Origin of the sequence: Lysinibacillus sp. BPa_S21, from assembly GCF_023337795.1 — a bacterium.
Lineage (GTDB): Bacteria > Bacillota > Bacilli > Bacillales_A > Planococcaceae > Lysinibacillus.
In genome coordinates this window covers 346029-461371 of record NZ_JALIRS010000002.1, presented here as the reverse complement: position 1 = coordinate 461371, position 115343 = coordinate 346029, and the positions used below count along the sequence as shown (strand labels likewise).

Annotated in this window: 103 protein-coding genes, 1 riboswitch and 2 other annotated features (2 of these 106 cut by a window edge); of the genes, 79 read left to right on the top strand and 24 right to left on the bottom strand. The window is 38.0% G+C overall.

Annotated features, from left to right (window positions below; all coding sequences use genetic code 11):
- Positions 1 to 779: the beginning of a transglycosylase domain-containing protein gene (locus MOK21_RS05465; protein ID WP_249072946.1), read on the bottom strand. It extends 2311 nt beyond the left edge of the window; the window shows 779 of its 3090 coding nt (coding positions 1–779); the start codon lies at positions 777 to 779; its stop codon lies beyond the left edge, outside the window.
- Between the two features lie 102 nt (positions 780 to 881).
- Positions 882 to 1085: a binding site (T-box leader), on the top strand.
- A gap of 73 nt (positions 1086 to 1158) precedes the next feature.
- On the opposite strand from MOK21_RS05465, the gene tyrS reads away from it, so the two are divergent.
- Positions 1159 to 2427 carry a tyrosine--tRNA ligase gene (tyrS, locus tag MOK21_RS05460; RefSeq protein WP_249072945.1) on the top strand — a complete coding sequence of 423 codons (1269 nt, stop codon included), beginning with the start codon at positions 1159 to 1161 and terminating at the stop codon, positions 2425 to 2427.
- A 356-nt stretch (positions 2428 to 2783) separates the two neighbouring features.
- On the opposite strand, the gene MOK21_RS05455 is transcribed toward tyrS, so the two are convergent.
- Together MOK21_RS05455 and MOK21_RS05450 are read right to left on the bottom strand one after the other, a co-directional pair.
- Positions 2784 to 3593: a cobalamin-binding protein gene (locus tag MOK21_RS05455; RefSeq protein ID WP_249072944.1), complete on the bottom strand. Its 810-nt coding sequence runs from the start codon at positions 3591 to 3593 to the stop codon at positions 2784 to 2786.
- A 455-nt stretch (positions 3594 to 4048) separates the two neighbouring features.
- Complete coding sequence (locus MOK21_RS05450) at positions 4049 to 5254, bottom strand: iron-containing alcohol dehydrogenase (protein WP_249072943.1); 1206 nt, start codon at positions 5252 to 5254, stop codon at positions 4049 to 4051.
- A 540-nt stretch (positions 5255 to 5794) separates the two neighbouring features.
- Between MOK21_RS05450 and MOK21_RS05445 the strand changes: the two genes are divergently transcribed.
- Entirely contained in the window at positions 5795 to 6382 is a 588-nt protein-coding gene (locus tag MOK21_RS05445) for a TetR/AcrR family transcriptional regulator (protein WP_249072942.1), read from the top strand.
- A gap of 2 nt (positions 6383 to 6384) precedes the next feature.
- Positions 6385 to 7257: a CPBP family glutamic-type intramembrane protease gene (locus MOK21_RS23860; RefSeq protein WP_249072941.1), complete on the top strand. Its 873-nt coding sequence runs from the start codon at positions 6385 to 6387 to the stop codon at positions 7255 to 7257.
- A gap of 516 nt (positions 7258 to 7773) precedes the next feature.
- Here MOK21_RS23860 and rpsD read toward each other — a convergent pair.
- Positions 7774 to 8376 carry a 30S ribosomal protein S4 gene (gene rpsD, locus MOK21_RS05435; RefSeq protein ID WP_132357222.1) on the bottom strand — a complete coding sequence of 201 codons (603 nt, stop codon included), beginning with the start codon at positions 8374 to 8376 and terminating at the stop codon, positions 7774 to 7776.
- 590 nt (positions 8377 to 8966) lie between these two features.
- On the opposite strand from rpsD, the gene MOK21_RS05430 reads away from it, so the two are divergent.
- On the top strand, positions 8967 to 10712 hold the full coding sequence (locus tag MOK21_RS05430; RefSeq protein WP_249072940.1) for a sensor domain-containing diguanylate cyclase: 1746 nt from the start codon (positions 8967 to 8969) through the stop codon (positions 10710 to 10712).
- A gap of 142 nt (positions 10713 to 10854) precedes the next feature.
- Here the strand turns inward: MOK21_RS05430 and MOK21_RS05425 are convergent, their stop codons facing one another.
- On the bottom strand, positions 10855 to 11334 hold the full coding sequence (locus tag MOK21_RS05425; RefSeq protein WP_249072939.1) for a GAF domain-containing protein: 480 nt from the start codon (positions 11332 to 11334) through the stop codon (positions 10855 to 10857).
- Between the two features lie 24 nt (positions 11335 to 11358).
- Positions 11359 to 12153: a histidinol-phosphatase HisJ gene (gene hisJ / locus MOK21_RS05420; protein WP_249072938.1), complete on the bottom strand. Its 795-nt coding sequence runs from the start codon at positions 12151 to 12153 to the stop codon at positions 11359 to 11361.
- Positions 12154 to 12342: 189 nt separating this feature from the next.
- Between hisJ and ezrA the strand changes: the two genes are divergently transcribed.
- The 5 genes from ezrA (at position 12343) to MOK21_RS05395 (ending at position 17815) form a co-directional block, all read left to right on the top strand.
- Positions 12343 to 14046, top strand: coding sequence for a septation ring formation regulator EzrA (gene ezrA / locus MOK21_RS05415; RefSeq protein WP_249072937.1), 1704 nt, complete (start codon positions 12343 to 12345; stop codon positions 14044 to 14046).
- Positions 14047 to 14139: 93 nt separating this feature from the next.
- The gene (locus tag MOK21_RS05410; protein WP_249072936.1) at positions 14140 to 14604 is read left to right on the top strand and encodes a GNAT family N-acetyltransferase; all 465 of its coding nucleotides are present in this window, start codon (positions 14140 to 14142) and stop codon (positions 14602 to 14604) included.
- Positions 14605 to 15092: 488 nt separating this feature from the next.
- The gene (locus MOK21_RS05405) at positions 15093 to 16247 is read left to right on the top strand and encodes a cysteine desulfurase family protein (RefSeq protein ID WP_249072935.1); all 1155 of its coding nucleotides are present in this window, start codon (positions 15093 to 15095) and stop codon (positions 16245 to 16247) included.
- 2 nt (positions 16248 to 16249) lie between these two features.
- Positions 16250 to 17458: a tRNA uracil 4-sulfurtransferase ThiI gene (gene thiI, locus MOK21_RS05400; RefSeq protein WP_249072934.1), complete on the top strand. Its 1209-nt coding sequence runs from the start codon at positions 16250 to 16252 to the stop codon at positions 17456 to 17458.
- 138 nt (positions 17459 to 17596) lie between these two features.
- Positions 17597 to 17815 carry an alpha/beta-type small acid-soluble spore protein gene (locus MOK21_RS05395; RefSeq protein ID WP_249072933.1) on the top strand — a complete coding sequence of 73 codons (219 nt, stop codon included), beginning with the start codon at positions 17597 to 17599 and terminating at the stop codon, positions 17813 to 17815.
- Positions 17816 to 17932: 117 nt separating this feature from the next.
- On the opposite strand, the gene thiE is transcribed toward MOK21_RS05395, so the two are convergent.
- The 3 genes from thiE to thiM are packed head-to-tail and all read right to left on the bottom strand — an operon-like array spanning position 17933 to position 20134.
- Positions 17933 to 18565, bottom strand: coding sequence for a thiamine phosphate synthase (gene thiE, locus MOK21_RS05390; RefSeq protein WP_249072932.1), 633 nt, complete (start codon positions 18563 to 18565; stop codon positions 17933 to 17935).
- On the bottom strand, positions 18555 to 19379 hold the full coding sequence (gene thiD / locus MOK21_RS05385; RefSeq protein WP_249073036.1) for a bifunctional hydroxymethylpyrimidine kinase/phosphomethylpyrimidine kinase: 825 nt from the start codon (positions 19377 to 19379) through the stop codon (positions 18555 to 18557). The genes thiE and thiD overlap by 11 nt, the downstream gene beginning before the upstream one ends.
- On the bottom strand, positions 19379 to 20134 hold the full coding sequence (gene thiM / locus MOK21_RS05380; RefSeq protein WP_249072931.1) for a hydroxyethylthiazole kinase: 756 nt from the start codon (positions 20132 to 20134) through the stop codon (positions 19379 to 19381). The genes thiD and thiM overlap by 1 nt, the downstream gene beginning before the upstream one ends.
- Positions 20135 to 20223: 89 nt before the next feature.
- A riboswitch (TPP riboswitch) is annotated at positions 20224 to 20322 on the bottom strand.
- 242 nt (positions 20323 to 20564) lie between these two features.
- Here thiM and mbcS point away from each other — a divergent pair.
- From mbcS to MOK21_RS05355, 5 genes are all read left to right on the top strand, one after another.
- Positions 20565 to 22154: an acyl-CoA synthetase MbcS gene (gene mbcS, locus MOK21_RS05375; protein ID WP_249073035.1), complete on the top strand. Its 1590-nt coding sequence runs from the start codon at positions 20565 to 20567 to the stop codon at positions 22152 to 22154.
- A 245-nt stretch (positions 22155 to 22399) separates the two neighbouring features.
- Positions 22400 to 23413, top strand: coding sequence for a signal peptide peptidase SppA (gene sppA, locus MOK21_RS05370; protein WP_249072930.1), 1014 nt, complete (start codon positions 22400 to 22402; stop codon positions 23411 to 23413).
- A gap of 12 nt (positions 23414 to 23425) precedes the next feature.
- Complete coding sequence (locus MOK21_RS05365; protein WP_249072929.1) at positions 23426 to 24043, top strand: RDD family protein; 618 nt, start codon at positions 23426 to 23428, stop codon at positions 24041 to 24043.
- Positions 24044 to 24275: 232 nt separating this feature from the next.
- Positions 24276 to 24779, top strand: a complete 504-nt coding sequence (gene tpx, locus MOK21_RS05360; RefSeq protein WP_249072928.1) for a thiol peroxidase — start codon at positions 24276 to 24278, stop codon at positions 24777 to 24779.
- Positions 24780 to 24868: 89 nt separating this feature from the next.
- Entirely contained in the window at positions 24869 to 25798 is a 930-nt protein-coding gene (locus tag MOK21_RS05355; RefSeq protein WP_249072927.1) for a class I SAM-dependent methyltransferase, read from the top strand.
- 618 nt (positions 25799 to 26416) lie between these two features.
- On the opposite strand, the gene MOK21_RS05350 is transcribed toward MOK21_RS05355, so the two are convergent.
- On the bottom strand, positions 26417 to 26866 hold the full coding sequence (locus tag MOK21_RS05350; protein ID WP_053484991.1) for a universal stress protein: 450 nt from the start codon (positions 26864 to 26866) through the stop codon (positions 26417 to 26419).
- 397 nt (positions 26867 to 27263) lie between these two features.
- On the opposite strand from MOK21_RS05350, the gene ald reads away from it, so the two are divergent.
- The 3 genes from ald (at position 27264) to MOK21_RS05335 (ending at position 31371) form a co-directional block, all read left to right on the top strand.
- The gene (ald, locus tag MOK21_RS05345; RefSeq protein WP_249072926.1) at positions 27264 to 28379 is read left to right on the top strand and encodes an alanine dehydrogenase; all 1116 of its coding nucleotides are present in this window, start codon (positions 27264 to 27266) and stop codon (positions 28377 to 28379) included.
- Positions 28380 to 28580: 201 nt separating this feature from the next.
- Positions 28581 to 30104: an AbgT family transporter gene (locus MOK21_RS05340; RefSeq protein WP_249072925.1), complete on the top strand. Its 1524-nt coding sequence runs from the start codon at positions 28581 to 28583 to the stop codon at positions 30102 to 30104.
- An 82-nt stretch (positions 30105 to 30186) separates the two neighbouring features.
- Positions 30187 to 31371 carry an amidohydrolase gene (locus MOK21_RS05335; RefSeq protein ID WP_249072924.1) on the top strand — a complete coding sequence of 395 codons (1185 nt, stop codon included), beginning with the start codon at positions 30187 to 30189 and terminating at the stop codon, positions 31369 to 31371.
- A gap of 137 nt (positions 31372 to 31508) precedes the next feature.
- Here the strand turns inward: MOK21_RS05335 and MOK21_RS05330 are convergent, their stop codons facing one another.
- Positions 31509 to 32597, bottom strand: a complete 1089-nt coding sequence (locus MOK21_RS05330; RefSeq protein WP_249072923.1) for a M24 family metallopeptidase — start codon at positions 32595 to 32597, stop codon at positions 31509 to 31511.
- A 221-nt stretch (positions 32598 to 32818) separates the two neighbouring features.
- Here MOK21_RS05330 and MOK21_RS05325 point away from each other — a divergent pair, with 221 nt between their 5' ends.
- Together MOK21_RS05325 and MOK21_RS05320 are read left to right on the top strand one after the other, a co-directional pair.
- Entirely contained in the window at positions 32819 to 33502 is a 684-nt protein-coding gene (locus tag MOK21_RS05325) for a metal-dependent hydrolase (RefSeq protein ID WP_249072922.1), read from the top strand.
- A gap of 153 nt (positions 33503 to 33655) precedes the next feature.
- Complete coding sequence (locus MOK21_RS05320; protein ID WP_249072921.1) at positions 33656 to 34963, top strand: DRTGG domain-containing protein; 1308 nt, start codon at positions 33656 to 33658, stop codon at positions 34961 to 34963.
- An 84-nt stretch (positions 34964 to 35047) separates the two neighbouring features.
- On the opposite strand, the gene MOK21_RS05315 is transcribed toward MOK21_RS05320, so the two are convergent.
- On the bottom strand, positions 35048 to 35353 hold the full coding sequence (locus tag MOK21_RS05315; protein ID WP_249072920.1) for a YtpI family protein: 306 nt from the start codon (positions 35351 to 35353) through the stop codon (positions 35048 to 35050).
- Between the two features lie 90 nt (positions 35354 to 35443).
- Here MOK21_RS05315 and MOK21_RS05310 point away from each other — a divergent pair, with 90 nt between their 5' ends.
- Positions 35444 to 36388 carry a DHH family phosphoesterase gene (locus tag MOK21_RS05310; protein ID WP_249072919.1) on the top strand — a complete coding sequence of 315 codons (945 nt, stop codon included), beginning with the start codon at positions 35444 to 35446 and terminating at the stop codon, positions 36386 to 36388.
- Between the two features lie 53 nt (positions 36389 to 36441).
- Here the strand turns inward: MOK21_RS05310 and MOK21_RS23705 are convergent, their stop codons facing one another.
- Positions 36442 to 36573 (bottom strand): hypothetical protein, encoded by a 132-nt coding sequence (locus MOK21_RS23705; RefSeq protein ID WP_283164618.1) that lies wholly within the window; start codon positions 36571 to 36573, stop codon positions 36442 to 36444.
- A gap of 238 nt (positions 36574 to 36811) precedes the next feature.
- Between MOK21_RS23705 and dnaE the strand changes: the two genes are divergently transcribed.
- The 7 genes from dnaE (at position 36812) to MOK21_RS05275 (ending at position 46460) form a co-directional block, all read left to right on the top strand.
- Positions 36812 to 39895, top strand: a complete 3084-nt coding sequence (dnaE, locus tag MOK21_RS05305; RefSeq protein WP_249072918.1) for a DNA polymerase III subunit alpha — start codon at positions 36812 to 36814, stop codon at positions 39893 to 39895.
- Positions 39896 to 40082: 187 nt separating this feature from the next.
- Positions 40083 to 40724: a FadR/GntR family transcriptional regulator gene (locus tag MOK21_RS05300; protein ID WP_249072917.1), complete on the top strand. Its 642-nt coding sequence runs from the start codon at positions 40083 to 40085 to the stop codon at positions 40722 to 40724.
- A 21-nt stretch (positions 40725 to 40745) separates the two neighbouring features.
- The gene (accD, locus tag MOK21_RS05295) at positions 40746 to 41594 is read left to right on the top strand and encodes an acetyl-CoA carboxylase, carboxyltransferase subunit beta (protein ID WP_249072916.1); all 849 of its coding nucleotides are present in this window, start codon (positions 40746 to 40748) and stop codon (positions 41592 to 41594) included.
- Entirely contained in the window at positions 41587 to 42555 is a 969-nt protein-coding gene (locus tag MOK21_RS05290; protein ID WP_249072915.1) for an acetyl-CoA carboxylase carboxyltransferase subunit alpha, read from the top strand. Before accD ends, MOK21_RS05290 begins: the two co-directional genes overlap by 8 nt.
- Before the next feature lie 264 nt (positions 42556 to 42819).
- Positions 42820 to 43779 carry a 6-phosphofructokinase gene (gene pfkA, locus MOK21_RS05285; protein ID WP_249072914.1) on the top strand — a complete coding sequence of 320 codons (960 nt, stop codon included), beginning with the start codon at positions 42820 to 42822 and terminating at the stop codon, positions 43777 to 43779.
- A 28-nt stretch (positions 43780 to 43807) separates the two neighbouring features.
- Positions 43808 to 45568 (top strand): pyruvate kinase, encoded by a 1761-nt coding sequence (gene pyk, locus MOK21_RS05280; RefSeq protein ID WP_249072913.1) that lies wholly within the window; start codon positions 43808 to 43810, stop codon positions 45566 to 45568.
- Between the two features lie 502 nt (positions 45569 to 46070).
- Entirely contained in the window at positions 46071 to 46460 is a 390-nt protein-coding gene (locus tag MOK21_RS05275) for an FxsA family protein (protein WP_249072912.1), read from the top strand.
- On the opposite strand, the gene MOK21_RS05270 is transcribed toward MOK21_RS05275, so the two are convergent.
- Entirely contained in the window at positions 46444 to 47409 is a 966-nt protein-coding gene (locus tag MOK21_RS05270) for an AI-2E family transporter (protein ID WP_249072911.1), read from the bottom strand. The two genes, MOK21_RS05275 and MOK21_RS05270, sit on opposite strands and share 17 nt — an antisense overlap.
- A gap of 242 nt (positions 47410 to 47651) precedes the next feature.
- Here MOK21_RS05270 and citZ point away from each other — a divergent pair, with 242 nt between their 5' ends.
- The 26 genes from citZ to MOK21_RS05140 all read left to right on the top strand — a co-directional run bounded on the left by citZ (position 47652) and on the right by MOK21_RS05140 (position 76375).
- Positions 47652 to 48767 (top strand): citrate synthase, encoded by a 1116-nt coding sequence (gene citZ / locus MOK21_RS05265; protein WP_249072910.1) that lies wholly within the window; start codon positions 47652 to 47654, stop codon positions 48765 to 48767.
- An 80-nt stretch (positions 48768 to 48847) separates the two neighbouring features.
- Positions 48848 to 50110: an NADP-dependent isocitrate dehydrogenase gene (gene icd, locus MOK21_RS05260; RefSeq protein WP_132357191.1), complete on the top strand. Its 1263-nt coding sequence runs from the start codon at positions 48848 to 48850 to the stop codon at positions 50108 to 50110.
- A gap of 296 nt (positions 50111 to 50406) precedes the next feature.
- Positions 50407 to 51345, top strand: coding sequence for a malate dehydrogenase (gene mdh / locus MOK21_RS05255; protein WP_249072909.1), 939 nt, complete (start codon positions 50407 to 50409; stop codon positions 51343 to 51345).
- A 404-nt stretch (positions 51346 to 51749) separates the two neighbouring features.
- Positions 51750 to 52340 (top strand): SMI1/KNR4 family protein, encoded by a 591-nt coding sequence (locus MOK21_RS05250; protein ID WP_249072908.1) that lies wholly within the window; start codon positions 51750 to 51752, stop codon positions 52338 to 52340.
- Between the two features lie 349 nt (positions 52341 to 52689).
- A complete protein-coding gene (locus MOK21_RS05245) occupies positions 52690 to 53190 on the top strand; it encodes a sigma-70 family RNA polymerase sigma factor (RefSeq protein WP_249072907.1) in 501 nt (166 codons plus the stop codon).
- Positions 53187 to 54446: a DUF4179 domain-containing protein gene (locus MOK21_RS05240; protein ID WP_249072906.1), complete on the top strand. Its 1260-nt coding sequence runs from the start codon at positions 53187 to 53189 to the stop codon at positions 54444 to 54446. Before MOK21_RS05245 ends, MOK21_RS05240 begins: the two co-directional genes overlap by 4 nt.
- Before the next feature lie 264 nt (positions 54447 to 54710).
- Positions 54711 to 55151 carry a MaoC/PaaZ C-terminal domain-containing protein gene (locus tag MOK21_RS05235; protein WP_249072905.1) on the top strand — a complete coding sequence of 147 codons (441 nt, stop codon included), beginning with the start codon at positions 54711 to 54713 and terminating at the stop codon, positions 55149 to 55151.
- 52 nt (positions 55152 to 55203) lie between these two features.
- On the top strand, positions 55204 to 55920 hold the full coding sequence (locus MOK21_RS05230; protein WP_249072904.1) for a response regulator transcription factor: 717 nt from the start codon (positions 55204 to 55206) through the stop codon (positions 55918 to 55920).
- Positions 55917 to 57452, top strand: coding sequence for a two-component system histidine kinase PnpS (gene pnpS, locus MOK21_RS05225; RefSeq protein WP_249072903.1), 1536 nt, complete (start codon positions 55917 to 55919; stop codon positions 57450 to 57452). Before MOK21_RS05230 ends, pnpS begins: the two co-directional genes overlap by 4 nt.
- 733 nt (positions 57453 to 58185) lie before the next feature.
- Positions 58186 to 58554 (top strand): CidA/LrgA family holin-like protein, encoded by a 369-nt coding sequence (locus MOK21_RS05220; RefSeq protein ID WP_079561583.1) that lies wholly within the window; start codon positions 58186 to 58188, stop codon positions 58552 to 58554.
- Positions 58551 to 59264, top strand: coding sequence for an LrgB family protein (locus MOK21_RS05215; protein WP_249072902.1), 714 nt, complete (start codon positions 58551 to 58553; stop codon positions 59262 to 59264). The genes MOK21_RS05220 and MOK21_RS05215 overlap by 4 nt, the downstream gene beginning before the upstream one ends.
- Positions 59265 to 59445: 181 nt before the next feature.
- Entirely contained in the window at positions 59446 to 60450 is a 1005-nt protein-coding gene (hflK, locus tag MOK21_RS05210; protein WP_249072901.1) for an FtsH protease activity modulator HflK, read from the top strand.
- Positions 60450 to 61460 (top strand): protease modulator HflC, encoded by a 1011-nt coding sequence (hflC, locus tag MOK21_RS05205; protein WP_249072900.1) that lies wholly within the window; start codon positions 60450 to 60452, stop codon positions 61458 to 61460. The genes hflK and hflC overlap by 1 nt, the downstream gene beginning before the upstream one ends.
- Before the next feature lie 445 nt (positions 61461 to 61905).
- Complete coding sequence (locus MOK21_RS05200) at positions 61906 to 62337, top strand: DNA polymerase I (RefSeq protein WP_249072899.1); 432 nt, start codon at positions 61906 to 61908, stop codon at positions 62335 to 62337.
- 204 nt (positions 62338 to 62541) lie between these two features.
- On the top strand, positions 62542 to 65169 hold the full coding sequence (gene polA, locus MOK21_RS05195) for a DNA polymerase I (protein ID WP_249072898.1): 2628 nt from the start codon (positions 62542 to 62544) through the stop codon (positions 65167 to 65169).
- 12 nt (positions 65170 to 65181) lie between these two features.
- The gene (mutM, locus tag MOK21_RS05190; RefSeq protein ID WP_249072897.1) at positions 65182 to 66054 is read left to right on the top strand and encodes a DNA-formamidopyrimidine glycosylase; all 873 of its coding nucleotides are present in this window, start codon (positions 65182 to 65184) and stop codon (positions 66052 to 66054) included.
- A gap of 12 nt (positions 66055 to 66066) precedes the next feature.
- Positions 66067 to 66660, top strand: a complete 594-nt coding sequence (coaE, locus tag MOK21_RS05185) for a dephospho-CoA kinase (RefSeq protein WP_249072896.1) — start codon at positions 66067 to 66069, stop codon at positions 66658 to 66660.
- A 1250-nt stretch (positions 66661 to 67910) separates the two neighbouring features.
- A complete protein-coding gene (locus MOK21_RS05180; RefSeq protein WP_249072895.1) occupies positions 67911 to 68933 on the top strand; it encodes a glyceraldehyde-3-phosphate dehydrogenase in 1023 nt (340 codons plus the stop codon).
- A gap of 251 nt (positions 68934 to 69184) precedes the next feature.
- On the top strand, positions 69185 to 69655 hold the full coding sequence (nrdR, locus tag MOK21_RS05175; protein WP_049667519.1) for a transcriptional regulator NrdR: 471 nt from the start codon (positions 69185 to 69187) through the stop codon (positions 69653 to 69655).
- Between the two features lie 17 nt (positions 69656 to 69672).
- Positions 69673 to 71040 carry a replication initiation and membrane attachment family protein gene (locus tag MOK21_RS05170; RefSeq protein ID WP_249072894.1) on the top strand — a complete coding sequence of 456 codons (1368 nt, stop codon included), beginning with the start codon at positions 69673 to 69675 and terminating at the stop codon, positions 71038 to 71040.
- A 24-nt stretch (positions 71041 to 71064) separates the two neighbouring features.
- Positions 71065 to 71994, top strand: a complete 930-nt coding sequence (gene dnaI, locus MOK21_RS05165) for a primosomal protein DnaI (protein WP_249073034.1) — start codon at positions 71065 to 71067, stop codon at positions 71992 to 71994.
- A gap of 449 nt (positions 71995 to 72443) precedes the next feature.
- Positions 72444 to 74375, top strand: a complete 1932-nt coding sequence (gene thrS / locus MOK21_RS05160) for a threonine--tRNA ligase (RefSeq protein WP_249072893.1) — start codon at positions 72444 to 72446, stop codon at positions 74373 to 74375.
- Positions 74376 to 74862: 487 nt separating this feature from the next.
- Entirely contained in the window at positions 74863 to 75366 is a 504-nt protein-coding gene (infC, locus tag MOK21_RS05155; RefSeq protein ID WP_012295602.1) for a translation initiation factor IF-3, read from the top strand.
- A gap of 31 nt (positions 75367 to 75397) precedes the next feature.
- Positions 75398 to 75598: a 50S ribosomal protein L35 gene (rpmI, locus tag MOK21_RS05150; protein ID WP_004226312.1), complete on the top strand. Its 201-nt coding sequence runs from the start codon at positions 75398 to 75400 to the stop codon at positions 75596 to 75598.
- A 57-nt stretch (positions 75599 to 75655) separates the two neighbouring features.
- Positions 75656 to 76015, top strand: a complete 360-nt coding sequence (rplT, locus tag MOK21_RS05145; RefSeq protein ID WP_249072892.1) for a 50S ribosomal protein L20 — start codon at positions 75656 to 75658, stop codon at positions 76013 to 76015.
- Between the two features lie 96 nt (positions 76016 to 76111).
- On the top strand, positions 76112 to 76375 hold the full coding sequence (locus MOK21_RS05140) for a DUF1294 domain-containing protein (RefSeq protein ID WP_249072891.1): 264 nt from the start codon (positions 76112 to 76114) through the stop codon (positions 76373 to 76375).
- Positions 76376 to 76473: 98 nt separating this feature from the next.
- Here the strand turns inward: MOK21_RS05140 and MOK21_RS05135 are convergent, their stop codons facing one another.
- The gene (locus tag MOK21_RS05135) at positions 76474 to 76869 is read right to left on the bottom strand and encodes a sigma-w pathway protein ysdB (protein WP_100544877.1); all 396 of its coding nucleotides are present in this window, start codon (positions 76867 to 76869) and stop codon (positions 76474 to 76476) included.
- A gap of 103 nt (positions 76870 to 76972) precedes the next feature.
- Between MOK21_RS05135 and MOK21_RS05130 the strand changes: the two genes are divergently transcribed.
- Positions 76973 to 77458 (top strand): dUTP diphosphatase, encoded by a 486-nt coding sequence (locus MOK21_RS05130; protein WP_249072890.1) that lies wholly within the window; start codon positions 76973 to 76975, stop codon positions 77456 to 77458.
- Between the two features lie 94 nt (positions 77459 to 77552).
- Positions 77553 to 78641: a M42 family metallopeptidase gene (locus MOK21_RS05125; RefSeq protein ID WP_249072889.1), complete on the top strand. Its 1089-nt coding sequence runs from the start codon at positions 77553 to 77555 to the stop codon at positions 78639 to 78641.
- 127 nt (positions 78642 to 78768) lie between these two features.
- Here the strand turns inward: MOK21_RS05125 and MOK21_RS05120 are convergent, their stop codons facing one another.
- Positions 78769 to 79764: a serine hydrolase domain-containing protein gene (locus MOK21_RS05120; RefSeq protein WP_249072888.1), complete on the bottom strand. Its 996-nt coding sequence runs from the start codon at positions 79762 to 79764 to the stop codon at positions 78769 to 78771.
- A gap of 13 nt (positions 79765 to 79777) precedes the next feature.
- The gene (locus MOK21_RS05115) at positions 79778 to 80236 is read right to left on the bottom strand and encodes a MarR family winged helix-turn-helix transcriptional regulator (RefSeq protein WP_249072887.1); all 459 of its coding nucleotides are present in this window, start codon (positions 80234 to 80236) and stop codon (positions 79778 to 79780) included.
- 238 nt (positions 80237 to 80474) lie between these two features.
- On the opposite strand from MOK21_RS05115, the gene argF reads away from it, so the two are divergent.
- On the top strand, positions 80475 to 81440 hold the full coding sequence (argF, locus tag MOK21_RS05110) for an ornithine carbamoyltransferase (RefSeq protein WP_249072886.1): 966 nt from the start codon (positions 80475 to 80477) through the stop codon (positions 81438 to 81440).
- A 412-nt stretch (positions 81441 to 81852) separates the two neighbouring features.
- Here argF and MOK21_RS05105 read toward each other — a convergent pair whose 3' ends face one another.
- Both MOK21_RS05105 and sspI read right to left on the bottom strand, forming a co-directional pair.
- Positions 81853 to 83232 (bottom strand): FAD-binding oxidoreductase, encoded by a 1380-nt coding sequence (locus MOK21_RS05105; RefSeq protein WP_249072885.1) that lies wholly within the window; start codon positions 83230 to 83232, stop codon positions 81853 to 81855.
- A 78-nt stretch (positions 83233 to 83310) separates the two neighbouring features.
- On the bottom strand, positions 83311 to 83520 hold the full coding sequence (gene sspI, locus MOK21_RS05100; protein ID WP_249072884.1) for a small acid-soluble spore protein SspI: 210 nt from the start codon (positions 83518 to 83520) through the stop codon (positions 83311 to 83313).
- Between the two features lie 236 nt (positions 83521 to 83756).
- On the opposite strand from sspI, the gene MOK21_RS05095 reads away from it, so the two are divergent.
- From MOK21_RS05095 to MOK21_RS05085, 3 genes are all read left to right on the top strand, one after another.
- On the top strand, positions 83757 to 84272 hold the full coding sequence (locus tag MOK21_RS05095) for a sigma-70 family RNA polymerase sigma factor (protein ID WP_249072883.1): 516 nt from the start codon (positions 83757 to 83759) through the stop codon (positions 84270 to 84272).
- A 448-nt stretch (positions 84273 to 84720) separates the two neighbouring features.
- On the top strand, positions 84721 to 86883 hold the full coding sequence (locus MOK21_RS05090; protein WP_249072882.1) for a bifunctional diguanylate cyclase/phosphodiesterase: 2163 nt from the start codon (positions 84721 to 84723) through the stop codon (positions 86881 to 86883).
- 55 nt (positions 86884 to 86938) lie between these two features.
- Positions 86939 to 87106 carry a hypothetical protein gene (locus MOK21_RS05085; RefSeq protein ID WP_249072881.1) on the top strand — a complete coding sequence of 56 codons (168 nt, stop codon included), beginning with the start codon at positions 86939 to 86941 and terminating at the stop codon, positions 87104 to 87106.
- An 89-nt stretch (positions 87107 to 87195) separates the two neighbouring features.
- Here MOK21_RS05085 and MOK21_RS05080 read toward each other — a convergent pair whose 3' ends face one another.
- From MOK21_RS05080 to MOK21_RS05070, 3 genes are all read right to left on the bottom strand, one after another.
- Positions 87196 to 87387 carry a small, acid-soluble spore protein, H family gene (locus MOK21_RS05080; protein ID WP_249072880.1) on the bottom strand — a complete coding sequence of 64 codons (192 nt, stop codon included), beginning with the start codon at positions 87385 to 87387 and terminating at the stop codon, positions 87196 to 87198.
- A gap of 12 nt (positions 87388 to 87399) precedes the next feature.
- Positions 87400 to 87561 carry a YfhD family protein gene (locus tag MOK21_RS05075; RefSeq protein ID WP_249072879.1) on the bottom strand — a complete coding sequence of 54 codons (162 nt, stop codon included), beginning with the start codon at positions 87559 to 87561 and terminating at the stop codon, positions 87400 to 87402.
- A gap of 157 nt (positions 87562 to 87718) precedes the next feature.
- Entirely contained in the window at positions 87719 to 89134 is a 1416-nt protein-coding gene (locus MOK21_RS05070) for a LysM peptidoglycan-binding domain-containing protein (protein ID WP_249072878.1), read from the bottom strand.
- Between the two features lie 169 nt (positions 89135 to 89303).
- Here MOK21_RS05070 and MOK21_RS05065 point away from each other — a divergent pair, with 169 nt between their 5' ends.
- Positions 89304 to 90653 carry an FAD-binding oxidoreductase gene (locus tag MOK21_RS05065; RefSeq protein WP_249072877.1) on the top strand — a complete coding sequence of 450 codons (1350 nt, stop codon included), beginning with the start codon at positions 89304 to 89306 and terminating at the stop codon, positions 90651 to 90653.
- A gap of 75 nt (positions 90654 to 90728) precedes the next feature.
- Here the strand turns inward: MOK21_RS05065 and MOK21_RS05060 are convergent, their stop codons facing one another.
- A complete protein-coding gene (locus MOK21_RS05060) occupies positions 90729 to 91124 on the bottom strand; it encodes a (deoxy)nucleoside triphosphate pyrophosphohydrolase (protein ID WP_249072876.1) in 396 nt (131 codons plus the stop codon).
- A 654-nt stretch (positions 91125 to 91778) separates the two neighbouring features.
- Here MOK21_RS05060 and MOK21_RS05055 point away from each other — a divergent pair.
- The 5 genes from MOK21_RS05055 to MOK21_RS05035 all read left to right on the top strand — a co-directional run bounded on the left by MOK21_RS05055 (position 91779) and on the right by MOK21_RS05035 (position 99327).
- Positions 91779 to 92543 carry a TrmH family RNA methyltransferase gene (locus tag MOK21_RS05055; protein ID WP_249072875.1) on the top strand — a complete coding sequence of 255 codons (765 nt, stop codon included), beginning with the start codon at positions 91779 to 91781 and terminating at the stop codon, positions 92541 to 92543.
- Positions 92544 to 92653: 110 nt separating this feature from the next.
- Positions 92654 to 93055 carry a hypothetical protein gene (locus MOK21_RS05050; RefSeq protein WP_249072874.1) on the top strand — a complete coding sequence of 134 codons (402 nt, stop codon included), beginning with the start codon at positions 92654 to 92656 and terminating at the stop codon, positions 93053 to 93055.
- Between the two features lie 647 nt (positions 93056 to 93702).
- A complete protein-coding gene (pheS, locus tag MOK21_RS05045; RefSeq protein ID WP_249072873.1) occupies positions 93703 to 94740 on the top strand; it encodes a phenylalanine--tRNA ligase subunit alpha in 1038 nt (345 codons plus the stop codon).
- 12 nt (positions 94741 to 94752) lie between these two features.
- On the top strand, positions 94753 to 97170 hold the full coding sequence (gene pheT, locus MOK21_RS05040; RefSeq protein WP_249072872.1) for a phenylalanine--tRNA ligase subunit beta: 2418 nt from the start codon (positions 94753 to 94755) through the stop codon (positions 97168 to 97170).
- Between the two features lie 192 nt (positions 97171 to 97362).
- The gene (locus MOK21_RS05035; RefSeq protein ID WP_249072871.1) at positions 97363 to 99327 is read left to right on the top strand and encodes a methyl-accepting chemotaxis protein; all 1965 of its coding nucleotides are present in this window, start codon (positions 97363 to 97365) and stop codon (positions 99325 to 99327) included.
- A gap of 120 nt (positions 99328 to 99447) precedes the next feature.
- On the opposite strand, the gene rnhC is transcribed toward MOK21_RS05035, so the two are convergent.
- Positions 99448 to 100374 carry a ribonuclease HIII gene (gene rnhC, locus MOK21_RS05030; RefSeq protein ID WP_249072870.1) on the bottom strand — a complete coding sequence of 309 codons (927 nt, stop codon included), beginning with the start codon at positions 100372 to 100374 and terminating at the stop codon, positions 99448 to 99450.
- A 133-nt stretch (positions 100375 to 100507) separates the two neighbouring features.
- Here rnhC and zapA point away from each other — a divergent pair, with 133 nt between their 5' ends.
- From zapA to uvrC, 14 genes are all read left to right on the top strand, one after another.
- Positions 100508 to 100768, top strand: coding sequence for a cell division protein ZapA (gene zapA / locus MOK21_RS05025; RefSeq protein ID WP_249072869.1), 261 nt, complete (start codon positions 100508 to 100510; stop codon positions 100766 to 100768).
- A 5-nt stretch (positions 100769 to 100773) separates the two neighbouring features.
- Positions 100774 to 101313 (top strand): CvpA family protein, encoded by a 540-nt coding sequence (locus MOK21_RS05020; protein WP_249072868.1) that lies wholly within the window; start codon positions 100774 to 100776, stop codon positions 101311 to 101313.
- A 59-nt stretch (positions 101314 to 101372) separates the two neighbouring features.
- A complete protein-coding gene (polX, locus tag MOK21_RS05015) occupies positions 101373 to 103082 on the top strand; it encodes a DNA polymerase/3'-5' exonuclease PolX (RefSeq protein WP_249072867.1) in 1710 nt (569 codons plus the stop codon).
- An 18-nt stretch (positions 103083 to 103100) separates the two neighbouring features.
- Entirely contained in the window at positions 103101 to 105467 is a 2367-nt protein-coding gene (locus MOK21_RS05010) for an endonuclease MutS2 (protein ID WP_249072866.1), read from the top strand.
- A gap of 21 nt (positions 105468 to 105488) precedes the next feature.
- Positions 105489 to 105902: a DUF350 domain-containing protein gene (locus MOK21_RS05005; protein WP_249072865.1), complete on the top strand. Its 414-nt coding sequence runs from the start codon at positions 105489 to 105491 to the stop codon at positions 105900 to 105902.
- Between the two features lie 119 nt (positions 105903 to 106021).
- Complete coding sequence (locus MOK21_RS05000; protein WP_249072864.1) at positions 106022 to 106462, top strand: hypothetical protein; 441 nt, start codon at positions 106022 to 106024, stop codon at positions 106460 to 106462.
- A 297-nt stretch (positions 106463 to 106759) separates the two neighbouring features.
- Positions 106760 to 108451 (top strand): AMP-binding protein, encoded by a 1692-nt coding sequence (locus MOK21_RS04995; RefSeq protein WP_249072863.1) that lies wholly within the window; start codon positions 106760 to 106762, stop codon positions 108449 to 108451.
- 204 nt (positions 108452 to 108655) lie between these two features.
- Positions 108656 to 109237: a fatty acid metabolism transcriptional regulator FadR gene (locus tag MOK21_RS04990; RefSeq protein ID WP_049667778.1), complete on the top strand. Its 582-nt coding sequence runs from the start codon at positions 108656 to 108658 to the stop codon at positions 109235 to 109237.
- A 14-nt stretch (positions 109238 to 109251) separates the two neighbouring features.
- On the top strand, positions 109252 to 110025 hold the full coding sequence (locus tag MOK21_RS04985; RefSeq protein ID WP_249072862.1) for an enoyl-CoA hydratase: 774 nt from the start codon (positions 109252 to 109254) through the stop codon (positions 110023 to 110025).
- A 117-nt stretch (positions 110026 to 110142) separates the two neighbouring features.
- A complete protein-coding gene (locus MOK21_RS04980) occupies positions 110143 to 110916 on the top strand; it encodes an electron transfer flavoprotein subunit beta/FixA family protein (RefSeq protein WP_249072861.1) in 774 nt (257 codons plus the stop codon).
- A 51-nt stretch (positions 110917 to 110967) separates the two neighbouring features.
- Entirely contained in the window at positions 110968 to 111945 is a 978-nt protein-coding gene (locus MOK21_RS04975; protein WP_249072860.1) for an electron transfer flavoprotein subunit alpha/FixB family protein, read from the top strand.
- Between the two features lie 247 nt (positions 111946 to 112192).
- Positions 112193 to 112426, top strand: a binding site (T-box leader).
- Positions 112427 to 112565: 139 nt separating this feature from the next.
- Complete coding sequence (locus MOK21_RS04970) at positions 112566 to 113924, top strand: amino acid permease (RefSeq protein ID WP_249072859.1); 1359 nt, start codon at positions 112566 to 112568, stop codon at positions 113922 to 113924.
- Positions 113925 to 114048: 124 nt separating this feature from the next.
- Positions 114049 to 114360, top strand: coding sequence for a thioredoxin (gene trxA, locus MOK21_RS04965; RefSeq protein WP_004226420.1), 312 nt, complete (start codon positions 114049 to 114051; stop codon positions 114358 to 114360).
- 275 nt (positions 114361 to 114635) lie between these two features.
- Positions 114636 to 115343, top strand: the 5' end (the start) of a protein-coding gene (uvrC, locus tag MOK21_RS04960) for an excinuclease ABC subunit UvrC (protein WP_249072858.1). Its footprint extends 1080 nt past the window's final position; only the first 708 of its 1788 coding nucleotides appear in the window; the start codon lies at positions 114636 to 114638; its stop codon lies off the right edge, out of view.

Sequence of the window (115343 nt, the reverse complement as noted above, 5' to 3'; positions counted from 1 at the left end):
TTAAGTACACCTTTATTTGTGAAAGGTGTGTAAGCGAAAGGTGATTGCGGTATACCAGCTATATACGCTGCTTGAGGAAGCGATAAGTCCTTTGCTTTTACATTGAAAATACCTTCAGCAGCTGTTTCAACTCCTGCAATGTTTCGACCGGAAGCATTACGGCCATAAGGTATTATGTTTAAATAGGCCTCTAAAATTTCTTCCTTTTTCATAAAATGCTCTAAACGCATAGCAAGTAAAAGTTCTTTTGCTTTTCGTTCATAAGATACTTCGTTTGTTAATACTTGGTTTTTAATAAGCTGTTGTGTTAATGTAGAACCACCAGTTTGGGTCGAAGAGTTTGCTACGTCTTGAAGTAGCCCACGGACAACAGCCTTTGGAACTATTCCGTTATGTTCGCGGAAATACTCGTCCTCTGTTGCTAATACTGCATTAATAACATTAGGTGCGACCTGATCTAATGTGGTTACTCGACGGTCTAAATCTGTCCGTAATTTTCCGATATAAATATCGTTGGCAAAATAAATCTCACTTGTTGAATCGTAGTTGAAAATTTCTGTCCTTAATTCTTCCTTTGAGCGAAGTGGCTCTTCTTTTACAAGCGAAGCAAAATAGCCAGCGCCCACTGAACCGGCAAATACAGTCCCAACCAATGCAAAGACTAAAAATAGTAAAAATAAGTTCCAGGTAACACTTCCTGAAATACGTAATTTCTTCATCCATTTTTGTTGAATTAAATCATCGATCTTTGCATTGATTTTCTCAATCCAATCTTTCAATGTATCGACCTCCTAAAATCTTGTCTATTATAGCACATATTGATTTAGGTCGAACATAGTTATTGACAATGAAAAAGAATCGTTTAGAATAATGCTTATAGTTTTCTAGTGATGAAGAGCTTGCAGTAGTATCTACATTCCCTGTTTAGAGAGCCAGCGGTTGGTGAAAGCTGGTCATAATGTAGAAACGAATTACGTGCTTGGAGCTTAGACGTGCGCGCCTGCGATAAAGGCGGTTGAATGAAGAGGAAGATGGATGACATCTTCAAGCCGGGTGGTACCGCGTTAGTTATTAACGTCCCTGCATGCAATGTTTTTGCGTGTAGGGACTTTTTTATTTCCCCCTACACGAAATATTAAACACTTAGGAGGAATTAAAATGACGAACGAATTATTACAAGACTTAGAATGGCGTGGATTGTTATACCAACAAACTGATGCTGAAGGTATGGCTAAATTATTGGATGAGCAATCTGTATCTTTATACTGTGGTGTTGATCCAACTGCAGATTCTATGCATATTGGGCATATTGTGCCTCTTTTAACGCTACGTCGATTCCAAAAAGCAGGCCACCGTCCAATTTTGTTAGTTGGTGGTGCAACGGGTATGATTGGAGATCCATCTGGTCGCTCTGAAGAACGCCAATTACAAACAGTTGAGCAAATTGATAAAAATGTTCAAGGTATCCGTGGTCAATTAGAACGTATCTTTGATTTTGCAGAAGATGGTAATGGTGCTCAGTTAGTGAATAACCGTGACTGGATTGGCAATATAAATACGATCGAATTTTTACGTGATTATGGGAAATTAATTAATGTAAACTACATGTTAGCAAAGGATACAATTGCATCACGTCTTGATACAGGGATTTCATTTACTGAGTTTGCATATACTTTAATTCAAGGTATTGATTACAATCACTTATACGACCATTACAACTGTCGCATTCAAGTAGGTGGTTCTGATCAGTGGGGGAATATTACAACTGGTTTAGAAGTTATTCGTAAAACACATGAGGAAGAAACGAAAGCTTTTGGTATAACAATTCCTTTAGTAACGAAAGCAGACGGTACGAAATTTGGTAAAACGGCAGGTGGTGCTGTATGGCTAGATTGTAAGAAAACATCTCCATACGAGTTCTACCAATTCTGGATTAATGCTGCGGATGCTGACGTTGTGAAATACTTAAAAATCTTCACATTCCTTTCTCGTGAAGAGATTGAAGCTTTAGCAGTATCTGTTGAAGAGGAGCCACACTTACGTAAGGCACAAAAAGCATTAGCTGAAGAAATGACACGCTTAATTCATGGTCAGGAAGCATTAGACCAAGCAATCCGCATTACAGCTGCTTTATTCTCTGGAGACTTAAAAGCACTTTCTGCTGATGAAATGAAGGATGCATTTAAAGATGTTCCTTCTATTGAAATGGCGAAAGAAGATAAAAACATCGTGGACTTACTTGTGGAAGCGGGTATCTCTCCTTCAAAACGTCAAGCTCGTGAGGACGTAACAAATGGTGCAATTAGCGTGAATGGTGAAAAGGTTACTAACTTAGAATATGTCATCGACGGCAAAGATCGTTTAGAAGATGCATTCAGCATTGTTCGTCGCGGCAAGAAAAAATACCATATGGTGAAGTTTGTTTAACTCAGACGTATACAACAAGACATCCCCTCAATATTAGAGGGGATGTCTCTTTTGGATGGAAAATAAAATGGTTTAGGAAATCTCTAGCCGCTATGTTAGAAGATACAAGATAAGTAAAACGGTTGATTGGAGTGGAGGCTGGGCTACTCCTTGGGGATCAGCGTCACAGATGAGACCCTGGAGCGAGCTACGCGAGTGAAGCGGCTCATCGGACGCCCCCAGGAAGCTCTGCTCTGCGCGAAAGCGAAGCGTCAGCGGCAAATGTTTTCTGTAGCGAAAGCAAAGCGACAGCAACAAAGCGCACAGCCGGAACGGAAATCAACCCCTCTCTTTGCAGAAGAGCCATACTTTTATTTTTAACTATCTAAAAAACTTGGAAGCTTGATGTGCTCATATTTTTTGGGGTGAAGCATATTTGCAAGCTTTAATGCACCCTCTATGAGGCGTGGTGATGGACGACAATAAAGCCATTCCTCCATTACGTGAAGCTGTTTCATTTTAACAGCTCGTAGCTCCTGCGCATCCGACCGTTTTAATAAATTTGCCGGTTGAATTCGCTCAAAGGCAACACCTACCCAAGCCATCATTATATAGTCTGGGTCACGCCTTACTACATCAGCCCAATCAGTTTGCACACTTGCTAGTTCTACATCTTGAAACAGATTTTGCCCACCAGCAATGGCACTAATTTCAGTTAACCAATTAATTTTACCTGGGGTAAAGATAGGGTTTGGCCACCATTCCCAATAAACAGTAGGTTTTTTAGGAATTGTTTGAGCAACTTTGTATAGACAATCAATACAATATAAATATTCCTCGGAAATTTTTTTAGCACGCTCCTCAACTCCACAAGCTTTACCTAAAATATGAAGGTCCTGTGCGATTTCCTCTAAAGAATTGGCATTAAAAACAATATGAGGAATATTTCTAGCTTGTAAAGCTTCAATATTTTTTTCCATGCCAGGGACACTTAACGATGCAAGTACAAGATCTGGCTGCAATGCTTCTAATGCATCCATATCAATTGATAAATCTGGGCCAAGCTGAGGCAAGTCTTTTACGACTAATGGCCAATCTGAAAAATCATCGACGCCCACAAGCTGGTCAGTCAGCCCTAAATAAGCAACAAGTTCTGTATTACTAGGACAAATTGAGATTAAACGCATTTTCTTATCTCCAATTCTTTTTAAGAAAAGTATAGCGAGTGTTCGAGTGACATACAATGACTGAATGCTCTTTAGCTTTAACTTTGTTGCTGTCGCTGTCGCTACGCTTTCGCACAAAAAAACCATCTGTCGCTGTCGCTACGCTTTCGCACAAAAAAACCATCTGTCGCTGTCGCTACGCTTTCGCACAAAAAAACCATCTGTCGCTGTCGCTACGCTTTCGCACAAAAAAACCATCTGTCGCTGTCGCTACGCTTTCGCACAAAAAAACCATCTGTCGCTGTCGCTACGCTTTCGCACAAAAAAACCATCTGTTGCTGTCGCTACGCTTTCGCACAAAAAAACCATCTGTTGCTGTCGCTACGCTTTCGCACAAAAACCACTTGTTGGCTCAAAACCTCTGGCAGTTATCAATTAAAAAAGGCATGCCACGAGACATGCCTTTTGATTATCTATTAAGAAAGTGCGATAGCTTCGAGTGACTCTTCTTTTTTCGCAACAGGACCCATTGCATTTGTAATAATTTGTTTAATGTCCTCTAAAGTTGCTTTACGTGGGTTTGTTGCAGCACATACATCTAACATTGCATTTTTCGCTAAGATTTCAATATCCTCATCCTTCGCGCCTAATTCGCGGAAGCCACTTGGAATGTTTAAATCACTAGAAAGGTTTTCAATTGCTGTAATTGCTTTTTCAGCAGCCTCACGTTTACTTAACCCTTCAACGTTTTCACCTAACAATTCAGCGATTCTTGCAAAACGGTCAGTTCGTGCTGTTAAGTTGAAGCGGCAAACATGTGGTAAAAGAATAGCATTACATACTCCGTGTGGTAAATTATAGAAACCGCCTAATTGATGCGCAATTGCATGTACATAGCCAAGTGAAGCATTATTAAACGCCATGCCTGCTAAAAATTGTGCGTACACCATTTGCTCACGTGCCTCTAAATCTGCACCGTTTGCATAGGCGCGTGGTAAATATTCAGGAACTAGCTGAAGCACCTTTTCTGCGCATGCATCAGTAATTGGTGTTGCTTCTGTCGACACAAATGATTCGATTGCATGTGTTAATGCATCTAAACCAGTTGCCGCAGTTAGAGCAGGAGGTAAGCCAACCATTAACTCGGGGTCATTAATTGATAGAAGTGGAGTAACATGTTTATCCACAATGGCCATCTTCACTTTACGAGAGGTATCCGTAATAATTGTGAAGCGAGTCATTTCACTTGCTGTACCAGCAGTTGTGTTAATAGCGATTAATGGCACTAGTGGGTTTTGTGATTTGTCAACGCCCTCGTAATCATGAATGCGTCCACCATTCGAAGCAATAAGTCCGATACCTTTTGCTGCATCGTGTGCGCTACCCCCTCCAAGAGATACAATGGAATCACAGTTTTCAGCATGATACACTGCAATCCCGTCTTCAATGTTTTGATCTGTTGGATTCGGTTCTGCTTTCGGGAAAATGGCTACATCAATTCCAGCAGCTATAATGATGTTAGCAATTTGTTCAGAGAGACCTAATTTGTGTAAGCCCTCATCTGTTACGATTAATGTCTTTTTCACTTCTAAATCATTTAAGCGTTTACCAACTTCTTGAATTGCTCCAGGTCCAAATAAGTTTGTTTTCGGCATAACAAATTGCTTTAGAACGTCTGACATATTTCCAACCCCTTTAAAATAATTGTTATTGCTTGAATGATGGCGAACCACCTTTCGAAGTTCATGTTATTCTATTATTTGTAAAAGTTCAACACGTATTTTTATTAAAATTGTTAATTTTAATTATGTTATTATTTTACAAAAAAGTTAGGTTGGCTTTTGATATAATGAAAGGTTGTGTTGCTGAGGATTATTGATATAAAAACGTTTTGAAAATTGTTTTCCTATGAAAGTAAAATATATTTTTTGGAAATGTGTTCTATTTTATAGAAGTGTTGAATAGTAAATAACTGATATTTTGTTCTTAATATATTAGTAGTGAATATGTTGCTTTTTAATTGTGTAATTACTATTTTAAAGTACATAAAATCGTCATAATTTATGTGAATATTCTAATCAATCAAACGGATGAAAATATTTGTTAAAATATGGGTATTCGGGCTGATAAACAAAAAATTTTTTTAGGCACTTTTCAGGACTATTTGCAATTTTATTGAATAATATTTCAATGAGAATATTTTCAATAAAGGGGTGGGAGAAATGTCGATTAGACATGAACAAAAAGAACAACGAAGAGCTTTAATTTTACAAACAGCATTAGATTTGTTTATTCGTAAGGGGTATGGTGAAACAAAAGTTGCTGATATTGCTAAAGCTGCTGATATGAGCATGGGGTTGCTTTTTCATTATTTTGGCTCTAAGGAAAAACTTTATGAAGAATTAATTCGCATAGGCTGTGAAAGACTTAAAATAGATTTTGATGTTATGAATGAATCATCATTGGCAATCTTTACAGCGGTTGCTGAGGAAATATTTAGCATGATCAGTACAAACCCGTCTGCTGCAAAAATGTTTGTGCTAATGGAAAATGCGCAACATCTTGATTCCTTGTCGGAAGATTTAAAAGAAATGCTTACAGAAGCGGATAAATTAATTAAAAAGAGTATTCCATTAATAGAGAAGGGGCAATTGCTGGGTGAATTTAAACAGGGGAATGCTGAAGCACTTGCGGTAGCATTTTGGTGTTCTATACAGGGTATCGCTCAATACATTGCACTGCATCCCGAAACACCTTGTCCCGATACAATGTGGGTTATTTCAATCCTTGAAAACAGGAAGGCGGATTGAAAGTGAAAACTACACGGAATGTAATAATCTTTATCGTTGTTGTTTTGCTATGTGGCTGGCTTGGTGTTTTCGTAGATCGTTTCATACCTGAACAACCTAAAGGCGACACGCTTGGGATGGGAATTTGGCTAGTTTTACCGTTGCTGATGACTATCTCGTTACGTGCCTTTGCAGGAGATGGTTGGCACGATATAGGCTTATTACCTAATTTGAAGGGTAACGTAAAATGGTATGTTGTTTCGCTCCTAGTCTATCCTGTAATCACTTCTGCAGTTTTGTTAGTAAGCTATATTTTTAGCTGGATGGATTTTTCGGATTTTCATTTAGATGCAATCGTTTCAGTTTTCATGGGTGGCTTACTGATCCAATTTGTTAAAAACTTTTTTGAGGAATCCGTTTGGAGAGGCTATTTGACAAGTAAACTATCATCATTAAAAATAAATGATTTTTGGTTGTATTTTATTGTTGGTGGTGTTTGGGGAGCTTGGCATATTCCATATTTTTTAGTGTTCTTATCAGAAAGTGATATCTTCAGTGTGCTTCCTGTAAATAGGTGGCTTTTTGCGTTAATAGGTATCGTGACGATGATCTGTTGGACAGTAATGTATACAGAAATTTATTTAATGACGAAAAGTATTTGGCCACTTGTCCTTATGCATATGACAGAAGATGCACTTGTGAATCCGCTTATTCTGGATGGCTATATTAAAATTGCTTCGGGAAAAGAATTTCTTGTTTCCCCAACGGCAGGCATTATTACTACATTGCTGTACCTAATTGTCGGGCTTGTATTGCGAACTAAACGAAAAAAGTTAGAGGAAGGAAATAAACCAAAAAACGGGGAGCCCCAGGATATTGAAAAGATAATAAAATAAAAAAATCCCTGAGTCAATATTCAAGAATATGAGAAATCCAATCTTTTGAATATATTTCCTTTTGCGAGTTTGTAAAATTTATGGGTAATGAAAGGGATTGCAATTTATCAGGTAGGATGTTTATCTTATTTCGTATTACTTCATTATTAATTGATTCATTATCAATAAAGAATATGTATCGACCTTCGATTTTTTCTTTATATACCGACGAGCAGTCCAATGACTTATAAAATCTTGTAGAAAAATTATTACCATTTAAGTTAACATCGAAATGTTAACAAACTAAACATCTCCTGGTTATTCTTTAACTCCCATTCTATATGAGGATTATTAATTAAGTAATCTCCAAGCTTCATTCATTTCACTCCGTATTAATAATTTGCCCCAACATCAGCCCCAAAACAATGATATTTAATGTATTATTGTGCATTGTCGATAACAAGCAAAAACCCTAGAGAGCCTTGATATAAAAGGCTTTCTAGGGTTTTCTAAACTACTCTTTGCAGAGTAATTTAATTAACGAGAGTAGTACTCTACGATGAATGCTTCGTTGATTTCAGCTGATAATTCAGAACGCTCTGGAAGGCGAGTGAATGTACCTTCTTTTTTGTCAGCATCAAATGTTAAGTAGTCAGGTACGAAGTTGTTTACTTCGATTGCTTCTGCTACTACAGCAAGGTTTTGAGATTTTTCACGAAGAGAAATCGTTTGACCTGGTTTTACGCTGTATGAAGGAATATCAACGCGTTTGCCATCTACTAAGATGTGGCCGTGGTTTACTAATTGACGAGATCCACGACGAGTACGAGCTAAACCTAAACGGTAAACTAGGTTGTCAAGGCGAGTTTCAAGAAGGATCATGAAGTTTTCACCGTGAACACCTTTCATTTTACCAGCGCGGTCGAATAGAGTACGGAATTGACGTTCGTTCATGCCGTACATGTGACGAAGTTTTTGTTTTTCTTGAAGTTGTAAACCGTATTCTGATAATTTTTTACGTTGGTTTGGACCGTGTTGACCTGGTGCGTAAGGGCGTTTTTCGATTTCTTTACCTGTACCGCTTAGTGAGATACCAAGACGACGTGATAATTTCCAAGATGGACCTGTATAACGAGACATATTGTTGTCTCCTCCTTTAAATTTGGTTTTTTTGTTGTAAAACAAAAACCAGTAGTACCCATTCCTATACGCATTTTATTTTCATGTATTTTCGCCTATGCAGCCGTTAGGTTACGCGATACACCATCTATTGAATCTGTTTACAATAAAATAGAGGAATAAAATACAGTAATAAGCTCATACCACTGCTGCGTTTATTTTACACAAACTTCATTGTAACTGCTTATTACATAGACGTCAATTATTAGGCTAACTATTTTTAAAAAGGTGATATAGTAAAAATTTCCTTTATATACATATTTCGATATTCGATGATAGTTAATGATACAGTGGGAAATGTAAAATGTAAAAGTAAAATAGAATAACATAGTCAAAATGACACAAATTATGTATACTATATTATAAGTTAATAGTAATTGATTTGGACGTTATATAGAAAAGGTGATTTCATGACAGACCATTTACAAACGCTAAAATATATAAAATCAGATGTTTTGAGCATTTGGGTGAGTTCTAAAGAACAAGCCGGTTTTAATGAGTATTTTTCCTCATTGAAACAGTGTCTAAAGAAGCGCTTTGGAGTTGTAAATGTGGCATTTCTCGGTTTCGAAGGTAATTCTTTAATACCTGTTGAAGAGATGGCTAATTTAACAATTGAAACAAAACTAAATGCTGTGTCATGGTTAATGATTGAAGCCAACTTTTATCAACAGAAGTTGGTGAAAGTTCCTTATATATTAAAAGAAAAAGACGTATATACGATGATGACAGATATGGTGCTCTTCCAAGCGGAAGGCAAAAATCCAATTGGTGTGCTGCTCGTCGAGGCAACCGATGCTTGGACAGACTTTATGACTACGGATTACGGCGAAGAGCTAGTCGAAACGCTTACGAAGGTTCTTCAAAGGATTAGAGAAAATTGTGAAGTAAAAGTGAATGAAGACCAATATCGAAAATTGTACAATATGACAGACTTATTTCATTCCACTATGAATATTGATTTAATTTTAGAAAATGTCTTGAAAAACATTAAGGATAATTTCCCGAAGTTTAATGTGGAGCTTATACTATCGAATGATCAAGACCGTCATACGACAATTGATATTAAGCTTTTTGATTATTTATCTGAAAGGCCTGCGACTATTGAGGCTTTTGTCTCGGGAGAGCTAACAACAGAGCTTGCTAGCGATTTGAATTGTCGAATATTAAATGCCCCTATAAAGGGGAGACAAGCTATTTATGGTATTTTACAAGTAAGTGCACCTACAACATATCTTTTTTCAACAACTGAAAAAGATTTTATACGAATACTCGCACAAACATCTGGAAATGCGCTTGAAAATGCAAAGTTATATCATCAATCACATCGCCTTGTTAGTGATTTACAACTTATCAATGAAACATCGCATCGTTTGAATATGAGGATTGATATTAATGACATGTTACTTTTCCTTCAAAAACAATTAATGAAATCCTTTCAACCAATGGAAGTTTGCTTCGCTTTTAAACAGAATGATACCTTTGAAGTGACGGATGCAAGTACATCTTTATTCCATGCAGAAAAGGGTCAAACCTATATAAAACATGTTGAACAACATTTTGAATATACCGATGATCCACTATTTATTGCTGATTTCAGCCGATTAACCCCTAATCAAATGGAATATCGTTCAATTATGGCAATCCCGATATTAATGGAAGAAAAAATTAATGGCTTTAGTATCGTGTTACACAAGGAGCCGTATTTCTTTTCATTTGATAGCTTTAAATTAATGCAATCATTAATCCATCATTCTTCCTTAGCCATTGCAAACTCAATATTACGTAATCAACTTCAAGAAATGGTAGATTTGGATCATTTAACGAAATTGTACGCAAGAAGTTATTTAGACCAGTATGTAGAAAAGTCTCTTAAAGATGATCAATCAGGGATGTTCTTACTCATTGATATTGATAATTTCAAACGCGTTAATGATACGTATGGACATCAAATTGGTGATAAGATTCTTATGCAAATTGCAGTACAATTAAAAGAAATGATTGGAGCTCGTGGCATTTGTGCACGCTGGGGTGGAGAAGAAATGTCTGTGTATATCCCGAATATTGCTGAAAAAGAAGCAATCGACTTAGCAGCAACAATCGTTGCAAGAATTCCAAATACAACAGATCCTCAGGTGACAATTTCAGCAGGTCTCATCACGTGGGATGAACAGTACCGTCCGGCGTTTCAATCTGTTTTCCTACACGCAGATACAGCGCTTTATGAAGCGAAAAATAGTGGTAAAAATCGATTTTGTATTCATGATCGATTTTATCTAAACAATTTGCAAAAATAAAACATCGGCCTTATACGCTTTAAATGCCCTGAAATGATACAATAAATCATTTCAGGGCATTTTTTTATCTATATCAAAAGAGAAACGTCGGGTTCTCCCACTTAGAAATAGGGAGGTGCGGCGTACTAATTAAAGTTTCACCTTATAAATGAAGAAGTAAGGTTTTTACGAATAGCTCTAACCCATCTTGATCTTCTTTAGAAAAGCGATTTACGATTGGACTGTCGATATCAAGAACACCGAGGACTTGTCCTTCTTTTATTAAGGGAATAACGATTTCGGATTGGGACGCTGCATCACAGGCAATATGGCCTGGGAAGTCATGAACGTCTTTTACCACAATTGTTTGTTCTTTGCCTACAGCTGTTCCACAAACGCCTCGTCCAATTGGTATTCTAACGCAGGCAGGTAAGCCTTGGAATGGCCCTAATACAAGTTCCTCCCCCTGTAATACATAAAAACCAACCCAGTTAATGTTTGGAAGAAATTGATTTAGTAAAGCAGAGGCGTTGCTTAAATTAGCAATACGATCGCTTTCTCCAGTAAGGAGGGCATCTAACTGTTTGGCTAAAGTATGATATTGCTCGGCAACTGGCCCTTCATAATTAATGTTTGTAAACATCATAACACCTCGTTTGTAAGTTATTTATTTCGGATATATAGCGTTATAGTGTTGATGTAAATCAGCAACACTATGTGCATCTGAACCAAATACAATGGGTAGTCCAATAGATTTACTATAATCGATAAAGGAAAATGGTGGATAAGGTTCCTGACAATATGTTTTACTTATACCAGCGCTATTTACATCTAGTTCATAGCCTTCTTCCTTCATTAAATCTAAAACTTCTCGAATCCGCATAGAATCATCAATTTTCACCCTATGTGCTAATTGAAATTTGTGAATAAGTGAAGGATGTCCAATGCGCTTAGGCTTGTACTGCCCTAAATTTGCTTTAATGGACTGTAGGACGGTATCATAATATAAATTATACACTTGTTCGATTGAGCCCACTTTTTTTGCAAAAGCCATAAAATTTTCTGGGGAAAAGTCTATGCATTCAAAGTGATTTTGCCATTGTAAAAAATGGACTGATAAAATAGAGTCATCTAAAAAGTGTCCATATGTATCAAGAAATTGACGAGTTTCTTGTTCAAAGCCTTGAATATAGTCAACCTCCAGACCGATATGAATGCGGATGTCTTGTGCGTACTCCTTTTGAAGGCACTGTAAATCTTTAAAATAGGGCATTAAAAATTCTGGATTCATACCACTATCTTGCTGTGGTGTAGGGTCAGCAAAATTTAATGGTAAAGGTGCGTGTTCTGTAAAGGTGATATCTGTAAAGTTGTAAGAAATTGCTTTTTCAATGTATTGCTTAAATGAATCAGAAGTACCATGTGGACAATATGGACTATGGATGTGACCGTCATATTTCATAAAATTACCACTCCTTTAACTTTAGGATAAAACACTTCTATTTGCGCAAATTGTTCAAAACTTAGTAAGTGTTATTCTTGAAACGCATAAATACATAAAAAACACTCAAATTTTAGTACAAAAGGCGATAACATAGTATATAATAAATACAACTAGCCAATTCGTTTATTGTAGAATAGGAGGCTTACGATGGAGTATATCATCATTCCGGTTATCCTACTATTAATTTTAGCGATAGTAGGATTTATGATGCGACGAAAACATACAACAATCATTGCTAAACTTGAAAATGAAAAATCACAAATACAAAACAATCCCATAAATGAGGAAATTTCAAAAGTTAAATCTTTAAACATGAACGGTGAAACAGAAGAGATGTTTGAACGATGGCGTAATAGCTGGGATGAAGTCATCGATGTACATATGACAAAAATTGATTCACTTTTATTTGATGCAGAGGATCAAATCAATAGACTCCGTTTTAAGAAAGCAACTTTAATTGAACGTGAGATAGAAGATTACATTCAAAAGTGTGAAGAAAGTAAAGATAAAATCTTAGAAGAATTAAATGAATTAATTGGCAGCGAAGAAAAAAATCGTATTGAAATTGAACAATTAAAAGAATACTATCGCTCAGCACGTAAAACATTGTTAGCTCACCAACATTCATTTGGTGTAGCATTACCTTCACTGGAGAAAAAGCTCGAGACATTTGTTCAAAAGTTTGAGGAATTCGATGTGCTTACTAGCGAAGGGAATTATTTGCAAGCGCGAGAAATTGTTATTGGTTTGAACCAGGAATCACAGCAGACATTTGAATATATTAATGATGTCCCATCGATTTTGACTGAATTGCAAGTAAAGCTCCCAGGAGCGGTACAAGAATTACGTAGTGGCCAACGTGAAATGGAGGAGCAATCCTATTATTTACAGCATTTAGAGTTGACCGAGGCGCTTGATAAATTTGAAGAAGAATTTGCGACACTAAAAAATGAATTAGCAGAGCTAAACTTAACAGCTGTTAAACCACGGGTTGCTGAAATAAACGAAGAGATTGATCGTTATTACGATCTGCTTGAAAAAGAAGTTATGGCTAAAAACTATGTTGACCAAAATTGTGATCGTTTATTAAGCTCAATCAATAATGTTATTAGTTCAACAAAATTAGTAAGTGATGAAGCAACTTTTGTGCAGCAAAGCTACCGTTTAAATGAAAAAGATGCAGAAGTTCCAAAAGCTGCATTAAAGCAATTAGAGGCTTTACAACGTCGTTATGACCTATTAGCGATGCGTGTTAGAGAGGAAAAATCTGCCTACTCAAGTTTGCAGGAAGAATTGATTGAAATTAACGAAGAACTTGAACAAATTCATGAGGAGCAAGGTCATTTATCCAATACGATGAAGAAGCTTCGAATTGATGAGAACAAGGCTCGCACACAAGTAGAAAACTTAAAGAAAACATTACAAGAAACAGATCGTATGTTGAATAAGGCGAATATTCCAGGTATTCCTGAGGAAATGGATGCACGTCTAGATGAGGCAGCAGAGCATATTTATTTAGTAATGCAAAGCCTTCAAGAGGTACCACTCAATATGGGAACAGTTCATAATAATTTAAATGCAGCAACACTTTGTGTAGAGGATGTAAAAGCGAAGGCGCATGAATTAATTGAAAATGTAATGCTGATTGAACGAATTATTCAGTATGGTAATCGCCATCGTGGAACAAACCCAACATTGAATACTCGTTTAAAAGAAGCAGAATCCTCTTTCAATCAATTCCGTTATTCCAAAGCATTAGAAGAGGCTGGAACGGCAGTGGAAGAAATGGAGCCAGGTGCTTTAAAACGAATTCAAGAACTTGTAGCAGAAGAAACAATATCGAGTAAATAAAAAATGACATCAGCTGTCTAAAAGGTATCGTTATTACTTTTTAGACAGTTTTGTTATTTAATGAAGAAATGATGAAGTATAGGGAGGTTCATAATGCAATTTTATATTCGGGAAATGAATGAAATGTATGCAGCTGACATTTTGAATTGGAAGTATGAGAAACCATATGATTTTTACAACAATGGTCTTTGCGACGAATCTTTGAAAGAATTTCTTGAAAATCCGTATTATGCTATTGTCAATGATCAAGACGAGCTAGTCGGTTTTTTCTGTACAGGAGTATCTGCACAAGTACCTAAAGGACATGATCATGGTGCATATTTAGACGAGTGCATTGATGTTGGGATAGGGATGAAGCCTGAACTAACAGGAAAAGGTAGTGGCTCAGAATTTTTTTCATTTATTTTAAATCAGCTACAACAAGAAAATGCTAGTCCACTTCGTTTAACAGTAGCTACATTTAATAAAAGAGCCATTCATTTATATAAAAAATTAGGCTTTAAAAAAGTTATGGACTTCACAGCTTCAACTGAATTTATAACAATGAAGAAAGATTAAAAATAAGCGTGTTGACAGGGTTTATTATGTTGAAAATTGATTTCACAGTTTGGGATGATATTTAATTTAAAACATATGTCATTTGTATAAGTTGATTGGAGTGGAGACCGGGCGACTCCTCGGGGATCAGCGTCACAGATGAGACCCTGGAGCGAGCAACGCGAGTGAAGCGGCTCATCGGACGCCCCCAGGAAGCTCTGCTCTGCGCGAAAGCGAAGCGTCAGCGGCAAAGCGCCCGGTCGGAACGGAAATCAACCCCACGTTATGGTGACGAGTCTAACAATGCAAAAATCAAATTTTTATGCTGCTTAATTTTTAGCTATCATAGCAAGCTTTTAAGATGCCGCTCTTTAAAGGGTGGTTTTGTACATTAAAAGCAAACAATTAGTGATTAAATTAGAATAATTGTTAAAGTTAGTAGTCAATTGCTGAAGATTGCGTTATGATAAATACCGTTAAATCAACGTTTTGAAAGTGTGTGAATAATAATGGAAGTTAATACAATCTATTTAGACAACAGTGCAACAACTAAACCTTTAAAAGAGGTTATGCAAGCATTTATGGCAGTGAATGAGCAGTATTATGCCAATCCTGCTTCCATTCATGCAATGGGTGTTGAAGCAAACGACTTGTTAATGCGTGCACGTGAGCAAGTAGCAGATATTTTGCAGACAGAAGCAAAAAATGTGCTATTTACTTCAGGTGGTACCGAATCCAATAACACGGCTATTTTTGGTTTAGCACGTAGTAATACACATAAAGGAAAGCACATTTTAACAACTGAAATTGAACATCCATCTGTTCTAGAATCTGTTAAGCAACTTGAGCAAGAGGGTTTTGATGTAGAATACTTGCAAGTAGATCAAAATGGAGTAATTTCTTTAGAGGAGCTTCGCACAAAAATACGCAAGGATACCATTTTAGTAAGTATGATGCATGTAAATAATGAAATGGGTGCCATCCAACCAATTTTTGAAGCTGCGAAAATTATTCACGAATCAAGTCGTGCAGCTTTTCATGTAGACGCGGTACAAAGCTTTGGAAAGTTACCGATTTCATTTAACGATGATGAGGGACCAGACTGTATATCAATTTCTAGTCATAAAATTCATGGCTTTAAAGGTTCAGGTGTACTGGCATTCCGTAAAAAAATGAAATGGCAACCATATGCACTTGGCGGAGGGCAGGAGTTTGGTTTACGTAGTGGGACAGTAGCTGTACCGCAAGCAGTAGCCCTATCCAAAGCAGCCCGAATCGCAGTCGAGATGATGAATGAACGTGCGAAAAAATACCGTCAATGGAATGAAGAAATATGTAAGCAATTACGTGGATATGGAGATGTCGTGCATATTTTATCAACTCCACAAGGAGCGGCACATATTTTATCTTTTAGTATTCGCGATTTAAAAGGTGAAGTCATTATTAATGCATTGCAAAAACGTAATGTCATTGCATCGACATCGAGTGCTTGTTCATCGAAACAGACAAAAACAAGCCATGTTGTGGAAGCACTAAACATTGATGAGCACTTTAAAAAGGGTGTTATACGAATAAGTTTTGGTGCACATGTAACAAATGAAGATATAATAAATTTTAAACAAGTATTAGATGAAGTATTGATGGAACTTAAAGGAGAATATTAAAAATGATTTGGAAAGAAATTTTAATTCGATATGGAGAGCTTTCTACAAAAGGTCGCAACAAGATGGATTTTATTCGTCGTTTAAGAGAGAACATTCGTCATGCGTTTGCGGATTTAGGACATTTACACATTCGCACAGAGCGCGACCGTATGTTTATAGCTATTCAAAATGAAACACAAATGGACGTATTATTAAAAGGATTACCTAAAATTTTTGGTATCCAATCATTTAGTCCAGTGGCTGCATGTGAAAAAGACATGGACGCTATGAAAAAACTTGCGATAACAATTATGGATACATTTAAAAATGAGCAGCTTACTTTTAAAGTAGAAGTAAAGCGTACTGATAAAACATTTCCGTTAGAATCACATGCTATTCAACGCGAAATCGGTGGTTATGTATTACCACAATATCAAAATTTATCAGTTAAGGTGAAGCAGCCTGATATCGAGCTTCGTGTAGAGGTGCGTCATGATGCAACATATATGATGGCACAAGTTATTCCGGGTGCAGGTGGAATGCCTGTAGGTTCGAATGGTAAATCTTTATTAATGCTTTCTGGTGGTATTGATAGTCCTGTTGCTGGTTATTTAATGATGAAACGAGGAGTGCGTTTAGAGGCGATTCACTTCTTTAGTCCTCCGTACACAAGCCAAAATTCATTGGAAAAAGTAAAGGTGCTTGCTAATGAATTAACGAAATTTGGTGCTAGTATTCGTTTACATGTTATTCCTTTTACTGAAATTCAAGTTCTTATTAAAGAAAAAGTACCTTCTAATGTTTCAATGACAACAACTCGTCGTATGATGTTAAAAGTTGCGGACAAAGTACGTGAAGAAATTGGTGCACTAGCAATTGTTACAGGTGAAAGTCTTGGACAAGTAGCGAGTCAAACGCTCGAAAGTCTAACAGCTATTAATGCCGTAACGAATACACCGATTTTACGTCCATTAATCTCATCAGATAAATTAGAAATTATTGATATCGCAGAGAAAATAGGCACATACGAAACGTCTATCCAGCCATTTGAAGACTGCTGTACAATTTTTACGCCTGCAAGTCCAAAAACAAAGCCAAAGCTTGAAAAGGTTGAGCATTACGAAAGCTTCTCGGATTTTGATGAACTAATCGAACGAGCAGTGAAAAACCGAGAAGTCTATATTTTCCCGAAAAAAGAACAAGAAGCAGATAAATTTGCAGATCTTCTATAAGAAGAAACTTTCAAAGCCGACTCAAAAGTATTGAGTCGGCTTTTTTGTTCCCTTCCTTTGTAGGTACAATTTACCTATAAAATTTTTGTATTAAAAATCTAATAACGCACATTCTATATTCACAAGGAGGTGAGAGACATGACTAACAACAACAACCGCAGTTCAAACAAGCTTGCTGTACCTGGTGTAGAGCACGCACTTGATCAAATGAAATACGAAATTGCACAAGAATTTGGTGTTCAATTAGGAGCTGACGCTTCAGCTCGTGCCAACGGTTCCGTTGGTGGTGAAATCACTAAACGTCTTGTACAAATGGCAGAATCTCAATTAAAAGGTATGCCAAACAACAACCAATAATTGCTTAATCAGTAATTATTAAAATTAAAACCAGTGACCGTAAAAGGCACTGGTTTTAGTTTGTTTAAATTGTTTATTTTTATCCCGTATTAACGGGTAATCATTTATCTGTTTTATTTATCCTACAAATGATTTAAATGTAGAGACTGTATTTGAAATATCCTCACTTTCGCAAATCGCAGAAATAACTGCTATTCCATCTGCGCCTGCTTTCACTACTGTATGTGCATTCGAACAGTTTATGCCTCCAATTGCAACGATAGGGAGCTCAGGATATTGTATTCGAGCTTGCTGTAAAAAATTAGTTCCACTAGGTGGTTTGGCGTCGCTTTTAGAAGTGGTTGAAAAAATTGGACCAATTCCTACATAATCAGCACCATATTGTAGGGCAGTTTGTAATTCAACTTGAGAATGAACAGAAACACCTAGAATCATGTTACCAATTTTTTTACGTACGATCGACACTGGAATATCCTCTTGCCCAATATGAACACCATCCGCGCTAAGTTTTATAGCCAATTCTACATCGTCGTTTACAATAAATGGAACACGATACTGTTGACATAGCTTTTGACATTTGCGAGCAAAATCTTCATAGGCTTGCCCAGTTAATGAATTTGTTCCTTTTTCACGAAATTGAAACATAGTAATGCCAGATTGGAGAGCTTTCTCTAAAACGTTTATTGGCTCGTGATTCAAAACATTATTTGTACCCATAATAAAATATAGCTGTAAATCGTCACGTTTCATGAATAATTACCTCACAGGAATCTTTATAGTTTTGATAAGCAAAATGATTTGTTGGACCATGGCCATTACCAATAGATAAATCATGAGTTAAGGCTAATTGAATAAATTTTTTAGCTTCCTCAATCGCTTCTTCCAATGGTAGTCCTTGACCAAGAAAGGCAGTTAATGCAGCGGAAAACGTACAGCCTGTACCATGTGTGTTTTTTGTTGCAATACGAGTAGACTGCATGGAAAATGATTGACCACCTTGAAAAAATACATAATCAGTAGCAAAACATGGATCCTCTAAATGACCGCCTTTAATAATGACACATTGAACGCCCATTTGTAATAAGACTTGAGCTACTTCTTTTATATCTGTTAAAGAATTGATTTTCCTTCCAGAAAGGGTTTCTGCCTCAGGAATATTCGGTGTTACGATTGTTGCTAAAGGTAACAAATGACTACGTAAAGCTTCAATTGCTTGTTGTTGCAATAAGCTTTCACCACCTTTTGCTATCATGACAGGGTCTACGATAAGTGGAATATTTACTTCGGCTAAAATACGTGCAATTGATTGGATTATTTCGGAGGAAAACAGCATTCCAGTTTTAATAGCACTTATTGTAAAATCTTCGACTAGCGCTTTTAGTTGTTTTTCAACGAAGCTAACTTCAATTGGTAAGACATCCGATACACCGAGAGTATTTTGGGCCGTTAAAGCTGTAATAACAGAGGTTCCAAACACCTTTAATTCCTGAAATGTTTTTAAATCAGCCTGGATTCCTGCTCCACCCCCGCTATCTGAACCGGCTATTGTCGTTACAATATGCATCATGCTTCACCGTCCTTGGAAAGTCGATGTAGTTCATTTAATACTGCGATTTGAAAATCGCCAATGAATTGTGTAGAAGAAGCGGCTTGCTCGGCTACTTTTTTATAAAGTGATAATGTTTCTACTAATTGGTCAATTGGTTTATTTCCTACGGCGTAGGAGGCACAACAAATTGCACTCAATAAGCAACCTGTTCCAGTAACTTCTGCCATTTGAGAATGTCCACCTGTAACCCATTGCTGATGCTTGCCATCCGTAATAAAATCCTCTTCACCGGTTACTATAACAAGACAATCGTAGAGTTGAGCTACTTTTTGTGCCTCGACTGCTAAAGAAATGGAGCCACTGCCACTATCTACGCCTTTTTGTTGCCATTCTACATTGGCAATAGCAGCGAGCTCTCCAATATTACAACGAATAGCCGCAAATTTTATTTCTTCTAGTAATTGCTGTACCGTTTGTTTCCGATAAGATGTTGCGCCAGCAGCAACGGGATCTAAAATAACAGGAATACCAAGGGCATTTGCTTTTTTTCCTGCAAGTAACATGGATTCTTTCATGCGCTCATTAAGGGTACCGATATTGATCAATAAGCCTGAGGCGATTGTGACCATTTCCTCAACCTCATGACTGTCATCAGCCATTACTGGAGAAGCACCTATTGCTAATAAGCCATTTGCTTGAAAATTAGCTACTACATAATTAGTAATGCAATGAATAAGTGGGTTTTGTTTTCGGATAGTTTGAAATATCAATGTAAGTCCTCCTTGTTGGATGGACGTAAGCGTGCAAAAAAGGCTCTTTTTCGTGTGGAAAACAACACGCAAAAGAGCCTTTCATCAGTAAATAGATGTGAATTGCTCCCTACGTCAGTATTAACTAACAGGTTCAAAGGGTCAGGTTTTACCTTCTCAACTCTAAATGAGTCCCCCTGCAATCTTGCTTTTAGTTGACCAAAATGTACCATATTATTCAATCATGTTCAATAGGGAGTTTTTATCTTCATAAGTAAATGTTTACTGTGTAAAGCAACGATTACGCAAAGTTAATGGATAGAATCGATCCGTGACTGTTGCCATATAGTAGAGCATGATAGTTGTCACGACTTTAATGATTTAGAGTGTCTTCCATTGAAAATGATAAAAATGGAGCTTTATAATGAGCGTACAAAAGGGGGCATTTGCTATGAAAAGAGAAGATTTAATCGCACCAGAATGGTATAACATTTCAGAGGAAATTGAAAAATATGCACAGGATTCTACCAAAAATGCTTTATTAGTTTATAACGAAAACGGAGAAATTCAGTACATTACATATACAGCTTTACTTGAAAAAGCAAATCAGGCAGCGCATGTATTTACATCACAAGGTTTAAAAAAAGGTGATGTTATATTAGTCATGGTACCGAGATCCGTGGAAGCCTATATTGTCTATATTGCAGCCTTAAAGGCAGGTTTAACGATTATACCTAGTTCAGAGATGTTAAGAACGAAGGATATTGAATATCGAATCAAACACGCCGATGCAAAAGGCGTTGTTGCATTTGAGCCTTATATTGAACAATTCGATAATGTGGAGAATTTCCAAGAAATACAGCAATTTGTTATTGGTCACGCACATGAACCTTGGCAGCCGTTGCTTGAAAAAATGCAAAACCAACCAACGACCTACATAAGTTCTACACCGACTAAAAATACTGACATTGCCTTTTTAGCATATACGAGTGGGACAACAGGTAATCCAAAGGCAGCAGTTCATACGCATAGCTGGGGTTACGCACATTTACGGACTACTGCTCCAAATTGGCTTGGCATTCAAGAAGGAGACATTGTTTGGGCTACAGCAGCTCCAGGATGGCAAAAATGGATTTGGAGCCCGTTCCTCGCTACTTTAGGAAGTGGTGCTACAGCATTTGTTTACAAAGGTCACTTTGATGCGGCAACATACCTTACGCTGCTTGAAAAATTCAATATCAATATTCTGTGTTGCACACCAACCGAATACCGATTTATGGCAAGCCTTGAAAATTTGCAAGACTTCAATTTAAGTACGATACGTCAGGCTGTGTCAGCAGGTGAACCTTTAAATAGTGAGGTGATAAAGGTATTTACCGAGGTCTTTAATCTACAAGTACGAGATGGTTATGGACAAACAGAGAATACATTACTTGTGGGTACAATGGTAGGGATGGAGCCTAGAATGGGCTCAATGGGGAAGCCTACTCCGGGTAATAATGTTGAAGTTATCGATGATTTTGGAAATCCTACTGCTATTGGAGAAGTTGGAGATATTGCTGTACACTGTGAAACACCCGCCTTATTTAAGGAATATTTAAACGATCCTGAACGTACAAATTTACAGTTTAGAGGCGATTGGTATATTACAGGAGATCGTGCATATAAAGATGGAGATGGCTATTTTTGGTTTGAAGGGCGTGGAGATGATGTCATTATTTCATCTGGGTATACGATAGGCCCATTTGAGGTAGAAGATGCGTTATTGAAGCATCCAGCTGTGAAAGAAACTGCCGTTGTCGCAAGTCCGGATGGAATTCGTGGAAATCTAGTAAAGGCATTTGTTGTGCTCGCTGATGGAGAAGTTGGTGATGAAACGCTAATAAAAAAACTACAAAGACATGTAAAAACTTTAACAGCCCCTTATAAATATCCTCGTGCAATTGAGTTTGTTACTGAGCTACCAAAGACTTCATCGGGCAAAATTCGTCGTGTCGAATTACGTGAGCAAGAAAAAATCCATTATGTCAAACATCATTAATTTCCTAGGAAATAATGTCGAAAATCAAAGTTCTTGCTTTTTTTATGAACTTTGATTTTTTTTATAAAATTAAGTAATGTATTATAGATTGAATGGTGCTTGTGCATAGTATTGGCTCTTCACCAAAGATTGGCTATGAATTTGTTAAAATGTATGATATGTATAGAAGTTGAATCATATTTTTGCAATAAGTTTGAAACAAATTAGGAAATCAATCGTATAACGTTATGAGGAGGCGGAAAGATATGAATGGTAAAAGGTGGGCCGCTTTAATAATTGCAGGTGTACTATTAATATTTTCATTAGGGATTAACACCATTTTTGCAATATTTAAATCGAATTTCTTTAGCGATTTTGAGAGCTTGGTGGCTGGAAACGATTTGACTGTAATGGAAGAGGTTAAAGAAAGTGGTGATATGGATAAACGTATTGCCTACTTAAAGGTGGATGGTGCGATTCAAGATGTTGGCTCAAGTACACTATGGCAACCAGTTTCCTATGATCATCAATTTTTCTTAAATCAATTAGATAATATTTTATATGATCAAACTGTAGAAGGTATCGTTTTAAGTGTTAATTCACCAGGCGGCGGTGTAAAGGAATCAGCAGAAATATATAAGAAACTATTAAAAATTAAAGAAGAGCGACAAATTCCAATCTATGTTTCTATGGATTCGATGGCAGCTTCAGGTGGTTATTATATTTCAGCACCTGCAGATAAAATATTTGCGCAACGTGATACAATTACAGGTTCAATTGGTGTCATCATGCAATCTATTAATTATCAGGCATTAGCAGAAAAAGTTGGTATTAAATATGAAACGTTTAAATCTGGTGAACATAAAGATATGCTTAGTCCAATGCGTGAAGTGACACCGGAAGAGCGTGCTATGATGCAAGACATGATTAATGAAACTTATCAGGAATTCGTTAATATTGTCGCAAAAGGGCGTAATATGTCTGAGGCCAATGTGAAAAAAGTTGCGGACGGTCGAATTCTTAGTGGTAAAAAGGCTAAGGAAGCAGGCTTAGTAGATGAGATTGGCGATGAGGAAGCAACAATTGCTGCACTACGTAAAGACTTTGGTTTAGAGGACGCAGAATTATTTGAGTATTCATATGATGTGGGTGGTTGGCAATCATATGTTGGGATGAAGATTGGATCAATATTTGGTCCTTCAGCAGAGGAAAAAATGTTGATGAAAATTATGGCAGATTACAAAGCGCCAAAAATGATGTACTTATATGGCGAAAACTAGGGAGGGAGTACAATGACAAACAATGAAATTGTTATGCAAGGTTCACCCTCTATGGAGAATGCCCTCCTAATAGATACGCCAAATACGAATAAAAATTATGCGTTAAAAACGGCAGGCTTTTGGATACGTTTTTGGGCATTTTTATTAGATGGATTCGTTATTACAGCTGTAGGTGGAATTCTCGTTAATCCAATTTTTTATTTTATGGATTGGTCATTATCGGAAACGGTGTGGTATGCACCCATTTCGATTATATCCGCAATTATCTATTACAGTTATTTCGTTTTAATGACGAAATTTTTTGGGCAAACGCTAGGGAAAATGATATTTGGATTACGTGTTATTTCATTAAAACATGAGAAGCTGACTTGGTCAGATGTGTTATTCCGTGATTGGATAGGACGTATCATCAATAGCATTTTTATGCCACTTTATATTCTTGTAGGCATTTTACCGAACAATCAAGGTCTACATGACTATTTCGCAGATACAACAGTCGTTCATGAAAAAGTTTATATTGAAAAAGATATTGTGCAACCATCTTTGCCAACCAAAGAGGAAAAGACGGAATCTGTCACTCTAGAGGAAAAATCAGAACCTGAAAAACTAGAGGGAAAAAGCGAAGAATAAGGGCAAGAGCTGTCTCATTACATTGAGACAGCTCTTAGTTTTTGTGGAAATAGTGATGATTAACGGTTATTTCGTATGGAATAGAGGAACAAACAAAGTGCTCAGTTGGAACGGACATCGACCCAAGGGTGTGAAAAGATTGTTCAAAACTATTTTGATAAGCTGTCTCAGTTGCAATTAATTCCCTCCATTTAGTAATATTATGTACATATGAAGATTAGGAGGCGTTTATATGGCACAAGTAACATTTAAAAATGGCCCAGTAACACTTGTAGGTAACGAAGTAAAAGTTGGAGACCAAGCACCGGACTTTACTGTATTAGCGAATGATCTATCACCTGTTACATTAAAAGATTCAGAGGGGAAAATTCGCTTATTTAGCGTTGTACCATCATTAGATACTGGTGTTTGTGATGCACAAACACGTCGTTTTAATGAAGCAGCAGCAAACTTAGGTGACAATGTAGTCATTTATACTGTATCGGTGGATCTTCCATTTGCTCAAAAACGTTGGTGTGGTGCAGCAGGCATTGATGCTGTTCAAACAGTTTCAGATCACCGTGACCTTTCATTTGGTGAAGCATACGGTGTCTACATCCAAGAATTACGCCTTCTAACGCGTGCGGTGTTTGTTGTGGATGCTAATGACAAAGTGACTTATGTGGAATATGTTCCTGAAGCAACAAACCATCCAAACTATGAAGCGGCCATTGCAGCTGTCAAAGCACTAGCATAATGTATTGATTTTAGGCTAAGATATTACTAGACAAAGGGGCTGTGACAAGTTTTTGTCACGGCTCTTTTCTGCGTGAAAGGAAGTTGTGTATGGAAAATATCGAGAAGTTATTTGGTATGCTAAATGAACATGCCGAAAAGATAGAAAAAGAACATAATATCACATTGCTAGAGGGCATTTTAGACGGCTTAGAGGCATGGCTAGATGGGGAAGTTAATTTTTCACAAGAAGGTGCTACAAAGGAAGATGTGCGCAAAGCGATTCAAATAGCTGTTTTAAAGGGGATGCGAAAAGGATCTCAGCCGAATCATCAAATGACACCTGATACGCTTGGGTTATTAGTTGGTTATTTTGTGGAGCAACTATTTGCAAATCGTTTGAAAAAAGAAAAAATTTCCGTTTTAGACCCAGCAGTAGGTACAGGGAATTTACTACTAACAGTTATGAATTTATTAGACGGGAAAATAGAAGCAACAGGGGTAGAGGTTGATGAGCTACTTATTCGTATAGCTGCGGCAACAGCTGATTTGACAGAGCAGCCTGTGTCCTTATACCGTCAAGATGCATTAGAAGATTTATTAGTAACGCCTGCAGATGCTGTTGTTTGTGATTTACCGGTCGGATATTACCCGAATGAAGATATCGCATTAGATTATGAATTATGCCCTTCAGAAGGAATGAGTTATGCCCATCATTTATTTATTGAGCAGTCTATTAACTACACGAAGGATGGAGGCTACTTATTTTTCCTAGCACCAACCCATCTCTTCGAATCTGAGCAATCGAAACAACTTCATAAATACATTCAAAAGCATGCTTGGATTCAAGCAATTATTCAATTGCCAGATACAATGTTCGCTAATAAAGCACTTGAAAAGAGCATAGTCATTTTGCAAAAACAAGGTAAAGAATTTAAAGCTCCAAAAGAGGTACTGTTAGCAAAAGTACCAAATATGCAAAATAAACAAGCTCTTGCTATGTTCTTTGAAAAAGTGAAGATGTGGCAAGAAGGTAAATAAGTAAAAAAGGTATCCGAATTAGGATACCTTTTTTAGTTTGTCTATTATATATAAGCATGTGTATCAATATAACTGTTAGTTTCACTTCGAGTCGCCTCAAAAACGAGAGGGTTGATTTCCGCTCCGGCTGGGCGCTTTCCTGGGGGCGTCCGATGAGCCGCTTCACTCGCGATGCTCGCTCCAGGGTCTCGGGGCAACAGGATGTTGGTCACGAAGGCGTTATCACAGGACGTGATGCTCTTAGCCTTCGTTCCCCTATCGCTAATCCCCTAGGAGTCGCCCAGTCTCCACTCCAATCAACCAATTCACTTAGCGTGTATCTTTTGGTGTGGACTATAGAATGTTTTAAGCACAATAGCTAAGTGTTGAAAACCTATATGAGACACTGCTTTTTAGCACGTTATAGGAACTTGCAACTTGCCTTATACAAAAAAATAATCAAATTTATCGAAGATCTTTTTAGTGTTTGATTATAGATTTTAATACAATAGTGGCTTCAGATTTTCAACTCACTCCGTGTTATGGAACCATCAAAGACTCTTTAATCCCATTGACATAATATTTTTCAACAATAAGAAAAAGGTATCCAACATTGGATACCTTTTATGTAAGACAAAATTAATTTTCAGGTGTACGGATAACAAGTACGTCACATTTAGCTGAGCGTACAATTGCTTCAGATACTGAACCGATAAGGAAGCGTTCTACTGCATTTAGACCAGTTGCACCACAGATGATTAAGTCTGCGTCTACAATTTTAGAAAGCTCTTTTGTAATGATATTTTTTGGTGAGCCGTATTCAATTACAAGGTTAACATTAGTTAAGCCTGCTTCTTCAGCTTGTTTTTTGTAACCATTTAATAGCTCTTCAGAGAATGCTTGAGCACGCTCAGCAATTGAACGGTCATATGCTTCGATTGCAGCGAATGAACGTGTATCAATAACATTTACTAAATTTAATACGGCACCTTCGTTACGTTTTGCTACGTCAATCGATTTACGGAAAGCGTATTCAGCTTCCTTAGAACCGTCTACTGCAACTACAATGCTTTTATATTTATTAGCCATTTGAATTACCTCCCAGATTTGTATAAGTTGATTATACCAAATGATTTTCTAAAGGAAATACTTTCCGGAAGAAAAAATGTGAAAAAGTGAAGGCATTTAATTCACAATTGACTACAGGTTATTTTTGTTACATACGTGACGTTCTTCGGAATTTCTGTCGTATCGATTAATAAAAATACTGTATGTTCCAAATAAATATACGGGGTGGAAAATTACTATTCAATCCAGTTAGAATATTTAGTATTGTGTAAATATTATAAATTTTTTCTATTATTATTTTAATTAAAGCATTTTTTGTTTATGTTTGGTAATATGGAAATGCAAGGGGTGCATCAATACATCGAAGAGTATGTAACAAAATGTGCTTATTTTTTGGTAATGGAAGGGGATAGGGAAGATGAAGATTGGTATTCCAAAAGAGATTAAAAACAATGAAAATCGTGTAGCTATGACACCAGCAGGAGTTGTTACATTAACAAATGCAGGTCATGAAGTGTACATTGAAACTGGTGCCGGTTTAGGCTCAAGCTTTACAGATGCAGACTACGTTTCTGCGGGTGCTCATATTGTGGAGACTGCAAAAGAAGCATGGGCGCAAGAAATGATCATGAAAGTAAAGGAACCCGTAGCATCAGAATATGATTACTTCTATGAGGGTCAGATCCTATTTACTTATTTACATTTAGCGCCAGAGCTAGAGCTAACGCGGGCACTTTTAAATAAAAAAGTTGTAGGCATTGCATACGAAACAGTGCAAATAGCAAATGGTTCTTTACCGCTTTTAACACCAATGAGTGAAGTTGCTGGTAAAATGGCAACGCAAATTGGTGCACAATTCTTAGAGAAAAATCATGAAGGTAAAGGAATTTTACTAGGTGGCGTATCTGGTGTACCACGCGGTAAAGTTACAGTGATTGGTGGCGGTATTGCTGGAACAAATGCTGCGAAAATAGCTGTCGGAATGGGTGCCGATGTAACGGTTATTGATTTAAGCCCAGAGCGTTTACGTCAATTAGAAGATTTGTTTGGCCGTGATGTTCAAACATTAATGTCTAATCCTTATAATATTGCAGAATCAGTGAAAAACTCAGATTTAGTAGTCGGTGCAGTTTTAATTCCGGGAGCTAAAGCACCAAAGCTTGTTTCTGAGGAAATGATTCAGTCAATGCAGCCAGGCTCAGTAGTAGTTGATATTGCTATTGACCAAGGTGGTATTTTTGAGACATCTGATCGAGTGACAACACATGATGATCCAACTTATGTAAAACATGGAGTTGTACATTATGCTGTAGCAAATATGCCAGGAGCTGTACCGCGTACATCAACAATTGCTTTAACAAACAATACAATTCCTTATGCACTTCAAATCGCTAATAAGGGTTACAGACAAGCATGTGTAGAAAATGCTGCGCTGAAAAAAGGTGTTAATACTATAGATGGACATCTTGTTTACAAGGCAGTGGCAGATTCTCAAGGTTTGCCATTTGTAAATGTTGATGAATTAATTCAATAAATGCAAATAAGGGAGCGGTTCAATTTGATACGTTCCCTTATTCTTCTAGCATTTTAATATAATATAATATTCCAATTCTAATAGATTTCTTTCCTTTTGTTTTTAAAAGAACTTAAAGTGGAATTTTTGTACATACAGGAATCAGAATATTTGAATTAATCGATTTTTTAGATTATTAAAATTAAAGAGGATGAAATATGTATGCAACATGAAATAACTCCAAAAAAATCGTTTGTCGATAAGATGCTCGATATAATTGAACGTACTGGTAATAAATTGCCAGATCCAATTACATTATTTGTTATTATGGCATTATTAGTACTCATCTTATCTTGGGTATTAGATGTTATGGGTATTTCGGCTGTAAAACCAGGAACGAATGAAACGATAGAAGTCGTTAATTTATTGAGTCGAGAGGGCTTAATTTTAATCGTTACACAAATGCAAAGTAATTTTACAGGATTTCCGCCACTGGGCTTAGTTATTGTGTCAATGATTGGAATTGGTTTGGCGGAACAGACAGGTCTGATTTCTGCGATTATGAAAAAGACTGTTATGAGCGCACCACAGAAATTAATTGTACCAGTGATTATTTTAACAGGTTTAGTGGGCAATTTGGCTGCAGATGCGGCTTTTATTATTCTACCTCCAGTGGCGGCACTTATTTTTATGAGTTTAGGTCGTAACCCTTTAGTAGGTTTAATTGTGACGTATGCGGCTGTTGCTGGTGGCTTTAGTGCAAATTTATTAATTAGTTCAATCGATGTATTATTATTAGGTATTACAGAATCTGCTGCTCGTATTGTAGATCCAGATTATACAGGTCGCGCTACAATGAACTATTATTTCTTAATTGCCTCAACATTTGTTTTAATATTTATTGGTACATGGGTGACAAAAAAGTTTACAGAACCCCGTTTTGGCGATTATAAAGGAGAAATTAGCGTACTCGAACCATTGACACCGCTAGAGATGCGTGGTTTAAGGTGGGCAGCGATTGTTGCAATTATCTATTCTGCGATTATTGCCTATACAGTAATACCATCAAACGGTCTACTACGAGATCCTGAAACAGGCGGCTTTTTAAATTCACCATTTATGACGGGTATTGTACCAATTATGCTGTTCTTTTTCCTATTACCAGCGTTGGCGTATGGTATTGCAGCAAAAGAGGTAAAGAGTGACAAGGATGTAGCAGAAAAAATATTTAAATCCATTGCAGATATGTCATCGTTTATCGTACTTGCATTTGTTGCTTCTCAAATGATTGCGTACTTCAATTGGAGTAATATTGGCTCCATTGTTGCAATTAAAGGAGCAGAATTTTTACAGGCATTAAATTTCACAGGTTTACCAATGATTATTGGATTTGTTGTGATCTGTGCATTCGTTAATTTACTGATTGCGAGTGCCTCTGCAAAATGGGCATTATTAGCGCCGATTTTTGTACCAATGTTTATGTATCTTAATTATTCACCAGCAGTAACACAAGTAGCGTATCGGGTAGGAGATTCGATTACAAATCCTATTACACCAATGCTTGCATATTTTGCTATTTTATTAGCATTTGCAAGACGTTACGATAAAAATATCGGAATCGGAACACTCATTTCGGCGTTATTCCCATATACTATATTCTTCTCGATTGGTTGGATTATATTATTTGCTATTTGGTTCTTACTGGGATTACCACTTGGACCAGGAGATTACATTTATCTTCGTTAAACAGAAGAATCCCACGTCCTGTGGGAACGACTGAGTGACGCAACTAGACAAGGCTTATTTGATAATAATAGGAGGAATTTGAATGATTGCACAACATGTACAACTTTCAACATTACTTGAACAATTCGAGGAGGAAATGATTGCACTGCGTCGTCATTTTCATGAAAATCCAGAGCTTTCTTTTGAAGAGGTAGAAACCCCTAAAACAATTGCCGCGTTTCATCGTGCATTAGGACATGAGGTGCGAGAAGGCGTAGGGGGTAATGGCGTTGTCGCAAAACTTATTGGAGGCAAACCAGGTAAAACAGTGGCACTTCGGGCGGATTTCGATGCATTAGCAATTACGGAAGAGACGGGGCTACCATTCCAATCTAAAATCAAGGGTCGAATGCATGCTTGTGGGCATGATGGGCATACAGCAACTCTACTTGTATTAGCGAAGGCATTAAACAAAATGCAAGCAGATTTAGCAGGAACGATTGTTTTCATCCATCAACACGCTGAAGAGTTAGCGCCGGGTGGAGCAAAGTCTATGATAGAGGATGGCTGTCTAGAAGGTGTTGATGTAATTTTCGGGACGCATTTATGGGCTCCTGCAGAACTTGGTAAAGTGCAAATAGCATCTGGACCATTTATGGCTGCGGCAGATTCTATTGATATAACAATCAAAGGGAAGGGTGGGCATGGTTCTACGCCAAATGAAACGAAAGATTCGATTGTACTAGCTGCACAATTTATTACGAATTTACAACAGCTTGTAGCACGCCGAGTAAATCCGCTACGCCCAGCTGTAGTGTCAATTGGACATATTGAGGCACTCAACCCATTTAATGTTATAGCAGATAAAGTGTATATGAAAGGAACGGTCCGTACATTCCATAACGAAGAGCGTGATCTCCTTGAACAAGAAATTGAAGAAGTACTAATAGCTACTTGCTATTTAACAAGGGCTGAGTATGAATATGAATACCGTAGAGGCTATCCACCTGTTGTGAATCATCCAGCAGAAACGGAGCATGTTATCAAGGCAGCCGAAAAGGTGTCTAGTGTCAAAGCTGTTGAAATTGTCGATCCTACGATGGGGGGAGAAGATTTTGCTTACTATTTAGAAGAAAAACCAGGTGCATTTTTCTTTGTAGGTGCGCAAAATCCTTCTTGGACGGAAGTATATCCTCATCACCATCCTAAATTTGATATCGACGAACGCTCGCTCCGCATAGCTGCAAATGTTTTAGGTCAGGCAACTCTTGATTATTTGGAAAAATAATCAATGACATAATGAAAGGAAGCACCATTGCTATAATGGCTGCTTCCTTTTTTATCTCACATAACTAATAATCAGTGGAGGATGAAATAAAATTCCCACTGATTAAAGTCTCACTTTACCTGAGTAAATATTGTCAATTAAAGTACAATCAAATCTTTAGGGAATTTTGTTAGTACTTCTACGCCGTCTTTTGTTACTACTACATCATCCTCAATACGGACACCTGTCACATCAGATTTATAGATACCTGGTTCAATTGTGAAGACCATGCCTTCCTCCATAGTCATTTCATTTGCGCCTGTAACAGAAGGGAATTCATGTACGGAAATGCCTAGTCCATGACCAAGTCGGTGTGTGAAATATTCGCCATAGCCTGCGTTAGAGATCGTATCACGAGCGATAATATCTAAATCCATTGCGCGAACACCTGGTTTTACTGCTGCAATTGCATTCATGTTAGCAGATAAGACTGTGTTGTAGATTTCCTTTTGTGCCTCACTAGGTTCACCAAAGGCAACTGTACGTGTAATGTCAGAGCAATAACCGTCGTAAATGACACCAAGATCGAATAATATCATATCGCCTTTTTCTATTTTTCGAGCACCTGGTTTACCGTGTGGAGAGGCTGTCTTTGGACCGCTCAATACCATTGTTTCAAACGACATTTTGCAGCCTTTATCTTTAATAGCGCTTTCTATCGCTGTTAAGATTTCCATTTCTGTTTTGCCTTCAGCGATTTCTTTACAGCCGATTTCGATAGCATAGTCAGCTAATTCAGCAGCTTTGCGTAATTTTTCCAATTCAGTTTCATCTTTTATAACTCGCATCGCATTGATTTTTTCGTCGAGTCGAACGAAACTTGCTTGTGGGAATGATTGTTGTAGGGCTTCTAAACGCTCTACAATAAGTTGAGCTTTTTCAATAGCAAACGTTTGTGGGTTAACATTACGAGCTTTTATCGCTTGGGCAAGAACTTCCATTGAATTTTCAGTATCTTGGTGACCAATGACATCATAAGGCCAGCCTGCATCCTTCGCATCTGGGATTTCCATTTTGGGGCAAATTAAAAAAGGTTCTGCCTCTTTAAAAATCATCACGCCAAGTAATCTCTCATGTGGATCACTTTTAAAGCCTGAAACGTAAAAAACATTGTCTGGTGTAGTTACGAAAGCGGCATCAATTTGATGTTGTTGTAAATAGTTTTGAATTTCTTCAACCTTTGACATAAACAGTTCCTCCTCTTATTGCATAGAAAAAAATTGCACGTGCTTTGGCTATAATTACAGCCTGGCTTTGATCGAATGAATTTTTCTTTCTTAACAAGGTATATCTATGTTAGGAAAGAATCTATTATTCTCAGTACTAGCATATCAAAAAAAGGGGAAAACCGCATGAATAGCGAATAAAAATGATGTAGAATAATATGCACTGTAGGGAGGAAACGGATATGGAAATTAGTTATCATGGACATTCTGTTGTCAAAATTCAATCAAATGGGAAAACAATATTGATAGATCCATTCATTAATGGGAATGGGCAAACAGATTTAAAGGTAGCTGATGAAGCACCAGATATTATTTTACTTACACATGGCCATAATGATCATGTCGGGGATACAGTAGAGCTTGCAAAGAAAAAAGATGCACTCGTTATTGCACCAAATGAGTTAGCCAATTGGATTTCTTGGCAAGGGGTGAAAGCGCATCCAATGCATATAGGGGGAGCTAAGGAATTTGATTTTGGTAAAGTGAAGTTTACGCAAGCGTTCCACGGTTCTTCATATGTAACGGAAAATAATGAAATTATTTATATGGGAATGCCTGCCGGAATTTTATTGTTTATTGAAGGATTAACAATTTATCACGCAGGTGATACAGCTTTGTTTGGTGATATGAAGTTAATCGGAGAACGCCATCCTATTGATATTGCATTTTTACCAATTGGGGACAATTTTACAATGGGTCCAGAAGATGCGGCTTGTGCAGTTTCGTTTTTGAAGCCGAAAATTGTCGTACCAGTTCATTACAATACATTCCCTCCAATCGAGCAGGATCCACAAATTTTTGCAGATTTAGTGCAAAATGCAGAGGTTCAAATTTTAAAAGCGGGTGAAAAAGTAAACTGTTCCTAATCAGCGACACTGCTGTACTATATGAGTTGGCACCACGTGCGTAGTTGAAACGATGGGAAAAGTAAAACAAATTCATCACTTTATATTAAATATTTTTATAAAAAATATGGTACACTAAGAGCAGAATTTGATGCTTGAGAAATAGGTGATATTTTGTCTACAAAACATGAGAGAATTTTACAATACATCGAATCATTACCCGTGGGTGATAAAATTTCAGTACGTCAAATTGCAAAAGAAATGCAGGTGAGTGAAGGAACGGCATACCGTGCTATTAAAGAAGCGGAAAATCGTCGTTTAGTAAGCTCTATTGAACGTGTTGGAACAATTCGTATTGAGAAGAAAAAGAAAGAAAATATTGAGCGGTTAACCTTTGCTGAAATCGTTAACATTGTAGATGGCCAAGTTTTAGGTGGAAAAACAGGTCTACATAAAACGTTAACGAAATTTGTTATTGGTGCCATGCAATTAGAAGATATGATGCGTTATACAGATGCAGGAAGCTTGCTCATCGTTGGTAACCGTATTAAAGCTCATGAAAATGCACTGCGAGCTGGTGCAGCTGTTTTAATTACAGGGGGCTTTGATACAACAGAGGAGAACAAGTTACTCGCAGATTCCTTGGATCTACCAATTATTTCTACAAGTTATGATACCTTTACTGTGGCAACAATGATTAATCGTGCAATTTATGATCAGTTAATCAAAAAAGATATTTTATTTATTGAAGATATTTATGTGCCAATGACTGATACTTCTGTCCTTCGAAATGATGAAACAATTCGTCATTTCCAAAAGCTAAATGAACGAACAACTCATGGTGCGTTTCCTGTTGTTACAGCAAACAATAAGCTTGTTGGGATGATTACCGTTAAAGACGTTATTGGTCGAGAAGAAAACGAGCTTATTGAAAAGGTTATGACAAAAAATCCGATCGCTGGATCGATGAAAATGAGTGTTGCTTCTGCAGGACATCGTATGATTTGGGAAGGGATTGACCTATTACCAATTGTCGATGATGACAATATTTTGCAAGGTGTGATTAGCCGACAAGATGTACTAAAAGCACTTCAGCTTGCTCAAAGACAGCCGCAGCATGGTGAAACGATTGATGATTTAGTGAAAAACGAGATGAAGGTGCTTGGCGATGAAGAATTAATCGTAGAATTTAAAGTAACACCTCAAATGACAAACCAATATGGGGCAATTTCTTATGGAGCATTTACAACTTTGTTAGCGGAAGTTGGCTCATTCGCATTAAAGCGCCGTAAGCGTGGGGATGCTGTTGCCGAAAACATGACGATTTATTTCATCAAGCCTGTGCAAATGGAAAGTACACTTACTGTAAAACCTCGAATATTAGACATGAGTCGTAAGTTTGTGAAAATGGACTTCGAAGTGTTTAATCAACAAATGCTTGTTGGGAAGGCAATGATGATGTTCCAATTACTGGAGCGTTAAGAAAACACAAAAAGGGATGGCCTAGAGGAAATGCTAGGCCATCCCTTTCACTTTTTTAATTATGCCCGGGCATAATGGATTTTTTCATTGGTTAATTCGGTACTCTTCTTCAACAAATTGACCGTAGTGACGAACCTTCTTACTATTTTCGATCACAACAAAGATGCCTAAAACGACAAGAATTGCTACAATAATAAATGTAAATAGCCCAGGGAATAAATACGCTTGGTTAAAACCGAATAAAAGAATAAATGCACCAAGACTTACATTAGCCTTGCTTTTGTACCAATTTTTAGCAATTGGTAATGGAGAACGAAACTGTTTTGTTTTAAAATAAAAATAAAAAACAAATGATATGATTATTGCAAACACAAATATTAAATTGATCATAGTAAACCTCCTAGCATAACTAGTCATTATTGTAACGATTATTGAGGAAAAATGCTAACGGTTATTACTATCAAATTGGGGGAAATTAATTTGAAAAGACAAATCATCGACACAATTGCTTCATATGAAACAATCGTTATTCATCGCCATGTGCGCCCAGATCCAGACGCTTATGGATCTCAGCAAGGGTTAAAAGAGCTTATTTTAGCAAACTATCCGGAAAAAAAGGTTTATGCAGTAGGTGAGCATGAAGAATCTTTATCATTTTTAGCAAATCCAGATAACATAACAGATGATATATACGACGATGCTTTAGTTATTGTGACAGATACAGCAAATACAGCACGTGTGGACGATCAACGCTATACAAAGGGTAAAATGATTATTAAGATTGATCACCATCCAAATGATGATCCGTATGGTGATTTACTATGGGTGGATACAACTGCGAGCTCTTGTAGTGAAATGATTTATGAGCTTTTTGAGGAAGGGAAACAACTGGCCAACTGGATGCTACCTGATGCCTCAGCAAGATTATTATTTGCTGGTATTGTAGGGGATACAGGACGTTTCCAATTCCCTAGCACGACCGTAAAAACGTTTAAAATAGCAGGGGAGCTCATTACATATAATTTTGATCGAAATCAAATTTTCGATGGAATGTATGAAATGGAGCAAAAGCTTTTAAATTTACAAGGTTATATTTATCAAAACTTCAAAATGGATGAGTATGGGGCAGCACATATCAAGCTGACAAAGGAGTTACTGACAGAATTCAATGTTGTCCCGTCAGAGGCATCCCTATTAGTTGGTTGTCTTGGAAGTGTGAAAGATATTTGTGCATGGGTGGTCTTCATTGAAGAGGTCGATCAGATTCGTGTGCGTTTACGTTCAAAAGGCCCTATTATTAACACGTTGGCAAAGGAATTCAATGGTGGTGGGCATCCGCTCGCTTCGGGGGCTACAGCTTATTCATGGGAAGAAGCAGAACGTGTTATAACGAGATTACAGGAAATTTGTAAATCATATCGATAAACATGAATATTGGGCTCTTCGCTAAAATTAGTGGATGACATTGTTAAACGTTGTCATATATAAGGTGATTGTAGTGGAGGCTGGGCGACTCCTTGGGGATCAGCGATAGGGGAACGAAGGCTAAGAGCATCACGTCCTGTGATAACGCCTTCGTGACCAACATCGTGTTGGCCCAAGCGGCTCATCGGACGCCCCCAGGAAGCTCTGCTCTGCGCGAAAGCGAAGCGTCAGCTACAAATGTTTTATCTGTGCGAAAGCGAAGCGGCAGCAACAAAGCGCCCAAACGGAGATCAACACTCATCATGGTAATTTTTCGATATTTGGTGATTATTTGTAAACTTAAGAGAATAAGAACGTACTTCTGCCATAATAATAAAGTTTTGAAATTAACATTTTTAAATACTTAGAAAGGAAGGGATTCATTTGAAACATGTATACACGAAAATGCATACGAGTGCGGATTTATTGAAAAGTACGATTCGGCTTGAACAATTGATCCCTTTTTTACAAGAGCAAAATACTCAGGCCTGTGCAATCGTCAATTCAAAATTGTACGGGCTTTTGCCTTTTTGTAAAGCATTGCAGCAAGCGAATATTCATGCTGTATTAGGGCTCTCGATTGATGTGCAGTGGCATGACAGAAAGGTTCCACTTGTGCTGTATGCTCAGACACAAGAAGGCTACCAGCATCTTTTAAAGATTAGTAGTGCAGTTTCAATTAGAGCGGATGATGCACTTCCATGGAAATGGCTTGAAGGATATGCAGCGGGCTGTGTGGCATTGCTTTCTTCGGATGACTTAAAAGACATTGAGGATTGGAATGAAGTAGCAAGTGCATTACATAAAGTTTTTGGGAACCGTTTATTTATGGGGATAGTAAGACCTGCAGGGGTGGTAGCTGAAAATGAAGAAACGTTTGTAGCATGGTGTAAATCTATGAACATAACGATCGTTGCCTCTCAAAGTTGCTATTTTTTACGTCCAGACGATCATTTTGCCTTTGAGGTTGCAAGGGCGATAGACTCTGGTGAAAAGCTTTCCGGTACAATGCTATCAGCCCATTTACAAGGTTATTATGCCCCAACGGAAGAAGAATGGCAAAGTTGGTTTGCTGATCATCCAGAATGGCTTGCGTCTAGTGCAACAATGCTAGTAAGCTGTACGGCGAAAATTCCTGAAATGCACGTGCAAATGCCTAAATTTCCAGTGCCGACAGGGGAAACGGCTGAAAGTTTGCTTGTCAAAGAAGCTTTTGAAGGATTGTCAGAACGTTTAAAGCAAACTGAAATTCCCCTAGCTTATCGGGAGCGACTTCAATATGAGCTTGAAATTATTTGTTCGATGGGCTTTGCTGATTATTTTTTAATTGTTGCAGATTTTATGCATTTTGCTAAAGAAAATCGTATTTTAACTGGTCCTGGACGTGGTTCATCAGCAAGTTCTCTTGTTGCTTATAGCTTATCTATTACACAAGTAGATCCATTAGCGTACGGCTTATTATTTGAACGATTTTTAAACCCTGAACGTGTTACTTTGCCAGATATAGATATCGATTTTGTCGATAGTAAAAGACAAAAAGTCATTCAGTATGTCGCTCAGAAATATGGAAAGGCAAATGTAGCGCAAATTATTACGTTTGGTACGTTATCTGCTAAGGCAGTTGCTAGAGATGTTGCCCGTGTTTTTGGTTTTGATGCTGAAACATTGGAGAAAATCTCAAAAATGATTCCCAATAAACCTGGAATAACCTTGCAAAAGGCTGTGGCCGAATCACAAAGCTTACAAGGCTGGTTAGCTGAGGATGAAAAACATCGTCGCTGGCTTGAGGTGGCGTTAAAACTTGAAGGGATGCCAAGAAATTCTTCTACTCATGCTGCTGGGATTGTGCTGTCACCTTCACCATTAGTCAATACGGTACCGATTGAACAAGGGCATGATGAAATATATTGTACGCAATGGCCCATGGGAGATGTAGAAGCTAGTGGACTTGTCAAAATGGATTTTTTAGGATTGCGCAACCTGACAATTTTGGAGCAGATACGTTGGTCAATTTATAAAGCAGGTGGTCCTTGGATAGAGTTTGAGCTTATTCCAATGCAAGATGAAAAGACCTTAAAACTTCTTCAAATGGGAGATACATTAGGGATTTTTCAATTAGAATCGGAAGGTATGAAGCAAGCTTTACGTGATATTCATCCAACCCATTTTTTAGATATAGTGGCAGTCAATGCGTTGTATCGCCCTGGTCCGATGGATTTTATTCCTGTGTATGCAAGACGGAAAGCAGGAAGGGAATCGGTTACTATGCCTCATCCAGCTTTAGAACCCATTTTACGAGAGACATTTGGTGTCATAGTTTATCAAGAACAGATTATGCAAATCGCTTCGGTGATGGCAGGTTTTACGATGGGACAAGCGGATTTATTGCGTCGGGCGGTTAGTAAGAAAAATCGTCAAGTATTAGAGGAGCAACGTGCCGCATTTGTAAATGGAGCAATGAAGCAAGGCTTTGAAGTTCATGTGGCAGAAGAGGTGTATGCATTAATTGTGCGCTTTGCAGACTATGGTTTCCCTAAAAGCCATGCTGTCGCATATAGCATTATTTCCTACCAAATGGCCTATTTAAAAGCATATTTCCCACAAAGCTTTTATACAGCACTTTTATCAAATGCAACAGGAAATGTGGAGAAAATCTTACAGATTGTGAGTGAAGCGAAAGAGAAAGGGATCCCGTTTTATCCACCTTCATTAAAACAGAGTACAAAATTTTTCACTGTTGAAAAAGATGGGATTCGCTATAGCTTATCTGGAATAAAAGGAGTACCACAACCATTTATAGAGACAGTGAATGGATTACGCCAAACGAATGCAGAAGCATTTGATAATTTATTTGACTTGGCAGTTGCTTTAAGTGCACAGCATTTTAAACCAAAAGTAATGGAATCATTAATCTTCGCTGGGGCTCTCGATTATATAGGGAAGGATCGTGCTGTATTAATTGCTACATTGGAGGCGGCTTTAAAGCATGCTGAATTACTAAGACCAACTGAGGATATTGATATGGAATCGGCGACTGCCTTTAGTTTTGGTAAGCCGAAGTATATGGAAGCGGAAGCTATGCCTCAAAAGGAAAAACTACTTCATGAAAAGGAAAGTCTTGGGTTTTATATTTCAGCACATCCAGTCTCAGCTGAAAGAACTTTTTGGAATGAAGTAAATAGTACGTGCCGAGAGTTGAAGGGTGCTCGTGACGGTACGTTTGTAAAAATGATAGGCTTGATAGAAGAAGTAAAGAAAATACGCACAAAAAAAGGTGAGCAAATGGCCTTTGTTCAGCTTCAGGATGAGTTTGGAACGGTATCTATAACTTTATTCCCGCAGGTTTTTCATCTTGTTCAAGAGCTGTTACTAGAAGATGAATTGCTTTACATTGAGGGAACACTTGAAAGGCGCTTTGGTAGACCTCAAGTGAAAGTAAAACATGCGCAAGCGACGAAAAGAATATGAAATTGAAGGGAATTTTAGAAACTGCATAAATTTTTATGCAGTTTTTCTTTACTTTTTAACAGTTATTTTGTAAGCTATAATCAATGTTCAAAAGTGGCCAGACCACTTTTTAATCTTCATTTACAAATGTTTTGTAGCGACATATACAATTACACCAAGGTGATATTGGTTAAGAGGAGTTGATCGTATGGATAAAAAAACTGAACAAAAGAAAGTGTTTTTAGATATCGTCCAACAATTACGACAACTTATTAAATTAGAAAAAATACAGGCTGGTGAAAAGCTACCTTCCGAACGAGTCCTATCAGAACGTCTAGGTGTCGGGCGATCCTCTGTGAGAGAGGCATTGCGAAGTTTAGAGTTGCTAGGTCTTATTGAAACGAGGCATGGGGGAGGTACTTTCCTGGCTTCTACACAAAAGCATCAGCTCGTAGAAATATTGTCGATGTTTATATTAGAAGATGAAAAATCGAAAAAGGATGTCGAATTAACGCGACAAATTCATGAAAAGGAAGCTATTCGCGTAATAAGTTGTACAGAGACTCTGCGAACACTACCTGTGTGGGACAGTTTTTTTGTAAAGCTAGAGATCGAAGGTACGATTAATTGTCGGGATGTTTTACGAGAAATAATCATTACGTCAGGAAATCGTCTTTCACTAAAAGTCTGGTTTCAGTTAGCAGTTTATGACGGTGACCGATTAAATCGAAACTCAACAGAAGAAGAAAAAATAATCATTCAAACTATGTTGAAATCGATGCAGCTAGGCTATGAAAAAGAAGCATTAAAAGCTTACGAGCAATGGATGAGGATTGTACAAAGTAATTAGACAACAAAGGGGGAGTCAAACATGGCAATTCGTAGCTTATTCACTAAAAAGAAAGAGGATGGACAAGAAAAGGGATTTCCAGAAGGTCTTATGACAAAATGTCCAGAATGCCGTCACATTCAATTAACGAAGGAACTAGAAAAAAATCATAAGGTATGTACAAAATGTGACCATCATTTCAAAATGACAGCACAGGAGCGCGTAGCAGATTTTTTAGATGAAGGATCATTTGTTTCAATGGATGATCATTTACAGACTGGTAATCCACTTAATTTCCCTGCTTATATAGAAAAAATATCAGCGGATCAACAAAAAACAGGATTAAGCGAAGCTGTACTGACTGGGATAGGTTCTCTAGATGGGGAAGAAATTGTTGTAGCAATTATGGATTCACATTTCCGAATGGGCTCAATGGGCTCAGTTGTGGGTGAGAAAATTACACTTGCTGTTGAAAAAGCTACTGAATTACGTTTACCGTTTATTATCTTTACTGCTAGCGGTGGTGCGCGAATGCAAGAAGGCATTCTATCATTAATGCAAATGGCAAAAACAAGTGTGGCATTAAAACGTCATAGTGATGAAGGTCTATTGTTTATTTCTATTTTGACGCATCCTACAACAGGTGGCGTTTCTGCAAGTTTTGCCTCTGTTGGAGATATTAATATTGCTGAACCACAAGCATTGATTGGTTTTGCTGGTCGTCGTGTCATAGAAGAAACGGTAAGAGAAAAACTGCCAAGTGATTTCCAAACAGCGGAATTCTTACTAGCGCATGGTCAGCTTGATGCAATCTTCCATCGAAAAGATTTACGAAACCAAGTAGCAGTGCTTGTAAAAATGCATACGAAAGGCGGCGTGCAACATGTCTAAAAATTTAGCTTTTGAAGAACCAGTAGTACAATTACGTGAAAAAATTGATGAGTTAAAAACGATTGCTGCCGATGCGGATGTAGATATGACAGGCGAAATTGAAACATTAGAAACACGTCTAACACAGTTAGAACAATCCATTTATGCCAATATGAAGCCGTGGGATCGTGTCCAGGTTGCTAGACATCCAGAGCGACCAACGACATTACAATATATAGAGGCTATGTGTGAAAACTTTATTGAGTTACATGGTGACCGTACGTTTGGGGACGATGCGGCTATTCTTGGAGGAATTGCTCTTTTTGAAGGTCAGCCTGTAACAATTGTTGGACATCAACGTGGAAAATCAACTAAAGAAAATATTCGTCGGAATTTTGGTATGCCACACCCTGAAGGATATCGCAAGGCATTACGCTTAATGAAGCAGGCGGAGAAATTTAAGCGACCAATTATTTGTTTTATTGATACGAAAGGAGCTTATCCCGGTAAGGCAGCTGAGGAACGTGGTCAAAGTGAAGCAATTGCCAGAAATCTAGTTGAAATGGCGGGCCTAACAGTGCCAGTTATTTCTATTGTTATTGGAGAAGGCGGTAGTGGTGGTGCAATTGCTTTAGGTGTAGCGAATCGCGTCTTTATGTTAGAAAACTCAACGTATTCGGTTATCTCACCAGAAGGGGCTGCATCGATTTTATGGCGTGATGGTACCCTAGGAAAGCAAGCGGCAGAAGCAATGCGTATAACAGCACCTGACTTAAAAGAACTTGGCGTTATTGATGGAATTATTCCTGAAATAACAGGTGGAGCTCATCGTAATGTAGCGAAACAAGCACTTAATATAAAAGAATGTATAAGCGACACATTAAAAGCTTTGAGTTCTTTAAATGGTGAACAATTAATTGAGGATCGTTATGAGAAATTCAGAAAGATTGGACAATATACAGAAGCTGAAATACAATTTTAGGTTTTTGGATATGTAAATATGCTCGTAAATAGTTAAATATTGTGTTTTTAATAAATAAAAAACTTAGAATAAATAGCATGAGAATTGATGAAAGTATATTGAATAATTGTTAAATTTCGGATGTTTTTGAATAGAAAGAGTGTGTGAAAGCGCATTCTTTTTATTTTTTATGTAAAAGTTATGTTTTTGTAGCATCTGAACCCTTACATAGTTTGTTTTTTCATGTTAATGTGAATAATAATAGTATCTGCAGGAGGTTCGACAATGAAAAAAATTGCCGTATTAACAAGTGGTGGAGATGCGCCAGGAATGAATGCAGCCATTCGTGCAGTCGTTCGTAAAGCAGCATATCATGGAATTGATGTTGTCGGAATAAAGCATGGCTATGATGGCTTAATAAAAGGTAATATGGAAAATCTTGATTTAGGTTCAGTAGGTGGCATTATTCAACGTGGTGGTACACATTTAAATTCAGCAAGATGTCCTGAATTTAAAGAAGATGATGTTCAGCAGCGAGGCATTGACAATATGCGCGAAGCTGGCATTGAAGGACTAGTCGTTATTGGCGGTGATGGTTCTTACCGTGGAGCTATGGATTTAGTGAAAAAAGGCTTTCCTGTTGTTGGCGTCCCAGGAACAATTGATAACGACGTCCCAGGAACCGAATATACGATAGGATTCGATACTGCACTAAATACGGTCGTAGATTCAATTGATAAAATCCGTGATACAGCAACTTCCCATGAAAATTCCTTTATAGTTGAGGTGATGGGGCGAGATGCAGGGGATATTGCTTTATGGGCAGGTCTTGCAGCTGGAGCTGAGACAGTTTTAATTCCTGAAGAAGATTATAATTTGGATGACATTGTGGCACGCTTAGATCGTGGGGCAGCCCGCGGGAAAAAGCATAGCATTATTATTGTCGCTGAGGGTGTCATGTCTGGTGGCGAATTGGCCAAACAGTTATATGAGAAAACAGGAAAAGAAACGCGTGTTTCAGTTCTTGGTCATATCCAGCGCGGCGGTTCACCTACTGCGCGTGACCGTGTTCTCGCGAGTCAATTTGGTGCACATGCAGTAGAACTGCTAATGGAAGGAAAGTCTGGTAGGGCGGTAGGTATCCGCAATCATCAAGTGATTGACTATGATATGCCAGAGGCTTTCGAAAAAAATCATGAAGCAGATGTAAGCTTATATACTTTAATGAAAGAACTATCAATATAATTTGTTATAAAAACGGAGTGGGCAGAAAATGAGAAAAACAAAAATCGTATGTACAATTGGTCCAGCAAGTGAGTCACCAGAAATTTTAGAGAAACTAATTGAAGCAGGTATGAATGTTGCCCGCTTAAACTTTTCCCATGGTTCTCATGAGGAGCACGCAGTACGTATTAATTTAATTCGCGAAGTAGCACAAAGATTAGGGAAACCAGTTGGGATTTTACTCGACACAAAAGGTCCAGAAATTCGTACGCACAATATGAAAAACGGAGAATTGCATTTAGCAGCAGGGCAAGTAATTGATATTTCAATGACTGAAGTTGAAGGAACTGAGTCAAGCTTCTCTGTAACGTACGATCGTTTAATTGAGGACGTTGAGCAAAACTCTATTATTTTATTAGATGATGGACTTATTCAATTACGCGTATTAGCAAAAGATATGGAAAAAGGACTTATTCATACGATTGTTGAAAATGCAGGTGTCTTAAAAAATAAAAAGGGTGTTAACGTGCCGGGCGTTTCTGTACAGCTTCCTGGAATTACAGAAAAAGATGCACAGGACATTTTATTCGGTATTAAACAAGGTGTTGATTTTATTGCAGCCTCGTTCGTTCGTCGAGCAAAGGATGTACTAGAAATTCGAGAATTACTTGAACAAAATGGCGGTAACCACATTCAAATTATCCCGAAAATCGAAAACCAAGAGGGTGTCGATAATATCGATGAAATCATCTTAGTTTCAGATGGATTAATGGTAGCGCGTGGTGACCTAGGTGTAGAAATCCCTGCAGAAGAAGTACCGCTTGTACAAAAGAAATTAATTTTAAAATGCAATCAAGTAGGTAAACCAGTTATTACGGCTACACAAATGTTAGATTCGATGCAGCGTAACCCACGTCCAACACGTGCAGAGGCTAGTGACGTAGCAAACGCAATTATCGATGGTACTGATGCAATTATGTTGTCTGGTGAAACGGCAGCAGGACTTTACCCAGTAGAATCAGTACAAACTATGAATAAAATCGCACAGCGTACAGAAAATTCATTAGATTATAAGGCCATCGTTTCTACACGTAGTCGTGAAAAAGAGGCAAATATGACGGAGGCGATTTCTCAGGCAGTAGCATACACTTCGATTAACTTAGGTGTAAAGGCAGTACTAGCACCGACAGAAAGTGGTAATACAGCTAGAATGATTGCGAAATATCGCCCTGGTGTACAAATTGTCGCTGTTACAGGTTCTCCCAATACAGCTCACGCGTTAACACTAGTTTGGGGTGTGTACCCAGTTGTTTGTCAACGAGTTACGACAACAGATGAAATTTTAGAACTAGCTGTTGATGAAAGCTTAAAGCATGGCTTTGTTACGCACGGTGACGCAGTTGTCATTACAGCAGGTGTACCAGTAGGTGAAGCAGGTACTACAAACTTAATGAAGGTACACATTATCGGAGATTTACTAGCTCGCGGTCAAGGAATCGGTAAAGCTTCAGTAGTAGGTAAAACAGTTGTTGCAAAAAATGCAGCTGAGGCACTTGCGTATGATACAGACGGATGCATTTTAGTAACGGTTGGCTCTGATCGTGATATGATGCCAGCACTTGAAAATTGTATTGGTCTTATTACAGAGGAGGGCGGTCTAACAAGTCATGCTGCAGTTGTAGGACTAAGCCTTGGAATCCCTGTTATCGTCGGAGTAAAAGAAGCCACTACATTGATTCGCCACGGCCAAGAAATTACAATGGATGCTGAAACAGGCGTTATTTACAAAGGGCATGCAAGTGTTCTTTAATCTATAACAAAAAGCTCTAGTGCATTATAGTTGCACTAGAGCTTATCTTATAGAAGTAAATAGCATTTTATGTTTTTTTAATCTAGGAATGACATTTTGTTAAAAATATGTCGTGTGTAAGAGTTGATTGGAATGGAGACTGGGCGACTCCTTGAGGATTAGCGATAGGGGAACGAAGGCTAAGAGCATCACATCCTGCGTGAAAGCGAAGCGACAGCAACAAATGTTTTATCTGTGCGAAAGCGAAGCGACAGCAACAAATGTTTTATCTGTGCGAAAGCGAAGCGACAGCAACAACAAAGCGCCCAGCCGGAACGGAAATCAACCCCACGTTATGGTGACGAGCTGATTTTGCCTAGTTTAAACAATGTTTATACAATTTAATATAAAAATAATAGCGTCGTCATCTCTTAAATACGAGTCATTATTTTTTTAATGAAACTTAATGGGCTATAATAACGTATAAAAGGTATAGCGTTTTATAGCTAGAAAGGAGAAAAATATGAGAAAAGTTTTTCTTGGTTTCATTGTCTATGCATTAGCCGAATTGGCGTTATTAATAGTAATTGGTCAAAATATTGGTGTTCTAAATACATTATTGCTTTTAGTCGCTACGAGTATAATTGGTATTTATGTTGTGAAAAATAAAGGTATGAATTCTATACAAAAGGTAAAAAATACGATAGCACGCGGAGAAGCACCAGGTCCGGCATTAGTTGATACAGTTTTAAATTTCAGTGGTGGTGTACTTCTAGCATTACCAGGTTTTATAACAGATCTTGTTGGCTTATTACTACTCATGCCTTTTTCTCGCAAAATGTTCCAGCCTATCTTCTATTATTGGATGCGGAAAAAAATGAAAAAAGGTCAATTTATTATCGTTCAAAAATAGCATTATCCTTTAGTTTAACTGCCAAAAATAAAAATATAGGGCTCAGTAAAATGCCGTAAAAACCAAATAATAAAATAGAGGCAGCACTGATGAAAAAAGTGTGGAATGTACGTAATTGTAATGTATTTGACCAAAGCATGGATTCAGCTAGCTGCCTTGTTAATTGAACGAAGAGATACAAAAGTAAAAGAGCAACACATAAAAAGGTATTGCCTTTTAAATAAAAATAAATGCTCATAGGTACAAGAAATACGCCAATCCCAAAGAACGGAAGTACATCTGCAAATGCAACTATAAATGCTTTAATGATGGCTTGTTCAAAATGGAGAATCATAAATCCTGCACAAAGAATAAGCAGTGTAATCGTGAATAGCTGAAACTCCACGTACAAAAAGTAATGAAATAGCTGCATAATTTTAGAAAAATGCTTTTGCCACTCATTGCGGAACTTTTTTGGCACATATTGAAAAAACCAATATCGGGATTTTCGAGTTTCCAACAGGGCGAAATAGTAAGCGACAAGGAATATAAATACTTCAATTACATGCTTCATCATTAGTTGGAATATATTCGCTGTGTATAAAAAGATGGAATCAAAAATAGAAAGTGATTTTTCCTTTAACACTTGGATGAACATTGATTCATATTCATTGAAAAGTGGAAAATTTTGTAGCGTATCTCTGATTTCAGGGAAGACAAGAATAATACTGTTTATAGATATGACAACAAGAAGTAAAATACAAGCTAGTATTAGTGCTTCCACAATAATTGCTGCAAGCCAATAGGCAATCCTACAATAAGAGTGAAGGAATTTTATGATAGGATAAGTAGAAAAAGACAAAAAAATCGCAAGTGATACAGGTAATACGAACCACAGTATTACCAAGTAGAATACAAAAAGTAAAATACTGATAGTTCTTTCGTATGAAAAATACTTGATATTCCTCATTTTTACAAATTCACCCCGTTTCAAATGATAATTCAATGTCAAAATGTGCGAAAGAATCTCTTTGAAGCGTATTTCTAATCGCTAGTGCGCCTTTTTCTTTATTCGGAGGATTTTCATTCACAAAGCTGTCAAAAATGATTATAATAGCAATGTAAGCGATTTACTTAATGGTTCATATGAGCAAAAAACGTAAATGTGACGCATTTACAACTAAAAAATATATTATGAGGGAGCGATAATTTATGTCAGCAACTAAAGGTTTAGAAGGTATCGTAGCAGCGGAATCTAAAATCAGTTCAATTATCGATGACACACTTACATATGTTGGTTACAACATTGATGATTTAGCAGAGAACGCGTCATTTGAAGAGGTAATTTATTTATTATGGCATACTCGTTTACCAAAAGCGGACGAGCTAGCTGAATTAAAACAACAATTAGCAGACAACATGACTATTCCGCAAGCAATTGTAGACCAATTCAAAACATACCCACTTTCAACTGTACATCCAATGGCTGCACTACGTACTGCAGTATCTTTACTTGGTGTATTCGATGAAGAGGCGGATGTTATGGATACAGAAGCTAACTACCGTAAAGCAATCCGTTTACAAGCGAAAATTGCTACAGTAGTTACTGCATTTGCGCGTGTTCGTAAAGGTTTAGAGCCAGTTGCGCCAAAACCAGAATTAGGATATGCAGCAAACTTCTTATACATGCTTAAAGGTGAAGAACCAGCAGCAATCGAAGTTGAAGCATTCGACAAAGCGTTAGTATTACATGCTGACCACGAATTAAATGCATCTACATTCACAGCACGTGTATGTGTAGCTACATTATCAGATGTTTATTCTGGTGTAACTGCAGCTATCGGTGCATTAAAAGGACCACTTCATGGTGGTGCAAATGAGCAAGTTATGAAAATGTTAACTGAAATCGGCTCACTTGAAAACGTTGAATCTTATATTCAAAATAAATTAGACAACAAAGAAAAAATCATGGGCTTCGGTCACCGCGTATACCGCAAAGGCGACCCACGTGCACCACACTTACGTGTAATGTCACAAAAATTAACTGAGTTAACTGGTAAACCAGAGCTTTATGAAATGTCAGTTAAAATCCATGACATGATCGTAGAACAAAAGAAATTACCTGCAAACGTAGACTTCTTCTCTGCGTCAGTGTATGATTCTTTAGGTATTGATCATGACCTATTCACACCAATTTTCGCAGTATCTCGTACTTCTGGTTGGGTAGCTCATATTCTAGAGCAATATGCTAACAACCGCCTAATCCGTCCACGTGCAGAGTATGTTGGACCAGGCATGCAAAAATATGTTCCAATCAGCGAGCGCTAATTCGGAAAATATGCTAGAATATTTGGGACTGTGTTACTAATGACACAGTCCTATGATTATGAATTTAGGAGGCAACATCAATGTCAAACAAAATTGTAGTTGAAAATGGCGTACTTAATGTACCAAACAATCCAGTAATTCCATTCATCGAAGGTGACGGAATTGGTCCAGATATTTGGGCTGCAGCATCACGCGTAATCGACGCAGCAGTTGAAAAAGCTTACAACGGTGAAAAGAAAATCGAATGGTTAGAAGTTTTAGCTGGTGAAAAAGCATTCAACCAAACTGGTGAATGGTTACCACAAGAAACTTTAGACAAAATTAACGAATACCTAATCGCAATCAAAGGTCCTCTTACTACTCCAATCGGTGGTGGTATCCGCTCTCTAAACGTAGCATTACGTCAACAACTTGACCTATATGTATGCTTACGTCCAGTACGTCACTTTGATGGAGTACCTTCTCCAGTTAAACGTCCAGAAGACGTTGATATGGTTATCTTCCGCGAAAACACAGAAGACATCTATGCTGGTATTGAATTCGAATCTGGCTCTGAACAAGCACAAAAAATCATCAACTTCCTACAAACTGAATTTGGTGTAAACAAAATCCGCTTCCCAGAAACTTCTGGTATCGGTGTAAAACCTGTATCTAAAGAAGGTACTGAGCGTTTAGTACGTTCTGCTATCGAATATGCTATTAATCATAAACGTCCATCTGTTACTTTAGTACACAAAGGTAACATCATGAAATTCACTGAAGGTGGATTCAAAAAATGGGGTTATGAATTAGCTGAAAAAGAATTTGCTGATCAAACATTCACTTGGAACCAATATGATGCTATTAAAGCTGAACAAGGTGAAGAAGCAGCGAATAAAGCACAAGCTGACGCTTTAGCAGCTGGTAAAATCTTAGTTAAAGATTCTATCGCTGATATCTTCTTACAACAAATCTTAACTCGTCCAAATGAGTTCGACGTAGTTGCTACAATGAACTTAAACGGTGACTATATCTCTGATGCATTAGCTGCTCAAGTTGGTGGTATCGGTATCGCTCCAGGCGCAAACATTAACTATGTAACTGGACACGCGATCTTCGAAGCTACTCACGGTACAGCTCCAAAATATGCTGGTCAAGATAAAGTAAACCCATCTTCAGTATTACTTTCAGGTGTATTAATGCTTGAACACTTAGGATGGCAAGAAGCAGCTGACATGGTTACTAAATCTGTAGAGAAAACAATTTCTTCTAAAGTTGTAACTTATGACTTCGCTCGTTTAATGGACGGCGCTACAGAAGTAAAATGTTCAGAATTCGCTAATGAATTAATCAAAAACCTATAATTTTCTATTCTAAATAGAAATTATAGCTAAAGCGGAAGTATATTCTGCCGATATAATTAGGGAAATGTAAATTTCTATTGACCTTAGCTTAATAAAATATTTACGATGAACTTGTTTAATCGAGGGAGGAGAATTTATTCTCCTCCCTTTTTTAAATTCTTTCAGTGTTTGAACAACCACTGAAAGAATTTAAGCCTCTGGCGGATGTCACTAATCGGCTTTGTGCTGATTCATGACGTAATTATGTCGAGGCATAATTGATTATCAATAACCTAATTTTAAAGGAGTGTATTCGAATGTCTCTGAAACGAAAAAAAATCTCAGTAATCGGTAGCGGTTTTACTGGCGCTACTGCAGCATTTTTAGCAGCTCAAAAAGAACTTGGTGATGTAGTGTTAGTGGATATTCCTCAAGCTGAAAACCCAACAAAAGGTAAAGCTCTAGATATGTGGGAAGCTGCACCAGTGCAAGGCTATGATTCTTATGTTAAAGGTACTTCTAATTATGCAGATACTGCAGATTCTGATGTAGTAATTATCACTGCTGGTGTTGCGCGTAAACCAGGTATGAGCCGTGACGATCTTGTTCAAATTAACCAAAATGTGATGAAAGCTGTTTCTAAAGAAATTGCTAAGTACTCACCAAATGCAACAATACTCGTTCTTACTAACCCAGTTGATGCAATGACTTACACAGTATTCAAAGAAACTGGTTTCCCTAAAAACCGCGTAATTGGTCAATCAGGTGTACTTGATACAGCTCGTTTCTGTGCATTTGTAGCTGAAGAACTTAATATCTCAGTAAAAGATATCACAGGTTTTGTATTAGGTGGTCATGGTGATACAATGGTGCCACTTACTCGCTACTCGTTCGCAGGTGGTATTCCATTAGAATCATTAATCCCAGCAGATCGTCTTGAAGAGATTGTTGACCGTACACGTAAAGGTGGCGCTGAAATCGTTAACCTCCTTGGTAATGGTTCAGCCTATTATGCTCCTTCAGCGGCACTTGTTGAAATGGCAGAAGCTATCATTAAAGACCAAAAACGTATACTTCCATCTATTGCATACTTAGAAGGCGAATATGGCTACAATGATTTATATCTAGGCGTTCCGACGTTACTAGGTGCAAATGGTGTAGAAAAAATCTTTGAACTTGCGTTAACAGACAATGAAAAAGCAGCTTTAGATAAATCGGCAGAGGCTGTCCGCAACGTTATGAAAGTTTTAGCTTAATAAAAGTTTATGAAATCGAGTAGGATTCATTCCTACTCGATTTTTTTAGTATGAAGATATCGAAAAACAGGTAGAACAGTGCGCCAAAAAAAGATGTTCTTAGTTAAGTGGTGCCAGAAAATGGAGATGGGTAGTATCTAGGGTTTTATTAATAAGGCTCATTGCTAAGAGTTACGAAGCTAATTCTTCTTCAATTAATGGAGCAGAATAGCTTTATATAGAATTTTCAATTCCTTCAAATAGTAGAGTAAAAATGTGCGGACATATTTTAGAAGTATGCTAAAATTATCCTGTCAATGATTACATTGATTGAACAAAGAGATGCAATAAGGCTTTCGAGAAAAGACGTATATAGCAACCTAACTAATAAATTTTTATATTTTATTCTTTTGGAGGATGAAATAATGGATTTGGTAAATCAATTTTTAAACGGATTGAGAGCCGCATTATCAACAGATGAGCTCGAGGAACTAAATACAGCTTGTGGTGCTGCAAAAAGGGATATTGATAAGCTAAAGTCAGAATATCCAAATTGTCCAGAATCACTAATCTGTCTACTTGAAAATATCGATGGTACATATTGGCGAAAATATGGAGAAAGCAAAATTGCGGTTTGTATTTTAGGGTCAGATGTTGAGGAAGGTAAATATCCTTATTATTTGCTATCTATACAGCAGATGCTCGAGAGTTCAAAAGAAGAAGAAGACATCTCCTATCTTTTAGAATACGACGATGACGAAGAGGCTGTTGACTCTAAAATAAATCCGGAGGGACTTCTCCCAGGGATGTATATCCATTTTTCAGATTGTATGAACAATGGTGGATCATCGAGACTCTATATTGATTTTAACCCTTCTAATGAAGGGGTATGTGGTCAAATAATTCGCTTTTTGCATGACCCTGATCAATATCAAGTAATTGCAGACAGCTTTGATGAGTATTTACAGGTTCTTATTGACGGTGGTTTTATGTTTCTAGAAAACGAAGAACATTAGCTTCTTGCACTCTATATGCTGAAATAAAATCACGCTTTTATAAAAAAGATGCGATGCTTTTGCCTAAGATTATCGCTCTAAAACTTATATAAATAACCCGAGTAATAGATTATTGATAAACACTTAAACAAACGATGTACTTAGTTGAATAGCTAAAAAGAGGTAACCATTTCATATGAGGTGGTTTCTTTTAATTTAGATGGCGCTAAAACTGAAGAGTTGCGGAACGGGTTCTTGTTTAACTGCAGTTTAGTTAAAAAGGCAATTGCATAGAATTCCCTGAATAATTTTAATATTTTTGAACGAAATGAAGCATCGCTCCGTCTAATGGAGGAAGGAGGCGAAAAGGATGGAATGTGAAATCGTGCAGCGTGCTATTCGTGGGGATCATCAAGCGATACTTTCACTTATTGAAATGGATGAAGATATTTTATATCGCATGGCTTTTACATATCTGAAAAATGAGCAAGACGCTTTAGACGTGATGCAAGATCTGGTTTATAAAGCACTGAAAAAAATGCATACCGTTAAACAGCACGAATATGCCAGAACATGGCTCGTGCGCGTCTTGATCAATTGTTGTAAAGACCATTTACGAAAACGGCAACCAACCGTTTCACTTAAAGAACATCATCAAGTCGAATGGGTCATCTACTCTGACATGGAGCGGTTATTGGACCACTTATCCTTATCGGAGCAGCAACTCGTTTATATGAAATATTTTCAGCAATTAAAAAACAAAGAAATTGCCGAGCTAAATCAAATTCCTGAGGGTACTGTAAAGTCTAAGCTTCATTACATACTAAAGAAGCTTAGAAACTTCGCTGGAGAAAGGGAGGACTGGCTATGAGTAAACTACCGATTGACGTTCCAAAGGAGAAACTTCAACAAGTACGGATGGATATGTTTCGTAAAGTTCAACGAGAAAAAAGAGCAAAGAAGCGCATTGTTCCGGTTGCAATAGCCTTTTTGTTTTGCTTAGGTCTTTTATTTTCAATTCGTGTTTCTCCTACGATTGCTAGTCATGTTGCAAAAATTCCTGGCTTTCAAGCAATTGTATCTGCGGTTGTACGAGATAAAGGGATAAAAGATATTGTGGACAATGACTACTATGAAGAAATCAATGTGACGCAGTCTAAAAATGGCCTATCACTTACATTGCAAGGCGTGATTGCGGATAATTCGGGATTAGTACTTTACTATGACGCAGATGCCTCATTTGATAAGTCGGAATTTTATTTGGAAGGAGTTCAATTGTTCCAAGGGGACGAAGAAATTGAAGGGGGCTCATTTACAAATCATCAATTAAATCAAACACGCATCTCTTCTTCAGTAGATTATAGTTTTTCAGAGCCTTTCGCTTATACATCAAAGGATTTTAAAGCGGTTTTTCATTTTTATGAAAAAGATAAGGGGAACATTGAAATTTCGATACCGTTTTCACTAAAACATGAAATCGCTAAGGAGAAAACTTTTACTGCGAATCGTACTGTAAATGTCGATGGTCAAAAATTTACGATTACAAAAATTCGCCGTTCTCCATTAAGAATGGCTATCGATTTTGAATTAGATGAAGCGAATACGATGCAAATTTTATCGCTTGAAAATATTGCGGTCGAGATGGAAAATGGGGAGCGCAGAGAAGAAGTCGTTAAAAATGGCATGTTTATAGGCAAAAATATTCGTGAAGGTAAATTCACACTAAATTTACAAAGTAACTATTTCCATGATTTAGATGCACTCAAAATATTAATTGGAGCTGTTCATGCCGTTCCAAAGGGCGAGGATTTTATCGAAGTTGATTTTGGCACAAAAGAAGTACTCATGAAGCCCGATTATTTGGATTGGGATATTTCTGTAACGCAGCAAGGTGTATCAGTTGCTGCAAAGAAATGGGATGATAGAAGTCGACATTCGTTTCTAAATAGTGCTGTAAAAGCAGATGGCACGCCGTTAGAATTTACAGGTGGCTCGTACTCAGATGATGACCAGTACCTATATGCGACGGAGAACTTTGAAAATTATGATGGCAAAGCAAAAATATATCTAAACTATTACTTCAATCCTATTGGGAAAAATATTGAACTGAATATTCCGTTGCAATAAAGAAAAGATGTTCAAAAAGGTTTTCCTTTTTGAACATCTTTTCGATTTTTCCATACTTATGGTAATATCGCTGTATTGATTCTGAAGCGAAGCGGATGTTTTCTGTGCGAAATCGAAGGGACAGCACAAAGCTCCCAGTCGAAACGGAAATCAGCCACATGTTATGGTATGAACTTTGAAAAATGGGTATTCGGCTTTTCGTTGTACTTTTGGAATAAAATTGATACTATGAAGGTATATGATAGAAAAGGGGTTGGCGTATTTTTGCTTCAAAAAAACAGTAAGCTTGGTCTCACTATTGATGAAATTACAGTTGGCGAGAAGATTCATATTACCGAAAAGATTGAAGATAAGGATTTATTGCTTTATTTAGGACTTACGAATGATAGTAATCCGCTTTATATTCAACATGAATATGCTGCGATGACACCTTTTCAAAAGCCAATCGTACCAACGATCATGCTGAATGGCATTATTACTTCAGCTGTGTCAAAGTATATTCCTGGACCAGGTGCACGAATTATTGAGCAACATATAAAGTATTTAGAACCGCTCTATCATTATGAATTATTCGATACTCTTTTAGAAGTAACAGAAGTAAATAAATTACAAAATACAATTACTGTATCGGTACACTCTTATAATGAGCAAAAACGGCTTGTGATTGAGGGTACTTTACTGGTAACACCACCACTTGTTTTATAGACGTCTTGAGATTTGAAATGGGGGTTTCAAATCACTAACGGAGGCTTTACACATGACAAAAACGATTTTAGTTGTAGAAGATGAATTTTCTATCGCGACATTATTAAAATATAATTTAGAGCAGGCTGGATATGTTGTAGAAACAGCAGCAGATGGTCAAGAGGGTCTTGATAAGGCTATTGACTTACAGCCAGATTTAGTTTTATTGGATTTGATGCTTCCAAGACTTGATGGTATGGAGGTTTGTAAACAAATTCGTCAGCAACGTATGAATACACCTATTATTATGCTAACGGCAAAGGATGACGAGTTCGATAAAGTACTTGGACTAGAGCTAGGAGCAGATGATTATATGACGAAGCCCTTTAGTCCGCGTGAAGTGTTGGCACGGGTAAAGGCTGTTTTAAGACGTTTTACACAAAATGTAGTAGCGGAAGAAAAGAATGGGCCACAAGAGAAAATGTATGAATTTGGACAATTACGTGTTTTTCCAGAGCGTTTTGAAGTATTTTTACAGGGGGAGGCACTGGAATTTACACCAAAGGAATTTGAGTTACTCATTTATTTACTTGAAAATAAAAATCGTGTTTTAACACGTGATCAGCTCTTAAGTGCTGTATGGAAGTATGACTTTGCTGGTGATACTCGAATTGTGGATGTGCACATTAGCCACCTTCGTGATAAAATCGAAGAAAATAGCCGTAAGCCGTTGTTCATCAAGACAATTCGTGGACTTGGCTATAAATTCGAGGAGCCGAAGACGACATGAAATCAATGAGCAACCGCTTATTCTTGACATTCATGCTATTGCTTGGATCGATATTAGCTGTCCTAATGATTGTTATAGGTCAGCTTTTTCCTGTTTATATAGAACAGTACAATGAGCAGGCAAGTTTACAAATGCAAGAATCAGTCAACCAAGTATTAGATGAACGAAAAATTGAACTATCAAATGAAGATAAAGAGGCACTGTATACGGCTCAAAACCTAGAGGCAACAGATTTTCTAATATCAAATGTTAGTGGGCGACTTTATGTAGTGCTAGCGATCCTTTTTATAATAGTGTTTATTTTAATGGCAGTTGTAAGTCGCTATATGATTCGGAATTTCACGGCGCCTATTGATAACGTGACGGATACAGCACTTGAGCTGGCGAAGGGGAATTACCGTGCCCGTGCACACGAAAACGAGCATGAACGCATGATGCCACTAAGCCATTCCATCAATATTTTAGCACGTAACTTACAGGACATTACGACGATTCGAGAGGTAGAAGAGGAAAGGCTTAAAACGTTAATTGAAAATATGGGAAGCTCCCTCATGATGATTGGACGTGAGGGGAATATATCGATCGTGAACCGTGTATTTTTAGAGCGTTTCGGTATGCAAATTGACGATGTACAAGGGAAAGTTTTTCGTACAATTGGCTTGCCTAAATCACTAGAGCAATTTATCGACCATGTGTTTTTAACAGAAATGCCTTATCGACAACAAATTAAAATGGAAGTCCAACAGGAGCTTTATAATAAGGAAGTGTATGGAGCGCCTGTTATTGGTGATCATGGTCGATGGCTGGGTGTCGTTATTGTTATGCATGATATTACGGAGCTTGTTCGTTTAGAGCAGATTCGTAAGGACTTTGTAGCAAATGTATCCCATGAATTGCGTACACCTATTACATCTATTAAAGGCTTTTCGGAAACTTTACTAGATGGAGCGTATAAGGATGAAAAAATGCTCCTCTCTTTTTTAGAGATCATTTATAAGGAAAGTAACCGTCTACAGATGCTTATTCAGGATTTACTGGAATTATCGAAAATTGAACAGCATGGTTTTACCGTTAATATTATGCCGATGGGATTGCAAGATGTACTTATACGTGGAGCAGAGCTGACAGGACCCCGTTTGGATGAGAAAAATATGAGCTTTCATGTTGATATTGAACGTGATGTTCAGGTTATGGGGGATGCGAATCGTATCATTCAAATTGTCACTAATTTAATTACCAATGCCATTACGTACTCTCCAGAAAATACAATCGTTACGATTCGATTAAAGGAAAATGAAACATACGGCATTCTCGAAATCGAAGATCAAGGTATAGGAATTGAAAAGCATGAAATTGCCCGTGTCTTTGAACGATTTTACCGTGTGGATCGTGCGCGAAGCCGGAACTCGGGTGGAACAGGTTTAGGTCTTGCTATTGTGAAGCACTTAGTAGAGGCACATCATGGTCGCATTCAGGTAGAAAGTGAAGTTGGCGTCGGGACAAAAATGATTGTTATGATTCCGAAAAATTAACAAATTCTTTACAATAGCATCATTTTAGATTCACAATGGGGTCTTATACTTTTTAGTAGAAACCCCCCTATAAAATTGTGAAGGCTTGTAAAAATAAGATTTTTTAATTGTGTTGATTAGTAATCGTAAATAATAAGAATCTATTGCCAAATTTTTTTGGTGATAGATTCTTTTTCTGTTTTACACGTAACGCAAATAGGTGTAAAGTATAGTAGCATAATATTCAACGAATTAGAAATGTATTGATTGTTAGTTCATAGTGTTGAGACCTGATCTGTTAACTTCATTCTATTACCGTAAAGATGACGCACCAGAAGATACATGCTAAGAGAAGTGGTTGATTGGAGTGGAGGGCGACTCCTTGGGGATCAGCGTCACAGATGAGACCCTGGAGCGAGCAACGCGAGTGAAGCGAGAGGGGAACGAAGGCTAAAAGCATCACGTCCTGTGATAACGCCTTCGTGACCAACATCGTGCTGCTGCCGCTGCGTTAACACTACGCTTTCGCGCAAAAAACATCTGTTGCCCCGACGCCCCCAGGAAAGCGCCCAGTTGGAACGGAAATCAACCCCTCGTTTTGCCGGCGAGCAACACTTTAATACGCATCTAAATTGCACTAACACCTCAACATTATGAACTAACAATCAGTGATACTTGTTAGTTGAACCAATATCAGGCTTATACGGTCAGCGCTACCGTTAAAGTGGGATAAAAAATTGAAAGAAGGATGACCATGAAAATCGTCAAAAGTATCGTGCAAATCGGCTATCTTTATGTCATTTTATTTGTTGGGAATAGTATTGCACGTCTACTTCACTTGCCGATTCCAGGGAGCATAATTGGACTAGTCTTATTGTTTTTACTTTTGCAGTTTCATATTATTAAGCTTGAATGGATTGAGCTAGGTGCAGGTTTATTACTTAGTGAATTATTACTATTTTTCATTCCATCTGCTATCGGAGTAATCGATTATACTGCATTATTCGGTGTGCAAGGTGTGAAAGCTGTGCTTGTTATTGTATTGAGTGCCATAGTTGTCATGTTTGCAACAGGTTTCACAGCACAATTGCTTGGGCAACGAAAGAAAGGTGATACTGCATGAGCTTGTTAATAGCTATAGTCAGTTTACTAGGTACTATTGCCGTTTTTTATACTAGTAAAATGTTTTATAAAAAGTATCAGAAGGAATGGTTAACGCCTATACTGATCACACCATTAGTGGCAATTATCATCTTGCTACTAACGGGTACATCCTATAAATCTTATACTGCAGGGGCCGGTATTTTATCAAATTTACTAGGACCAGCAACTGTTGCATTTGCGGTACCAATTTATAAAAATTTTAACCTATTAAAGAAACATGCTTTTGAAATTATTCTAAGTATTGCAGTTGGTTCAGCTGTTGCCATTGCATCATCATTTATCTTTGCTGTACTAGTTGGATTAAATAATGAGCTTGTGCATAGCATAGTTCCACGCTCAGTGACTACACCAATAGCGATGGACATTTCCAATATGATTGGAGGCTCTCCTACTCTTACTGCCGTTTTTGTTATGGTAACTGGTATTTTAGGGAGTGTAATAGCACCGTTAGTAATTAAAGTATGTCGTTTCCATCGACCATCCTCTAGAGGTCTACTGTTAGGCATGGGTGCACATGGTACGGGTACCTCTAAAGCATTTGAATTTGGTGAGCTTGAAGGTACGTTTGCAAGTCTTGCTATGATTGTAGCTGCATTAATTAGCATTGTTTTATCAACAACATTTTTCCCAGCATTTGAACATCTAGTTGTCAATATCCTGTTGCCTTAAATGGTAGCAGGATTTTTTTATGTTCTATTTATTTGCACAGTATCATTTTAGATGGGAGGCAAGCGCAGGAACCTCCTTATGTCAAACTGCCTAAAATAAAAAAGGGTTTATTAAAATATTTTGAAACTTTTTAAGAGGTGCCCCGTATACATTAGTACTAAGCTTTAAGGGAGGATTAGACATGAGTGTGAAAAGGTCACTAATGATGGTGGGACTTGGCATTTTCGGCATTGTTGCACTTATTTCGGTATTTACATCATGGTACACGGTAGATGAATCAGAACAAGCCGTTGTTATTACGTTCGGTCGTGCCGATAATACAGTAACAGAACCAGGTTTACATTTTAAATTACCTTGGCCTGTACAATCGGTTGAGGTTTTATCGAAGGAAACATTTAGTTTACAGTTTGGCTATAAGCAAAATAAAGATGGGGAATTGGAAGCTTATGATGCTGAAACGAAAATGATTACAGGGGATGAGCATATTGTTTTAACAGACCTTGTAGTTCAATGGAAAATTACAGAACCGAAAAAGTATTTATTCAGCTCACAAGATCCAGAAAAAATATTACATAGCGCTACGTCGAGTGCGATTCGATCAATTATTGGGAGTTCAAAAATCGACGCTGCGTTAACAGAGGGAAAAGCGGACATAGAAGCAAAGTCACGTGATTTACTCGTTTCTCTTATTGAAAAATACGATATTGGTATAAGTGTTTTAGGAGTAAAATTACAGGATGTTGAATTACCAAATCCCGATGTGCGAGCGGCCTTTACAGCAGTTACTGACGCACGTGAAATGAAAAATACAAAAATTAATCAAGCTAAAAAATATAACAATCAGCGAATTAATGAAGCTGAAGGTGAAAAAGACGCCATTATCTCGAAGGCTCAAGGTGAAAAAACAGCGCGTATAGAACAAGCTCAAGGGGATGTAGCTGTCTTTAATAAAATGTTTGAGCAATATAAGGGCAATCAACAAATTACTCGCGAACGTTTAATTTTGGAAACACTTGAAAATGTATTACCTAAAGCACAAATTTATATTATGAATGATGATGGTAGTACAATGAAATACTTGCCTCTTCAAGCATTGCAACCTACTAAACAGGAGACACCTGCTGCACAGGAAGAACCTGTTAAACAGGAAACACCAAAAGAGAAAAAAGAAGGGAGCGGTAACTAATGGATCAAAAAAATAAGGATCTTGAAAAATTCCTCAATTTTTTATCGGGTAAATCCAAAAATACTGCTTCAAAAGAAGGGGATGCAGGGGATAATGTAGTCAAAATGTCGAAAAAAAGCCCGATGAATCCCAAAAAATACATTTCTCTTGTTGCTACATTAACAGCCATTTTTGCTATCGCTATTATATTGTTTGCTAATGTGTATATCGTTAAAGAGTCCGAATATGCAGTTGTTAGACAGTTTGGAGAAGTAGTGAAATTTCAAAGTGAGCCAGGCTTGAAAATTAAAGTTCCATTTATTCAAAGTGTCACGAAGCTACCAAAAAACCAAATGACGTATGAAGTTTCTGAGGAAGAAATTAATACAAAGGATAAAAAACGAATTATTATTGATAATTATGCAGTTTGGCATATAACAGATCCAAAGCAATTAATTTCAAATGCCGGAACAATAGAAAAAGTTGAATCACGTATGGAAGAATTTATTTATTCAGTTATTCGTTCAGAGCTTGGTCGAATTGAATATAAGGAGATTATAAATGATGAAAATTCTTCACGTGGGAGTATCAATGATCAGGTAACTGCACGTGTTAATGAGTTGCTTTCAAATGATAAGTATGGAATCGAAGTAATAGATGTTCGTATTCGTCGTATCGACTTGCCATCTGTAAATGAGCAATCCGTGTTTACAAATATGATTTCAGATCGTGAATCCATGTCGCAAAAATACCTATCAGAAGGTGATGCGGAGAAACGCCGTATTGAAGCTCAAACAGATAAACAAGTTCAAGAAATGCTAGCTACAGCTAAAAAGGATGCAGCATTGATTCAAGCGGAAGGTGAAGCAGAAGCAGCGAAGATTTACAATAAATCGTTCTCTCAAGACCCTGAATTCTATTCATTGTACCGTACATTAGAGTCATATAAGAAAACTGTTGGTGAAGATACGGTCATTATTTTACCATCCACTTCACCATATGCGAAAATATTATCTGGCTATATTAAGTAATACTATTATTCTTGCAGGGATAATTATATGAAGTCGTCTCAAATTTTTTGAGACGGCTTTTTTAGACTATACATGAAACTAGCAATGCATTTTGTATGATATTTTTATAAACTGGTTAATGGCAATATTAATATAAGTTGATTGTAGTGGAGACTGGGCGACTCCTTGGGGATCAGCGTCACAGATGAGACCCTGCAGCGAAGCGAAGCGGCTCATCGGACGCCCCCCAGGAAAGCGCCCAGTCGGAACGGAAATCAACCTCACGTTATGCTGATAGAACTTTATGGTCTGGATTGGGAATTTCGGATTATACATTTCGTGAAAATATTTCAATTATCGATGGTATGTTATGAAAATGATAGAAATTTATAATTTTGTGTTCCGTTTATGATATTTATCTGATAGAATGATATTGTTCGAGAAATAAAAAATGGGGGTAATAGTTGTGAAGTTGCAAATTAGCAAGGGGCTCCAAAATTTAGGGATAGCCTGTAGTATTGCATCGTTATTTACACTTTTCTTCCGTCTATCAGATTTTGCATGGATCACAAAAAGTGTTTATCATATACCAGTATTTTTTGTCATTTTGTTTTTATTAGGTTTAGTCATTGCTGAGGATGTAAGAAAAATATTTAAAAAAATATTTTTGTACGAAAAACGCAAAGTGAAACGTCCTATATGGCAAGTTGGGATTGGCTTCATTATCTTCTTAGCGCAGATTGGCACTGTAATGGTGTTTAATACAGAGCTTACACATCCACAGCTTGGTGGTATGCCGTTATTTTTGGTATTTGCCTTTATGAATGCCTTTATTTTGACAGTCATATATGAAGAAATTTTCTATCGTAAAGAAAAAACAAGTAAAGCTAGTAAATAACATCAGAAAGTCAATTACAATGAGTGATTGGCTTTTTTTGTTGTAGTCAATCCTAAGTTAGATTATGGATTAGAAAATTTGGCGATTTTCAACGTTATGATTGGTAAAATACATGTTTTCTCGATAAAGTAAAAGGAAGAGGCATTTTCAAACATACGTTTTCGTTTTACAATTAAGAAGACGATAACGCAGGAGGATAAAATCATGACAAAGGAAAAATTGCTATTATTGGATGGCAATAGTTTAGCATATCGCGCGTTTTTTGCGTTGCCATTATTGACGAATGATAGTGGAATTCATACGAATGCAGTGTATGGCTTTACAACAATGCTACAAAGAATTTTAGAGGAAGAGCAACCAACGAAAATTTTGGTTGCCTTTGATGCAGGTAAGACAACCTTCCGTCATGAGACATTTACGGAATATAAAGGTGGTCGACAAAAGACTCCGCCGGAATTATCTGAGCAATTTCCTTATATACGTAAGCTTATTGATGCTTATGGTATTAAGCGATATGAGCTTGAATTATACGAAGCGGACGATATTATAGGGACACTTGCGAAGGAAGCTTCATCACAGGATATGGACGTCATCGTCGTATCGGGAGATCGTGACTTAACGCAGCTCGCGACTGAGCAAGTAACGGTATATATTACTAAAAAAGGTATTACTGAAATTGAAAAAAATACACCAGCCTTTATTGCAGAAAAATACGGCTTAACCCCTCAGCAAATTATTGATATGAAAGGTTTAATGGGGGATTCTTCAGATAATATCCCGGGCGTACCGGGTGTCGGTGAAAAAACAGCCGTTAAATTGCTAAAAGAGCATGGTTCAGTGGAGTCGCTTTATGCGGCAATGGAAACGGTAAAAGCTTCTAAAATGAAAGAAAAATTAGTTGCCAATGAAGAACAGGCACTAATGAGTAAAAAGCTAGCGACCATTTTTACAGATGCACCGATTGATATAACGCTTTCGGATCTTGCCTATAGTGGTCCCAATGAAGAGGAATTAATTAACGTGTGGCGTGAGCTCGGCTTTAAATCATTACTAGAAAAAAGTGATTTTACTGTCCAAGAAGAGGAACAAGCACCTTTTGACTATGAAATTGTGGAAGAAGTAAAGCAAGAGCATTTAAAAGATGTCATGGCAGTGCACTTGGAGTTAGAAGACGAGCATTATCATACATGCCAGCAACTAGGCATTGCACTAACAGATGGGGCGAAAACTATGTACGTGCCGTTTGACATTGCGGCTAAATCAGATGACCTTCGCTTGTGGTTAGAAGATGCTACTAAAATAAAGTATATGTCTGATTCAAAAGCGGCTCAGGCTGCATTAAAACGTGCGGGGATTCGTTTAGCTGGAGTGGATTTTGACTTATTACTGGCTTCTTATATTAATAATCCTGCACTAAGTGGAGATGATGTGGCAACACTTGCGAAAGAACTGGGCTATCGTAATGTGCAGGCGAATGAGACTGTTTATGGTAAAGGGGCGAAACGAGCGATACCAGCGATAGATGCACTTGCTGAGCATGCCAGCCGAAAAGCCTTTGCTGTGTGGTCTTTACAGCCAAAGCTTGAGACATTGTTAAAGGAAAATGAACAGTTCGAACTCTATAAAAACTTAGAGCTTCCGCTCGCTGCTATTTTAGGGGAAATGGAAAGTGAGGGTATCACGGTCAATCGTGCCACATTGGAGAAAATGGGGCAGGAACTAAATGATAAATTAGTTGTGATTGAACAGGAGATTTATACGGAGGCAGGAGAAGCCTTTAATATTAATTCACCAAAGCAATTAGGGGTTATCCTCTTTGATAAACTTGGTCTTCCTGTTATTAAAAAGACTAAAACAGGCTATTCCACTGCAGCAGATGTATTGGAAAAATTAAAGCCAGAGCATGCAATTATTGAGCATATACTTTTATATCGTCAGCTTGGAAAATTACAATCGACTTATATCGAAGGCCTACTAAAGGAAATCCATGAAGAGGATGGAAAGGTGCATACTCGATTCCAACAAGCATTAACTGCTACTGGGCGTTTAAGCTCAACTGATCCGAATTTGCAAAACATCCCGATTCGTTTAGAAGAAGGGCGAAAAATTCGTCAAGCATTTGTGCCATCGAACGAAGATTGGATATTATTCTCTGCCGATTATTCACAAATCGAATTGCGTGTCTTGGCCCATATGTCAAAAGATAAAAATTTAGTCGAAGCTTTCCGTGAAGGCATGGATGTTCATACACGTACTGCGATGGATGTATTCCATGTCTCAGAAGATGAAGTCGATAGTAATATGCGTCGTGCTGCAAAAGCAGTAAACTTTGGTATTGTCTATGGTATTAGTGACTATGGTTTATCGCAAAACTTAGATATTACCCGTAAGGAAGCTGCTACATTTATCGAGAAATATTTTGCGAGTTTCCCGGGTGTAAAACAATATATGGATGATATCGTTCAGGATGCGAAGTTTAATGGGTATGTGACAACGATTTTAAATAGACGTCGATATTTACCTGACATTACAAGCTCGAATTTCAATCTACGAAGTTTTGCAGAGCGTACTGCGATGAATACACCAATTCAGGGAAGTGCAGCTGATATTATTAAAAAAGCAATGATTGATATGGATGCTCGTTTGAAAAAAGAAAATATGCAGGCAAAAATCCTATTACAAGTGCATGATGAATTAATTTTTGAAGCACCTAAAGAGGAGATTGCATTGCTTGAAAAAATAGTTCCAGAAGTTATGGAGAACGCAATCGAGCTTTCAGTACCATTAAAAGTTGATTTTAACTACGGTACGACTTGGTACGAAGCAAAATAAGGAGGGTTTGAAATGCCTGAATTACCAGAGGTTGAAGGTGTCGTCCGGGCATTAAAACCTAAAGTTGAAGGGCGTACAATTCAACAGGTTCAACTATCTGAAATTATTCGTTTTTCCTTTGGGGAGGGCAAACAATGTATCGTGAAGCAAGCTGAGCCGGATGTATTTGAAATATCCTTGTCTCAAATGACGATTACTAAAATTGAACGACGTGCAAAATACATCTTTTTTCATTTGCTGAAAGAAGATGTCCCTTATGTGCTTGTTAGTCATTTAGGAATGACAGGTGCTTGGTTTGTGGTGGATTCGCCTGAGGAAATTTTTGAGGAGAAGTTTAAAAAGCATATTCATGCAACATTTCAAATGGTAGATGGTGGCTATTTAATTTATTCAGATATACGCCGCTTTGGTGAACTACGTTTTTTAACAAAAATTGAGGATCATGCACCATTAACAAAAATGGCACCAGAGCCATTCGATGAAATAGCATGTGATTATTTTATTGCGAAATCAAAGTTACCGAAATATGAGAAAAAGGCAGTGAAGGATGTAATTATGGATGGGCAGGTCATTTCGGGCTGTGGCAATATTTATGCGACAGAAGCATTATTTGCCCAAAAAATTCATCCTGCCCGTACAATGAACCGCATCAGTGAAAAACGTAAACGTGCATTATTTGAGGCAATTGTCGCTATTTTACGCCAAAGCATTGAAGCAGGAGGTTCAACAATTTCAGATTATCGTAATATCAATGGCGAGGCTGGAAGTATGCAGAATCGACTGCAAATGTATGGGAAGAAGATGTGTCTAGCGTGCGGTACTGCAACGAGCCAAATGACGATAGGTGGGCGCACATCAGTCTTTTGCCCAAATTGTCAACATTAAAGGGGATTAACTATGATTATCGGATTAACAGGAAGTATTGCAAGCGGAAAAAGTACAGTAGTAAAAATGATGACAGCACTTGGTTTACCGATTGTCGATGCAGATGTTGTTGCACGTGATGTTGTAGAACCAGGAACGGAGACTTTAAAGTTAATAGTTGAAAATTTTGGACAAGATATATTGCTAGAAGACGGTAGTTTGAATCGTGCCAAGCTTGGCGATATTATTTTTCACGAGCCTGGAAAGCGTAAAATGCTAAATGATATTATGCACCCTGCTATTCGTCAGGAAATGCTACGCCAGCGTGATGCTTATTTAGAAGCTGGAGAAAAGCATGTTGTGATGGATATTCCGCTATTATTTGAAAGTAAGCTGCAGCATTTTGTCGAGCGTATTATCGTAGTATCAGTAAGTGAAGAGGTGCAGCTCCGTCGATTAATGGAGCGTAACAACTTATCGAAGGAGGATGCACTAGCTCGAATGCGTTCTCAGTTACCTCTGTCAGTCAAAGAAAAAGGTGCACATGCGGTTATTTATAATAATGAAAATCTAGAACAAACAGAGCACCAACTTAAAAAAATCCTGACTTATTGGGATGTTATATAATAAAAAATCTGTAAAATCACTCGATGCGTAGCAATGACATATTGCTACGCATTTTATTTTGTTGAAAAACTATAAATTAAGGTGTCATATTAAATAAAGTATGGCTCTTTCGGTAAAACGAATGGTTGATTTCCGTTCCGGCTGGGTGCTTTGTAGCTGACGCTGCGCTTTCGCTACAGAAAACATTTGCCGCTGCCGCTTCGCTTTCGCGCAGATAAAACATTTGTAGCTGACGCTGCGCTTTCGCGCAGAGCAGAGCTTCCTGGGTGCGTCCGATGAGCCGCTTCACTCGCGTAGCTCGCTCCAGGGTCTCGGGGCAACAGGTGTCTTTTGCGCGAAAGCGTAGTGCAACGTAGCGGCAGCAGAGGGTTTTGTTTGTGCGAAAGCGTAGCGACAGCAACAGCACCGATGTTGGTCACGAAGGCGTTATCACAGGATGTGATGATTTTAGCCTTCGTTCCTCTATTGCTGATCCCCAAGGAGTCACCCAGCCTCCACTCCAATCAACTTATCTCATGACATACGTTTTAAACAAAATGGCATCCAACTTTTTAGTTTGAGAAGGGCCTTTTCAGGAGTTATCGCCCAACTTTTAAATTTTATCTACCAACTTTCACGTTTTATCTACCAACTTCTGAATTTTATCGACCAACTTTCACGTTTTATCACCTAACTTTTAATTTTTATCGACATCCACCTTCCGAAGAGCAAAAAGGATTCACACACAAAACTGTGCGTGAATCCCTTTACTTTATCATATAGCGTTCATTCTTAATTGCACAAATTGGAGTGGAAGGCTACTCCCGTGGGAAAGCGAGACAGGCGAGACCCTGTGGCCAACATGATGTTGGTCACGAAGGCATTGTCACAGGACATGACGCACTTAGCCTTCGTTCTTTTAGCGGAGGAAGCGGCTCGACGCTCGCCCGCAGGAAGCCTTGCTCTGTGCGAAATCAACAAAGCGAGTAGCCTGGAACGGAAATCACCCTTTAAAGAGCCACACTATTCACTGAGACATCTTTGCCAATTTTGTTTTTCATAACCATGGATGTGTAGAAAGAACACTTTGCTATGCATTTTTTTGTGATTTTATACCATAATAAGGACTAATTTAGGCGATTTTATTTTTCAGAAAATAAGAACTTTAATAATATGAGTATATAATGTTCATCTTTTTTAAAATTGTGTTATACTAATCACCATAAAGTATATAATTAATATGAGTACGTACTCACAGGAGGATTTTATAAATGACAGTATCAGTTGCTATTAATGGTTTCGGACGTATCGGACGTATGGTTTTCCGCCAAGCAATCGTGCAAGAAGGTTTAAATATCGTTGCAATAAATGCTAGCTATCCAGCTGAAACGTTAGCACATTTGATTAAGTATGACACAAATCACGGAACATTCGAAGGTTCAGTGGAACCCGCAGGCGATGCTTTAATTGTAAATGGTAAACGTGTTCAAATTATTAGCGAACGTGACCCATTAAAATTACCATGGGCAACAATGGGTGTAGATATCGTTATTGAAGCAACTGGTAAATTTAATGATCGTGAAAAAGCAGCAATGCACTTAGAAGCAGGAGCAAAGAAAGTTATCTTAACAGCACCAGGTAAAAACGAGGACGTAACAATTGTTTTAGGTGTAAACGATGAGAAACTTGATATCGCAAAACATGATGTTATTTCAAATGCTTCTTGTACAACAAACTGCTTAGCACCAGTTGCCAAAGTATTAAATGATACATTTGGGATCGAAAGCGGATTAATGACGACAGTTCACGCTTATACAAATGACCAAAAGAATTTAGACAATCCACATAAAGATTTACGTCGTGCACGTGGTTGCGCACAATCAATCATTCCAACATCTACAGGTGCTGCAAAAGCATTAAAATTAGTGTTACCTGAATTAGAAGGCAAAATTCATGGTATGGCACTTCGTGTTCCAACACCAAACGTATCATTAGTTGACCTAGTAGTTGATTTAAATACAGACGTAACAGTAGATTCTATCAATGCTGCATTTGTGAAGGCTGCTACTGAAGGTCCAATGGAAGGTATCTTAAACTTCTCAGTTGAACCTCTAGTATCTTCTGATTACAATACAACAACTTACTCTTCAACAGTAGATGGACTTTCTACAATGGTAATGGGTAACCGTAAAGTGAAAGTACTTGCTTGGTACGACAATGAGTGGGGCTATTCTGCACGTGTAGTTGATCTTGTGAAAAAAGTGGCAAAAGCTTTAGAAACAGTTAATGCATAATAATAATTAGACTGAGCACATTGAAATCCAAGTGGTTTCAATGTGCTTTTTTGATAGCTAGGATCAATTATGCCTCGGCATAATTGCATCCGGAATCGGCTTTGTTCTGTACCTTAATTTAGAATCTATGCTTGTACTTTAGCCTTTCAAGGTTTATCATGAGCACACTAGCGTCAATGCACTTTTCTTACACATAGGAAATTTGTTATAATAGAGATATTAAATTGTTGTGAAATCAGGAGAGTAATTATATGAGATGTCCATCTTGTCAATTTAACGGAACGCGTGTTGTGGATTCGAGGCCAGTTGATGATAATAAAGAAATTCGTAGACGTCGTGAATGTGAGTCATGTGGCTTCCGCTTCACAACGTTTGAAAAAATTGAAGAGACACCTTTAGTTGTTGTGAAAAAAGAAGGTTCACGAGAAGAATTTAGCCGTGAAAAGGTACTTCGTGGACTTATTCGTGCTTGCGAAAAACGCCCTGTTTCTCTTGAAGTACTTGAAGGGTTAGTAATGTCTATTGAAAAAGATCTTCGCCGCATTGGGAATTCTGAAGTTCGATCCGAGGACGTAGGAGAAATGGTAATGGATCGCTTAGCGAAAATCGATGAGGTTGCTTATGTACGCTTTGCCTCGGTTTATCGTCAATTTAAGGATATCAATGTCTTTATTGAAGAGATTAAAGAAATTATCCAACGTCAGACAGAGCAGAAATTATAGGAAAACAGAGAGGGTGAATGACGTTGATCCATTTGTATAAGGAATTGCAGCCAGCTGATTCTTTTGACATTCGTCTACCTCATGCACTTTCTACGCAGGAACGTCAATTAGTAACGCTTTTTTATCAGCCTTTAATTGGAGCGGAACCAATCAGCCTGTATTTAACACTATGGGCAGAAGCTGAACAAATGCCAAAGCAGCAAATGACACATTATTATTTAATGAATGTGCTAGGGCTTCCTATTGGCAAAATATTTGAGGCACGTATTGCGCTTGAAGCAATTGGACTGTTACGTACATGGAAAAAGGAAGATACTGACCAACGTAGTTTTTTATATGAGCTGATGCGTCCACTTGATGCAGATAGCTTTATGAAAGACCCACTGCTCTCGATGTTTTTATTTAGTAAAATTGGAGAGCAAGCTTATCGGAAATTACGTCAGCGTTTTATTCCAACTGCAAGAGATGCAGAATTTAAAGATGTATCACGTGCTTTTATAGATGTATTTAAGCCTGTAAGTACAAAGATTCCGGCTGATTTACAAGCCGATACTAGTCGTAAGGATACTCAGCAAAAAGTATATCCGTTTTATTTTGACCAGTTTGACTTTGAACTGCTGCAAGCGGGCTTATCAGAACAACTAGTGCCGGCAAGCTTACTAACATTTGAGGTACGTGAATCAATCGCAAAGTTAGCCTTTTTGTATCACTTAACTGCGCTTGATATGCAAAAAGTAGTGATTCTAGCTTTAGATGATGACCTTGGTATTTCATTGGAACGTTTACGTAAGGCCGCTGCAGATTTTTATAAACTAACGGTATCAAAAGAACCACCTAAGCTTACTAGAGTGAGTGAGCCGTCATCTAAAGAGGAATCAGGCCAAAAAACAAAGGACCAGGAGCTTCAGCAATATCTAGAGAAGACTCCCCCAGTGCAAGTACTGCGAGATATTAATAATGGCAAAGAGCCTCTACAGACGTCCGTGCAGCTTGCTGAGAGCTTAATTGTTCAGCATGGAATGCCTGTAGGTGTTGTTAATGCTCTTTTGGAATATGTCATGCTAACAACTGATATGAAGTTACCTAAAAAATATGTGGAAACGATCGCGGATCATTGGGTACGTAAAAATATTCAAACAGCCAAAGAAGCCATGGAACTAGCTCGCCAAGAGCATGATAAGTACACTACGTGGAAAAATAAGCCTCAAACACCGAGGAAAAGTAATCAAAGTGCTAGAGGGCGTTCAGGAAATCAGCGGGAAGAAAAGGTACCTGAATGGTTTTACAAACGTAACGAGCAACAAGAAGAAAACACTTCAAGCACGATGGATTTTGAACGAGAGCGTCAAAAAATATTGGAAATGCTAGGGAAGAGTGATGAATAAGGAGGGTGAACGACAATCGAACCAATTAATGGACCATTAAAAAGAGCAGTTAATGTACCATCATTTCAAGAACGTTACGAAGCGATGCGTCGAGAAATTTTAGAAAACCCTCGTGTGCAAGAATTTTTAGCAGAGCATGCAGATGAGTTAAGCTATGATTCAATTGAACGTAATTTACCGAAACTTCATGAGTTTATTAGTCAATCTACTGTCTGCTGTGGTTGTGGCAATACAGAAAGTTGTACAAACTACTTAAAAGGTTTTTTACCTACTTTGCGTGTAGTGCGGAGCACCGTTGAAATTGATTATGTACGATGTGAGCAAAAAATGCGTGAGGATGAACGTCGTGATGTAGCCAATATGATTGCGAGTATGCATATGCCGAAGGATGTGCTACGAGCGACTATTCAAGATTTACTTATTGACGATGAATCTCGTGTCATGATTGCTCAAAAAGCAGCACAATTTGTGAAGGCAACAGTGGAAACAGGCAAGCTTCCTGCAAAAGGTTATTATTTATACGGTAAATTTGGTGTAGGGAAATCCTTTGTACTTGGAGCACTTGCGAATGAATTAGCATCTATCAAAATTCGTTCTGTAGTCGTTTTCGTGCCTGAATTTTTACGAGAAATGAAAAATGCAATTGGCGATAATACGTTGAATGAAAAAATAGATTATGTGAAAAAGGCACCAGTGCTAATGCTCGATGATTTAGGAGCCGAGACAATGACTGCTTGGACACGAGACGAGATTCTGGGGACTATTTTCCATTACCGCATGGCGGAGCAATTGCCAACATTCATTACATCTAATTTTAATTATGATGAATTGGAGCATCATTTAGCACAGTCGCAAAAAGGTGACATTGAAGTCGTGAAGGCTGGACGTATTATGGAACGTGTTAAAGCTTTGACAGAGCCAATTGAAATGTGTGGTAAAAATCGCCGTATGTAATATTGACAGTTGCATTTTGCGACAATCGAGCGTATACTGTCACATATATTAAAAATCAAAATGCATTGATGAGGACATGAATTTTGTGTAACGGCTTTTAGAGAGGGAAGTCATTGGCTGTAAGCTTCCTAGTTCGAGCACACTATTTACTACCTGCTGAGCAGCGAAAGGGATAATCTTTCGCCGGTCCCTAGCCCGTTAGCTAGCCTTGAGCTTCGTCTGACTATAAAACGTCGGAAGGAAGAAGGGTGGAACCACGAGCATACGCTTCGTCCCTTTCGTAGGGACGGGGCTTTTTTTATTTTCGTTCAGTGGAAAATAGTGGTTAGATGAATGCGGATGTAGTTTCTTTTTAGTAGGTGTCCAATACCTACGATAAAAGTGGGGATTCCGGAGATTCTTGACCTTCAATCATGCATCACAACAAGACTAGAAGGAGTGCAAACAAAATGTCAGATATGATTAAATTAACTTTCCCAGATGGCGCTGTAAAGGAATTTGTAAAAGGTACATCTACTGATGACGTAGCATTATCAATTAGCCCAGGACTTCGTAAAAAGGCATATGCAGGTAAAGTAAATGGTGCCTTGGTCGATTTAAAAACACCAATTGAAGAGGATGCTACAATCTCAATTATTACTCAGGATGATGAGGAAGCACTGGAGATCTTACGTCACTCTACTGCACACTTAACAGCACAAGCGATTAAACGTTTATTCCCTGATGTTAAACTTGGTATTGGTCCAGTGATTGAAGGTGGCTTCTACTACGATATTGATGCACCAACTCCAATCACTGCTGAAGACCTACCGGCAATCGAAAAAGAAATGAAAAAAATTATCGCTGAAAACCTAGAGATCGAGCGCAAAAATGTTAGCCGTGCAGATGCACAAGCGATCTATGAAGAAATTGGCGATGAATATAAATTAGAATTACTAGAAGCCATCCCAGAAGATGAGCAAGTTTCTATTTACTATCAAGGTGAATTCTTCGACCTTTGCCGAGGTATTCACGCACCATCGACTGGCAAGCTTCGCGAGTTCAAACTTCTTTCATTAGCTGGCGCTTACTGGAGAGGTAACTCAGATAACAAAATGCTACAACGTATTTATGGTACAGCATTCTTTAAAAAAGAAGATTTAAAACATCACCTACAAATGCTTGAAGAAGCAAAAGAACGTGATCACCGTAAAATCGGTAAGGAACTTGATTTATTTACAACTTCTCAAAAAGTTGGTCAAGGCTTACCGTTATGGCTACCATATGGTGCAACAATCCGTCGTGTTATTGAACGCTATATTGTAGATAAAGAATTATCTCTTGGTTATAAGCATGTTTATACACCAGTACTTGGCTCTAAAGAGCTGTACCAAACTTCTGGGCACTGGGATCATTACCAAGATTCTATTTTCCCACCAATGGAAATGGACAATGAAACATTAATTATGCGTCCGATGAACTGCCCTCACCATATGATGGTGTACAAAAACAGCATGCATTCATATCGTAATTTACCATTACGTATTGCGGAGCTTGGTACAATGCACCGTTACGAAATGTCAGGTGCTGTTTCAGGTTTACAACGTGTACGTGGGATGACTTTAAACGATGCACATCTCTTTGTTCGTCCAGACCAAATTAAAGTGGAATTCCAAAAAGTAGTTCAGCTAATTTTAGAAGTGTACAAAGACTTCGATTTAAATGATTACTCATTCCGTTTATCTTACCGTGACCCAGCTGATACTGAGAAATACTTCGACGACGATGCAATGTGGGAAAAAGCACAAAGTATGTTAAAAGAAGCAATGGATGAACTTGGCTTAGATTACTTCGAGGCAGAAGGTGAAGCTGCATTCTACGGTCCTAAACTTGACGTACAAGTAAAAACTGCAATTGGTAAAGAAGAAACTCTATCAACAGTACAGCTTGACTTCTTATTACCAGAGCGCTTTGACTTAACTTATGTAGGAGAAGATGGTAAACCACATCGTCCAGTTGTTATTCACCGTGGTGTCGTATCAACAATGGAACGCTTCGTTGCCTTCTTAATCGAAGAGTACAAAGGTGCATTCCCAACATGGTTAGCACCAGTACAAGTTGAAGTTATTCCAGTTTCAAACGAAGCACACTTCGATTATGCAAAACAAATTGAAGAGCAATTGACAGCAGCGGGCTTACGTGTTGAAATGGATGACCGTGAAGAAAAACTAGGCTACAAAATCCGTGAAGCACAAATGAAAAAAATCCCGTATATGCTTGTTATCGGAGACAAAGAAGTAGAGGCTGGTGGCGTAAACGTACGTCGCTACGGCTCAAAAGATTCAGAAACAATCAGCTTCCAAGACTTCTTAGCTAACATCAAAGCAGAAATTACAAAATAATTTTAACTTCTAATGTTGGGAAGGTACTTGTTAATACGAATACCATTTATATAAATTGATTGAAGTGAAGGCTGGACGCCCCAGGAAGCTCTGCTCTGCGGCCCAGCCGAAACGGAAATCAACGACGTTATAATGGTTAAATTAAAACTTTTTAGGTTACTTTATTAATAATAAGCTAAAAAAACATTTGACAGCTTATAAAAGTACATGCTAATATAGTTAAGGTTAATGAATACAAAGTTTGTGGTTGAAGTAGAGGCTGCCCGCTTCTCACCTGATACAACGCTCTTAGGCTGTGAACAGGTATGACACGTTGAATTGTTTTGCGCAGACTTGCGCATGCACATATAGCGGGCGGACATCTTCAAAAGTGTCCGTCCTTTTTTTATGGACATGACAAGAGGATGTACCGTTCAACCGGGCAAGGCTTTGCCCAAACCATGTATTCGCGACAACTACTTGGAGGTGGATTACTATTAGCAAAGACATGTATGTAAACGAAGGCATTCGCGCACGTGAACTTCGATTAATCGATCACAATGGTGACCAGCTTGGTGTAAAGACACGTAACGAAGCGCTAGAAATCGCCGCTCGTGTAAACTTGGATCTTGTCCTTGTGGCCCCTCAAGCCAAGCCGCCAGTCGCTCGTATCATGGACTATGGTAAATTTAAGTTTGAACAGCAAAAGAAAGACCGCGAAATTCGTAAAAATCAAAAGGTCATCGTAATGAAAGAGGTTCGTTTGAGCCCAACAATCGATGAGCATGATTTCCAAACGAAGCTACGTAATGCGATTAAATTCCTTGAAAAAGGCGATAAAGTTAAATGTAGCTTACGTTTCAAAGGTCGTGCGATTACACACAAAGACATTGGTCAACGTGTTTTAGATCGTTTTGCTGAAGCTTGTGCTGAAGTATCGACGGTTGAACAAAAACCGAAGATGGAAGGCCGAAGCATGTTCTTAGTTCTTCAACCAAAGAACGAGAAATAATATTAGACGAACAGTTTAGGAGGAATTCGACATGCCAAAAATGAAAACTCACCGTGGAGCTGCGAAACGTTTCAAAAAAACGGGTTCAGGTAAATTAAAATATGACCGTGCTTATGGAAGCCACTTATTCGCAAACAAATCTACGAAACAAAAACGTCACCTACGTAAAGCAAACATCGTATCATCTGGTGACTTCAAACGCATCAAATCATTACTTGTTTACATGAAATAATTTGACTACACAAAATACTAACATTCATTTTTAAATGAAAAGCAGGAGGTAATTCATATGCCACGCGTAAAAGGCGGAACAGTGACGCGCAAACGTCGTAAAAAAGTTTTAAAATTAGCTAAAGGTTACTTTGGTTCTAAACATACATTATATAAAGTTGCTAACCAAGCAGTGATGAAGTCAGGTCAATATGCATACCGTGACCGTCGTCAGAAAAAACGTGATTTCCGTAAATTATGGATCACTCGTATCAACGCAGCTGCTCGCATGAACGGTCTTTCATACAGCCGTTTAATGCACGGTTTAAAAGTTGCTGGTATCGAAGTTAACCGTAAAATGTTAGCTGACCTAGCTGTAACTGATGCAGCAGCATTCACTCAATTAGCTGAATCTGCTAAAAAAGCTGTTGCTAAATAATAAAGCAAAATAATGCTTTCAAAGGACTGATGGATTTATCCGTCAGTCTTTTTTGTGTTAGAGTAGTAGTAAATAAAACATATTAAGGAGTACGCAATGGGACAAGCAATATTAGCTTATATGGCGATAGTTTCTATAGTCTTGCTCATTATGATGGGCATGGATAAATCAAAAGCAAAAAAGCATGAATGGCGTATTGCAGAACGTACGTTATTTACACTAGCAATTGCAGGAGGTGCAGTAGGTGGGGTGCTAGGAATGTATTTATTCCGTCATAAAACACGCCATAATAGCTTTGCATTTGGCTTCCCACTGCTAGCAGCTATTCAAATTTTTATCTTAGTACAATTATGGCGATAAAATTAGAAAACATTCCTATAAAACTTTAAAATGTTCCGATAAATCACGAAAACATTCCGATAAAATTAAAAAATGTTCCGATATATAAAAACACATCCTCATTCTGAGGATGTGTTGCGCATAAGCTTTTCAATGGGCTGCTTCCAATTTATTTTTGCGCTCGGATAGTTCAACAGGATTTCTTGCTGTAGGTATTCAAAGTCTCTTTTCGTAAAACCTTGTAGTGTGGCGGCGTCACGGGCACCAACAAAAATCGTCACAACTTCGAAGGCATCTTCAGTCGTGCCAAGGTATTTTTCACCTTCGAAAAGAGCACCCTTATAAGAGATAAAGAAATTTTTTCGGACATTTTTGACGTCATCATAAAAATAATATTGGCCTTTTTCATAGGCTTCATCAAGTTTTCGCTTAGGATCGGTTATATAACGAATCGCTTTATAAAATACATAGATAATAAGCGCAATAACAGCAAGACGAATAAGTAACGGCAACATTTTTAATTTCCCCCTTGAAGAAAGGTTATTCCTTCCTATACGATTGTAAGGGACAATTAGTTTCACTTTTAACAAATATTTTTAAGAAATTTAGGAGAAAAAAATGAATTTACAACAATTGTTTAAAATGCAAAAAGAGCTTGATGATTTCATCGAGAAAACACAAAATATAGAACATGATGTATTTAAGGAAAAAGGTTTAGCTTTAATGGTAGAGTTAGCAGAACTAGCAAATGAGACACGTTGCTTCAAGTTTTGGAGCACAAAGGGAGCTTCAGATCGTGATGTGATTTTAGAGGAATATGTGGATTCGATTCATTTTATTTTATCACTTGGCCTATTAAAAGGTTATACAGCGATAGAAAAATGGCCCGTGATTGAAGAAAAGAGAAATTTAACAGAGACATTTTTAATGACACAAGACTATATTTTAAGTTTTATTAGTCAACCAACAGAGGATAGATATTTAGCAATCTGGCAATGCTATGGATTACTTGCGTTCAATTTAGGCTTTTCATTTGAGGATGTTGTTGCAGCATATATAGAGAAAAATGAAGAAAATTATAATCGTCAGCGTTCAGGGTATTAAAGTGAGAAATACACCAATTTTCTGACGATTTAGCTAGGAATATTTCGGTAAACGAAGTATAATAGAGGAGATACAAGAGTCAGGAGGCAAAAAAATGACACAGCTAGATCCAACATTACAAATGTTTAAAGATTTAACAGATGCGAATGGTATTGCGGGTAATGAACGTGCACCACGCGAGGTCATGAAAAAATACATTGGACCATACGCAGACTTAGTTGAAACAGATAATTTAGGTAGCGTCATTGCTAAAAAAGTTGGCGATGAAAACGGTCCAAAAATCATGGTTGCAGGCCACTTAGATGAAGTAGGCTTCATGGTTACTCAAATCGATGACAAAGGGTTCATCAAATTCCAAACTGTAGGTGGCTGGTGGAGCCAAGTTATGCTTGCGCAGCGTGTCACAATTACAACACGTAAAGGCGATGAAATTATTGGGGTTATTGGTTCAAAGCCACCTCATATTTTACCAGCAGATGTGCGCAACAAAGTGGTAGACATTAAAGATATGTTTATCGACGTTGGTGCGGCTTCAAAAGATGAAGTACTTGAATGGGGCGTACGTCCTGGCGATATGGTAACACCATATTTCGAATTTAATGTGATGAAAAATGAAAAATACTTATTAGCAAAAGCATGGGATAACCGTATTGGTTGTGCAATTGCCATTGATGTGATGAAAGCATTGCAACATGAAAAGCATCCTAACATCCTTTATTCTGTAGGGAATGTTCAAGAGGAAGTAGGGCTTCGTGGTGCGAAAACGGCTACGCATAAAATCCAACCTGATATTGGCTTTGCTGTCGATGTAGGTGTAGCAGGAGACACACCAGGGGTAACTGCAAAAGAATCAACTAGTAAAATGGGTGCTGGTCCACAAATTGTTGTGTACGATGCATCAATGGTGTCACACCGTGGTTTACGTGAATTCGTATTAGATGTGGCTGATGAGCACAATATTCCATATCAATTCGAGGCAATGGCTGGTGGCGGTACAGACGCTGGCTCTATCCACGTAACGGCAAACGGTATACCAGCACTATCAATCGGTATCGCAACACGCTACATCCACTCACATGCAGGTATTTTACATCGTGATGATTATGATAACGCTGTAAAATTAATGGTGGAAGTTATAAAAAAATTAGACCGTGATGCAGTCAATAAAATTATTTTTGACTAAGCATATTATAATTGAAACAGCCCTCAAACTAATGCTTGAGGGCTGTTTATTTCTTTGTCGATAAATTTAAAAAGTTAGGCGATAAATTCAAAATTTACATCGATAATTTAATAATACTATAAAGTATCTATCTAACCTGTAAAAGCTGCAATATATCCTTCCCAATTTGCCCAGGGTTTGCCGCCAATATTGGAGAGCGATAATTTGATAAAACAACGACACCTGTTTGTTGTGTTTTATCGAATCCTAGATAACTAGAGAAAGCTTTTGTCGAACCGTTATGCCAGATGATATTGTCCTCAAGAAGCCATCCTAGACCAATCCCTATATTGTCTGAAAAGGTTTCAGTAGCTTGATGTGTTAATGTATAACCTGGATTTTCATCACGTAAATGTACTTTCATAAATTTTAACAGATCATTGACAGTTGAACGGACTGCGCCTGCTGCCATAAAGTCATTCATTTGGAGCGGTGGCTTTTTATGTCCAAGCATCGTGTATCCTTGCAAGACGGCCTGTGCTTGATCAGAAGGGATAGAGATAAATGTATTTGGCATATCTAAAGGATCTGTTAATCTTTGTTTGATAGCTGTTTCATAATCTGTGTGAAGTGTTTCGGCTAAAATATATCCTAAAAGCCCCATCCCTACATTAGAATATCTGAATTTAACCTTTGGCTCGTCTGTGTGCGTTTTAAAGTAATGTATAGTCTCATTCAGTGAATATTGACAAAAAGGATCACGAGGTGTTTGTGCATCAAAAAGATTGTAAATGTTCTTTAGCACACCTATTCCCGGTAGTCCAGATGTATGGTTTGCTAAACGTTTGAGTGTGACAGGGTGATTATCAGAAATGGCTGTAAAGTATTTACCGATCGAATCCTCTACATGGACTTGTCCTTCCTGAATCATCTCGCCTAATATGGACGTAGTAAAAACTTTAGAAATCGATCCAATTTCATATATATAAGATTTTTCTTCCTGCCTAAAATTCGAGCCACCAAAAGTAAAAGTAGCTTGTTGATCTTGATGCATGATACCGATGGATAAAGCAACATTAGGACGAGTTTTTATATAGGGATAAGCAATTTTAAATATGTCCTTTTTTAAAGCGTGTAAATCCACAATAATTCCTCCATTAAGAACGCTTATTTTTTTTCTGCTCTTCTAAAACAATAGAATGTAATTTCGAAAGTATGTCCTTTAATTGGGACAAGTCCTCTCTATTGAGCCTTGTATAATATTTATAAATAATAGCAAGTTCAATTTCCTCTTGCTTTTGAAAATAAAGATATCCTCGTTCATCTAACTCTATAATAACTTCTCTACGATCCTTTTTACTCATTGTTCTTTTTATATAACTTTCTTGCTCCAGTCTATTGACTAATTGACTAACTGCACTCGCAGATGTCCCCATTAACTTGGCTAATTCATAAGTTTGAAGGGGACCTTTCGAATGAAGAAGATTTAAAAATACTGTTTGTTTCGCAGTTAACGTCTCGTCGAACACCGATGAAAATTCTTCGGTTAACATTAAATTGGTTTCATATTCAACTTGATTAATCTCCTTAATAAGATGTACCAATTCCTTATCCATATATTTTACCACCTAAATAATTAATATATATTAATTATAAATATGTATTAATAATAATGCAATTTTCTTAACTATGCGATTGTCGTTAAAATATGCATAAATATTCGAATGTTCGAATATTAGACACATCGGATGGAAAAATTCTAATTTTTAAAAATAAACATAAAAATTCAGTTGATTTTATATTTATACATTTGGTATACTAATCCCAACAGCAACGAAACAAGGAGTGAAGGTTATGAAATTGCTCGAAGAAGTACAGTTAAAGTTAGTAACTAGCTTAAAAGATAAGGACTTATTAACCTTGTTAGACTATACAAGTGAAGAGGTTCAGCAGTTAGTTGAGTTAGCGGCACAGCTCAAAATGATTACGAAAGAAGGAAAGTGTCCGAAGTTATTAGAAGGTAAGACACTCGGCATGATTTTTGAAAAACATTCAACTCGTACTCGTATTTCATTTGAGGTCGGTATGAACCAATTGGGCGGAAAAGGTATGTTTATGCATGCACGTGATTTACAGATTGGTCGCGGTGAATCTGTTTATGATACAGCACATGTGTTATCGGGCTATTTAGATGGCATTATGATTCGAGCGAATTCTCATGCAATGGTGAAGGAGCTTGCAGAGCATGCATCTATACCAGTTATAAATGGACTAACGGATATCTATCACCCATGCCAAGCTTTAGCGGATTTAGAAACAATCTTTGAAAATAAAGGTGAACTAAAAGGACTAAAAATTGCTTATGTTGGAGATGGCAACAACGTAGCGCACTCATTAGTAGTCGCTTCTGCTCATGTAGGAATGAATGTGGCAGTGGCAACTCCAGTTGGCTATGAATGTGATACAGAAGTGATCGAAAAAGCACAGGCTATCGCAGCAGCAAATGGCAGCACAATTATCATCACAAATGATCCTATAGAAGCGGTGTTAAACGCGGACGTAGTATACGCTGATGTATGGACGTCTATGGGGCAAGAAGAGGAAACTGCAAAACGTTTACAAGATTTTGCCGGTTATCAAATTAATGATGAGCTTGTTGCATATGCAAAACCAAATTATATGTTCTTGCACTGTTTACCAGCTCATCGTGAAGAAGAAGTCGCGTCATCTGTTATTGATGGCCCGAATTCTTATATCTTTGAGCAAGCAGAAAACAGACTACATGCACAAAAAGCAGTGCTAGCTTCAATTCTAGCTTAAGCATACGAAAATAGACACCAAGCTTTATGCTTCTTTAGTTTGTGAGAAACTATAGAGAGAGTTCATATTGGCAACAGGGGGTGTCAATATGAATACCATAACAGTGGTTGCAGACGGAGGGATGTAAGCCACGCGTGATGTCTGTTATCAGGATGGATAACCGCATCGCTACATAATCAAGTAACCTGGGGGACGCTAGGTTACTTTTTTCTTGTTGCACTGCTTTTGTAGGTATTATATTTATTCACATACATTCCATTTCAACGGATTATGGCGTAGGGCTACCCCTAAATCTGTACTTAGAATCTAAAGAATTTTATAAGGGAGATAAACTTGTAAAAAGTTTTCGCTATGATTTATAAAAATAAACCCATTGATATTGGACATCAACGGGTTTTCTATGTTTGAAGGTTTACATGGTGAAAATTTTCCCTGGATTCATAATATTAAGTGGATCAAGTGCTGCCTTTATGCTCTTCATTACTAATAGAGATGTTCCATGCTCTGTAGACTGATATTTCATTTTTCCAATACCTACTCCATGTTCACCAGTACAAGTGCCACCACGCAGCAAAGCAAATTGCACAATATGTTCATTGAAGCGGTTAGCTTTTGCTTGCTCCTCGGCATCGTTTGGATCTAACATTAACAAGGCATGGAAGTTACCGTCTCCGACATGACCTACAATTCCGCCAGCAAGACCAACATCCTCAAGCTGTTCACGAGCATATAAAACGGATTCAGCAAGCATAGATATCGGCACACAAACATCAGTCGACATCAGTTTTTTGCCCGGATAGGCATGGATATATGCATAGGCTAATGAATGGCGTGCTTCCCAGAGCTTATTACGTGCCGCAGTGTCTTGTTCAAATTCAACAGAAAGACAGCTAAAGTCCTCAAAAATTGCTCTAGCAAATTCTATATCGGCATGCATACCTGCTTCATTTCCGTGAAATTCTAAAAATAGTGTTGGCTTTTCATCATAGGATGCTTCATTATAAATATTTGCTTGTTTGATAGAGGCTTCATCGACCAGTTCAACACGGCCAATTGAAATGCCCGCTTGTAGCAAAGCGGTTACTGCACTGACAGCATCGCCAACTGTCGCAAAAACTGCACGTCCCGCCGTTACAAATTCGGGTATACCATAGACCTGTAAAGTTAATTCTGTAAAGCAACCTAGCGTACCCTCAGAGCCAATGAAAAGTCCATTCAAGTGATAACCAGAAGAGGACTTTGCTGCTAAATTACCGGTGTGAATGACCGAACCGTCTGCGAGTACAACCTCTAAATCTCGTACTTGATCGCGCATAACACCATAGCGCACTGCAGTTGTCCCGCTGGCATTAGTCGCTGCCATTCCACCAAGTGTAGCATCAGCACCAGGGTCAACTGTGAATTGAAGTCCATGTTTTTTTAACTCTTTATTCAATTGGGCACGTGTAACACCTGGTTGTACTTTCACAAGCAGGTCTTCTGGTCGAATTTCTAAAATAGTATTCATTTCAGAGAAATCGATAGAAATGCCATTTGCAATGGGAATTGCATTTCCTTCCAAGCTTGAGCCAACACCAAAAGGTACGACTGGTACGCGTTCCGCATGCGCAATTTTCAAGATGGCACTGACATCGGCCGTGGAACGAGGAAAGGCAACGATATCTGGTAAGCTCATTGTATGATGAGATTCGTCTCTTCCATGTAGCTGTCGCACCGTTTCGTTTGTTGACACCTGTTCTTCAGATAAAACTCTTTTTAGTTGATTTACTATTAATTCTACAGCAACAGTCATTCCAATTCCTCCTAATTTTCTGATGAATTAAACTTTATCATGCATTAATTGGAAATGGAATGAATTGACTATAAAAAATTAGTGCGCAAAGGCTTGTTCAAGCTTTTGTACAAATGCATCCTGCTCAGTAGGACTAGATTGCTGCCACCATTTTTCGAAAAACACACCAAGCCCTGGTAGTAAATGCTCTTCACCACGACTAATTGCATCCTCGACAATATCCTTAAATTCAGCCGCTGATTGACCATGTACGTTTGTCGTAATCGCATCTCTTATTTGAAAATTCATCTATTTCGCCTCCTTAGTAGTAATTTGTCCAACCTTTTAAGAAATATGTATAGAATGACAGTCAAAACATATGATTTTTAAAATGTCATACTGTTGTAATGTATAAATATAAAAAAAGGCTTATAAAAAATTTTTCATCATATAGACAAAAGGTCTGTTCGACAGCCTCAAAGTATCAATACTAAGATAGAGGCACCTAGGAATAACGGACTGTGCACAGTCGATAGGACAATAGCATGGATAGTAAACTAAAGTTATCACCTGAACAACCATTTGACGAAGTTTTAGAATTAGTCCAGCCGATGATCACATCAATTATAGTAAAGTGCCACATTTATAAGGATTTTGAGTATTATCGTCATATCGCATCCATAGCTGTGTGGGAGGCTTGGTGTAAAGCTGATCAAACAAAAGGGCAGTTTTCTGCTTATATTTATACAACCGTTAAAGGGAAAATTTTAAAAGAGCTCTCAAAGGAAAAGAGCTTTGAAAATAATAATACGCCTATGGATAATGACGCGATCAATTATATTCGAGAACATGAAATGAGTGAAAGAACTCCAGTTCTTACAGCGTGTATTATGTCTTATTTAAAAGTTGAAGAAAGAAAAATATTATTACTTTTTTATGTAGAAGGTTATAGTTACTTGGAAATTGCAAAAGAACTAGGTTTATCTGTGGACGCAGTTAAAAAAAGACGCACAAGAATAATGAATAAGCTTCGCCACTTGTTAAATTCGAACGACGAATAGTGCTAACAAGATCAAAGGTATGCTAATATCAAAACCGAATATTGGCATACCTTATCAATTATGACTCGGCATAATTGCGTCCGGGATCGGTTTTTGTGCTTAGGGCTGCGGATGTTTTTTGCGCGAAAGCGAAGCGTCAGCAGCGGATATTTTTTCGCGAAAGCGAAGCGCCAGCAGTACGACGCAGGTCTGTTAGCCGTTATATCGCATGGATGCGATGATCTTAGTCCACCATCCTCTAATAACTCATTTCCGGTTCAGTGACGTCAGCCTTCCTTTAGCGGATGTGGACACCCACTAAAAGAAGTTATAATTGCTTACAAAATCCAATAAAAATGCTATGATTTGTAAGAAGTCAAAGAAAAATACAATTTTTAATTTTATATCTCCTTTGGATAGATAATATTACCTATCTAATTTCGATATATTTTGGTACGGAGGGTTTCTGTTGGAGAATAGGATGAATCAATTAGAGATAGAAAAGAAAGAGATTTTGTATATAGTATTGCCGCTTTTACTAGTGTTGCCACTATTAGGATTAAGCAATTTAATATTTGGTACTTTTAAGGAAGAAAGCTATATTTGTTTGAATTTAATAATACAAGTACTAATTATTGTATTTACAATGGCAATTGCTATTCAATCTTGGCTCGTTTTTTCACACTTATTATCAAATCAAACATTATACATAGGTAATTTATTTTTTATCGTCGCTTTATTCGAAATCGTGAATTTGGTTATCACTCAATATCCAAAGGCTGAAACGCAAAATTTGGAAATGTGGTTGCATTTAATCATGCGTTTCTGCTTATCAATCGGTTTTCTCTTTATTATTTTAAAGCCTACAAAGCGCTTAACAATGAATGATCGGATCTATACATATGGCAGTTCCTTATTATTTGTAGTATTGACCCTTGTTCTATTGTATATCTCTTCGAAATATTTTTTCTTTGAAAAACAATTGTTGTTTAAAGTTAGCGCTATTGTTCATTTGCTGTCTGCTGTCTTACAAGGTGTAACGATAGTGGTTTTAAATAAGTATAAAAAAAAGTTGCCCAAACGGGTTATGTGGCTTAATAGTGCAGCCATTTATTTGATTATTAGTGATATTTTATTTGCGGTCATCAAAGACGAGCAATCTATTTGGAGCTTTTCAGCATTAATTTATCAATTTTTAGCATTCTACTTTTTACTAAAAGCAATTTACTATACAACTGTTGAAAAACCATATCAGCAACTTTTAAAAATAAAGAGTGATCTTGAGCAATCGCAGCAAGAACTTCAGTTTCAAGCTTATCACGATGATATTACAAAGCTTCCAAATGAACACTTATTACTAAAAACTTTAAAAGAGGAATTACATGACAATAGTCGTCAAAAAGCAATCATTGCAATTGAAATTGATCGCCTTACTGCGATTCGTTCATCTATCGGTATTAGCTATTCTAATACAATGATGAAGCTCGTAGCTGATAGAATTCAAGCTATATTACCACCTCATTATTTTGCGACAAAGCTACATGAGGGGCAGTTCATTATTTATATTAATCATGTGAAGACAAGAGAAGAGTTGCTACAGTTTTGTTTGAATTTGAAGTGTGCTATGAAAAAGCCATTACAAGTACAACTTTTTTCTCTCAACGGGAATCTGAATATTGGTGTTGCCCTGCATGAAGAAGATTGCTCAGGTGAAGAGCTTTTAATGCATGCTCAGTTAGCGATGAGGGAAGCGAGTCAAATCCCTCAAAGAGTTCTTTTTTATAAGCCATATATGTCAAATGGTATTGCTGATCGTATATTGATTGAGCAAGAGCTCCATAAAGCGTTAGCCAATGAAGAATTTTATTTGGATTTTCAGCCTCAAGTAAATTTAAAAACGGGTAAAATTGAATCGGTAGAAGCGCTAGTGCGTTGGCGTCATCCAACCCGTGGATTTGTCTCACCTGAGTTGTTTATCCCGATTGCTGAAGAATCAGGTCTTATTATTCCTTTAGGGAAATGGATCTTAGAGACGGCGTGCTCACAAGCAAAGACATGGAAGGAGCAAGGTTTACCTCCAATGAAGGTTGCCGTCAATTTATCAATTGGACAACTATTCCAGCAAGATTTAGTCCAGATGGTCAAAGAGATCCTACAACGTACAAATTTAGAACCAAAATATTTACAATTAGAAATTACGGAAAGTATGACGATGAACATTGATCAAATAACACAGCTACTTCATGAATTAAAGGAAATTGGTATCCAAATTGCTGTTGATGACTTTGGGACAGGGTATTCGTCGATTTCATATTTGAAAGACTTTCCGATTGATTGTTTAAAAATTGACCGGGCGTTCGTCCGAAATATACAGCATAATTCAAATGATGAAGCGCTAGTTTCTATGATTTTATCCATGGCGAAGCATTTAAGATTAAAGGTTGTTGCCGAAGGAATTGAAGAAGTGGAGCAGCTAGCTTTCCTTATTGAGGGTGATTGCGATTATATTCAGGGTTATTTATTTAGCAAACCGATTTCTGCTGAAGAGATTTCCAATACCTTTAACGAGTTAAACAATAGAGCAAGAGATATTTTAAAAGAGATTAAATATGAAGAGGATTTTATTATTTAATAAGGCAAAAGAGACGGATAGAAAAGCCGAAGCGACCGAAAGAAGGGTCAAAATCGTGGATAGAACAGCTGAAATCGCGGATAGAACCGAAATCGTGGATAGAGCAGGCAAAATCGTGGATAGAACAGTCAAAATCGTGGATAGAGCAGCTGAAATCGTGGATAGAACAGCCAAAATCATGGATAGAACCATCAAAGTGACTCGTTTTGCAGAAGAGATTTAATATGTCCGCCATAATAGTTAAAATCTGCTTACTTCATCACTGAAATAAGCAGATTTTTGTTTGATGATAAAATTGGGATAATTCCCGTTTTAATGTACGAGGTACTCTTCTTTTAATTCTCCTATGTCCACCTCGGATCGTTCTTCTAAAGAACGACGTAAATGGACAGTTGCTGTTTTACCATCTTCATGAAGTTTGTCAATCCAAATAGATACGCCATTATAACTTACTTCATATTCTTTTGGTGAGGCGACAATTTCTTGTGCACGTGTATAATCCACTTGAAGGCCCCCTTATTTTTTTGTTTTGCCTTCTTTAGTGACTGAATTAATCATGTTCATAAACTCTTGAGAAAATTCTTCACTAACTTTGTCAGGCGCAATTTTTTGGTTTTTTGGTGTTTGTGGCAATGACCCTTTGTTGGCGCTTTGACCTTGCTTATTGTCTCTTCCCATGTTTAGCGTCTCCTTTCGTTTTGATATTACTTAATATGGCTTTGAATTGATTTTTTATCATGGGAAAAACTAGGGAAAGGTAAGAATATATTGTAGAAATGTTTAGAACTTTTTGGGTTAATAGATCAGTCTTAAATGCGCATACTAAACAGACCTTTTATAATGAAACCTTTTTAATGGAAAAATCATTATTTAATAGTGCCCAGTTTTGTGGGAAAGGAAAACCTAACGCCCAATAGCTAATACCTCGGAGTTTATATTCCTTTGTCATATCAAACTTAGCTTGTGCACTTCTCGCATCTTCAAACCATACCTCATGATTTCTACCTTTTTCATCGACATAACGGAAATACGGTGACTGTGCGGTCCTATCATATTGAATGGTTGCGCCATATTTTATTGCTCGGTTAAGGGCTTCTTGAGAGCTGAATGTTTCTGCCTCCTGACCTTTAACATGCGGTAGCAGCCAATCGCGAGCATAAATTTCAAAGCCTAAAAATATTTTGTTAGCTGGCATAACAGATAATGCATATTCCACAACTTTTCTCATTTCGTTAATGGGTGAAATGGCTTGTGGTGGACCAAGTCGGTATCCCCATTCATATGTCATTAAAATGACAAAGTCTGCAATTCTTCCGTGCGCTTCATAATCATGTGCCTCATATAGAGTTCCTACCTGCGTTAAGCTCGTTTTTGGCGCAAGTGCCGTTGATACTAGGAATCCTTTTGGATGTAGACGATCAACAGCTAATTGGAGGAATGTGTTGTAATTCTCCCGATCTGCTGGAAGAACATTTTCAAAATCCACGTTTAGAACTTTATAGCCCTTTTCCTGCATCACTTGTAAAGTGTTGTTGATCACCTTTTCCCGTAATTCTGCACTAGATAAAATAACATGTGATAAGTTGGAACCTGCTTCTGTGGAAGAGAAGTTCGTAAGGGTCAACATAGGAGTAATGTTTTTAGCAACAGCTGCATCGATCATTTCTTTATCCTTTATTGGCTGAAGTGTTCCGTCCTCCTTCACCATATAAGCAAAGGGGCTAAAATAAGTTAATAGATGACCAATCGCTTTAATGGACGCCACGGCTTCTTTAGGTTCTTGATACGTATAAGCATTTACTTCAATGGAAGGCTTTGCTCTCGGAATAATCAAATGTGTACCAACATAAATCATATTTGGATTTGGAATTTCATTTTCTACAACAATTGCTTGCACAGTCGTTCCATATTGCGTGGCAATTTGCGATAGAGTTTCTCCTGGTAGCACAATATGTGTGGTTGGTGGAATAATTAGTTTAGTTCCAGGTGTTAAAACATCTGGATTTGTTAAATGGTTTTCTGTAATAATCGATTGCATAGTCACCCCGTATTGCTGGGAGATCGACCATAAGGTGTCACCCCCTTTTACAATATGAGTTGTGTAAGGAGAAGGAATAACGATGGATTGTCCGATTACTAATTGATCTGGATTAGATAATGCATTTAACTGGATGATGGAATTGATAGGAATAGAATAGCTGTTTGCAATTTGCCAAAGCGTTTCACCAGCGCTCACCACATGAATAATCATTAGGACACCTCCTTAGTGGTTTCAATATAGCATCATATGTATGAATAAAGAGAATGAGCATTTATCTTTCATTTTTTACATGATAAAAATTTCAATCTTCATATTCTTTCCAAGTGATCTGCATAGGATAAAACATATGCAATGCATCATTTGAGAGAGGAGCTGTAAATTGAAGAAAGTTAAGCTCACAGGAAGAATTGTTACCCCTAAAGATCCGGACTATGAGCAAGCGAGAACAAATAATAACTTACATGATCCAAAATTTCCGAGTATCATTGTATTTTGTCGACATACGAAAGACGTTATCAATGCATTAAGATGGGCGAGAGAAAATAATGAACCATTTCGAATCAGAAGTGGGAGACATAACTATGAAAATTATTCATTATTAAATGAAGGGCTTGTGATAGATGTTAGCGAAATGAATGAAATAACAATTAATCTGAAAGATAGGACAGCGAGAATTGAAGCAGGTGCTAATTTAGGAAAAGTATATCGGGTATTATGGGAAAATGGATTTACAATCCCTGCCGGAACTGAAGGCAGTGTAGGGGTTGTTGGTCTAACGCTTGGTGGAGGAATTGGAATGTTATCGCGTCCATTTGGACTAACATGTGACAGTCTACTAGAAGTTGAAATGGTTGTTGCAAGTGGCCATGAAGGTGCTGAGGTAATCCAAGCTAACAAGCAAAAAAATAGTGACTTATTTTGGGCAAGTTGTGGCGGGGGCGGAGGGAATTTTGGCATCGTTACAGCTTTTACATTTAAACTGCATCCTATTTCTAACGTATCGATTTTTTCCATTACATGGGGATGGGAAGATTTTGAACGAGCCTTTGATGTGTGGCAAAAATGGGCACCATACACAGATGAACGTTTGACTTCTCAGATCGAGCTTAAATCTAAGGAAGTTGGAGAGGTTGTTGCTCAAGGTGAGTTTATAGGTACAGCATCTGAACTAAAGAAACTACTCCGTCCTTTAAGGAAAACAGGTTCCCCAACGAATATATGGATAAAGGAAGTACCTTATATTAAAGCTGTAGAATTTTTTGACTTACCGAGTGGCAACAAACCTGCCCTTCGTAAAAGGTCAGGGTCCTTTGTTGAAAGACCATTCCCTCATGCTGCCATTGTAAAAATGAAAGAATTTTTAACGAATGCTCCAAATAGAGATGCGACCATTTGGCAGCAATCTCTTAGAGGGGCGGTAAGTCAAATTGCTTCAAGCCAAACAGCTTATTATTATAGAAATGCTTTAATTGCCCAGGAGTATAATACTTCGTGGAAAAAACCTAAAGATGCAGAAAAAAATATTCAGTGGGTGGAGAATTTAAGAAGGGCTTTATCACCATTCACTGCTGGTGATTATGTAAATTTCCCAGATCGTTTTATTAAAGATTGGCCAACTACCTACTACGGTCGTAATCTTAGAATGCTTCGAGAAGTAAAGGGAAAATACGATCCATTGAATGTGTTTCATTTTCCTCAAAGTATTCCGCCAAATAAAAAATGGCTTTAACTGAGGGACAAAGAAAAAAGAGCAGGCACTGCAGAGGGCAAACTGCTCTTTTCTTCTGCATTCACTGCTCATAGACTATTTTTCTGCAAGTATTTTATGGATCGCGGGAATATCAGCGGGAGCAAAATGAAGATTTAGCAGTTCATGTCGCGGAACCCATCTAATTTCAGTATGTTCTAGCAGGACCGGATCTCCCTCTACAATGGAAGCCTTAAATGTTTCTAAGCGTACTATAAATTTTTCGTATTCATAAATAGTATCCTCAACCTTTTCTCCAACGTCTATAGCGCAATTAAATTCCTCTAATATTTCACGTGATAAAGCTTGTTCAGGCGATTCGTCGTCCTCGATTTTACCACCAGGGAATTCCCAATAATTTGCTAGTACCATATTAGGATTTCTTAACGCACAAAAAATTTCATCTTTATCATTTTCGATAATTGCACCTACTACATGTACATTTTTTTTCATTCATTTTCACCCTTTTTGTGCATTCTTAAAATATTGAAAATTATAACATATACTGATTTCCCCCGTTATCTAGTAGGGAATAATTTTGCTCATTTCCATAGTGTGGGGTTGATTTCCGTTCCAGCTGTGCGCTTTGTTGTTGCTGTCACTTCGCTTTCGCACAGATAATACATTTGCTGTCGCTACGCTTTCGCGCAGAGCAGAGCTTCCTGGGGGCGTCCGATGAGCCGCTTTTGTTGCTGCCGCTGCGTTATCACTACGCTTTCGCACAGAAAACATCCGCTACGCTCCAGGGTCTCGGGCCAACACGAGGTTGGTCACGAAGGCGTTATCACAGGACGTGATGCCTTTAGCCTTCGTTCCCCTAACTCTAATCCTCAAGGAGTCGCCCAGCCTTCACTCCAATCAACTTAATCCCATGGTATCGTTTTAACAAAATGTCATCCCGAAATTCCGAGGATGACAAAATTTTTTTGTATGGGTGGCTCATCATCATAGCGTGAAGGTAATTTACATTCCGTTTAGGAGCTATCTTGCCAATGATTGGTCAACAGAAAAATAATAATAAAACTGTTTTTTACATGACTATGTCATTTATCGTTTTCTACTGTATAATAATGAACATTATATAGGAAAAAGGCGGTACGAGGTACGATGAAAAGAATAGAATCTACGCAAAATGCGTTAGTGAAATACTGGAAGAAGCTTGCGACAACACGAAAAGAGCGTGAAAGATCTGGAGAATTCATAGTAGAGGGATTCCATTTGGTAGAGGAAGCATTAAAAAATAATGAACAAGTACAGCAACTAATTGTACGTGAAGGTGTAGAATTACCAATGCTTTGGCCGATTGATAGTGTATCTATCGTTGAAGTAACAGCGGCTGTTGCCAAGGAGTTTGCTGAAACGGAGACTTCTCAAGGTGTATTTGCAGTTTGTAAGCAACCTTTGTTAGATGATGATGTAATGGCTTCGTGGCGCAAGGTGCTACTTATCGATGCAGTCCAAGATCCAGGAAATATTGGAACAATGATTCGTACTGCGGATGCAGCAGGTTTAGATGCAGTTATACTTGGCAAAGGCTGCGCGGATTTATATAATCCTAAAACACTTCGTTCTGCACAAGGCTCACATTTCCATATTCCTGTCCTTCGAGGTGATTTAGAAGAATGGATTGAACAGCTTCAGGATAATGGTGTACCAGTATTTGGGACAGCTTTAGATGAGGATGCAGTTATCTATAGTGATATTGAACATACTGGTGCATTTGCGATCATGATGGGGAATGAAGGTAGTGGTATTCATCCTCAATTACTTTCGATGACAGATCAAAATATTATTATTCCGATTTTAGGGCAAGCGGAATCTTTAAATGTAGCAGTAGCAACAGGAATTGTTTTATATGGATTTGTTAAGTAGGTAATTAATTAAGGATATATTAAAATTGAGCTCATCACTAATCGTTATAGATAGCATTTTAAATATATGCACTGTATATTAGTTGATTGGAGTGGAGGCTGAGCGACTCCTTGGGGATTAGCGGTAGGGGAACGAAGGCTAAGAACATCACATCCTGTGGTAACGCCTTCGTGACCAACCTCGGTGCTGTTGCTGTCGCTGCGCTTTCGCACAAACAAAACCCTTTGCTGCCGCTTCGCTTTCGCGCAATAAACATCTGTTGGCCCGAGACCCTGCAGCGCAGCGGATGTTTTCTGTGCGAAAGCGTAGTGCTAACGCAGCGGCAGCAACAAAAGCGGCTCATCGGACGCCCCCAGGAAGCTCTGCTTTGCGCGAAAGCGAAGCGTCAGCGGCAAATGTTTTCTGTAGCGAAAGCAAAGCGGCAGCTACAAATGTTTTATCTGTGCGAAAGCGAAGCGACAGCAACAAAGCGCTCAGCCGGAACGGAAATCAACTACACATTTTGGTGGTGAGCCTAAAATTGCCGATAGAACCATCAATATCGCTGGTAATGGGCACATGACTCTTGATTTGAATTGGTATTGTATTGTATAATCACTGTTAAAATGTAAACTTAAATGCTTTGACCGGGAAGTAGTAAAAATGGTGAATGGGCGACAGGGAGCACAGGCCGAAGATTGAGAGCCAGTGCCGTACCAATGCAATTTTGAATTCATCCCGCGAGCAGCTACCGGGACCAGCGAATGCTGTAAAGGTATGCCGGCTTTAATCTAGTCGTTATGTCAATGAAGTGATTGCTAGGGGTTTACCTTGCAATAACTAGGGTGGTACCGCGAAAATGTCCTCGTCCCTTTTTTAGGGGCGAGTTTTTTTATGCCATCAAAGAAGGCAATTATCTTCATTCAGTAGAAGACTCCCACCTTCGAAGGTGGTGAGATCAATACGGAAATGGTTCCTTTTCATCGGTGTCCAAAACATGCAGGATGAAGATAAAGTCTCTGGCGGATGTCACGGATTATTATCAAAGGAATGAATTGTGCTGGCATAATTCAAAATCCGGACGCATTGTTTATCTGCGCGGCAGCAGCAATGTTTGGATCTGTAGCGACAGCTACAATTACGCTAAGGCAAAATTGATTTAATCAAGGAGGGTTTATACATGGAAGAGCAATTAAAGCAATTAGAGCAAGAAGCACTTGCTAAAATTGAAGCGGCGGCAAATTTAAAAGAATTAAATGATGTGCGAGTAGCGTATCTAGGGAAAAAAGGACCTATCACTGATTTATTAAAGGGTATGGGGAAATTATCAGCAGAGGAACGCCCGAAAATGGGTGCTTTAGTCAATACGGTTCGTGAAAATGTAACGGCTGTATTAGAGGCAAAGGCGGCTGTACTAGAAGAAGCAGCAATTGCTGAAAAATTAGCGAGTGAGTCGATTGATGTCACTTTACCTGGCCGTGAAATTAAAGTGGGGAATCGTCATCCATTAACACGCGTTATTGAAGAAATTGAAGATTTGTTTATCGGTATGGGCTATGAAATTGCAGAAGGTCCAGAAGTGGAAAAGGATTATTATAACTTCGAGGCATTGAACTTACCAAAGGGACACCCTGCTCGTGATATGCAGGATTCGTTCTATATTTCCGAGGAAATATTATTACGTACGCATACTTCTCCTGTGCAAGCTCGCACAATGGAAGAGAAGAAAGGTGAATCCATTCGCATTATTTGTCCAGGGAAAGTATTCCGTCGTGACAACGATGATGCAACACATTCTCACCAATTCATGCAAATCGAAGGGTTAGTGATTGGTGAAAATATTCGCATGAGTGACCTTAAAGGGACGCTTGATACATTAGCGAAAAAAATGTTCGGTGCAGACCGCGAAATTCGACTTCGCCCAAGTTTCTTCCCATTCACAGAACCATCTGTTGAAATGGATATTTCTTGCTTCAAATGTGGTGGATCGGGCTGTAACGTATGTAAAGGTACAGGCTGGATTGAAATTTTAGGAGCTGGTATGGTGCATCCAAATGTACTTGAAATGGCTGGTTATGATCCGAAGAAAGTGTCAGGCTTTGCATTTGGTATTGGTGCTGAACGTATCGCAATGTTGAAATATGGTGTCGACGATATTCGTCATTTCTATACAAGTGACACACGTTTCTTATCACAATTCGAGCGAACAGAGGCGTAAGGGGGATAAAAAATGTTAGTATCATTAGAATGGTTAAAAGATTATGTAAATACACAGGATTTAGCGCCTGAGGAGTTAGCTGAAAAAATTACGCGCTCGGGAATTGAAGTAGATGCAGTAATTGACCGTGCTAACGCAATGGATAAAATTGTAGTCGGCTATATCGTATCAAAAGAGAAGCATCCTGAAGCGGATAAATTAAATATTTGCCAAGTGGATGTTGGTGAAGCTGAGCCACAACAAATTATTTGTGGTGCTCCAAACGTTGATGCTGGTCAAAAAGTTATTGTCGCACGTCCAGGTGCACATTTACCAGGCGGCATTAAAATAAAAAAAGCAAAACTTCGTGGACATGAATCAAACGGTATGATTTGCTCATTACAAGAGTTAGGAATCGAAGGGAAACTAGTTCCTAAAGCATATTCTGAAGGTATTTATGTGCTTCCTGAGAGTGCTGAGGTCGGCTCGGATGCCCTTGCTATTTTAGGTTTACGTGACACGGTATTAGAGCTTGGTTTAACACCAAATCGCTCGGACGCACTGTCAATGCTAGGTGTGGCGTATGAAGTTGGCGCAATTCTATCTGAAGAAGTGAAGTATCCAGAAATCGCCTACAGCACATCTTCTGAAAAAGCAGAAGACATGTTAAAGCTTCGAGTAGAAGATTCACAAGCAAACCCAATGTATGTAGCAAAAGTTGTGAAAAACGTAAAAATCGCGGAATCACCGATGTGGCTACAAAATCGCTTAATGGCAGCAGGCGTACGCCCACATAATAATGTTGTCGATGTAACGAACTACATTTTAATGGAATACGGTCAACCGCTTCATGCCTTTGACTACGATAGTCTTGCAACAGGTGAAATCGTAGTGCGTAAAGCAACAGAAGGCGAAAAAATTACTACTTTAGATGACCAAGAGCGTACATTAAAAGCAACGGATTTAGTCATTACAAATGGCAAGGAGCCAGTAGCAATCGCAGGTGTAATGGGTGGTGCAAACTCAGAAGTACATGATACTACAACAACGGTTGTCATCGAATCTGCTTACTTCGATGGTTTAACTGTACGTCAAACATCACGTCATCTTGGACTTCGCTCAGATGCTTCTGCTCGCTTTGAAAAGGGCGTTGACCCTAACCGTGTATTACCAGCTGCAGAACGTGCTGCAGCACTACTAGCTGAACTAGCTGGTGGTGAAGTGTTAGAGGGAACATGTATCGTGGATGAACTAGATAAATCACCAGCACGTGTTGTCGTTTCTCCAGATTTTATTAATGAACGTTTAGGTATGAAAATTTCGTTAGAAGAAATGTTGACTATTTTAGAGCGTCTTAAATTTGGTGTAGAAGCAGCAAATGGTTTACTAATCGTTGATGCACCAACACGTCGTCAAGATATTAAAATTGAAGAAGATATTGTAGAAGAAATTGCTCGTTTACACGGTTATGATGAAATCCCGATGACTTTACCAGAGGGAGCAAACCAAGTAGGACGTTTAACGCCCTATCAGGCAAATCGTCGTGTAGTTCGCAACTACATGGAAGGGGCAGGCCTTTACCAAGCTGTAACGTACTCATTAACTTCAGATGCATTGTCACAACGCTTTGCATTGAAAGCTGAGCCAGTAACACGTTTACTCATGCCGATGAGTGAGGACCGTTCAACACTACGTCAAAGTCTTATCCCTCATTTAATTGAAGCTGCTGCGTATAATATTGCACGTAAAGCTGATAATGTAGCATTGTATGAAATCGGTTCAGTATTCCTTGGTCAATCAGAAGAGGGGCTACCATATGAGGAAGAGCACGTGGCGGCAGTAGTAACAGGGAAATGGCTTGACCATGCTTGGCAAGGGGAGAAAAAGTCAGTAGATTTCTTCGTCTTAAAAGGCATTGTAGAAGGTGTTGTCGGTAAGCTTGGTTTAGAGGACCGTATTTCATTTGTGAAAGCTGAAGTAGATGGATTACACCCAGGACGTACTGCTAGCATTCTTTTAGACGGTGAACAAGTGGGTATTATCGGTGGATTACATCCAGCAGAGCAAAAAGCATGGGGTGTAAAAGACACATATGTAATGGAAATGAATCTAGTCACATTATTAAACGCTAATGCAAAAGAAGCGCCTCTTAGTTATTCACCAGTGCCTCGCTTCCCAGCAATGTCTCGTGATATTGCCCTGATCATGGACCGTACAACAACAGCTGGAGAGGTTATTGCTGCGATTCGCTCAGCAAGCGTGAAATTATTGAAAGATGTTCGTGTATTCGATGTATATGAAGGTGAAAAAATGGAGGCTGGTAAGAAATCAGTGGCATTCTCCCTAACATACTTCGATCCAGAACGTACTTTAACAGATGAAGAAGTTGTTGCAGCACATAATAAAGTGTTAAAAGCTATTGCAACAATTGAAGGCACGGAAGTACGCTAATTTATGCCAAGATATTTTTGATTACTATTATTTTGTGAGCTGTCTCGTAATGAGGCAGCTTTTTTAGTTGAAAAGTGCCATCGAGCAATTTGTATTTTTAATATTTCGAAATAATAAAAAATACATTCTAGGTATCTATTATGTGTATAGTGGAAATTGGATAGAAAAAAATAACAAGAGGAGATCATGATCTTGAAAGAACGAAAACGAAAAAGTTTATCTGTGCGTGCTCGGTTAATCTGGGCGTTGACAATGACGCTTTTAATTCCAAGTATTGCCATAGGTGCATTTTCATATATGAAGTCAGATGACCTATATTATAAAGAATTAAATGATAAATCACGTGAGAATGTCGATCTAATCAATTCGTTAGTGACAAAAGAAATTTCACCAATCATAAGTGATGCAGAATATTTGGCAGGCTATTTTAATAAGGATTGGCAAGATGAAAATGCATTAAAGGAATTAGATAAATACAATGCTTTACATAATAGTGTTTCAGTAGTTGCTTTAACATTAGAAGGTCATGGTTTTTTACGTAATCCGTACCATAAAATGCCATCTGATTATAATCCGTTTTTACGTCCATGGTATTTAGAGGCTATAGAGTCGCCAGGTAAAGGGGTCATGATAGATCCTTATAAATCAAATATCTCAGGGGATTTAACGTTAACTGTAGCGGCAGGATTACGTGACAAATCCGGGGCTGTTTCCATAGACTTGGATCTTACCGAAATTGCGGAGCTCGTTAATGCCGTAAAGATTGGGAAAAGTGGCTATGCTTCATTAGTGAATGCCAATAATTTTACAATAGCGGATCCGAATGTTGAAGTGGGAACTAAACTAAAAGACGCGTATATAGAAAAGATGCAAGGTAAAGAAGCAGGTAGCTTTAAAATTAAGGAAGATGGCAAGGAACATCAAATATTTTTCGCTACTAATAAACTTACTGGGTGGAAAATTATCGGTATTATGGATGAATCAGATGTAAAAGCTGTCACAGCTCCAATTTTAAAGTCAACAATAGCCGTCATTGTTATTGCTTTAATGATTTGTGGGATTATCGGTGGCATGATCATTGCCTCAATCACTCGCCCATTGAAAGAGCTATCTACAGTTGCTGAACAAGTAGGTGAAGGTGATTTACGTAACTTTATCGACATAAGAAGAAATGATGAGATCGGGAAACTAGCAAATATTTTTAATAAAATGATTTCCTCTTTACGTGAGGTAGTTGGTAATATAGGCGAGAAATCAAATTTATTGGCCAACTCTTCAGAGGAGCTAACGGCAAGTACTGCAGAAAATAAGCGAGCTACATCGCAAATTGTTACTTCCATTCAAAGATTTGCTGAGACGGTTGATGTGCAGGCGGAAACTGTTAATGATGGTAATCGTGCTGTCCTTGAAATGTCATCATCTATTCAGCATATTTCATCGAAAGCAGATGCAGTAAGTGGAATGTCCAATAAAGCTTTGAGCGCTGTTATGAGCGGTGATAAGACTATTCAAACAGCTGTTCAACAAATGACCATGATTCAAAATACTGTACAAACTCTAGAAAATACAGTGCAAACATTAGACAAACGTTCTCACGAAATTGAGCATATTGTGGAAGCCATAACCCAAATTGCTGATCAAACGAACCTATTAGCTTTAAACGCAGCAATTGAAGCTGCCCGTGCAGGTGAACATGGAAAAGGCTTTGCGGTTGTAGCAGATGAGGTACGAAAGTTAGCTGAACAATCTGCACAATCCACGCTGCAAATTAAGGATATTATTTCACAAATTCAAGCTGATACACAACTAGCTGTTGTATCTATGGCTGCTGGTTCAACTGAGGTTGTGAAGGGGATTGATATAACAAATATGGCAGGGAATTCATTTGAAGAGATTCGTACGAATGTACAAAGTGTTACTTATGAAATAGGACAAATTTCAGAGGCATCAAAAGTTATTTCTCAAAACGCAAATCAAGTGGCGATGGGGATTGAAAGTGTGCTTGAACAAACCAATGAAAATACAGCAAGTGCACAAAATATTTCCGCTGCAACCGAAGAACAGCTTGCTTCTATGGAAGAAATTGCTGCGTCGGCAGCAGCTCTTGCCAGTATGTCTGAAAATCTTCAACAAACGATCCGACAGTTCAAATATTAAGTTGGAAGAAAATTTGTCTATATGATAAGTTTTTGATATAAAAAATTTCGCTAACTACAGTGAAGAGCAAGTTATGCACTGGAGTATAGCGAAATTTTTTTGTCGTCAATAAGACCAATTTTATTTCAATTTTTTAGCTTTTTCAGTATTCGCAAAATGCCATTTCGTAATGGAACGTAAAAATTCCTCCCCTTGTTTTCGCCAAATGCGTGCTGCTAACGCATCTACTTTCGCTGAAGCGCCCTTCAACAATTCTATCCCAGCAATCTCACTCAGGCGGTCCATTTCTTTTAAAAATGCAGCACGAGCTAATATCGATGCAGTTGCTACTGAGACATGTAATTGTTCAGCTTTCGTAGAAAATAGCACATCATCTCGAACAATATCTCGTTCATTTTTTAAGTAATTGTAATACACGCCACGTTCCGCAAACTGATCTATCAATATATGCTCTGGTTTTTCGGGAGCCATTTTTGACAGTGCTTTGTTAAGTGCCCTATTGTGCATCATAGCTTTCATCTTACCTTGTGAGTATCCTCGTGACTGTAATTCGTTATATTTTTCGTTGCGAAGTACCAGTACACTATGAACACAAGCTGCACGTAAATCTGGCGCTATTTTACGCATGTAGTCATCCGTTAGCATTTTTGAATCTTTGACACCAAGCTCGTTGATAAGTGCAATTTTTGATGAAGGGACATATACGGCCGCAACTGTTATTGGACCGAAATAATCACCAGTACCAGTTTCGTCTGAGCCTAATACCGACATCGTAGCAAAACCTTCTGGCAGAACGTCGCCCTTTGCTCCTATCGAGGATGTTTTCTGTGTATTTGTTACTTCTACATTTCCCCAACGTGCTGCTTCTCGTTCAGCTCCTCCCCCTTGGAACATTAATTTACCCGATTTGTACATTGTAATTGCTGTATCTGGAAGCTTTGCGGCAAAGATTACACCAGGGGCTTTACGTTCTACAAAATGGTTTGCATAGTAAGACATTACTTCTTTTTGTATAGTTGTTGATATGGAAAGTACAATATTTGACATTTACTCGTTCCTTTCTATCCTCGTTGTTCACAATTTTATACCTTTCATGGTATGATAATAAATAGCTTTTTTGTGTAAGTTGCTCATCATCGAAAAATTCGTGAGCGTAAAAATTATAAAGGAGGGTGCGACTATGGAAAATCAAGAAAAGAATAAAATTTCTGTGGAAATCTACGGTCATACATATAAAATGGTCGGCTCTGAATCCATTGGACATATGCGACTTGTCGCTTCGATTGTTGATGACCGTATGCGCGAAATGAATGTACATAATCCCTCTCTTGATAGCACAAAGCTTGCAGTTCTTACAGCAGTAAATACTGTTCACGATTATTTACTATTAAAAGAACAAATGGAGCAATTAGAAGAAGAATTGAAAAAATTAAAGGGTTGAAGTGAATGTTAGATTTAATCATATTAGTGGTGCTATTAGCCGGGATCATCGTCGGAGGAAAACGCGGTTTCATTGTACAGATGATGCATATCGTTAGCTTTATAGTCGCCCTAATTGTTGCGTATATCTATTATAAACCATTAGCGCAAAAATTTGTGTTTTGGGTGCCGTATCCAGGTGTAACCGATTCAGGTAGTCTTGGAGTAGTTATTGATAGCCTCGATTTAGACCGCACCTTTTACCGTGTCATTGCCTTTGCTGTTATTTTCTTTGCGGTGAAAATTACATTGCAAATTGTAGCATCGATTTTTGATTTTATAGCGTATTTACCTGTGTTAGGTACAGTGAATCGTTGGCTAGGAGCATTGTTTGGCATGATTGAAAACTATTTAATTATGTTTATTTTGTTATACATTCTTGCTTTATTGCCAATTGATTCTATCCAAAGTTTAATGTCGAAGTCGTTGTTAAGTGGTCTCATTTTGGAGCATACCCCAATTATTACAAGTATGTTCCAAAACTGGTGGTATATTTATATGCAATAGCAAACTATGCACTTCTCTCGGTTTTGAGGGAAGTGTTTTTACGATAGGAGGAATTCCGAATGAACAAAAAAACAATTATTCGCACACTTGAAAAAATTGCCTTGTATATGGAATTACAAGGGGAAAATCCCTTCAAAGTGTCTGCCTTTCGAAAAGCTGCCGCTGCACTTGAGGGGGACGAGCGCTCATTAAGTGAGATGGAGGATGTTACAAAGCTAAAAGGTATAGGTAAAGGTACAGCTGCTGTTATTGAGGATTTAATGACAAATGGTGAATCAAGCTTATTAAAAGAATTAGAAGAAATTGTACCAAAAGGATTACTCCCATTATTAAAACTTCCAGGCTTAGGCGGTAAAAAAATTGCTAAGCTTCATCAAGAGTTAGGGGTTGATTCTGCGGAAAGTTTAAAGGCTGCTTGCGAGGCATGTAAAGTTCGTGAGCTGGCAGGCTTTGCAGCAAAAACTGAAGAGAAAATTTTAAAGGAACTTGAAAATTTAGCCAATCGATCGGAACGTTTACCAATTTGGCAGCTAGAGCCTGTTGTTTTACAAATTGAAGCTCTACTAGGTAGTATGGAAGAAGTGGAACGTTTTTCTGTTGCAGGAAGTTTCCGTCGTGCCGCTGAAACAAGTAAAGATATTGATTTTATTGTTGTAACTGAAGCAGTTGAAACTGTACGTGAAAAGCTATTGAATGAGCTCTCTATCCAAGAAGTAGTAGCTGCAGGTGATACGAAAATTTCAGTTATTTTAGATTTAGAGGAGCCTGTAAGTGTAGATTTCCGATTAGTGAGAGATGCTGAATATGCAACGGCCTTGCATCATTTCACAGGCTCAAAAGACCACAATGTCCGCATGCGACAAATTGCTAAAGCACGTGGTGAAAAAATTAGCGAATATGGCGTAGAGCAGGCTGATGGCACCGTATTAACGTTTAAAGATGAAAAAGAATTTTTTGCGTATTTTGATTTACCATTTATCCCGCCTAGTTTGCGTACAGGAACAACGGAATTTAACCAAACGGATGACATTAATAGTTTAGTAAAATTAGAAGATGTTAAAGCGGATTTGCATATGCATACGACATGGTCTGATGGTGCGTATTCTGTAGCTGAAATGGGCGCCGCATTAATGGCGCGTGGCTATCAATATAGCGTTATTACTGACCATTCACAATTTTTAAAAGTGGCGAATGGCCTTACGCCAGAACGCTTAACAAAGCAACGTGCTGAGATTAAGGCATTTAATGAAGCACATCCAGATTTCCATTTATATGCGGGGACAGAAATGGATATTCTGCCGGATGGTTCTCTTGATTTTGCAGATGATGTGCTTAGAGAGTTAGATTTCGTCATAGCCTCTATTCACTCTAGCTTTACGCAATCGCAAGACAAAATTATGTCGCGTTTACTAACGGCGATGCAAAATCCATATGTTCATATGATTGCTCATCCAACTGGTCGCATTATTGAGGATCGTAATGGCTATAATCCTGATATGGGGCAATTAATTGCTTGGGCAAAGGAGTATGGTAAAATTTTAGAGTTAAATGCGAATCCATATCGTCTTGATTTATGTGTGGAGCATTTAGAAATGGCTGTGGCAGCTGGTGTGCCTGTAGCGATCAATACAGATGCTCATGATATTGCTCATTTACGCTTTATGGATATTGGAGTGCGCTATGCAAACAGAGCATGGTTGAAAAAGGATATGATTGTGAATACATGGACGCGAGAACAATTTGAAGCGTTTATTCGACGAAATAAATAGGTTGAGGAGGTGTTCTCAGTGATCGCAGAACGCGCATTGAAAACACTAGAATATGATAAAGTACGTCAGCAAGTGGCTACATACTGTACTTCTTCAATCGGTAAATCAGCGGTTGATGAGCTTGTACCACAGACTGATTATGAAAAAGTTGTGCAATTATTAGAAGAAATGGATGAAGGACTATCCATTTTACGTGTTAAAGGCAATGTGCCAATGGGTGGAATTTTTGATGTGCGACCAGCTGCAAGGCGTGCACAAATTGGTGGCATGCTGTCAGCGATGGAACTAATGGAAGTTTCAAGTACAATTCGAGCTAGTAGAATTCTTCGCAATTTTATTGAAGATATAGAATCAGAAGAAGTGATTGAAATTCCCCATTTCATCGACAAAAAGGAGGCAATGCCTGTTTTGACAGGCTTGCAGCATGAAATTAATAACTGTATTGATGACAATGGCTCAGTGCTAGACTCTGCAAGCCAAACATTGCGTTCGATTCGCCAATCTTTGCGCGCAGAAGAGGCCAAAGTACGTTCGAAGCTGGAAAGCCTTATACGGGGAAGTAATGCTTCAAAAATGCTATCAGATACACTTGTAACGATTCGTAATGATCGTTTTGTTATCCCCGTTAAACAAGAGTATCGTCATCATTATGGTGGAATTGTGCATGACCAATCATCTTCTGGCCAAACATTATTTATCGAGCCAGATTCGATTGTACAAGCAAATAATGAAATTCATCGATTAAAAATGAAGGAGCAAGCTGAAATTGAACGTATCTTACTAGCCTTAAGTGCAATGGTAGAGGAAGTAGCTCCGGATTTGTTTAACTTAGTAAAAGTACTAGGTGAGATTGACGTCATTTTAGCCAAAGGTAAGTACGGTCAAGCGAACAAATGTACAATGCCTAAAATGAATAACGACGGCTATATTAGACTTATGCGTGCACGTCATCCACTGTTACCAATTGAAACGGCAGTTCCTAACGATATTGAATTTGGGAAAGATATTACGGCTATTGTTATTACAGGACCAAACACTGGTGGTAAAACCGTCACTTTAAAAACAGTTGGACTGTGTACATTAATGGCGCAGGCGGGGTTACCAGTGCCTGCACTTGATGGTTCAGAGCTAGCTGTTTTCAAGCAGCTTTTTGCGGATATTGGAGATGAACAGTCCATTGAGCAATCACTGTCAACATTCTCCTCTCATATGGTCAACATAGTAGACATCTTACAAAAGTTTGATGACGAGTCACTCGTTCTATTTGACGAATTAGGTGCTGGGACGGATCCTCAGGAAGGAGCAGCTCTGGCCATCTCCATTTTAGATGAAGTACATGGTCGTGGTGCTCGCGTTATGGCAACGACGCACTATCCTGAGCTAAAAGCATATGGCTATAATCGTCCAGGAGTTGCCAATGCAAGTGTAGAGTTTGATATTGAGACATTGAGCCCAACATATCGCCTACTTATCGGTGTGCCAGGTCGCTCCAATGCATTTGAAATTTCAAATCGCCTAGGCTTACCAGAGTCGATTATTGACCGTGCGAAAAGCTTTACAGGTACAGATCGCCATGAGGTGGAGTCAATGATTGCTTCACTGGAAGAGACTCGTCGTAAATCCGAAGATGATGCAGAACGCTCGCATGATTTACTAATGGAGTCTGAGGAACTGCGTAAAGAGCTACAAGGAAAGTTACAAGCTTACGAGGAACGTAAAGAAGCACTCGATAAAAAAGCGAAAGAAAAGGCTCGTAAAATTGTTGATGAAGCAAAAAGAGAAGCAGAATCCATCATTGCGGAGCTTCGAGAAATGCGTAAAAATGCAGACCAGGTTGTCAAGGAGCATGAGCTCATCGAAGCTCGTAAACGATTGGAAGAAGCTACACCGCTTGACAACAATAAAGTGCTGAAAAAAGCGGCACAAGTAAAAGCCCGTGCACAAAACTTAGTTGTCGGAGACGAGGTAAAGGTGTTAAGCTATGGACAACGGGGTACATTGCTTGAAAAAGTATCGAATTCCGAATGGGTTGTCCAAATGGGTATTTTGAAAATGAAAATCGCGGATAGTGATCTAGAGTACATTAAACCAGAAAAAGAACCTGTACAACGTATTGCTGGTGTAAAAAATCGTACTAGCCATGTGAAATTAGAATTAGATTTACGTGGTGAACGATATGAAGATGCCATCATACGTACGGAAAAATATATTGATGATGCCTTACTTGCTAACTATGGACGTGTATCAATTATTCATGGTGTCGGTACAGGTGCATTACGTCAAGGAATTCAAAGCTATTTGAAAAAGCATAAGCGTGTAAAATCCTTCCGTTTCGGTGAAGCCGGCGAGGGAGGCTTAGGCGTCACGGTTGTGGAATTGAAATAAGCAGTAAAGGGGACGGAGAAAATGCTGAATTCTAGCTTTTGGCGATATCCAATTATCGAAACGGCAGGATATTTTAGTGTTGTTGTGTTATGTTTAGTCGTCTCGATGGCATTGTTCGAAGTCGTTACGAAATATAAAAATTGGGAAGAAATTAAAAATGGTAATATCGCTGTGGCACTCGCGACAGGCGGGAAAATACTAGGGATTTGTAATATTTTTCGTTTCTCCATCGCACGCCATAGTACGTTAAGTGAAATGATTGGCTGGGGCCTTTTTGGTTTTACATTACTGATTGTAGCGTATTTCTTATTTGAATTTATGACACCACGTTTTAATGTCGATCAAGAAATCGCAAATGATAATCGCTCAGTCGGCTTTATTTCCTTTACTATTTCAGTCGGTCTATCGTTTGTTATTGGGGCAAGTATTGCATAGGAGTGTAATGACATGGAAAAATTAGCAAAAATACTAATCGTTGTCTGCATCGCATTTTTGGCAGTCGGTGTCTATTATATGATGACCCTTTAAACTTAGAAACGCATCCTTTTGTGGGGATGCGTTTTTTTATATTAAGGGGTAAAGAGAAGAAGGAAAGAAAAGCTAAAGTGACGGAAAGGAGAGTCAGAGCGACGGAAAGAAGAGCTGAAGCGACGGAAAGAAGAGCTGAAGCGACGGAAAGAAGAGCTGAAGCGACGGAAAGGAGAGCCGAAGTGACGGAAAGGAGAGTCAGAGTGACGGAAAGCAGGCAGGGCGACGGAAAGGAGAGTCAAAGCGACGGAAAGAAGAGCCGAAGTGACGGAAAGAAGGCAGGGCGACGGAAAGAAGAGCCGAAGCGACGCAAAGAAGCCAAAGAGACGGTAAAGAGTAAAAAACTGTTCTTGCCTGGAGAGAGCGTTCAGGTTGAGAATGTAATCGCCCCAACCCCAATAGATAAAAAACTTCAATTCCCTCGAAAATATCTTAAGTTACACCATTCTCCTATCAACCACATCTAAAAAAACTACTAAATTCTATTAATATTCCTTCATCTATCTAAAAAGTTATTATTAATAAATATTTTTCGAATATAGAATTATTAACTCAATATTTTGATTGAAAAAAGAAAGAATGAATTAGTATTCATCGGATATATGGTTTGGAATCCAAGGAAATACAGTACTATAAATGTTGTAGAATGCATAATAATTAATCGAAAATACATTTATTTTCTATTTTGTGTTTGAAAGAGTATTCCTTTTTCATTATAATTAAAATTAGAGTTTACAAAGTTTGGAACAAAGGGGAGAGGACGTATGACAACAAAACCATGGCTAAAAAATTATCCTGAAGAAGTACCATCGTCTTTAACGTTTGAGGAAATTCCAGTGCAAGAATTTTTGACCCGCGCCTATAAAAAGAATCCGTCTAAAGTTGCGATTCATTTTATGGGAAAGGATTTAACGTATGCCGAGCTATATGAGTCAGCGCTAAAGTTCGCAAACTATTTACAAACACTTGGGGTAGAAAAGGGAGATCGAGTAGCTATTATGCTTCCGAACTCACCACAAAGTGTAATCGCTTACTACGGGGCAATGTATGCCGGGGCGATTGTCGTACAAACGAATCCACTTTATACTGAGCGTGAACTTCAATATCAAATGGCTGATTCAGGTGCAAAAGTTATTTTATTAATGGATATTTTGTATCCACGTGTCATGAAAATCATAAAAGAAACTGCACTTGAAAATGTAATTGTCACGGCGATTAAAGATTATTTACCGTTCCCTAAAAATTTAGTGTATCCCTATATTCAAAAAAAGCAGTACGGTTTTAGTGTCAAGGTTGAACATAGTGGTCAAAATCATTTGTTTACAGAAATTATGCGCTCTGCGCCCATCAAAATGATTGATATTCCATTTGATTTTGAAGAGGATATCGCACTGCTTCAATATACAGGTGGAACGACGGGGTTCCCTAAGGGTGTGATGCTGACCCATAAAAATTTAATTGCTAATACAACAATGTGTGATGCATGGATGTATAAATGTGTACATGGTGAGGAAACCATTATGGGCATACTGCCATTCTTCCATGTTTATGGTATGACTGCTGTTATTTTATTATCCGTATTCACGCAAAATAAGATGGTGTTATTACCAAAGTTTGATGCAGAGACGGCGTTGAAAACGATTGATAAGCAAAAACCAACACTATTCCCGGGTGCACCGACTTTATATATTGGTTTATTAAATCATCCGGATATTGCAAAGTACGACTTATCGTCCATAAAAGCATGTATAAGTGGATCCGCTTCATTACCAGTAGAAGTGCAGGAGAAATTTGAAGCGGTAACAGGGGGGAAACTTGTAGAAGGATATGGATTAACAGAAACTTCTCCTGTCACACATTCTACACCTATTTGGGGGAAACGTGTCATGGGCTCGATTGGTTTACCTTGGCCAAATACGGATTCAATCATTTTGCGTACAGGGGATACAGAGGCGCTTCCAGTCGGTGAGGTTGGTGAAATAGCTGTAAAGGGTCCACAGGTTATGAAAGGCTATTGGAATCGCCCTGAGGATACAGCAGCAACGTTCGTAGATGGTTGGTTTTTAACAGGCGATTTGGGCTATATGGACGAAGAAGGCTATTTCTATGTAGTGGATCGTAAAAAAGATATAATTATCGCAGGTGGTTTTAATATTTACCCTCGTGAGGTAGAGGAAGTACTATATGAGCGAGAGGAAATTCAAGAATGTGTAGTTGCGGGCATACCCGATCCGTATCGGGGAGAAACAGTAAAAGCTTATATTGTTTTAAAAGAAGGATATTCGGTTACAGAAGACGAATTAAATAAATATTGCCGTCAAAACTTGGCTGCTTTCAAGGTTCCCCGCTATTATGAGTTTAGAGATGAACTACCGAAAACAGCTGTTGGGAAAATTTTGCGTCGCTCGTTAGTAGACGAAGAAAAAACAAAATTGGCGAATAAAGAAGCAAAATAAATACGTGGTAAAGTATTGACAAGCAAAGATGTAAATTATAATATGAAAATATGAATGAATGACCATTCATATTTTCATATTTTTTTAGGTTCCCACGTCACATCTTTAAAATAATCAGCTTAAGATTGCTGGTCATTTTGGGATGACATTTGGTAAATCATGAATGTAGACGTGTGCAAGTTTTTTTTAGGTGGTGATGTAAAGGTGAAACGTGATAAGCCAAAATATAAGCAAATTATTGATGCAGCTGTCATCGTTATTGCAGAAAATGGGTATCACCAAGCACAGGTATCGAAGATTGCTAAACAGGCAGGGGTGGCCGATGGAACAATCTATTTATATTTTAAAAATAAAGAAGATATATTAATTTCTGTCTTTAATGAAAAAATGGCTGTTTTTGTAGAGTCATTACAAGATATAATAGAAAATGGAAGTACGTCAAAGGACAAACTTTCACGAATGATAGAAAATCATTTTAATGTTCTAGCGACAGATCGATACCTAGCAACCGTCACACAATTGGAACTACGACAATCGAATAAAGATTTACGACTAAAGATTAATTCGGTGTTAAGAGAGTATTTACAATTACTAGATCAAATTTTGATCGAAGGTATGCTATCAGGGGAGTTCAATCAAACGATGGATGTACGCTTGGCACGTCAAATGGTATTTGGAACTATTGACGAAACTATTACGTCTTGGGTTATGAATGAATATCGATATGATTTGATAGAACAGGTTCCAAAAGTTCAGGCATTAATTCTGAACGGCATTAAAGCTTAAAAGGATGTGGAGAAATGGAGTTTCTAAGTTGGAAAGTAGAGGATGGAGTAGCGATTATTACAATTGCACGCCCGCCAGCAAACGCATTATCTCGCGGTATTATTGCCGAAGTAAATGCTGTGCTAGATGAAGTCGAGCATGATGACACTGTTCGTGTTCTTGTCATTCATGGCGATGGTCGTTTCTTCTCAGCAGGTGCAGACATAAAAGAGTTTACAGAGGTTGAGTCTGGTAATGAATTTTCAAAGCTAGCGAGCAATGGTCAGCAAGTTTTTGAGCGAGTTGAATCGTTCTCGAAACCTATCATTGCTGCAATTCATGGCGCTGCACTTGGTGGGGGCCTTGAGCTTGCGATGAGTTGTCATCTGCGCTTTGTGACGGAATCTGCGAAATTAGGACTACCGGAATTACAATTAGGTCTTATCCCAGGTTTCGGGGGTACACAACGTCTACCACGATATGTAGGGGTTGCCAAAGCTGCAGAAATGATGTTTACAAGTGAGCCGATTTCTGGTACAGAGGCTGTACAATGGGGTTTAGCGAATCGTGCATTTACAGATGAAGCATTACTAGAAGAAACGCTAAAGGTAGCGAAGAAAATTGCGAAGAAGAGCCCAGTTGCTTTAAAAGCAGCTATTCAAACATTGCAATATGCAAAACATGCTTCATTCTATGAAGGTATTGAGGTAGAAGCAAAATCCTTTGGTACCGTATTTGTTTCGGAAGATGCAAAAGAAGGAATTCAAGCATTTATTGAAAAACGCGAGCCTGTGTTTACTGGTAAATAATATTCCATCAGTGTCGATAGCGACTTGAAAGAATGTTATCGACGTTATCGACACTGAAAATATATAATATTTATAAGTTTACTTAGAAATTAAAAACGTTCCAGGAGGTATGGATATATGAATATTTTTGCATTAATTAAACGTACGTTTGATACAGAAGAAAAAATCGTCGTGTCAGGTGGTAAAATTCAAGAGGATGGCGCAGAATTCATCATCAATCCTTACGATGAATATGCCATTGAAGAAGCAATCCAAGTACGTGACGCTGCTGGCGGTAAAGTAACGGTTGTTTCAATCGGTGGCGAAGATACAGAGAAGCAATTACGCACAGCTCTTGCAATGGGAGCGGATGAGGCGGTTCTTATTAACATAGAAGACGATCTAGATGAACTAGATCAAAATGCAGCAGCTTATATTTTAGCTGAATATTTAAAAGATAAAGAAGCAGATTTAATTTTAACAGGAAACGTTGCAATTGATGGGGGCTCTGGTCAAGTAGGACCTCGTGTAGCAGATTTACTAGGTATTAACTATGTCACAACAATTACAAAGCTTGAAATTGATGGGACATCTGCAAAAATTGTACGCGATATTGAGGGTGACTCAGAAGTAATCGAGACATCTTTACCACTTTTAGTAACAGCTCAGCAAGGGTTAAATGAGCCACGTTACCCATCTTTACCAGGGATCATGAAAGCGAAGAAGAAACCGCTTGCGGAACTGGAGTTAGATGATTTAGATATCGATGAAGATGATGTGGAAGTGAAGGTAGAAACAGTTGATATTTACTTACCGGCTCAAAAGGCAGCAGGTCGTATTCTTGAAGGCGAACTTTCTGCTCAAGTAAAAGAGCTAGTAAACCTACTTCATACAGAGGCAAAAGTAGTTTAAGTCATCTGATGACACAAATCGAATCTTAAAGGGTAACGGAGGGAATATACTATGACAAAAAAAGTATTAGTATTAGGTGAAGTTCGTGAAGGAAGCTTACGTAACGTTTCTTTCGAAGCAATTGCAGCTGCAAAGCAAATCGCAGATGGTGGTGAGGTTGTTGGTGTTCTTTTAGGGGATGCCGTAGCAGGCTTAACAGATCCATTATTTGAATATGGTGCTGACCGTGTTGTAACGGTGGAGCATCCACATTTAAAACAATATACATCTGATGGTTATGGTCAAGCATTATTAGCAGTAATTGAGGAAGAAAAACCAACTGGTATCGTATTTGGTCATACTGCAAATGGTAAAGATTTATCACCAAAAATTGCAAGTAAATTACAAGCAGGTCTTGTATCTGATGTAACGGCTATTGAAGGTTCTGGCGATGATGTTGTATTCATCCGTCCAATTTACTCTGGTAAAGCTTTTGAAAAAGTTAAAGTAAAAGACGGCTTAGTTTTAGCTTCAGTCCGTCCAAACAATATTGCGCCATTAGAAAAAGTAGCGGGCAAATCAGGTGATATCACTTCTATTTCTGTGGATATTACGAACCTTCGTACAATCATTAAAGAAGTTGTCCGTAAATCTTCTGAGGGTGTAGATCTTTCAGAGGCAAAAGTAGTTGTAGCAGGTGGTCGTGGCGTAAAATCGGAGGACGGCTTTGAACCATTAAAAGAACTAGCGGATTTACTTGGCGGTGCAGTTGGTGCTTCACGTGGTGCATGTGATGCTGAATATTGTGATTACTCACTTCAAATCGGTCAAACAGGTAAAGTAGTAACACCAGACCTTTACATTGCAGCGGGTATTTCTGGAGCAATTCAACACTTAGCAGGTATGTCGAACTCAAAAGTAATCGTTGCGATTAATAAAGATCCAGAAGCAAATATTTTCAAAGTTGCGGACTATGGTATCGTAGGTGACTTATTTGAGGTGGTACCTCTTCTAATCGAAGAATTTAAAGCGTTAAAAGTGAATGCCTAATAAATGAGCGGGGAGAATGTGTCTTCCCCGCTTTTTTTGTTCAAATTTTTTGATTTTTAAAAGTTATTGCAAAATAAAATGTTGACATAATTAATTTTAGAACGTATAGTGATGAATATTAATTTAACTTCTTGCAGCGGATCAAATATCTGTACCTGTTGCTACGCTTTGGGTACAAAAAACATCCGCTGAAATAGAGTTGGCTAAAAGCCTCAGAACGCAATATAATTGATTATTTAATAGTGTTTTAAACGCAAAGATTAGGAGTAGTAAAAGCTCATTATTTGGTGAAGAGAGCTGCGGGTTGGTGCAACGCAGTCCAATAAGACTTTGAACTTGCCTAGGAGCGGTAAGATAAATAGAAATTACAGAATATTCTATTTGTTGGACGGTTAACCTTCGTTATTAGGTTTTTAAGCAGGGTTCTTAAAGAACCAATTAGAGTGGTACCGCGGTTTGCTTATGGCATATCGTCTCTTCTTTCATTTGATCATGAAGGAACAGACGATATGCCTTTTTTGCGTCTAGGCTAAAGCGCTACATCCTCGAGGTCGCTTCGATCCCTCGGGCGAAAGTAGAGGAGCGCTTAAGCGCATTTGTTCATTTTAGGAGGTAAGGAAATGGAAAACGACAATCAGAAATTAAAGAGAACGATGACCTCACGGCATATTACGATGATGGCTTTAGGTGGAGCTATTGGTGCAGGGTTGTTTAAAGGAAGCAGTACAGCCATTGATATGGCAGGACCATCAGTGCTTTTTGCGTACTTAATTGGTGGTATTATTTTGTTATTTGTTATGCAAGGTTTAGCAGAAATGGCAGTCCGTAATAGCGAAGCCAGAACATTTAGAGATTTAGTGGAGGCTATTTTAGGGAAGTACCCAGCGTATTTCCTTGATTGGATCTATTGGAAAATGTGGGTGTTAAATATTGCGGCAGAATCTATCGTGGCAGCAATTTTTATTCAATATTGGTTGCCAGATTATCCAATTTGGATACTTGCGTTATCTGTTTCGATTTTAGTTACAGCCATTAACTTGCTATCAGTGAAAGTTTTTGCTGAAACTGAATATTGGCTAGCGTTAATTAAAATTACGGTTATTGTGGTGTTCATCATAGCGGGATTAATCTTATTGCTAGTTACTTTTGGTAATCATACAGCTGTTGGTTTTTCTAATTTAACGGAGCATGGTGGTTTCTTCCCGAATGGATCAATGGGGTTGATTGCTGCAATGCTTGTAGTTATTTACTCTTATGGAGGCACTGAAATTATTGGTATTACATTAGCTGAAACGAAAAATCCTGAGAAAGTAGTGCCAAAAGCTGTTCGCAGTACATTAGTACGAATTGTGACTTTTTATTTAGTGCCTTTCTTTATTATCGTCAGCTTGATTCCTTGGAATGAAGTAAATGGGGTGCCGGAAAGTCCGTTTGTAATGGTTTTTAAAATGGTTGGGATTCCTGGCGCTGATCATATTATGAATGCTGTTGTTTTACTTGCCATTATTTCATCAATGAACTCAGGACTATACGGTTCATCCCGCGTTTTGTATACACAAGCTGTGGACGGTCGTGTTCCTAAAATCTTTGCCCATTTATCGAAAAGAAAAGTTCCGGTATATGCCATATTAATGTGTACTTTAGCTTTATATATGGCCGTAATATTTTCTTTATTTGCAGGAAGTAAAACCTTTGATTTCCTAATGGGCTCACTTGGTTATACCGTGTTATTTATTTGGTTAATTATTGCGATTGCGCATCTGAAATCGCGTAAAAAACAGCCGGAAAAAACAAGTACCTATGCAGTAAAATTGTACCCTTATACGACTTGGATAGCTATTATTGCGTTAAGTGCCATACTGATTGGGATAATTTTTACAACATCTATTATCGTAACAGGTATTACACTAGCCATTTATCTCTTTATTACGTTAACTTATGTCTATAAAGGTCGTTCTCAAGAAAATGAAGCTAAATAATAAAACAACTTGTTGCCTTTTTCGACCTTATTTTTCATAAATTTTGCATACTAGGCAGATTGTTCGCTCAACAGAATTTATCCATGCTATACTACAAGCATAGTAAGTTTAAGGAGGATTTCAAATGGCAATTGTACATGCAACAGATGCAACTTTCCAAGACGATATTAAAGAAGGGTTAGTACTAGTTGACTTTTGGGCAGCTTGGTGCGGACCTTGTAAAATGATTGGACCAGTTCTTGAAGAAATGGATGCTGCTGGTAGCGCAGCTAAAATTGTAAAAGTAGATGTAGATAACAACCAAGGTACTGCAGCGCAATACCAAATTATGTCTATTCCATCATTACTATTATTTAAAGATGGTGAATTAGTAGACAAAACTGTTGGTTTCCAACCAAAAGAAGCGTTAGAAGCATTTATCGCAAAACATGCTTAACTTCTTTCAATAGAAGTCTCCCACCTCTACATATGGTGAGATGAATGCGAATTTAAGTTACTTTTCAGGGGTCCAAAAACCCGCTGAAAGAAGTTAAAGCCTCCGGCGGATGTCACAGAATCGGAAAGGAGTGCTTTGTTTAGCATAAAGCCGATTCCGGACGCAATTATGCCGAGGCATAATTGATTCTGTAAGAAAAAAAGAGTCAAGCCATCAATATGATGTGCTTGGCTTTTTTTCGTTATATAATAAAAGAAAAAGGAGGCAGGTAGGCGATGAATGATTTAATGAAACGAAAGCTTGAAATTTTACCAGATCAGCCTGGCTGCTATTTGATGAAAGATCGACAAGGAACAATTATTTATGTCGGGAAAGCAAAAGTGCTGAAAAATCGAGTACGCTCTTATTTTACGGGTACGCATGAAGGGAAAACACAGAGACTTGTAGGCGAAATTGAAGATTTTGAGTACATTGTGACATCCTCCAATATTGAAGCTTTAATTTTAGAGCTTAATCTAATAAAACTACATGATCCGAAGTACAATATTATGCTGACGGATGATAAAACGTATCCGTATTTAAAAATTACAAATGAAAAACACCCACGACTTATTACAACACGAAAAGTGAAAAAGGATAAGGCAAAATATTTTGGCCCGTATCCAAACGCGTATGCAGCAAGTGAGACGAAAAAGTTGCTAGATCGTTTATATCCTCTACGAAAATGTGTACAACTTCCTTCAAAGGTTTGTTTGTATTATCACATGGGGCAATGTCTAGCTCCTTGTGTGAAAGAGATTGATGTTGAAACTTACAACGATATGATTGAGGATATGACAAAATTTTTAAATGGTGGGGTTGAGGAAGTTAAAAAAGAGCTAGAGGTAAAAATGCTAGCGGCCGCGGAAAACTTAGAGTTTGAGCGTGCAAAGGAATTTCGTGATCAAATTGCATATATCGATACGGTCATGCAAAAGCAAAAA

Excerpts from the sequence above, each read along its gene's own strand:
- MOK21_RS05455 (WP_249072944.1), bottom strand. The coding sequence starts at position 3,593 with ATGCGTTTAATCTCAATTTGTCCTAGTAATACAGAACTTGTTGCTTAT.
- MOK21_RS05220 (WP_079561583.1), top strand. The coding sequence starts at position 58,186 with ATGAAAATCGTCAAAAGTATCGTGCAAATCGGCTATCTTTATGTCATT.
- mbcS (WP_249073035.1), top strand. The coding sequence starts at position 20,565 with ATGAAAAGAGAAGATTTAATCGCACCAGAATGGTATAACATTTCAGAG.
- MOK21_RS05445 (WP_249072942.1), top strand. The coding sequence starts at position 5,795 with ATGTCGATTAGACATGAACAAAAAGAACAACGAAGAGCTTTAATTTTA.
- rpsD (WP_132357222.1), bottom strand. The coding sequence starts at position 8,376 with ATGTCTCGTTATACAGGTCCATCTTGGAAATTATCACGTCGTCTTGGT.
- MOK21_RS05250 (WP_249072908.1), top strand. The coding sequence starts at position 51,750 with ATGGATTTGGTAAATCAATTTTTAAACGGATTGAGAGCCGCATTATCA.
- nrdR (WP_049667519.1), top strand. The coding sequence starts at position 69,185 with ATGAGATGTCCATCTTGTCAATTTAACGGAACGCGTGTTGTGGATTCG.
- MOK21_RS05340 (WP_249072925.1), top strand. The coding sequence starts at position 28,581 with ATGCAACATGAAATAACTCCAAAAAAATCGTTTGTCGATAAGATGCTC.
- pheT (WP_249072872.1), top strand. The coding sequence starts at position 94,753 with ATGTTAGTATCATTAGAATGGTTAAAAGATTATGTAAATACACAGGAT.
- MOK21_RS05270 (WP_249072911.1), bottom strand. The coding sequence starts at position 47,409 with ATGAGGAATATCAAGTATTTTTCATACGAAAGAACTATCAGTATTTTA.
- MOK21_RS05315 (WP_249072920.1), bottom strand. The coding sequence starts at position 35,353 with ATGATCAATTTAATATTTGTGTTTGCAATAATCATATCATTTGTTTTT.
- ald (WP_249072926.1), top strand. The coding sequence starts at position 27,264 with ATGAAGATTGGTATTCCAAAAGAGATTAAAAACAATGAAAATCGTGTA.
- MOK21_RS05130 (WP_249072890.1), top strand. The coding sequence starts at position 76,973 with ATGAATTTACAACAATTGTTTAAAATGCAAAAAGAGCTTGATGATTTC.
- trxA (WP_004226420.1), top strand. The coding sequence starts at position 114,049 with ATGGCAATTGTACATGCAACAGATGCAACTTTCCAAGACGATATTAAA.
- thiD (WP_249073036.1), bottom strand. The coding sequence starts at position 19,379 with ATGCATATTGTAACGACAATAGCCGGTTCAGATAGCGGGGGTGGAGCA.
- MOK21_RS05020 (WP_249072868.1), top strand. The coding sequence starts at position 100,774 with ATGTTAGATTTAATCATATTAGTGGTGCTATTAGCCGGGATCATCGTC.
- MOK21_RS05055 (WP_249072875.1), top strand. The coding sequence starts at position 91,779 with ATGAAAAGAATAGAATCTACGCAAAATGCGTTAGTGAAATACTGGAAG.
- MOK21_RS05245 (WP_249072907.1), top strand. The coding sequence starts at position 52,690 with ATGGAATGTGAAATCGTGCAGCGTGCTATTCGTGGGGATCATCAAGCG.
- infC (WP_012295602.1), top strand. The coding sequence starts at position 74,863 with ATGTATGTAAACGAAGGCATTCGCGCACGTGAACTTCGATTAATCGAT.
- rnhC (WP_249072870.1), bottom strand. The coding sequence starts at position 100,374 with ATGTCAAATATTGTACTTTCCATATCAACAACTATACAAAAAGAAGTA.
- hflK (WP_249072901.1), top strand. The coding sequence starts at position 59,446 with ATGAGTGTGAAAAGGTCACTAATGATGGTGGGACTTGGCATTTTCGGC.
- tpx (WP_249072928.1), top strand. The coding sequence starts at position 24,276 with ATGGCACAAGTAACATTTAAAAATGGCCCAGTAACACTTGTAGGTAAC.
- MOK21_RS04980 (WP_249072861.1), top strand. The coding sequence starts at position 110,143 with ATGAATATTTTTGCATTAATTAAACGTACGTTTGATACAGAAGAAAAA.
- MOK21_RS05060 (WP_249072876.1), bottom strand. The coding sequence starts at position 91,124 with ATGAAAAAAAATGTACATGTAGTAGGTGCAATTATCGAAAATGATAAA.
- MOK21_RS05215 (WP_249072902.1), top strand. The coding sequence starts at position 58,551 with ATGAGCTTGTTAATAGCTATAGTCAGTTTACTAGGTACTATTGCCGTT.
- mdh (WP_249072909.1), top strand. The coding sequence starts at position 50,407 with ATGTCTCTGAAACGAAAAAAAATCTCAGTAATCGGTAGCGGTTTTACT.
- hflC (WP_249072900.1), top strand. The coding sequence starts at position 60,450 with ATGGATCAAAAAAATAAGGATCTTGAAAAATTCCTCAATTTTTTATCG.
- citZ (WP_249072910.1), top strand. The coding sequence starts at position 47,652 with ATGTCAGCAACTAAAGGTTTAGAAGGTATCGTAGCAGCGGAATCTAAA.
- MOK21_RS05330 (WP_249072923.1), bottom strand. The coding sequence starts at position 32,597 with ATGTCAAAGGTTGAAGAAATTCAAAACTATTTACAACAACATCAAATT.
- icd (WP_132357191.1), top strand. The coding sequence starts at position 48,848 with ATGTCAAACAAAATTGTAGTTGAAAATGGCGTACTTAATGTACCAAAC.
- thiE (WP_249072932.1), bottom strand. The coding sequence starts at position 18,565 with ATGAAACGTGACGATTTACAGCTATATTTTATTATGGGTACAAATAAT.
- MOK21_RS05005 (WP_249072865.1), top strand. The coding sequence starts at position 105,489 with ATGCTGAATTCTAGCTTTTGGCGATATCCAATTATCGAAACGGCAGGA.
- rpmI (WP_004226312.1), top strand. The coding sequence starts at position 75,398 with ATGCCAAAAATGAAAACTCACCGTGGAGCTGCGAAACGTTTCAAAAAA.
- thrS (WP_249072893.1), top strand. The coding sequence starts at position 72,444 with ATGTCAGATATGATTAAATTAACTTTCCCAGATGGCGCTGTAAAGGAA.
- pyk (WP_249072913.1), top strand. The coding sequence starts at position 43,808 with ATGAGAAAAACAAAAATCGTATGTACAATTGGTCCAGCAAGTGAGTCA.
- MOK21_RS04985 (WP_249072862.1), top strand. The coding sequence starts at position 109,252 with ATGGAGTTTCTAAGTTGGAAAGTAGAGGATGGAGTAGCGATTATTACA.
- MOK21_RS04975 (WP_249072860.1), top strand. The coding sequence starts at position 110,968 with ATGACAAAAAAAGTATTAGTATTAGGTGAAGTTCGTGAAGGAAGCTTA.
- MOK21_RS05140 (WP_249072891.1), top strand. The coding sequence starts at position 76,112 with ATGGGACAAGCAATATTAGCTTATATGGCGATAGTTTCTATAGTCTTG.
- MOK21_RS05425 (WP_249072939.1), bottom strand. The coding sequence starts at position 11,334 with ATGTTTACAAACATTAATTATGAAGGGCCAGTTGCCGAGCAATATCAT.
- MOK21_RS05450 (WP_249072943.1), bottom strand. The coding sequence starts at position 5,254 with ATGTCAGACGTTCTAAAGCAATTTGTTATGCCGAAAACAAACTTATTT.
- MOK21_RS05135 (WP_100544877.1), bottom strand. The coding sequence starts at position 76,869 with ATGTTGCCGTTACTTATTCGTCTTGCTGTTATTGCGCTTATTATCTAT.
- sspI (WP_249072884.1), bottom strand. The coding sequence starts at position 83,520 with ATGAATTTTCAAATAAGAGATGCGATTACGACAAACGTACATGGTCAA.
- MOK21_RS23705 (WP_283164618.1), bottom strand. The coding sequence starts at position 36,573 with ATGAGCCGCTTGGGCCAACACGATGTTGGTCACGAAGGCGTTATCACA.
- hisJ (WP_249072938.1), bottom strand. The coding sequence starts at position 12,153 with ATGAAATATGACGGTCACATCCATAGTCCATATTGTCCACATGGTACT.
- polX (WP_249072867.1), top strand. The coding sequence starts at position 101,373 with ATGAACAAAAAAACAATTATTCGCACACTTGAAAAAATTGCCTTGTAT.
- polA (WP_249072898.1), top strand. The coding sequence starts at position 62,542 with ATGACAAAGGAAAAATTGCTATTATTGGATGGCAATAGTTTAGCATAT.
- MOK21_RS04995 (WP_249072863.1), top strand. The coding sequence starts at position 106,760 with ATGACAACAAAACCATGGCTAAAAAATTATCCTGAAGAAGTACCATCG.
- MOK21_RS05115 (WP_249072887.1), bottom strand. The coding sequence starts at position 80,236 with ATGGATAAGGAATTGGTACATCTTATTAAGGAGATTAATCAAGTTGAA.
- rplT (WP_249072892.1), top strand. The coding sequence starts at position 75,656 with ATGCCACGCGTAAAAGGCGGAACAGTGACGCGCAAACGTCGTAAAAAA.
- MOK21_RS05395 (WP_249072933.1), top strand. The coding sequence starts at position 17,597 with ATGACTAACAACAACAACCGCAGTTCAAACAAGCTTGCTGTACCTGGT.
- MOK21_RS05325 (WP_249072922.1), top strand. The coding sequence starts at position 32,819 with ATGGAAATTAGTTATCATGGACATTCTGTTGTCAAAATTCAATCAAAT.
- MOK21_RS05300 (WP_249072917.1), top strand. The coding sequence starts at position 40,083 with ATGGATAAAAAAACTGAACAAAAGAAAGTGTTTTTAGATATCGTCCAA.
- MOK21_RS05275 (WP_249072912.1), top strand. The coding sequence starts at position 46,071 with ATGAGAAAAGTTTTTCTTGGTTTCATTGTCTATGCATTAGCCGAATTG.
- MOK21_RS05350 (WP_053484991.1), bottom strand. The coding sequence starts at position 26,866 with ATGGCTAATAAATATAAAAGCATTGTAGTTGCAGTAGACGGTTCTAAG.
- MOK21_RS05000 (WP_249072864.1), top strand. The coding sequence starts at position 106,022 with ATGCGTTTTTTTATATTAAGGGGTAAAGAGAAGAAGGAAAGAAAAGCT.
- thiI (WP_249072934.1), top strand. The coding sequence starts at position 16,250 with ATGATTTGGAAAGAAATTTTAATTCGATATGGAGAGCTTTCTACAAAA.
- zapA (WP_249072869.1), top strand. The coding sequence starts at position 100,508 with ATGGAAAATCAAGAAAAGAATAAAATTTCTGTGGAAATCTACGGTCAT.
- MOK21_RS05105 (WP_249072885.1), bottom strand. The coding sequence starts at position 83,232 with ATGACTGTTGCTGTAGAATTAATAGTAAATCAACTAAAAAGAGTTTTA.
- argF (WP_249072886.1), top strand. The coding sequence starts at position 80,475 with ATGAAATTGCTCGAAGAAGTACAGTTAAAGTTAGTAACTAGCTTAAAA.
- MOK21_RS05075 (WP_249072879.1), bottom strand. The coding sequence starts at position 87,561 with ATGGGAAGAGACAATAAGCAAGGTCAAAGCGCCAACAAAGGGTCATTG.
- pfkA (WP_249072914.1), top strand. The coding sequence starts at position 42,820 with ATGAAAAAAATTGCCGTATTAACAAGTGGTGGAGATGCGCCAGGAATG.
- pheS (WP_249072873.1), top strand. The coding sequence starts at position 93,703 with ATGGAAGAGCAATTAAAGCAATTAGAGCAAGAAGCACTTGCTAAAATT.
- MOK21_RS05355 (WP_249072927.1), top strand. The coding sequence starts at position 24,869 with ATGGAAAATATCGAGAAGTTATTTGGTATGCTAAATGAACATGCCGAA.
- MOK21_RS05230 (WP_249072904.1), top strand. The coding sequence starts at position 55,204 with ATGACAAAAACGATTTTAGTTGTAGAAGATGAATTTTCTATCGCGACA.
- MOK21_RS05410 (WP_249072936.1), top strand. The coding sequence starts at position 14,140 with ATGCAATTTTATATTCGGGAAATGAATGAAATGTATGCAGCTGACATT.
- MOK21_RS05405 (WP_249072935.1), top strand. The coding sequence starts at position 15,093 with ATGGAAGTTAATACAATCTATTTAGACAACAGTGCAACAACTAAACCT.
- MOK21_RS05125 (WP_249072889.1), top strand. The coding sequence starts at position 77,553 with ATGACACAGCTAGATCCAACATTACAAATGTTTAAAGATTTAACAGAT.
- sppA (WP_249072930.1), top strand. The coding sequence starts at position 22,400 with ATGAATGGTAAAAGGTGGGCCGCTTTAATAATTGCAGGTGTACTATTA.
- MOK21_RS05335 (WP_249072924.1), top strand. The coding sequence starts at position 30,187 with ATGATTGCACAACATGTACAACTTTCAACATTACTTGAACAATTCGAG.
- tyrS (WP_249072945.1), top strand. The coding sequence starts at position 1,159 with ATGACGAACGAATTATTACAAGACTTAGAATGGCGTGGATTGTTATAC.
- accD (WP_249072916.1), top strand. The coding sequence starts at position 40,746 with ATGGCAATTCGTAGCTTATTCACTAAAAAGAAAGAGGATGGACAAGAA.
- coaE (WP_249072896.1), top strand. The coding sequence starts at position 66,067 with ATGATTATCGGATTAACAGGAAGTATTGCAAGCGGAAAAAGTACAGTA.
- MOK21_RS05365 (WP_249072929.1), top strand. The coding sequence starts at position 23,426 with ATGACAAACAATGAAATTGTTATGCAAGGTTCACCCTCTATGGAGAAT.
- MOK21_RS05095 (WP_249072883.1), top strand. The coding sequence starts at position 83,757 with ATGGATAGTAAACTAAAGTTATCACCTGAACAACCATTTGACGAAGTT.
- MOK21_RS05290 (WP_249072915.1), top strand. The coding sequence starts at position 41,587 with ATGTCTAAAAATTTAGCTTTTGAAGAACCAGTAGTACAATTACGTGAA.
- ezrA (WP_249072937.1), top strand. The coding sequence starts at position 12,343 with ATGGAGTATATCATCATTCCGGTTATCCTACTATTAATTTTAGCGATA.
- mutM (WP_249072897.1), top strand. The coding sequence starts at position 65,182 with ATGCCTGAATTACCAGAGGTTGAAGGTGTCGTCCGGGCATTAAAACCT.
- MOK21_RS05180 (WP_249072895.1), top strand. The coding sequence starts at position 67,911 with ATGACAGTATCAGTTGCTATTAATGGTTTCGGACGTATCGGACGTATG.
- MOK21_RS05170 (WP_249072894.1), top strand. The coding sequence starts at position 69,673 with ATGACGTTGATCCATTTGTATAAGGAATTGCAGCCAGCTGATTCTTTT.
- MOK21_RS04970 (WP_249072859.1), top strand. The coding sequence starts at position 112,566 with ATGGAAAACGACAATCAGAAATTAAAGAGAACGATGACCTCACGGCAT.
- MOK21_RS05240 (WP_249072906.1), top strand. The coding sequence starts at position 53,187 with ATGAGTAAACTACCGATTGACGTTCCAAAGGAGAAACTTCAACAAGTA.
- MOK21_RS05070 (WP_249072878.1), bottom strand. The coding sequence starts at position 89,134 with ATGATTATTCATGTGGTGAGCGCTGGTGAAACGCTTTGGCAAATTGCA.
- pnpS (WP_249072903.1), top strand. The coding sequence starts at position 55,917 with ATGAAATCAATGAGCAACCGCTTATTCTTGACATTCATGCTATTGCTT.